The organism is Saccharothrix sp. CB00851 (assembly GCF_001905065.1).
Lineage (GTDB): Bacteria > Actinomycetota > Actinomycetes > Mycobacteriales > Pseudonocardiaceae > Actinosynnema.
On sequence record NZ_LWLC01000001.1, the window covers coordinates 765,494 to 847,971 of the forward strand.

The 82,478-nt window shown below is 70.1% G+C and carries 79 protein-coding genes and 1 pseudogene (1 of these 80 cut by a window edge); 35 read left to right on the forward strand and 45 right to left on the reverse strand.

What is annotated here, in order from left to right:
* Positions 1-492: the 3' portion of an SIMPL domain-containing protein gene (locus tag A6A25_RS03835; protein ID WP_073886248.1), read on the forward strand. The gene continues 132 nt to the left of window position 1, outside the view; 492 of the gene's 624 nt are visible here — the last part of the coding sequence; its start codon lies beyond the left edge, outside the window; the stop codon is at positions 490-492.
* 107 nt (positions 493-599) lie between these two features.
* Here A6A25_RS03835 and A6A25_RS03840 read toward each other — a convergent pair whose 3' ends face one another.
* Together A6A25_RS03840 and A6A25_RS03845 are read right to left on the reverse strand one after the other, a co-directional pair.
* On the reverse strand, positions 600-1,730 hold the full coding sequence (locus tag A6A25_RS03840; RefSeq protein ID WP_073886249.1) for a hypothetical protein: 1,131 nt from the start codon (positions 1,728-1,730) through the stop codon (positions 600-602).
* A gap of 65 nt (positions 1,731-1,795) precedes the next feature.
* Positions 1,796-3,064, reverse strand: coding sequence for an acetyl-CoA C-acetyltransferase (locus A6A25_RS03845; RefSeq protein ID WP_073886420.1), 1,269 nt, complete (start codon positions 3,062-3,064; stop codon positions 1,796-1,798).
* Between the two features lie 85 nt (positions 3,065-3,149).
* Between A6A25_RS03845 and A6A25_RS03850 the strand changes: the two genes are divergently transcribed.
* Both A6A25_RS03850 and A6A25_RS03855 read left to right on the forward strand, forming a co-directional pair.
* Positions 3,150-4,466, forward strand: coding sequence for a 3-oxoacyl-ACP reductase (locus A6A25_RS03850; protein WP_073886250.1), 1,317 nt, complete (start codon positions 3,150-3,152; stop codon positions 4,464-4,466).
* Positions 4,466-5,266 (forward strand): MaoC/PaaZ C-terminal domain-containing protein, encoded by an 801-nt coding sequence (locus A6A25_RS03855; RefSeq protein ID WP_073886251.1) that lies wholly within the window; start codon positions 4,466-4,468, stop codon positions 5,264-5,266. Before A6A25_RS03850 ends, A6A25_RS03855 begins: the two co-directional genes overlap by 1 nt.
* A 21-nt stretch (positions 5,267-5,287) precedes the next feature.
* On the opposite strand, the gene A6A25_RS03860 is transcribed toward A6A25_RS03855, so the two are convergent.
* On the reverse strand, positions 5,288-5,962 hold the full coding sequence (locus A6A25_RS03860) for a TetR/AcrR family transcriptional regulator (protein WP_073886252.1): 675 nt from the start codon (positions 5,960-5,962) through the stop codon (positions 5,288-5,290).
* 102 nt (positions 5,963-6,064) lie between these two features.
* On the opposite strand from A6A25_RS03860, the gene A6A25_RS03865 reads away from it, so the two are divergent.
* Both A6A25_RS03865 and A6A25_RS03870 read left to right on the forward strand, forming a co-directional pair.
* Entirely contained in the window at positions 6,065-6,709 is a 645-nt protein-coding gene (locus tag A6A25_RS03865) for an SCP2 sterol-binding domain-containing protein (protein WP_073886253.1), read from the forward strand.
* Between the two features lie 7 nt (positions 6,710-6,716).
* Positions 6,717-7,931: an acyl-CoA dehydrogenase family protein gene (locus A6A25_RS03870; protein ID WP_073886254.1), complete on the forward strand. Its 1,215-nt coding sequence runs from the start codon at positions 6,717-6,719 to the stop codon at positions 7,929-7,931.
* A 21-nt stretch (positions 7,932-7,952) separates the two neighbouring features.
* On the opposite strand, the gene A6A25_RS03875 is transcribed toward A6A25_RS03870, so the two are convergent.
* The 8 genes and pseudogenes from A6A25_RS03875 to A6A25_RS03915 all read right to left on the reverse strand — a co-directional run bounded on the left by A6A25_RS03875 (position 7,953) and on the right by A6A25_RS03915 (position 14,077).
* Positions 7,953-8,579 carry a tyrosine-type recombinase/integrase gene (locus tag A6A25_RS03875; RefSeq protein WP_380733744.1) on the reverse strand — a complete coding sequence of 209 codons (627 nt, stop codon included), beginning with the start codon at positions 8,577-8,579 and terminating at the stop codon, positions 7,953-7,955.
* Entirely contained in the window at positions 8,468-8,908 is a 441-nt protein-coding gene (locus A6A25_RS46580; protein ID WP_338013192.1) for a helix-turn-helix domain-containing protein, read from the reverse strand. The genes A6A25_RS03875 and A6A25_RS46580 overlap by 112 nt, the downstream gene beginning before the upstream one ends.
* Before the next feature lie 3 nt (positions 8,909-8,911).
* Positions 8,912-10,492: pseudogene (locus A6A25_RS03885) on the reverse strand (replication initiator).
* A 23-nt stretch (positions 10,493-10,515) separates the two neighbouring features.
* Positions 10,516-11,985 (reverse strand): FtsK/SpoIIIE domain-containing protein, encoded by a 1,470-nt coding sequence (locus tag A6A25_RS03890; RefSeq protein WP_241828482.1) that lies wholly within the window; start codon positions 11,983-11,985, stop codon positions 10,516-10,518.
* A gap of 767 nt (positions 11,986-12,752) precedes the next feature.
* On the reverse strand, positions 12,753-12,875 hold the full coding sequence (locus A6A25_RS46585) for a hypothetical protein (RefSeq protein WP_338013193.1): 123 nt from the start codon (positions 12,873-12,875) through the stop codon (positions 12,753-12,755).
* A 173-nt stretch (positions 12,876-13,048) separates the two neighbouring features.
* Complete coding sequence (locus tag A6A25_RS03905) at positions 13,049-13,345, reverse strand: AMED_5909 family protein (protein ID WP_073886258.1); 297 nt, start codon at positions 13,343-13,345, stop codon at positions 13,049-13,051.
* Complete coding sequence (locus A6A25_RS45160) at positions 13,342-13,617, reverse strand: hypothetical protein (RefSeq protein ID WP_073886259.1); 276 nt, start codon at positions 13,615-13,617, stop codon at positions 13,342-13,344. Before A6A25_RS45160 ends, A6A25_RS03905 begins: the two co-directional genes overlap by 4 nt.
* Position 13,618: 1 nt before the next feature.
* On the reverse strand, positions 13,619-14,077 hold the full coding sequence (locus tag A6A25_RS03915; RefSeq protein WP_073886260.1) for a hypothetical protein: 459 nt from the start codon (positions 14,075-14,077) through the stop codon (positions 13,619-13,621).
* 214 nt (positions 14,078-14,291) lie between these two features.
* On the opposite strand from A6A25_RS03915, the gene A6A25_RS03920 reads away from it, so the two are divergent.
* Entirely contained in the window at positions 14,292-15,134 is an 843-nt protein-coding gene (locus tag A6A25_RS03920; RefSeq protein WP_198932560.1) for a GntR family transcriptional regulator, read from the forward strand.
* Positions 15,131-15,841 carry an HAD family hydrolase gene (locus A6A25_RS03925; RefSeq protein ID WP_083667863.1) on the forward strand — a complete coding sequence of 237 codons (711 nt, stop codon included), beginning with the start codon at positions 15,131-15,133 and terminating at the stop codon, positions 15,839-15,841. Before A6A25_RS03920 ends, A6A25_RS03925 begins: the two co-directional genes overlap by 4 nt.
* Here A6A25_RS03925 and A6A25_RS03930 read toward each other — a convergent pair.
* Entirely contained in the window at positions 15,822-17,210 is a 1,389-nt protein-coding gene (locus A6A25_RS03930) for a Fic family protein (protein ID WP_083667865.1), read from the reverse strand. The genes A6A25_RS03925 and A6A25_RS03930 overlap by 20 nt on opposite strands.
* A 763-nt stretch (positions 17,211-17,973) precedes the next feature.
* On the opposite strand from A6A25_RS03930, the gene A6A25_RS03935 reads away from it, so the two are divergent.
* Positions 17,974-18,342 (forward strand): VOC family protein, encoded by a 369-nt coding sequence (locus A6A25_RS03935; RefSeq protein WP_073886263.1) that lies wholly within the window; start codon positions 17,974-17,976, stop codon positions 18,340-18,342.
* A gap of 3 nt (positions 18,343-18,345) precedes the next feature.
* Here A6A25_RS03935 and A6A25_RS03940 read toward each other — a convergent pair whose 3' ends face one another.
* A complete protein-coding gene (locus A6A25_RS03940) occupies positions 18,346-19,254 on the reverse strand; it encodes a helix-turn-helix domain-containing protein (protein ID WP_073886264.1) in 909 nt (302 codons plus the stop codon).
* A 113-nt stretch (positions 19,255-19,367) separates the two neighbouring features.
* On the opposite strand from A6A25_RS03940, the gene A6A25_RS03945 reads away from it, so the two are divergent.
* Complete coding sequence (locus A6A25_RS03945; RefSeq protein ID WP_073886265.1) at positions 19,368-20,762, forward strand: pentapeptide repeat-containing protein; 1,395 nt, start codon at positions 19,368-19,370, stop codon at positions 20,760-20,762.
* Here A6A25_RS03945 and A6A25_RS03950 read toward each other — a convergent pair.
* The 3 genes from A6A25_RS03950 to pdhA are packed head-to-tail and all read right to left on the reverse strand — an operon-like array spanning position 20,756 to position 24,358.
* On the reverse strand, positions 20,756-22,126 hold the full coding sequence (locus tag A6A25_RS03950) for a dihydrolipoamide acetyltransferase family protein (RefSeq protein ID WP_073886266.1): 1,371 nt from the start codon (positions 22,124-22,126) through the stop codon (positions 20,756-20,758). The genes A6A25_RS03945 and A6A25_RS03950 overlap by 7 nt on opposite strands.
* Before the next feature lie 10 nt (positions 22,127-22,136).
* The gene (locus A6A25_RS03955; RefSeq protein WP_073886267.1) at positions 22,137-23,165 is read right to left on the reverse strand and encodes an alpha-ketoacid dehydrogenase subunit beta; all 1,029 of its coding nucleotides are present in this window, start codon (positions 23,163-23,165) and stop codon (positions 22,137-22,139) included.
* The gene (gene pdhA, locus A6A25_RS03960; protein ID WP_073886268.1) at positions 23,165-24,358 is read right to left on the reverse strand and encodes a pyruvate dehydrogenase (acetyl-transferring) E1 component subunit alpha; all 1,194 of its coding nucleotides are present in this window, start codon (positions 24,356-24,358) and stop codon (positions 23,165-23,167) included. Before pdhA ends, A6A25_RS03955 begins: the two co-directional genes overlap by 1 nt.
* A gap of 439 nt (positions 24,359-24,797) precedes the next feature.
* Here pdhA and A6A25_RS03965 point away from each other — a divergent pair, with 439 nt between their 5' ends.
* Positions 24,798-26,210 carry a M20/M25/M40 family metallo-hydrolase gene (locus A6A25_RS03965; protein ID WP_073886269.1) on the forward strand — a complete coding sequence of 471 codons (1,413 nt, stop codon included), beginning with the start codon at positions 24,798-24,800 and terminating at the stop codon, positions 26,208-26,210.
* 47 nt (positions 26,211-26,257) lie between these two features.
* On the opposite strand, the gene A6A25_RS03970 is transcribed toward A6A25_RS03965, so the two are convergent.
* Positions 26,258-27,145: a hypothetical protein gene (locus A6A25_RS03970; RefSeq protein WP_073886270.1), complete on the reverse strand. Its 888-nt coding sequence runs from the start codon at positions 27,143-27,145 to the stop codon at positions 26,258-26,260.
* A 67-nt stretch (positions 27,146-27,212) separates the two neighbouring features.
* Between A6A25_RS03970 and A6A25_RS03975 the strand changes: the two genes are divergently transcribed.
* On the forward strand, positions 27,213-27,674 hold the full coding sequence (locus A6A25_RS03975) for a MarR family winged helix-turn-helix transcriptional regulator (RefSeq protein ID WP_083667867.1): 462 nt from the start codon (positions 27,213-27,215) through the stop codon (positions 27,672-27,674).
* A 7-nt stretch (positions 27,675-27,681) separates the two neighbouring features.
* On the opposite strand, the gene A6A25_RS03980 is transcribed toward A6A25_RS03975, so the two are convergent.
* A complete protein-coding gene (locus A6A25_RS03980; protein ID WP_073886271.1) occupies positions 27,682-29,265 on the reverse strand; it encodes a hypothetical protein in 1,584 nt (527 codons plus the stop codon).
* 107 nt (positions 29,266-29,372) lie between these two features.
* On the opposite strand from A6A25_RS03980, the gene A6A25_RS03985 reads away from it, so the two are divergent.
* The 6 genes from A6A25_RS03985 (at position 29,373) to A6A25_RS04010 (ending at position 37,862) form a co-directional block, all read left to right on the forward strand.
* Positions 29,373-32,054: an MGH1-like glycoside hydrolase domain-containing protein gene (locus A6A25_RS03985; RefSeq protein ID WP_241828483.1), complete on the forward strand. Its 2,682-nt coding sequence runs from the start codon at positions 29,373-29,375 to the stop codon at positions 32,052-32,054.
* A 156-nt stretch (positions 32,055-32,210) separates the two neighbouring features.
* Entirely contained in the window at positions 32,211-33,029 is an 819-nt protein-coding gene (locus tag A6A25_RS03990) for a basic amino acid ABC transporter substrate-binding protein (RefSeq protein WP_073886273.1), read from the forward strand.
* Positions 33,030-33,102: 73 nt separating this feature from the next.
* Positions 33,103-33,927 carry an amino acid ABC transporter permease gene (locus A6A25_RS03995; RefSeq protein WP_073886274.1) on the forward strand — a complete coding sequence of 275 codons (825 nt, stop codon included), beginning with the start codon at positions 33,103-33,105 and terminating at the stop codon, positions 33,925-33,927.
* Positions 33,924-34,688, forward strand: a complete 765-nt coding sequence (locus A6A25_RS04000; protein ID WP_073886275.1) for an amino acid ABC transporter ATP-binding protein — start codon at positions 33,924-33,926, stop codon at positions 34,686-34,688. Before A6A25_RS03995 ends, A6A25_RS04000 begins: the two co-directional genes overlap by 4 nt.
* Positions 34,689-34,745: 57 nt before the next feature.
* Positions 34,746-36,086 carry a hypothetical protein gene (locus tag A6A25_RS45235; protein WP_241828484.1) on the forward strand — a complete coding sequence of 447 codons (1,341 nt, stop codon included), beginning with the start codon at positions 34,746-34,748 and terminating at the stop codon, positions 36,084-36,086.
* Between the two features lie 873 nt (positions 36,087-36,959).
* Positions 36,960-37,862 (forward strand): ROK family protein, encoded by a 903-nt coding sequence (locus tag A6A25_RS04010; protein ID WP_083667931.1) that lies wholly within the window; start codon positions 36,960-36,962, stop codon positions 37,860-37,862.
* On the opposite strand, the gene mctP is transcribed toward A6A25_RS04010, so the two are convergent.
* From mctP to A6A25_RS04025, 3 genes are all read right to left on the reverse strand, one after another.
* Complete coding sequence (gene mctP / locus A6A25_RS04015; protein ID WP_073886276.1) at positions 37,859-39,493, reverse strand: monocarboxylate uptake permease MctP; 1,635 nt, start codon at positions 39,491-39,493, stop codon at positions 37,859-37,861. The genes A6A25_RS04010 and mctP overlap by 4 nt on opposite strands.
* Complete coding sequence (locus tag A6A25_RS04020; RefSeq protein WP_073886277.1) at positions 39,493-39,759, reverse strand: DUF3311 domain-containing protein; 267 nt, start codon at positions 39,757-39,759, stop codon at positions 39,493-39,495. The genes mctP and A6A25_RS04020 overlap by 1 nt, the downstream gene beginning before the upstream one ends.
* 117 nt (positions 39,760-39,876) lie before the next feature.
* Entirely contained in the window at positions 39,877-40,578 is a 702-nt protein-coding gene (locus A6A25_RS04025; protein ID WP_073886426.1) for a GntR family transcriptional regulator, read from the reverse strand.
* Between the two features lie 92 nt (positions 40,579-40,670).
* Here A6A25_RS04025 and A6A25_RS04030 point away from each other — a divergent pair, with 92 nt between their 5' ends.
* Complete coding sequence (locus A6A25_RS04030; RefSeq protein WP_073886427.1) at positions 40,671-41,444, forward strand: LamB/YcsF family protein; 774 nt, start codon at positions 40,671-40,673, stop codon at positions 41,442-41,444.
* Here A6A25_RS04030 and A6A25_RS04035 read toward each other — a convergent pair.
* From A6A25_RS04035 to A6A25_RS04050, 4 genes are read right to left on the reverse strand one after another with little or no spacing between them, the layout of a single operon-like run.
* Positions 41,434-42,249, reverse strand: a complete 816-nt coding sequence (locus A6A25_RS04035; RefSeq protein WP_073886278.1) for a hypothetical protein — start codon at positions 42,247-42,249, stop codon at positions 41,434-41,436. The genes A6A25_RS04030 and A6A25_RS04035 overlap by 11 nt on opposite strands.
* A gap of 2 nt (positions 42,250-42,251) precedes the next feature.
* On the reverse strand, positions 42,252-43,373 hold the full coding sequence (locus A6A25_RS04040; protein ID WP_073886279.1) for a hypothetical protein: 1,122 nt from the start codon (positions 43,371-43,373) through the stop codon (positions 42,252-42,254).
* A gap of 17 nt (positions 43,374-43,390) precedes the next feature.
* The gene (locus A6A25_RS04045; RefSeq protein ID WP_073886280.1) at positions 43,391-43,714 is read right to left on the reverse strand and encodes a type VII secretion target; all 324 of its coding nucleotides are present in this window, start codon (positions 43,712-43,714) and stop codon (positions 43,391-43,393) included.
* 7 nt (positions 43,715-43,721) lie between these two features.
* Positions 43,722-44,399 (reverse strand): YbaB/EbfC family nucleoid-associated protein, encoded by a 678-nt coding sequence (locus tag A6A25_RS04050; protein ID WP_073886281.1) that lies wholly within the window; start codon positions 44,397-44,399, stop codon positions 43,722-43,724.
* Positions 44,400-44,576: 177 nt separating this feature from the next.
* Here A6A25_RS04050 and A6A25_RS04055 point away from each other — a divergent pair, with 177 nt between their 5' ends.
* Together A6A25_RS04055 and A6A25_RS04060 are read left to right on the forward strand one after the other, a co-directional pair.
* Positions 44,577-45,833: a hypothetical protein gene (locus tag A6A25_RS04055; protein ID WP_073886282.1), complete on the forward strand. Its 1,257-nt coding sequence runs from the start codon at positions 44,577-44,579 to the stop codon at positions 45,831-45,833.
* A gap of 5 nt (positions 45,834-45,838) precedes the next feature.
* Positions 45,839-46,669, forward strand: coding sequence for a septum formation family protein (locus A6A25_RS04060; protein ID WP_073886283.1), 831 nt, complete (start codon positions 45,839-45,841; stop codon positions 46,667-46,669).
* 51 nt (positions 46,670-46,720) lie between these two features.
* Here the strand turns inward: A6A25_RS04060 and A6A25_RS04065 are convergent, their stop codons facing one another.
* The 10 genes from A6A25_RS04065 to A6A25_RS04110 all read right to left on the reverse strand — a co-directional run bounded on the left by A6A25_RS04065 (position 46,721) and on the right by A6A25_RS04110 (position 57,864).
* Entirely contained in the window at positions 46,721-47,185 is a 465-nt protein-coding gene (locus A6A25_RS04065) for a hypothetical protein (protein WP_073886284.1), read from the reverse strand.
* A 67-nt stretch (positions 47,186-47,252) separates the two neighbouring features.
* The gene (locus tag A6A25_RS04070) at positions 47,253-48,191 is read right to left on the reverse strand and encodes a hypothetical protein (protein WP_143192939.1); all 939 of its coding nucleotides are present in this window, start codon (positions 48,189-48,191) and stop codon (positions 47,253-47,255) included.
* A 16-nt stretch (positions 48,192-48,207) separates the two neighbouring features.
* Positions 48,208-49,320, reverse strand: coding sequence for a DUF3696 domain-containing protein (locus A6A25_RS04075; RefSeq protein ID WP_073886286.1), 1,113 nt, complete (start codon positions 49,318-49,320; stop codon positions 48,208-48,210).
* A complete protein-coding gene (locus A6A25_RS04080) occupies positions 49,317-50,456 on the reverse strand; it encodes a DUF262 domain-containing protein (protein ID WP_073886428.1) in 1,140 nt (379 codons plus the stop codon). The genes A6A25_RS04075 and A6A25_RS04080 overlap by 4 nt, the downstream gene beginning before the upstream one ends.
* Before the next feature lie 141 nt (positions 50,457-50,597).
* Complete coding sequence (locus A6A25_RS04085; protein WP_073886287.1) at positions 50,598-52,409, reverse strand: phosphoenolpyruvate carboxykinase (GTP); 1,812 nt, start codon at positions 52,407-52,409, stop codon at positions 50,598-50,600.
* A 426-nt stretch (positions 52,410-52,835) separates the two neighbouring features.
* Positions 52,836-53,315, reverse strand: coding sequence for a GNAT family N-acetyltransferase (locus A6A25_RS04090; RefSeq protein WP_073886288.1), 480 nt, complete (start codon positions 53,313-53,315; stop codon positions 52,836-52,838).
* Positions 53,316-53,384: 69 nt separating this feature from the next.
* Positions 53,385-54,059 carry a hypothetical protein gene (locus A6A25_RS04095; RefSeq protein ID WP_073886289.1) on the reverse strand — a complete coding sequence of 225 codons (675 nt, stop codon included), beginning with the start codon at positions 54,057-54,059 and terminating at the stop codon, positions 53,385-53,387.
* 99 nt (positions 54,060-54,158) lie between these two features.
* On the reverse strand, positions 54,159-55,976 hold the full coding sequence (locus tag A6A25_RS04100) for a dynamin family protein (RefSeq protein WP_073886290.1): 1,818 nt from the start codon (positions 55,974-55,976) through the stop codon (positions 54,159-54,161).
* Positions 55,973-56,350, reverse strand: a complete 378-nt coding sequence (grpE, locus tag A6A25_RS04105) for a nucleotide exchange factor GrpE (RefSeq protein ID WP_073886291.1) — start codon at positions 56,348-56,350, stop codon at positions 55,973-55,975. Before grpE ends, A6A25_RS04100 begins: the two co-directional genes overlap by 4 nt.
* Entirely contained in the window at positions 56,347-57,864 is a 1,518-nt protein-coding gene (locus A6A25_RS04110) for a dynamin family protein (protein ID WP_073886292.1), read from the reverse strand. Before A6A25_RS04110 ends, grpE begins: the two co-directional genes overlap by 4 nt.
* Before the next feature lie 86 nt (positions 57,865-57,950).
* Here A6A25_RS04110 and A6A25_RS04115 point away from each other — a divergent pair, with 86 nt between their 5' ends.
* The 3 genes from A6A25_RS04115 to A6A25_RS04125 all read left to right on the forward strand — a co-directional run bounded on the left by A6A25_RS04115 (position 57,951) and on the right by A6A25_RS04125 (position 60,395).
* Positions 57,951-58,436: a hypothetical protein gene (locus A6A25_RS04115; protein WP_073886293.1), complete on the forward strand. Its 486-nt coding sequence runs from the start codon at positions 57,951-57,953 to the stop codon at positions 58,434-58,436.
* 88 nt (positions 58,437-58,524) lie between these two features.
* Entirely contained in the window at positions 58,525-59,709 is a 1,185-nt protein-coding gene (locus A6A25_RS04120) for a sensor histidine kinase (protein ID WP_443217041.1), read from the forward strand.
* 29 nt (positions 59,710-59,738) lie between these two features.
* A complete protein-coding gene (locus tag A6A25_RS04125; RefSeq protein WP_073886294.1) occupies positions 59,739-60,395 on the forward strand; it encodes a response regulator in 657 nt (218 codons plus the stop codon).
* A 12-nt stretch (positions 60,396-60,407) separates the two neighbouring features.
* Here the strand turns inward: A6A25_RS04125 and A6A25_RS04130 are convergent, their stop codons facing one another.
* The 4 genes from A6A25_RS04130 to A6A25_RS04145 form a co-directional block, all read right to left on the reverse strand.
* Positions 60,408-60,803 carry a hypothetical protein gene (locus A6A25_RS04130; RefSeq protein ID WP_073886295.1) on the reverse strand — a complete coding sequence of 132 codons (396 nt, stop codon included), beginning with the start codon at positions 60,801-60,803 and terminating at the stop codon, positions 60,408-60,410.
* Positions 60,804-60,810: 7 nt separating this feature from the next.
* A complete protein-coding gene (locus A6A25_RS04135) occupies positions 60,811-61,440 on the reverse strand; it encodes a hypothetical protein (protein ID WP_073886296.1) in 630 nt (209 codons plus the stop codon).
* A gap of 189 nt (positions 61,441-61,629) precedes the next feature.
* Positions 61,630-62,541 (reverse strand): SDR family oxidoreductase, encoded by a 912-nt coding sequence (locus A6A25_RS04140; RefSeq protein ID WP_073886297.1) that lies wholly within the window; start codon positions 62,539-62,541, stop codon positions 61,630-61,632.
* Positions 62,538-63,113 carry a TetR/AcrR family transcriptional regulator gene (locus tag A6A25_RS04145; RefSeq protein ID WP_073886430.1) on the reverse strand — a complete coding sequence of 192 codons (576 nt, stop codon included), beginning with the start codon at positions 63,111-63,113 and terminating at the stop codon, positions 62,538-62,540. The genes A6A25_RS04140 and A6A25_RS04145 overlap by 4 nt, the downstream gene beginning before the upstream one ends.
* Before the next feature lie 51 nt (positions 63,114-63,164).
* On the opposite strand from A6A25_RS04145, the gene A6A25_RS04150 reads away from it, so the two are divergent.
* Positions 63,165-63,959, forward strand: coding sequence for an HAD family hydrolase (locus tag A6A25_RS04150; RefSeq protein WP_073886298.1), 795 nt, complete (start codon positions 63,165-63,167; stop codon positions 63,957-63,959).
* On the opposite strand, the gene A6A25_RS04155 is transcribed toward A6A25_RS04150, so the two are convergent.
* On the reverse strand, positions 63,956-64,315 hold the full coding sequence (locus tag A6A25_RS04155; RefSeq protein WP_241828485.1) for a multicopper oxidase domain-containing protein: 360 nt from the start codon (positions 64,313-64,315) through the stop codon (positions 63,956-63,958). The genes A6A25_RS04150 and A6A25_RS04155 overlap by 4 nt on opposite strands.
* On the opposite strand from A6A25_RS04155, the gene A6A25_RS04160 reads away from it, so the two are divergent.
* From A6A25_RS04160 to A6A25_RS04175, 4 genes are all read left to right on the forward strand, one after another.
* Entirely contained in the window at positions 64,314-64,790 is a 477-nt protein-coding gene (locus tag A6A25_RS04160; RefSeq protein ID WP_380733766.1) for a LuxR C-terminal-related transcriptional regulator, read from the forward strand. The genes A6A25_RS04155 and A6A25_RS04160 overlap by 2 nt on opposite strands.
* A gap of 221 nt (positions 64,791-65,011) precedes the next feature.
* Positions 65,012-65,932, forward strand: coding sequence for an ABC transporter ATP-binding protein (locus A6A25_RS04165; RefSeq protein WP_073886299.1), 921 nt, complete (start codon positions 65,012-65,014; stop codon positions 65,930-65,932).
* A 6-nt stretch (positions 65,933-65,938) separates the two neighbouring features.
* Entirely contained in the window at positions 65,939-66,697 is a 759-nt protein-coding gene (locus tag A6A25_RS04170; protein WP_073886300.1) for a hypothetical protein, read from the forward strand.
* A 137-nt stretch (positions 66,698-66,834) separates the two neighbouring features.
* The gene (locus A6A25_RS04175) at positions 66,835-67,743 is read left to right on the forward strand and encodes an ABC transporter ATP-binding protein (RefSeq protein WP_073886301.1); all 909 of its coding nucleotides are present in this window, start codon (positions 66,835-66,837) and stop codon (positions 67,741-67,743) included.
* A 55-nt stretch (positions 67,744-67,798) separates the two neighbouring features.
* On the opposite strand, the gene A6A25_RS04180 is transcribed toward A6A25_RS04175, so the two are convergent.
* The gene (locus tag A6A25_RS04180) at positions 67,799-68,995 is read right to left on the reverse strand and encodes a S8 family serine peptidase (protein ID WP_073886302.1); all 1,197 of its coding nucleotides are present in this window, start codon (positions 68,993-68,995) and stop codon (positions 67,799-67,801) included.
* 230 nt (positions 68,996-69,225) lie between these two features.
* Here A6A25_RS04180 and A6A25_RS04185 point away from each other — a divergent pair, with 230 nt between their 5' ends.
* The 4 genes from A6A25_RS04185 to A6A25_RS04200 all read left to right on the forward strand — a co-directional run bounded on the left by A6A25_RS04185 (position 69,226) and on the right by A6A25_RS04200 (position 73,292).
* Positions 69,226-69,822 carry a hypothetical protein gene (locus A6A25_RS04185; RefSeq protein WP_073886303.1) on the forward strand — a complete coding sequence of 199 codons (597 nt, stop codon included), beginning with the start codon at positions 69,226-69,228 and terminating at the stop codon, positions 69,820-69,822.
* Between the two features lie 92 nt (positions 69,823-69,914).
* Complete coding sequence (gene trmB, locus A6A25_RS04190) at positions 69,915-70,547, forward strand: tRNA (guanosine(46)-N7)-methyltransferase TrmB (protein ID WP_241828494.1); 633 nt, start codon at positions 69,915-69,917, stop codon at positions 70,545-70,547.
* Positions 70,548-70,700: 153 nt separating this feature from the next.
* Entirely contained in the window at positions 70,701-71,831 is a 1,131-nt protein-coding gene (locus tag A6A25_RS04195) for a nitric oxide synthase oxygenase (RefSeq protein ID WP_241828486.1), read from the forward strand.
* 300 nt (positions 71,832-72,131) lie between these two features.
* Positions 72,132-73,292, forward strand: a complete 1,161-nt coding sequence (locus A6A25_RS04200; RefSeq protein ID WP_073886306.1) for a sensor histidine kinase — start codon at positions 72,132-72,134, stop codon at positions 73,290-73,292.
* Between the two features lie 23 nt (positions 73,293-73,315).
* Here A6A25_RS04200 and A6A25_RS04205 read toward each other — a convergent pair whose 3' ends face one another.
* Positions 73,316-74,182, reverse strand: coding sequence for a hypothetical protein (locus A6A25_RS04205; RefSeq protein WP_143192940.1), 867 nt, complete (start codon positions 74,180-74,182; stop codon positions 73,316-73,318).
* A 173-nt stretch (positions 74,183-74,355) separates the two neighbouring features.
* On the opposite strand from A6A25_RS04205, the gene A6A25_RS04210 reads away from it, so the two are divergent.
* Entirely contained in the window at positions 74,356-75,657 is a 1,302-nt protein-coding gene (locus tag A6A25_RS04210) for an amidohydrolase family protein (RefSeq protein ID WP_073886308.1), read from the forward strand.
* A gap of 1 nt (position 75,658) precedes the next feature.
* Here the strand turns inward: A6A25_RS04210 and A6A25_RS04215 are convergent, their stop codons facing one another.
* The 3 genes from A6A25_RS04215 to A6A25_RS04225 all read right to left on the reverse strand — a co-directional run bounded on the left by A6A25_RS04215 (position 75,659) and on the right by A6A25_RS04225 (position 80,844).
* Positions 75,659-76,339, reverse strand: a complete 681-nt coding sequence (locus A6A25_RS04215; protein WP_073886309.1) for an SDR family oxidoreductase — start codon at positions 76,337-76,339, stop codon at positions 75,659-75,661.
* Between the two features lie 294 nt (positions 76,340-76,633).
* Entirely contained in the window at positions 76,634-78,715 is a 2,082-nt protein-coding gene (locus tag A6A25_RS04220; RefSeq protein WP_073886310.1) for a PhoX family protein, read from the reverse strand.
* Between the two features lie 155 nt (positions 78,716-78,870).
* Entirely contained in the window at positions 78,871-80,844 is a 1,974-nt protein-coding gene (locus A6A25_RS04225; protein ID WP_073886433.1) for a PhoX family protein, read from the reverse strand.
* Positions 80,845-80,993: 149 nt separating this feature from the next.
* Here A6A25_RS04225 and A6A25_RS04230 point away from each other — a divergent pair, with 149 nt between their 5' ends.
* Positions 80,994-81,635, forward strand: coding sequence for an HAD family hydrolase (locus tag A6A25_RS04230; RefSeq protein WP_073886311.1), 642 nt, complete (start codon positions 80,994-80,996; stop codon positions 81,633-81,635).
* Between the two features lie 11 nt (positions 81,636-81,646).
* The gene (locus A6A25_RS04235; RefSeq protein ID WP_073886434.1) at positions 81,647-82,375 is read left to right on the forward strand and encodes an SDR family NAD(P)-dependent oxidoreductase; all 729 of its coding nucleotides are present in this window, start codon (positions 81,647-81,649) and stop codon (positions 82,373-82,375) included.
* The last annotated feature ends 103 nt before the right edge of the window (positions 82,376-82,478 follow it).

Genomic DNA, 82,478 nt, shown 5'->3' on the forward strand with positions numbered 1-82,478 from the left:
GGCGTGGAGCCCGCGTTGGAACGCCCGGGCGTCGAGGTGCGGTCACGGCAGCTCAACGTGCACGACAACTGGGACGGCAAGCGCCGTTCCGGCAGCCGAGCCGTGCAGAACTACGTGGTGCGGGTCGACGACGTCACCGCGCTCGACGGCCTGCTGGGCGCGCTCGTGACCGCCGAGCCGACGTGGCTGCACGGGCCGACGTGGCAGCTCAAGAACGACGCGGACGCCGTCCGCGAGGCGCAGCGCGAGGCCGTGCTGGACGCGCGCCGCCGTGCCGAGGGCTACGCCGGCGCGCTCGGCGCGCGGCTGGGGCCGTTGCACCGGCTGACCGACGGCGACGCGGAGGGCTGGGCGGTCGAGTCGACCCGGATGAGGACGGCGGCCTACGGCGGCGCGCCGGGCGTGCCGCCGCAGATGGACGAGCTGAACCTGGAGGCGCAGCAGATCACCGTCACGGTCCGCTGCACGGCCTCGTGGGCACTCCTCGACTGAGGCCCCGCGTGTCCTGAACGTTCAACTCGGGGTCCTGAACGTAGGACACTCGCGACGCGAACGTAGGACACTCGCGTTCTGGACGTAGGACACGCGGGAGCGCGGGGTCAGCTGCTGGTTCGCGGTTCGGCCAGTTCGACGACGACCGAGCGGTTGCGGGCGGCGGCATCGGCGATCAGGTCGCCGTAGCTGTCCAGGTCCGGTTCCAGGGGCGAGGCGAAGCCCGCACCGCGGACCTCGGTGAACGCCGCCCGGCTCACGCCCAGCTCCACCAGCATCGACACCACCCGGTCGCTGCGCCGCAGGGTCAGGTTGAGCGCCCACGCCGCCGACGCCGAGCTGGCCGTGCGGGCGACCACCCGTGCGGTGGTGCGACCGTCGAACTTCTTCGCCACCTCCGCCAGCACCTCGCGCGCACCGGGCGCCGGCTCGTCGCTGCCCGCCTTGAACAGCAGGGAGTTCGGCAGGTGCACCGACGTGTCGGAGGCAACCACCTCGCCGATCCGCACGGTCGGCACCTCGGCCCGGCCGATCGACGCACCACCTGGCACCGGTTCTGTGTCGTTCGTGCAGCTCTTCGCGTGGAACTTCACGCAGATCCCGAGCCACAGCTGGACCAGTGCCTCCCGCGCGCTCGGCGGCAACTGGGGCTGGTCGCCCACCACCTGGCCCAGCCCGGAGAAGATCACGTCCTTATCGGTCAGCTCGGGCAGGGCGTCGTCCGGCACCGACGCCACCACGGCGGACACGTCGAGGTCGAGGCCCAGCCGGGTCAGGTCGAGCGGGTCGGTGGTCTGCAACCCGCTGGTCTGCAGCACGAGCACGGCGGGCCCCGACGCGGACGCCATGTCCGCCAGCACGGACAGCGGGTCGAGGTCGGTGCTGTCACCGCCGAGCTGGCTGAGCTGCCCGGTCAGCCGGTTCAGGTTCTGCTCGAAGCCGAGCTCGCGCAGCGCCGAGTCGCTCTCCACCTCGTTGCCGTCCCGGACGGTGAAGTCCTCGTCCAGGTACGCACCGCCGGAGTCCTCGCCCTGCCGGTACACGACGACCCGGGTCACGCCCTGGTCGACCGCCTCGGCCAAGCGGTCGACGACGGTCCTGGTGAGCGCGACCCGGGGCTCGTTGGCCGACGCGGTCACCCCGATGCGCACGGTGGTGGTGTCGCGGGACGTCTCCCCGCAGGCAGCGCAGGACGCCGCCACCAGCACGACTGCGGCGAAGAGCCGTGAGTGGTTCATGCATTGGAAACGGAACGGGAACGCGTTGTGTTACCAATAACACCCGTTCGGCCTAACGATCGGCCTCATCGCTCCACGATCGCCGTAACTCCCTGACCACCCGCCGCACAGATGGAGATCAGCCCGCGCCCCGAGCCTCGCTCCGCCAGCAGCTTCGCCAGGGTGGCCACGATCCGCGCGCCGGTCGCGGCGAACGGGTGCCCGGCGGCCAGCGACGAGCCGTTGACGTTCAGCTTCGACCGGTCGATCGCGCCGAGCGGCGCGTCCAGCCCGAGCCTGCCCTTGCAGAAGTCCGCGTCCTCCCACGCCTTCAGCGTCGCCAGCACCTGGGACGCGAACGCCTCGTGGATCTCGTAGAAGTCGAAGTCCTGCAACGACAGCCCGGCGCGCGCCAGCATCCGCGGCACCGCGTACGCGGGCGCCATCAGCAGGCCCTCGCCACCGTGCACGTAGTCGACGGCCGCCGTCTCGGTGAACGTGAGGTAGGCCCGCACGGGCAGGTTCCTCGCCGCGGCCCACTCCTCCGACGCCAGCAGCACGGCCGACGCGCCGTCACTGAGCGGTGTGGAGTTGCCCGCGGTCATCGTCGCGCCCTCGCCCTCGCCGAACACCGGCTTGAGCTTGGCCAGCTTCTCCACCGACGAGTCCGGCCGCAGGTTCTGGTCCCTGGTCAGGCCCAGGTACGGCGTCACCAGGTCGTCGAAGAACCCCCTGTCGTACGCGGCGGCGAGGTTGCGGTGGCTCGCGGCGGCCAGTTCGTCCTGGTCCTCGCGCGCGATGCCCCACTCGCGGGCGGTGATGGCCGCGTGCTCACCCATGGACAGGCCGGTGCGCGGCTCGCCGTTGCGCGGGATGTCCGGCACCACGTGCTTCGGGCGCAACTTGAGGGCCGTCCTGAGCTTCGCGCCGACGCTGCGGGCCCGGTTGAACTCCAACAGCACGCCGCGCAGGTCCTCGTTCACGCCGATCGGCGCGTCGCTGGTGGTGTCGACGCCACCTGCCACGCCGACCTCGATCTGGCCGAGCGCGATCTTGTTGGCCACCGCGATCACCGCCTGCAGGCCGGTGCCGCACGCCTGCTGCACGTCGTAGGCGGGCGTCTCGGCGGACAAGCTGCTGCCCAGCACCGCCTCGCGGACCAGGTTGAAGTCGCGACTGTGCTTGAGCACCGCGCCCGCGACCACCTCGCCGAGCCGTTCGCCCTGCAGCCCGAACCGGCTCACCAGGCCGTCCAGGGTGGCGGTGAGCATGTCCTGGTTCGACGCTGTGGCGTAGGGACCGTTCGACCGGGCGAACGGGATGCGGTTGCCGCCGAGGATGGCTACTCGGGCCATGTCGTCCTCCAGGATCGTGGGCAGGTGGCTCAATGTTACCTACTCATCAGTAGACTTACTAGCGAGTAGGGAGTGTGATGTCGGCATGGATCGTTACCAGTCGTTCGCCAGGTCCGGCCTCGGGCGGTTCGTCGTGGGCAAGCTCGGTCTCCCCGACCCGTACCCGCTGCGCCGCCACTCACCCGGAAAACCCCCGCTGGACGGACCCGTGCTGATCGGTGGCGGCGGCCGGCTGGCCGATCCCGTCGGCGCGGCGGTGAAGTCCCTCGGCCTGGACGCGGTGTCCGGGACGACCGAGGGCGAGAGGTACGGCGCGCTGCTGTTCGACGCGTCCGGCATCGAGTCGGTCGAGCGCTTGCGCGAGCTGTACGAGTTCTTCCAGCCGGTGATTCGCTCCCTCGGGCCGTGCGGCCGGGTGGTCGTCTTCGGCACGCCGCCCGAGCATGCCGAGTCGCAGATCGCGCAGCGCGCGCTGGAGGGGTTCACGCGCAGCGTCGGCAAGGAGCTCAAGCGCGGCGGCACGGCCCAGCTCGTGTACGTCGAGCCCGGCGGGGAGGGTGCGATCGAGTCGACCGTCCGGTTCCTGCTGTCGGGCCGGTCCGCGTACGTGTCCGGGCAGGTGATCAGGATCGGCGCGGCCGAGGTCGAGGCGCCGGAGGACTGGGATCGTCCGCTGGCCGGGAAGGTCGCGCTGATCACGGGTGCGGCCCGGGGCATCGGCGCGGCGATCGCCGAGGTGCTGGGCCGCGACGGCGCCACCGTGGTGTGCCTGGACGTGCCCGCGCAGGGCGACGAGCTGTCCGTGGTGGCCAACCGGGTCGGCGGTACCGCGCTCCAGCTCGACATCACCGCGCCGGACGCGCCCGCGCGGATCGTCGAGCACCTCTCCCAGCGGCACGGTGGCGTGGACGTCGTCGTGCACAACGCGGGCATCACGCGTGACCGCACGCTCGGGCGGATGGACGTGGGCCGATGGGACGCGGTGGTCGCGGTGAACCTGGCGTCGCAGGAACGGGTCAACGACGCGCTGCTCGCCGCCGACACGTTGCGGCCCGACGGGCGGATCGTCGGCGTGTCGTCCATCGCGGGCATCGCCGGGAACGTCGGCCAGACCAACTACGCCACCACCAAAGCGGGTGTGATCGGCATGGTCGACTCCCTGTCGCGGCGGCTCGCGGGCCGCGCCACGGTGAACGCGGTCGCGCCGGGGTTCATCGAAACCAGGATGACGGCAGCGGTGCCGTTGTTCATCCGGGAGGCGGGGCGGCGGATGAACAGCCTGTCGCAGGGCGGCCTGCCGGTGGACGTGGCCGAGGCGATCGCGTGGTTCGCGCACCCGGCGTCGGCCGGGGTGAACGGCAACGTGGTGCGCGTGTGCGGGCAGAGCCTGCTGGGGGCGTGATGGCGAACCTGACCCTGCTCTACGCCAAGGCCGCGCTGACCGGGTTCACCCGGCGCGGTGGCGAGCTGCCGACGTCGTCGCTGGACGCCGAGGTCAGCGTCGACCCCGAGCACCTGGCCCGGTACAACAAGGTCTGCGGGTTCGGCGTGCGCGACGAGCTGCCGATCACCTACCCGCACGTGCTCGGGTTCGGGCTGCAGATCCGGCTGATGACCGGGCCCGGCTTCCCGTTCCCGCTGCCCGGCCTGGTGCACGTGGCCAACCGGATCCGGCAGCACCGGCCGCTGCGGGTCGCCGAACCGCTGTCGCTGCACGTGGCGCTGGCGGACCTGCGGCCGCACGAGCGGGGTCGTCAGTTCGACGTGGTGACCACCGTGTCGGTGGACGGCGAGGAGGTGTGGGTCGACGTGTCGACTTACCTGCGCCGGGAGGGTGCGGCCGCGAAGGAGTCGTCGCCGCGGGCCGAACCGCCCTCGCCCACGGCCCGGTGGCGGCTGCCCGGCGACCTCGGCCGGCGGTACGCGGCCGCGTCCGGCGACCGCAACCCCATCCACCTGCACCCGTTGACGGCCAAGGCGTTCGGGTTCCCCCGGGCCATCGCGCACGGGATGTGGTCGAAGGCGCGGTGCGTGGTCGCGTTCGAAGGGCGGTTGCCGACCGCGTACGAGGTCGACGTGCGGTTCAAGGCGCCGGTCCTGCTGCCCGGGGCGGTCGACTTCTCGTCCTCGCCCACGGGTGACGGGTGGCGGTTCGCGCTGTGGTCGGACCGCCCGCACCTGGAGGGCGTGATCAGCGGCTGACGCGCGCTGCCGGGCGTCCGCCTACTCCGCGGTCGCCCGGCGTGACGGCGGGTGCCAGACGTTGCCCGCCACGAGGTCGCCGAAGCCCATCCAGACCAGGTTCATCAGCCGCGCGGCCACGACGCCCGCCGGCTCCCGGGGGTTGTCGAGCCACCAGTCGGCCAGCGACTCGCCCGCACCGACCAGCGCCGCGGCCAGCGACTCGGCCTCCTTGTCGCCCGCCCGTGGCACGTTGGTGAAGTCCGACGAGTGCACCAGCAGCGCCGCCACCAGGCTGATCGCCCGGCCGCGCATGTCGGCCAGCTCCTCGGCGAACGGACCGCCCTGGGAGGACGCCTGCCGGTGCAGCACCTGCCAGCTGGCGCGGTTCTCGCCGACGAACCCGAAGAACGCCCGCAGGCCGCTCCACAGCTGGACGTCCGGCGGCTCCTCGGCCTCGACGCCGTTCGCGATGGCCTCCATCATCCGGGTCGCCTCACGGCGGATGCAGGTGGCGAACAGCTCTTCCTTCGAGCCCAGGTAGGCGTACAGCATGGGTTTGGAGATGCCCGCGACCTCGGAGATCTCGTCCATGGACGCGGCGTGGAAACCCAAGCGCGAGAAGACGTCGACCGCGGCGTCCATGATCTGCCGCTCGCGCACCGCGCGTGGCAGTCTCTTGGCCCGGCCCGGGCGGACCGGTTGCTCTGCGTGCATCGCACCCCCTGGATGGCTGGCGACAAGATTACTCCGCGCCCCTTGCCGCCTTACCTACTCGCCAGTAGGCTTACCTGTCAGTAGGTAGCGGAGGTGCCACACATGACCATCGACCTCACCACCGAGGCGATCGCGAAGCTCAGCCCGCAGGAGCTGATCTCAACGCTCAGGCAGGTCGACCCGGCCGACCCGGCGCTCAAGGACGTCGACATCGACGTCATCGCCCGCGGCATCGACCCGAAGAAGCTCGGCCGCGACGAGTTCGCCGACCTGCTGGACGCGCTGGGCGCGCTGGCCGACGGCGGCGCCGACCTCGACCTGGCCAAGATGGACCCGCAGAACTTCGCGCGGATCATCTCGCGCGCGTCCAAAGACCAGATCGAGGCCGTCACGTCGCGGCCCGGCCTGCGCGAACGCGTGCTGGACGAGGTGTTCCGGCGCATGGAGGTGCACTTCCGCAGCGAACGCGCGGGCGCCACGCGTGCCGTCGTGCACTTCCGGCTCACCGGCGGGTTCGACGGCGACGACGTGTACGAGGCGATCATCGAGAACGCGTCGTGCACGATCAACAAGAGCGAGACCCGTGACCCCAGGGCCGTCGTGACGTTGGGACCGGTGGAGTTCCTGAAGCTCGCGACCGGCAACGCGTCGGCACCGGTGCTGTTCATGACCGGCAAGCTGAAGGTCAAGGGCGACCTGGGCTTCGCGGCCGGGTTCATGAGCTTGTTCAACATTCCGAAGGCGTGAGGGGACCATGGGCGGTTTTTCGCTGGAGCTCAACGAGGACCAGGTCGACCTGCGCGAGTGGGTGCACGGCTTCGCGAAGGACGTGATCCGGCCCGCGGCGGCGGAGTGGGACGAGCGCGAGGAGACGCCGTGGCCGGTGATCCAGGAGGCGGCGAAGATCGGCCTGTACGGGTTCGAGTCGCTGGCCACCTGGTTCGCCGACCCCATCGGGCTGTCGCTGCCGATCGCCACCGAGGAGCTGTTCTGGGGTGACGCCGGGATCGCGTTGGCGTTGATGGGCACCGGTCTGGCCGCGGCGGGCATCTTCGCGTCCGGCGAGCCCGAGCAGCTGGCCGAGTGGGTGCCCGAGTGCTTCGGCACGGAGGACGAGCCGAAGCTGGCGGCGTTCTGCGCGTCCGAGCCGCAGGCCGGGTCGGACGTGGCCGGGTACCGCACGCGGGCGGTGTACGACGAGGCCAAGGACGAGTGGGTGCTCAACGGGCAGAAGGCGTGGGCGACCAACGGCGGCATCGCAAACGTCCACGTCGTGACCGCGGTCGTGGACAGCTCTCTGGGCGCCCGCGGCCAGGCCGGTTTCGTCGTGCCGCCGGAGACGCCCGGGCTGTCGTCGCCGGGGAAGATCCGCAAGCACGGGATGCGGGCGTCGCACACGGCGGACGTGTTCCTCGACGACGTGCGCGTGCCCGGCCGGTGCCTGCTGGGCGGCAAGGAGCGGTTGGACGCCAGGCTGGCCCGCGCCCGGGAGGGTCAGAAGGCCGGCGGGCAGGCGGCGATGGCGACGTTCGAGACGACCCGCCCGACCGTCGGCGCCATGGCCGTGGGTGTCGCGCGTGCGGCTTACGAGTACGCGCTGGAGTACGCCAAGGACCGCGAGGCATTCGGCCGCAAGATCATCGAGAACCAGTCCATCGCGTTCGACCTGGCCAACATGAAGATGGAGATCGACGCCGCCCGCCTGCTCGTCTGGCGTGCCGCCTGGATGGGCCGCAACAACGTCCCCTTCACCGCCGGTGAGGGCTCGATGTCGAAGCTCAAGGCGGGCGAGGTCTCGGTGTGGGCGACGGAACGCGCGATCCACATCCTGGGCGGCGCGGGGTACACGCGCGAGCACCCGGTCGAACGGATGCACCGTGACGCCAAGATCTTCACCATCTTCGAGGGGACGTCGGAGATCCAGCGGTTGGTCGTGGCCAGGGCCATTTCGGGCATGTACATCAAGTGAGTTGATCTCCCCAGGCCGTCGTCAGGCCGTCTGGGAGGTGGACGGGGTCTTCGGGACGCGGAAGACCCCGTCCACTGCTTTCCGGGCACGTTCGTGACTGGATGGCATCAGGTGCGTGTAGGTGCGGAGCGTGAAGCCGGGGTCGGCATGGCCGAGGTACTCCGCCAACTCCTTGATGGACACGCCCTGGGCCAGGAGCACGGATGCGTACAGGTGCCGCATGGCGTGCATCCCGTCCTGTCGCTTGGCGTAGGTCAGCCCGGCCTGCTTGAACGCGGGCACCCAGACGACCTTGTTGAACAGGTCTCCGTTCCACGGCTTGCCGTCGTCGCGGACCATGAGCAGGTCGACCGTCACCGGGTCACCGTTGGGCCGGTCCCAAGGCAGCGTCACCGAGGTTGGCGGGAACATATCCAGGTAGGCGTCAACGGCCGCCAGGACGCCTCTCGACAGGGGCACCTGGCGCGTCTTGTTCCGCTTGGGCAGCGAGAACACCAACGCGCGATTGATCATCCTGACCTGTCGCTGAACGTTGATCACCATGGCGTCCCGGTCAATGTCGTCCGGCGAGAACGCCAGGATCTCGCCCTGCCGCAGACCACAGCCAGCGCCGAGCGGAGCCGTGATCTTGAATCGCGGGTCCAACACCATCTGAAGCTTGTGGACCCGCGATTCCGCCCACGGCACGACCTTGCGTGACGACCGCTGAGGCCGCTTGATGCTGTTGACCTTGCAGGGGTTCCGGTGGATGCGCCTGTCGTCCACGGCCGAGTTTCGAGGTCCAGGCCCTCGAACCACTCGCGGACCTTGGCCGGATCCCACCGCAGGTGTTTTCCGACCTTCCCAGCCGGAGGCCCGTAGTTCTTGCTGCGCCAGCCACGAATGGTGTGCACCGGCACGCCGAGGAAGGCTGAGAGATCGTCAACGCTCCACAGCCGGTCGAACTCGTTCGCGCTCATTGCCGTCCCCCTCCCCATGTCTCAGGCCGCTTGTGGAACTGCCGAAAGATCGGGCGGTGCACCGCTGGCCGCCAGCAAGGCCCGGTCGTACTCGGCCTTCCACGTGACCCGTTGGGCGATGGCGTGCATGAGCAGGTGCGCGCGTGGTGGCACGTTGGGGTCACCGGGCCGGACCTTGTGCCAGACGAGCTGGGACGTGTCGGGTTCCGGCTTCTCGATGCCCACGGCCTTCAGTGCCTCGATGACGAACCGCTTTCGGTCGGCCCGGTGATCGGCCAGCGTCTTGCCCGACCACTTCCGCGACACCAGCACCCGCCGACCCGGCAGGCCGAGCGTGGTCCGCCGATGTGCCCGCCCCTTGCAGTGGCCCGGAGTGGTCCGGGAGCCGACGCCGCGTGGTTGGACGCCGTAAAGGAGCCAGACCGCGCAGCGGTCGGAGCAGGGCGTCACGGCCAGCTCATCTGCCAAGCGGTCAGCGTGCCTGCGCTGCCGGTCGGCGGACTGCTCGACCACTTCACCGATGGACTTGGTGAGGTACTTGGTCAGGTAGCCGATGTGGCGTCCGGCCTCTTCCGAGCCGCCGAGGATGCCCTTGGAGTGGACCTGGCGGCCGAAGGTCACCACATGCGCCGGTTCCTCCACGGCCTCGATCGCATCCGCCCAGGCCGTCAGCGGCTGCCGGGTGTCCGGGTCGACGAACGCTTCCGCCCGTGCGTCCCAGACCGGCAGGTGGTCGCCGCCGTAGAGCCGTTCGTCGTGGTTGGGCCACCACACCTAGTGGTAGGTGGCCGCCGTAACGAGCCGGATGGTCTCGTGCGGGATCGAACCGCGGACTGCCGCATGAAGGTGCGGCGCCGCTCGCTTCTGCGGCTCGACCGTGGCGAAGTACTGCACGTCCCATCCGACGACCCGCCGCAGGTTCTGCCACCACCGATCCACCAACGACGCGAAGTGCACCGCGTCCCGAGCCGCCCGCCGGTAGTCGTAGGTGTCCGGGTCGACCGGTGTGCCGTCATCGCGCACGCGCCCGTAGCTGTCCAGGGTGAGCGTGACGAACATCGAGGGCCGGAATCCTCCCGCGTACTCCCGGCCCACCGTGCGCTTCTCGACCCTCCGCCGAGGCAGGTTCGGTGCATCCTGTCGGCGCTTGGTCGACCGCTTCACCGGCCGCTTGGCGGGTGCGTCGGGTGAGGGGAAGCGGCCCCGGACGCCGAGTTGCCGAAGTTCCGCGCCGACGCTGTGGATCTCCTCCCGCAGTTCGTCAGCGTCACCGGCCGCCCCGACCTCAACCGCCTCCCGGTACGCCTTGACCAGGTCGGCCCAGAACGTCAGCAGCTCCTTCTGGTCCTTGGTTGGTGGGTCGGGGGTGAAGTCGGGTTCGTCGGCCATGTGCCAGCCCTCACGGCACTGGGCCATCCGCAACGCCTTGGCCTTCTTCGCGCACGGCGCACAGACGCTCTCGACCGTCGCCCCGCACGGCACCGCGACGTAGCGGACTTCGTAAGTGGTCCGGTCCTCAACTTCCATCGTGAACGGCCGCACGCACACGCCGTGCTGCTCGGCCGCAGCCTTGGCCACGTCTAGCGCCATCGGCTGACGCATCCGCTCAGCTCGCGTACCAGTCGTCACGCCGCCACCCCCTCGGCACCGTCCGGCTTGGTCGGGAACGGCCGCACCTCGGCAGGCCGGAAGTAGTCGCGCAGCGTCGCCAAGTCAGCGTCGGTGACGTGGAAGGCCCGAGCCCGATCCGGCTCCCGCTGGCCGTCCTGCTTGACCCAGGCGACACCGGGCGTGTTCTCGCTGATCTCGTGAGCCGCCGCCCCGCGCTGGCGGACACCATCACCAAGCACCATGTCCACCTGCTGTGGCTCATCGAGCCGCAGGGCAACACGGGTGCTGAACAGGTGCCGGAAGGAGACGACCTCCTTGCGCGGGTCCTGGACCAGGCCGACGAGCACGTATCCCGGAGCACGTCCCTGGGAGGCGATCGTCTGCACAGCTCGTGCCGCACGCTCCCGGAGCTGCTTGTCCGTCTGGTAGGCGATCACGTCGGCCAGCTCGTCCACGATGAGCACGGTCAACGGCTCACCGGTGTCCCGAGCCCACAGCCGCCGGATGCCCCGGTATCGCGCCGCCCGTTCCTTCACCTCAGCGGAGATCTCCTCCAGCAGCTCGACCGCGTCCGCGCCGCTGCCGAACACCAAGCGGTCGAAGGCGTCGGGCACCTGGCCCAGCTCCATGCCGCCCTTCGGGTCGATCCCGACCAGGCGCACGAGGCCCGCCCGAATCGCCGGCGCGAGCTGCCACACGATCGACCACAACACCGAGCCTTTACCGGCACCGGGCACGCCGACCACGAGGAGCTGAGACCCGAGCAGTCGCAGCCGCCACGGCTTGCCCGTCTCCGTCCGCCCGACGACCACCCGCTTGAAGTCGACGTCGGCCGAGCCTTCCAACGCAGGCACGGACACCGGCCGCACGAGCGGGTCAGCGTGCACGAAGTCCAGTTCCAGCAGCCGAGGCCGCAGCACCCTCACCCGGCACGAGCGAGCGCCGAACGAGTGCGCCAGGTTGTCCCGCCGCAGCTCCCACGCCTCAGGCGACTGGGCCGGGATCATCCGCACCCGAACGCGGTCCCGCCACCCCTCCGACCGGACCCGCCTCAGCTTGGGCCGGTACTCACGGCCACGGTCACGCTTGGCCAGGTCCGACAGCCGCATCACCGACCGCCACTTCGGGACGTACACCGTCGCCCGCCGCCACTCGGTCACCAGCCGGTACCAGCCGTGCCGCAGGAACGACCCACGATCCAGACCGGCCCAGAGCACCAGGGCAGCGACCAGCGACAACAGCGCCAGCACCAACGGTGACAACCCGTACCGCCACCAGCACCAGGCCGTCGACGCGGGAACCAGCGTGACGACCGGGTAGCGCACGACAACAAGCACCAGGCGCACGACGCCGACCAACACCAACCACACCAGCGCCACCAAGGCCGCGATCCACTTGGCCTTGCCCGGTACCAACACCCACCACGGCACCCGAGGCCGCACACCCTCGAACGGAGCCGGGTCGACCCACTTACCGCCGTTCACCGCGCACCGCCCACAGCGAGGGTGAAGATCAGCGGCAACCATCCCAGGCAGGCACAGCAGTCGAGCTGGTTCGGGGCGTAGACACCGAACCGCTTGCACGACTGGCAGCGCCGACCGTTGGGCAACTTCCACAGACCGGTGGGGCGTCGACTTGACGTACGTCCCCCACGTACCGATACCCTTGACATGACTGGAATCCCTTGTGTGTCAACAAAAACGCATGGCAAAGCCAGTCAGGTGAGTCGCAGGGAGACAGCCGAGCCCGCCAAGACCTGGACCGTCTCCCCGCGACCGCACCCACCAGCCGCAGACTGTTCAGTTGTCATCAAGGCGTGCGCCATCACCACGCGACCGCATCGGTCACGCGTTCCCGAACAGCGCTACAGCGCCCTACAGACGAGGCGTAGGCGACTCAGCCTTGGCTGGCCGACGCCTCAGACGAGCGTCCGAACGAAAGTCGCTCCACGCCTGCGCCCCGACCGGTGTCAGCCGGTACAGGTACGGCCCCGGGAAGGATGAGACAGCGCCCGGCATCCGAGCCGCGTGACCGGCCGCGACCACATCCCGCACAACCATGCGGACGGTGTGCACGTTCAGACCCGACGCGGCCGACAGATCCCTGACCGACCAGATCCGTAGCCGCTGCTCGACCCATGCGGCCATCACCTCGGCCAGAGCGCCCGCCGAGTAGCCGACGTTCGCCGCAGTACGCGCGACACCCGCCGGGAGGTGCGCTCCCATCACCACCCGGTCAGGCCGCTCCCCACTCATGACGTCGGCCAATTCGACTCGACCTCGAACAGGTCCTCGAACCGCACCTCGATCGGCGCGAACGCTGCCAGCGCACCGGCGATGAACGCGGCACCAGGCCGCAGTTCACCCGTCAGCACACGAGAGATGGTCGAACGGTTGACGCCCATCGCGGGTGCCAATGCGTAGTCAGAGGTCAGCGCCGACCGCCGCGCCGCTCGCTGGAACTCCGCCACCCGCAGCCGCACCGTGTACTGACTGCCTCGCCCACTGGGCGCAGGAGCACCCATCACCTTGGGCTTGGGACCCGCCGTCACTTGCCACTCCCGTCATGCCCCGAGGCACCAGGAGCCAGCGCCTTCGCAATCTCCTCGCCCTTCTCTCGCTCGCGCTGGGCCCAGTACAACGCCTCGTGATGGTGCCCACGATCGATCTCCGCGACGCGCCCGTACACCTCGGCCGACCGCAGGTAGAAGTCACTCCACAGCTTTCGATCCGCCGCCGGCGCGGGCATCACCTTCACCAGTGCGTCATGCGCACCCTGCAACGTCGTGACAGCCCGCGCCCTGCGCCACAGCTCGTCTTGCGAAACGCGCTGGTCCTTGCTCATGTCCCGTCCTCGTCCGGGTTGACACGGGCACGCTCGATCCGCGCCCGACGATCGAACTCCTCGGCAGCGACGGCACAGGCATGACGAGCCCACAAGGGCACGCCCAGATCAGCGGCCAGGATCCGCCACGCCCACGCCACCGCCGCGTAGCTGTCAGCCAGCCGAAGCACCGATAACCGACCGTCCGAACTGGACGCCGCGAACAGAGCTTCGGTCTGCTCCGCGTACGCGAGGTTCCAACGGGCGACCGCCTCACGAGACGGCCGCGCCACCTCAAGCCGCCTTCTGCTCGCCCTGGGGCTTCTCCGCACGCCTCGGAGCAGCGCCCACCTGCGGTGACACGATGCCCGTGGCCCGGATGGTGAACCCCTGGTACTTGTACCGGTCCCCCATCACGCGCGGCTCGACCGTCAGGCCCTCGAACGCCACCGGCCGCACCTCGACACCGGGCATCACCTGCACGGCCTGCGGCGGCACCGGCTGCACGTCCGCCAGGATCGTCACCGTCACCGACGCGTCCCGCTCCTTCTCGGCGGACGGATCCGTGACCACGACCTTCCACTGCCGCTTACCGGTGCGCTCGTCCACACGCTGCTTGGCCTGCCGACCGCGCCCCTTGTCCTCCGCGCTCATGTACTCCATGTCCGGCGCGACCTCACCGACCATCAACGCCCCTTGAGGGAAGACCTGGTCGAACGACGCCTCGAACCGAGTCCCGTACGGAACCGCCACCAGCCACCTCCGTCACCTTGCCAGCCTGCCTATGCGGGCTAGCCATGTCACGAGAGTAAGACAGCTTGGCTAGACAAGTCAAGTAAGTCGCGGAGGTCAGCTGATCGAGCTAGCTCTCTAGGCGGTCTAGCCAAGTGCGAACAGACACTGCGAACATGTGCGAACAGACGCTTTGCGCCCCGCTTTGCGCTGGCGGGCCACGAGACGAGGAACCATGGCACTAGACCCAGACGATCCGCGACCGCCATACGTGCAGGTGGCCAACGCCTTGCGAGCTGCCATCCTGACCAAGGTCTTCAAGGCAGGCGACAAGCTGCCGTCACGCGCCGAGCTGGCGAAGAAGTACGACGTCGCACCGATGACCGTGCAGAGCGCCCTACGCGAGCTGCGCGACGAGGGCTTGATCGTCTCCCGACAGGGCAGCGGCGTGTTCGTCCGAGAGCGCACCGAGCGCCCGGTAGGCCTGCGCCCACACATCGAGCAGGCGTTCACGTCCGACCGCATGACGATCGACTTCGCCGGGTTCTCCGGCGAAACCCTCCACGGCATCCTTCAAGAGCCGCTGGACAAGATCCGCATCGGCCGACTCACGCCCGAGACGATCCACGTCCGCATCCTGGTTCCAGACCCAACCGTCCCGTGGTCGGTGCCGTGCACCGTCGAGGACCGATCCGACAGCCCGGCCTTCCGCGAACGCGCCGCCGAGATCATGCGCCGCCACACCCTAGCCATCGTGGACAATGTGACCGAGCTGGGCGAACTCGGCCTGGTCAAGGACGCCACCGCAGAAGTCCGCGTCCACCCAGCGGCACCACTCTTCAAGCTCTATCTGATCAATAACAACGAAGCCTTCTTCGGCTTCTACCCCGTCCGTGAGCATGTTCTGTCACTGGGCGGAGAACCTCAGGCCATCTACGACCTGATGGGCAAGGACGCCATCCTCTTCCACCACAGCACCACCGACGACGACACCAGCACCGGCAGCCAATACGTCGACCAAGCCCGCACCTGGTTCGACAGCCTGTGGAACACCGTCGCCACGGAGTACAAACGGTGACCGCCGACGAAGTGCCCGTAGACGACCCTGACGTTCTAGGCCACATCCTTGCGAATACCGACGTTCTACTACTCGATTTCGACGGCCCTATCTGCTCAATATTCGCAGGTCTTCCCGCCCGCCGGGTAGCCACCCGACTCCGCGAAGTATTGATGAACGGTGGACATGCCGACTTGCCGCCCGACGTCGCGAATACCGAAGACCCTTTCGACGTCTTCCGCTATGCCGCCACGCTCGGCGAACATGAAGCCCTCTATTTGGAGGCCGCACTAAGAGCAAATGAGATTGAAGCAGTTGCTACCGCCGAACCGACAAGAGGTGCGGAAGATCTTATCGTTGGATGGGCAGCGACTGGTCGAAAGCTTTGCGTCGTGAGCAACAACTCGGACGCTGCAATAACGACCTATCTCCAGCGACAAGATTGGATTCCGCTTTTTGAGACCGTGTCTGCGCGAAGCAGCTCACGAGCAAGTCAACTCAAACCCGCACCTGAACTCGTTATACAAGCAATCGTCGCAACAAGCACCCCACCCGGTAGATGCACACTTGTCGGCGATTCTATTGCAGACGTACAGGCCGCCCATGCCGCCGGAGTTAGGTCAATAGCATTTGCCAACAAAGTACGTAAGGTTGACGTTTTCCGAAAAGCACGTCCGGAAATTATCGTGACCACCTTACCAACAGCGGTTAGCTCTGCTCTCGAATGACGGCCATACCGCGCCTGATGCGCTCAGCAATTTCATTGGCAGCAGCGTCTACGACCTTCTCTTTAATCCAACCATCTGAGTCGATGAAAACACGCGGACGCTGGCCAGGGAATAGGCAGATTTCGCCCAGACCGTAGGCCTCGACATCCGTAGCACGCCGATACGGCTTCAAACTGTGAGCACGGTTTCTGACAGACAGGAACATGGATGGGTAGCGAACGTGTGCGTCCACGGCTTCGTTCATGCCATCACTTGAATAACCCAACCATATCAACATCTCCACCCCGTCAGATTTTAGAACAAACAACCAGGTTGCGCCGGAGGCATCCTTTCTAGAAAGCAAGCCGAACGACTCACTGTCAATACGGGAAACGTCGGTAACAAAGATGCCACGGAGACGAAGCTCTCCAAACAATCGGTCAGTGAAGTCGTTGAAGCTCTTTTGCCAGAGAGCAAAAACACCCGAGCTTTCTCGCGCGATCTCTTCGTTAACCAACTTTCTAATGAATCCAGGCCGGTCGATCTCTCGAGCGAATCTCCTCATCACGTCGAGGAAGATGCCCGCAAGCGGCATTATGTCACCAGCAGCGTCGCTATTCTCAAGTGCATCTAGATACTGAGCACGCTGCGAGTTATGCCTAATAATGATGGGCGGAAGATAGTCCCGCGTCAGGATAATGTTGGCAAGTATTCGAGCGAGACGCCCATTACCATCCTCGAAAGGATGGATATGAGTTAGCCAGGCATGCGCGATCGCCGCACGCAATGTCGCCGGAACTTCGTCAGCTGTCGCCAGCCAGCTAACATATTGATGCATGGCCCTGGGGGTGTCGATCGGAAGGAGTGGCTCATGAGCCGTATCACCACTAATCTTAACATGCCACTTTTTGTACTGGCCAGCATGATGCTCGCCTGTAGTAATAAGGCTGTGAATAGACCGAATGTCCATCTCGGTGAGCGCTTGACCGGACTTAAGATCCTTCAGCACGGTTTCTGCTAGAATTTTTGCGCCATGCATGCCCAGAACCGCCGCAAGATGCTCATCCTCACGAATGCTGGCAGCGAACATCTCGTCGTGCAGTACGTCTACCGCATTACCGATTCGCATCGCATCCGGAGAACGCAAGATAGTTGCCGTCCGCAGCATGGTTGGACCGAGACCTTCAATTGCGTTGCTCTCATAAATTTCGCGGGTTCGCTGCCCGAATTCAACCTCTCCCAGCACTCTTAGGTCGATCAGTCTTTGTGCCGATTTCTTTACACGATCACGCACCACCGCTTCCTTGGCGCGGAGCTGGGCAAGCTGTTCCGCGACATCCGTATCGTCGGGCAAAGAGTACGGGCATCCAGCAAGAAAATCATCTGCCATCAATGGAACTCCTGCATGACGATACGTTTTCCCAGCTTGTCGTTCTAGCGCCTACAACGTTACTCGTTAGGCAGGGGTCGCTGCCGAACTTGGCTCTATGGGATCAAGGCGCGCCGCCTGCGGCGGCGCGCGGTACGGGCGACGCACGTTGGCACCGACTCCCCGCATCCCGGCACGCCGGGCTCCCGCTTCGCTCCGCCCGTCGGCCGTGCGCGGAGTCGGTGCACGTGGTCGGGTGGCGGCGCGCGCCAGCGGCGACGGACGCCAGGATGAGAGCTGCGAGCGGCACCAGTCGGGACGATCGCGCGGTCCTGCGGCTTGGTCGGGCTGGGCACGGCGATCGACGCCCGCCGACGCTCCGCGCCAGCGGCCAACGAGGGGTGTCCGGACATAGCGGAGGGCACCACCTCGGCACGTTAGTCGTCGCGGTTGGCGACGGTGTGCCGTGGTGGTGCCCTCGGTTCGTTGATCAACCCCCAGGCCGTCTCCAGGCCGTGAGAGGTCGAGAAAGGTTGGTCAACGATGACGAACGTTGACCAGGTATGCGCAGGTCAGACCACCATTCCAGGTGATGTGTGCAGGTCAGGACCACCCCTGCGGAAAATCTTCACCATCTTCGAGGGGACGTCTGAGATCCAGCGGTTGGTCGTGGCCAGGGCCATTTCCGGGCTCTACATCAAGTAGGTGACGTCCCGGGTTCGCCCGGGCCGGGGCGGGGTCTTCAGGACGCGGGAGACCCCGTCCGCTGGTTTAGGGTCGCGGCATGGTCGGGGTGTTGCAGTGCGTCGTCCTGGATTGTCCGGAGCCCGGCGTGTTGGCCCGGTTCTACCAGGGGATTCTCGGTGGTGAGGTCGATCGGCCCGATCGGCGGTGGACGGTGGATGACGACTGGGCGACGATGCACACCGAGACGATCGTGCTGGCGTTCCAGCGGGTCGCCGAGTACGTGGCGCCTGGGTGGCCCGATCCGCGCAAGCCGCAGCAGTTCCACCTGGACATCGGGGTGGCGGACCTCGGCGTGGCCAAGGCCGAGGTCCTTCGGCTCGGTGGGACGTTGTTGGACGATTCCCACGACGTCTGGTGGGTGTTCGCCGATCCCGCCGGGCACCCGTTCTGCCTGGTGCGGGAGTGAGCGTCAGCGGCCCGCTTCGACCAGCCACGCCCGTTCGGCCGTGGTGTCCGGGACCTGGGTCTCCCAGCCGTTGACCTTCGCGATCAGCTGCCAGAGGCGCTCGGCCCTCGGGTCGCCGAACTCCTCCATGCGACGGGAGAGTTCGGGGCCCACGCCGGGCACGTCCAGCGCCGACGCCCACTTCTCGTTGATCCTGGCGACGATCACCGCCGCCTCGGGCGAACGCGGGTCGACGCCCGCGTCCAGCGCCTCACGCGCCTGCCCGAACGCGTACTGGAACGCCTCCATCTGCGCGGGCGAGCTCGGCGACATGTCGGCGCCTTCCGCCCGCATCTCCTGGTGGCGCTGCGACATCCGGCGGATCGACGCCCGGAAGTCCGGGTCGCGCACCAGGTTCGCCAGCTCGATCCACGCCTCCAACTGCTCCGGCGACGGGTCGTCCGGCAGCTCGATCCGGACGGACCTCATGTGCTGCTCGAAGTTCGGGTCCAGGTCGAACCCGCCGAACACGTCGTCGAAGAAGTCGTCCAGGATCGCCTGCCGCTCCTCCTCCGACAGCCGCGCCAACTCGTGCACCATCTCCACCTCCCCGTTTCGCGCCACGACCCGCAGCACGGCCCGGCGCAACCGGAGCGTGCGCATCTGCGCGTCGATGGCTTCCGCGTGCGTCCGCGCCACCTCGGCGACGGACACCTCCCGTGCCAGCACCCGTTGCGCCGTGGGCAGGTCCACGCCCAGGTCGCGCAGGGTCCGCACGAGCTTGAGCCGCGCCAGCCCGTCGACGTCGTAGGTGCGGAACCCGCCCGCGGTGCGCCCCGCAACGGGGATCACACCGGAATCGGAGTAGAACCGGATCGTCCGCGTGGACAGCCCGGTCATCCGCGCCAGTTCGCCGATCGAGTAGTGCGTCACGGGGACCACCTTGAACTTTCCAGCCACTGGAACTTCAACTCGATTAACGCACGGCCGGGCAAGTAGGCCGAACCACGACCGCCGCGCCGACCGATCCGGCACGATGACTGCTCGTGCCGCCCGCCGTCACCCTGTACCTGCCTGCCGCGGCGGCGTTCGCCACCCTCCTGCTGGCCTGGTGGGCGGTGAAGCGCCGACCGAGGATCAGGCTCAGCTTCCGCCGACGGCACGCGGACGGGCACCAGGGCCCGGTGTGGCGCTCGGTGGTCACGTGGTTCGCGGTCGCACTGCTGGTCGGTGGCGCGGCGGGCGCGGGGCTGCTGTGGCTGCTCGGCTGGCCGAAGCTGCCGCGGGGCGTCGCCTTCAGCACCACCGAGGCCCTCGACGTGCTCAAGATCGGCTTGGCGGTGGTCGCCGGCTTCGGCGGTGTCGTCGCGCTCGCGGTCAACTACCGCAGGCAGCGGGTCACCGAGGCGGCGCACGTGCTGACGCTCAACCAGGAGGAGCGCGAGCGCACCAAGCTGTTCAACGAGCGCTTCGCCGGCACGACCGCCCAGCTCGGCCACGACCAGGCCGCGGTCCGGATCGCGGGTGTGTACGCCCTGGCGGGCCTGGCCGACGACTGGGCCGCGCAGCGGCAGACCTGCGTGGACGTCCTGTGCGCGTACCTGCGGCTGCCCCGCGAGAGCGACGAGGGGGAGAAGGAGGTCATCGCCACGATCTTCCGGGTGCTGCGCGCCCACCTCGGCACCCCGCACCGCGCCGGCCCCTGGTCGGGCCTGGACTTCGACTTCACCGGGGTCGCGTTCCACGACGCGGACTTCAGCGAGATCACCTTCGAGGGCAAGGTGGTGTTCGACGGCGCGGTGTTCAGCGGCCCGCACACGTCCTTCGAGCGGACCGTCTTCCGCGCCACCACGCTGAGCTGCCACGGCACCACGTTCGAGTCCGACCAGGTCAGCTTCCGGGACGCCTTGCTCGACCACGCGACGGTGGAGTTCGTCGGCGCCGAGTTCACCGGCACCTCGGTCGACTTCACCGCGAGCCAGATCCGGGGCCGGACGATCTACTTCTACCGCGCGGTGTTCACCGGTTCGCGGATCAGCTTCCGCACCAGCGAGGTGGTCGGCACGACGATCCGCTTCGACCGGTGCGACGTGAGCGACACCGAACTGGACTTCTCCGACCTCTACCCCGAGATGGCGGAGAAGCGGTCGTTCGGCGTCCTCGTGGTGGAGGGTTCTTCGTTGCGCCGGGTGACGGTCGACCTGCGCGGCATCGCGTTCGAGGAGACCGACATCTGGTTCCTGGACAGCACCTTCCAGGAAGTGGTGGTGCCGGTCGACACGCGGTTCGACGAGCAGCGGTTGAAGGTCCGCCGGGTGGCGCTGGTGGACACGGTCCTGCCCGCCGACCGCTCCGGCGGTACCCGTTCCGGTGACGCGGAAGGGCCGACGCCCGAGGTGGACGCCGGCCCTTCCGGTTCAGCGGAACGGGTGGATCAGTAGGTCATCGCCACGCCCGGGTCGGCCAGGAGGGCGCCGACGTCGGCCAGGAACCGCGAGCCCTGCTGGCCGTCGACCACGCGGTGGTCGAAGCTGAGGGCCAGTTGGCACACCTTGCGCGGCACGACTTGGCCGTCGACCACCCACGGCATGTCGCGGATCGCGCCCAGGGCCAGGATCGCCGACTCGCCCGGGTTGATGATCGGGGTGCCAGTGTCGACGCCGAACACGCCGACGTTGGTGATGGTGATCGTGCCGCCCATCATGTCCGCGGGCGTCGTCTTGCCCTCACGGGCGGTCGTGGCCAGGTCGTCCAGGGCCACGGCCAGCTCGCGCAACGACATCCGGTCGGCGTCGCGGACCTTCGGGACCACCAGGCCGCGCGGCGTCGCGGCGGCGATGCCCAGGTGCACGTAGTCCTTGTAGACGATCTCCTGCGCCGCCTCGTCCCACGTCGCGTTGACGTCGGGCGTGCGGCGGACGGCCAGGGTGACCGCCTTGGCGGCGAACGCCAGCGGCGTGAGCTTGACGTCGCGGAACTCCGGCACGGACTTCAGCCGCGCCCGCAGCTCCATCATCGGCGTCACGTCCACCGTCAGGAACTCCGTGACGTGCGGCGCGGTGAAGGCGCTGTCCACCATCGCCTGCGCGGTCGCCTTGCGCACGCCCTTGATCGGCACCCGCCGTTCGCGCGTGCCGTGGTCGACCGCGGCCGGTGCGGTGGGTGCCGGCACGGCCTGCTCGACGTCCTCCCGCGTGATCACGCCACCCGGGCCGGAACCCGTCAACGCGTACAGGTCGACGCCCAGGTCCTTGGCCAGCTTGCGCACCGGCGGCTTGGCCAGCGGCACGTAGCCGCCCCGCGGCGCCACCGGTTCCGCGACCACCCGAGCGGGCGCGGGAGCAGGTGCGGGAGCAGGTGCGGGAGCGACAGGAGCCGCGGGAGCGGCGGCGACGGGAGCCGGGGCGTCCTTGCGCGGACGGCGCTTGGCGGCGCCCGAGCGCGGGCCGTAGCCGACCAGCGTGGCGATCCGGCCGCCCGGCATCTCCTCGCCGATCTTGCCGTTCGACCCCGCCGAAGCCGAAGCCGAAGCGGGCGTGGGAGCGGGAGCCGAGCCGGTCGGGTCCACGTCGATCGTGATGATCGGGACGCCGACCTCGACCGTCTGGCCCACCTCGACCAGCAACTCGGTCACCACGCCGTCCCACGGGCACGGCAGCTCGACGGCGGCCTTGGCGGTCTCGATCTCGACGAAGACCTGGTTGACCTTCACCTCGTCACCCGGCTTGACGTGCCAGGTGAGGATCTCGGCCTCGGTCAACCCCTCTGCCGTGTCGGGCAGGGGGAACTGCTTGTACTGCGGCACGACTATCCCCTTACCAGGCCAGCGAGCGGTCGACGGCGTGCAGCACCCGGTCGAGGTCGGGGAGGAACTCCTCCTCCAACTTCGACGGCGGGTACGGGGTGTCGAAACCGGTCACCCGCAGCACCGGCGCCTGCAGGGAGTAGAAGCACTCCTGCTGCACCTTGGCCGCGATCTCGCTGGAGATGGAGGACTCGCTGGGCGCCTCGGTCACCACGACCAGCCTGCCGGTGCGCCGCACCGACTCGTACACGGGCGCGAGGTCGAGCGGGGACAGCGTGCGCAGGTCGATGACCTCCAGCGAACGCCCCTCCTCCTCGGCCGCCGCGGCGGCGTCCAACGACGTGCGCACCATCGGCCCGTACGTCACCAACGTGACGTCGGAACCCGTGCGCAGCGTGCGCGAGGAGAACAGCGGCCCTGGGGCGGCGGTCGTGTCGACCTCGCCCTTCTCGTAGTAGCGCCGCTTGGGCTCGAAGAACAGCACCGGGTCGTCGCAGTCGATCGCCTGCTGGATCATCCAGTAGGCGTCGGCCGGGTTCGAGCACGAGACGACCTTGAGGCCGGCGGTGTGCGCGAAGTACGACTCGGGCGACTCGGAGTGGTGCTCGACCGCGCCGATGCCGCCGCCGAACGGCACCCGGATCACCATGGGCACCTTGAGCCTGCCCTGGGTGCGGAAGTGCAGCTTGGCGACCTGCGAGACGATCTGGTCGAAGCCGGGGAAGATGAAGCCGTCGAACTGGATCTCGCACACCGGCCGGTAGCCGCGGATCGCGAGGCCGACGGCGGTGCCGATGATGCCGGACTCGGCCAGCGGGGTGTCGAGCACGCGCTGCTCGCCGAAGTCCTTCTGCAGGCCGTCGGTGATCCGGAAGACACCGCCGAGCTTGCCGACGTCCTCACCCATCACGATGACCTTGGGGTTGGCCTCCATCGACGCGCGCAGGCCGTTGTTCAACGCCTTGGCGATGGTCAGCGTCTGCACCGCGGGTGCGCCTGTGCTGTCAGCCGTGGGGCGGTCCATGGTCGGAGCGGCCATCAGTGCTCACCTCCCGCGAACCCGGCGTGGTAGGCCAGGAACTCGTCGCGTTGCGCCTCCAGGACGGGGTTGCCCTCGGCGTAGACCTCGCTGAAGATGCGCCCGGCCGGTGGGTCGGGCAGGTTGACGCAGTAGTCGCGCAGCTCGACCGCGATCCGGTCGGCCTCGGCCTCGATCGAGTCGAAGAACTCCTGGTCGGCCCACTGCTGCTTGACCAGGTGCACCTTGACCCGCTCGATCGGGTCCTTGAGCTTCCACAGCTCCAGCTCGTCGGACAGCCGGTAGCGCGACGGGTCGTCGGAGGTGGTGTGCGCGTCCATCCGGTAGGTGAACGCCTCGATCAGGATCGGGCCGTTGCCCTGGCGGCACTCCTCCAGCGCCCAGCGGGTGACCGCGAGGGTGGCCAGCACGTCGTTGCCGTCGACCCGGATGCCGGGGAAGCCGTAGCCGCGCGCCCGCTGGTAGAGCGGCAGGCGGGACTGGCGCTCGGTCGGCTCGGAGATCGCCCACTGGTTGTTCTGGCAGAAGAACACCAGCGGCGCGTCGTAGACCGCGGCCCAGACGAAGCCCTCGTGCACGTCACCCTGGCTGGTCGCGCCGTCGCCGAAGAAGCAGATGGTGGCCTCGCCGTCGGCGTCGCCGACCTTGCCGTCGAACTTCTGCCCCATGGCGTACCCGGTGGCGTTGAGCACCTGGTTGCCGATGACGATCGTGTACGGGTGGAAGCGGTGCTCGACCGGGTCCCACGTGCCGTTGTCGGTGCCGCGGAAGATGCCGAGCAGGTCGGTCGGCTTCACCCCGCGCGTCCACGCGATGCCGTGCTCGCGGTAGCTGGGGAACGCCATGTCCTCCGGCCGCAGCGCCCGGCCCGCGCCGATCTGCGCGGCCTCCTGGCCGAGCAGCGGCACCCAGATGCCGAGCTCGCCCTTGCGCTGCAGCGCGTTGGCCTCGCGGTCGACCCGGCGGACCAGGACCATGTCGCGGTACAGCCCGCGCAGCTCCTCGGCCGTGATGTCGATGTCGAAGTCCGGGTGCTGGACGCGCTCGCCCTCGGGGGTGAGCAGCTGCACCAGGTCGGCGCCGCCCTCGTCTGTCGCTCGCAAGCCTGCGATCACCTGTTCCGCTGTCGGTTTGGCAGCAGTGGCCGGCGCGGCATCCGGCCCTGGGTGCGTCCATTTCTCGGGGGACGACATGCGCCTTGTCTCCTCGTCTACGAGGCCGCCCGGTCGCTTGTGGCGGCCCAGCGCGGCTGCACCGCCAGTCGCCGTCGTCCCGGGGTGTGGGGGTCCGGCAACCGTCGGCGCTGACGGTGTTCTCATCCACATCCTGACATGGCGTCACCCGGGATGGTGAGCCCCGTCCCAGTTCGTAACCTCATGTGCAGCGTTCTGACGTGCGGTAACGGTTGGACGGCCAATCTTCGGCAGTCCGAGTAGCGCGTTCGGTGAGCGAACTCCCGTGTCCCGGTTACCGATCGTTAACCACCTTCCGTGGGGTTCCGGACACGCCCGGTCGACCGGAACCGCCCACGTCGGCACCCTCGCGTTGGATGGACTACCGACCTTCGGCCGGACCGACCATTTCCACCACGCGAAACCCCGACCGGCCGGTTCGCCGTGACAGGATCGGGGCGTGGACCGTTCAGCGCTGACCCGTACCGTTCGCGGGCTCTGGGACGACGACATCCTCCCGAGCCTGTCCGCCTTGGTCGCGGTACCCGCGATCTCCCCGATCTTCGACCCCGCGTGGGCCGAGCACGGCCACCTGGCCGCCGCGGTGGAACACGTGCGCGCCTGGCTCGCCGACCGCGACCTGCCGGGCACGACCGTCGAGGTCGTCCAGCTGCCCGACCGCACGCCCGTCCTGCTGGTCGACGTGCCCGGCACCGCACCGACGTCCGACACGGTGCTGATGTACGGCCACCTGGACAAGCAGCCGCCGGTCGGTGGCTGGGCCGAAGGGCTCGGGCCGTGGACGCCGGTCGTGCGCGACGGGCGGCTCTACGGGCGCGGTGCGGCGGACGACGGCTACTCCGGTTACGCGGCGATCGCCGCGATCGAGGGCGTCCGGCGCGCGGGCGGCACGCACTCGCGGTGCGTGGTGCTGCTGGAGACCGGTGAGGAGTCCGGCAGCCCGGACCTGCCCGCCTACGTCGACCACCTGAAGCCGCGGCTGGGCGACGTGTCCCTGGTCGTGTGCCTGGACTCGGGCGGCAACGACTACGACCGGATGTGGCTGACCACGTCGTTGCGCGGGTTGGCGCAGGTCACGGTAACCGTGCGGGTGCTGGAGAGCGGGCTGCACTCCGGGATGGCGAGCGGGATCGTGCCGTCGTCGTTCCGGATCGCCCGGCAGCTGCTCGACCGGCTGGAGGACTCCGCGACCGGCGAGGTGCTGGTGCGCGAGATGCACGTCGACATCCCGGAGCACCGGGTGGCGGAGGTGCGTGACGCGGTGGCCAGCGTGCCTGGCGTGCTGGTGGGCAGCGTGCCGTGGGCCGGTGGGACGCAACCGATGGCCACCGAGGAGGTGGAGCTGGCGCTCAATTCCGGGTGGCGGCCGACGCTGTCGGTGACCGGCGCGTCCGGGCTGCCCGAGCCGGACGACGCGGGCAACGTGCTGCGGCCGTTCACCACCCTGGTGCTGAGCTTCCGGCTGCCGCCGACGGCCGACTCGAAGGCGTCGATCGAGGCCGTGCAGCGGGCGTTGACGACCGACGTGCCGTACGGGGCTTCGGTGGAGCTGTCGCGCATCGAGTACGCGGACGGCTGGAACGCGCCGGAGCTCGCGCCGTGGCTGCGCGAGACGCTGGACCGGGTCGGCAAGGAGGTGTTCGACGCGCCGTGGCGGACGGTGGCGCTGGGCGGCTCGATCCCGTTCATGGGACTGCTGCACGAGGCGTACCCGCAGGCGCAGTTCCTGGTCACGGGCGCGGTCGGGCCGGACTCCAACTGCCACGTGCCCGACGAGTGGCTGCACCTGGCGCACGCGGCCCGGATCACCGAGGCCGTGGCCGTGGTGCTGGACGCGCACGCACGGCGTTGATGCGTTGAGGGGTGGGCCGGGTGGCACGCCGCCCGGCCCACCGCCGTTCAGCCCCGGCTGAGGCTGCCGCCGCCGAGGGCGAAGTCGCCGCCGCGTTCGTCGGTCCCGGTCATCACCGAGGCCTGGCGCGTGCCGTCGGTGGCCACCGTCCACGACCTGGTCGTGATCGCGGTGGTGGCGGACCGCGTGCAGGTCTGGATCGGCGGGTCGAGCTTGGCGGTGTTCCCCCTGGCCACCAGCGACCACGCGCAGCCGTCGCCAGTCCGGGCGGTCATGCGGTTGCCGCGGTCGAGCGTGATCGTCACCTGTCCCCGTTCGGGGGTCTGCTCGCGGGTCCGGGTGCCGTCCGGCGCGGTGCGCACCGTCGTCCGGGCGTTCACCCCCGCCGCCAGGTCGGCCGGGTCGTGGGTCCAGGTGCCGGCGAACTTCGCCGCGGCGGTCGGGTCGTGCTCCGCCGCCTTGGTGCGGGCTCCCTTCTCCAGCACGAACGCGTGGTCGCCGTCGGGGTGGTGGCTCGTCGCGCGGATGGTCTCGACCTCCCGCGCGCCCTCGACCGCGACGGTCCACCGGCTGATCGTGTAGGCGACCCGCGAGGTCGGGTTGTGGCAGAGCTGGGACGGCGGGTCCAGCTCCAGCGAGCCGCGGGTGACCGCGAACCGCCACGTGCACCCGACGTCGGTGCGGCCGACGATCCGGCCCGGACCGTCCGCGACGAACACGACGTCACCGATCTGGGGCACCCGGGAGCGTCCGGGCACGGTGCTCGTCGCGATGTTGGTCATCGTGCCGGGATCCGGCAGGTCGTAGTTCCACCGGCCCAGGTACTCGCCGGTGTGCCGGTACTGCTCGGCCTGGCCCGCCCGCGGCACGCCGACGACCACGAGGGCGAGGAGCAGCACGAAGGCGCCGAAGCGCCCGGGTTTGGGATAGTGCACCGGGTCCTCCGAGGTGAAGGCGTTATCTAGATTTTCTAGATATAAGACTGCCTAGGGAAGTGGTGGGGTGTCAAGCGAGCAGGCGCGGCTGATCAGGGAGATCTCGGAGCGGATCAGGAGCACCACCCAGCGCGCCGCGCAGATGAACGTGACCGCGGCGGGCGTGATCGGGGTCAACCCCACCGACATGCAGTGCATCCAGCTGCTCCAGCACGGCCCGCTCACCGCCGGCGAGCTGGCCCGGCGCACCGGGCTGACGACGGCCTCGATCACCACGGCGATCGACCGGCTGGAGGCGGCCGGGTTCGTCGCCCGCACGCGGGACGCCAACGACCGGCGGCGGGTCGTGGTCGAGCTGGACCAGGACCGCGTCGGCGCGGACGTGGTGCCGGTCTTCCAGCCGGTGGTCGCGGCCTGGCGGGAGGTGCTGGCGGGCTACGACGAGCGGGACCTGCGGCTCATCGCGGGCTTCCTCGACGAGGTCGAGCAGGCCATCGACGGCGGGATCCGCCGCTACCGCGACCGGTGAGGTCCGGTCACGCGGCCCACGTCCGGTCCAGGTCGCGGAGCAGGGCCAGGCCCGCGTCGGGGTTGGTTCCCGCGTAACGGCGGGCGCGGGCGAGTCCGTCGAGGTCCAGGGTGCGCAGGCGGTCGGCGGTGAGGTCCGCGGTGAACGTCCGGGTGACCGTGGTGGACACCGACACCAGGTAGTAGCAGCCCTGCACGTCGAAGACGGCCTTGATCTCGTTGAGCAGCCGCCGCGCGGGCTCGCCCGTGCCGATGCGGTCCAGCTCGTCGATGCCGATGACCACCCGGCCGGGTTCGCGCACACGCTCGGTTGCCTGCTCGGCGGCGATCCGGCCGAGGAACACCCGGAAGCGTTTGACCACCTCCGGGTAGGTGAGCGGCCGGCCGGTCAGCGTCACCGCACGCTTGCCGGCCAGCTCGAACCCCTTGACCCCGCCCTTGCCGCTGACCTCGTCGGTGTGGCTGCGCACGTAGTCCAGCGCCGTCAGGTGGTCCCGCGCCACCGACACCAGCGGGTGCGGCCGGACCTTGCGCCACCGCCGCCCGTCACGCTGCCCGAAGCGCTCGATGACCGCCTCGCACACCTCGGCGAACAGGTGCACCACGAACTCGTGCGGCACGTAGTCGACCGGCGCGGAGACCAGCACGGCCAGGTCGGGCGCACGGCCCGGCGCCCGGTACCGCCCGCCGCAGAACGCCAGCAGCAGGCTCGTCTTGCCCGCGCCACGCGGACCGGCGACCGCGAAGCTGCCGCCGTCGAGCCGGTCGACCAGCCCGGCCAGCACCGCGCCCGCCGGCGTCGGCACGTGCATCCGCAGCGGATCGGCCCGGACCAGCGACGACACCTCCCGGGCGGTCAGCGTGGCCGAGTGGACGGGCGGCGTCACCTCGTTCAACCTGCTGTAGAGGACCGGCAGCACGCCGTCGACCAGCACGCTGTCCTCCCACGCCCGCAGGGCCGCGCGGGCGACCTCGCCCTGACCGGCGTGGCGGAAGCTCCGCAGCAACGTCCGGAACGTGAGGTAGCCGAGCAGGGAGGCGACCGGTGCGGCGACCAGCAGCACGACCTGCGACGTCGCGCTGAGCGCGCCGACCATCGACGCGAAGGCCAGCGTGGGCAGGAACCAGCCCCACGCCGCCCAGACGCGGCCGACGCCGAGGCTGAAGCGACCCTCGGACCAGTTCAGCAGCAGGAGCAGGTCGAACGCGATCGCCACCGCGGCCGTGCCGGCGATCAGCCCGAACGCGGCGACCCCCGACCACCCGAGCAGCTCGGCGAGCGCCCAGGCCAGCAGGGTGAGGCCGAACACCGGGGTGACCAGCAGCACCCACCGCCCGACCGGCGCGTTGACCTCGAACCGCGCGTACCAGCCGGGCCGCTCGTCCCGGTAACGCTGTTCCGCCTGGCTCGCCGCGGCCAGCACCGCGGTCCGCGCACCGGCCAGCGCGTCGATCAGCTCATCCCTCGTGACCAGGCCCGTTACCACGGCGCGCGTCACTTCCGGGCGTTCCAGCGCCGAACCGAGCGCGCGCTCCAGCACCCGCTCCGGGCGGTCCGCGCCGCTGTACCAGGGAGGTAAGTCGAACTCCACGGAGAGTGACGATGTCAGTCCACTGACCGGGTCCGCAAACACCGCCTGGGACGCCGACCTAACCCGCCGGTAACCGGTTTACTGAACCGATGCCGCACACTGGCCGAGTGAACGAGCACAGCCGGCAAGCCGAGCGGACGCGGTTGGCGGAGTCCGACTCCCCGACCGCACCCTGGCGTCTGTGGGGCCCCTACCTGGCCGGACGGCAGTGGGGCACGGTGCGGGAGGACTACTCGGCCGGCGGTGACGCGTGGACGTCCTTCCCGTTCGACCACGCCCGTTCACGCGCCTACCGCTGGGGCGAGGACGGCATCGCCGGCATCTGCGACGTGCACGGCTTCCTCAACCTCGGCGTCGCGCTCTGGAACGGCCGCGACCGGATCCTCAAGGAGCGCTACTTCGGCCTGACCAACAACGAGGGCAACCACGGCGAGGACGTCAAGGAGCACTGGTGGGTCACCGACGGCACGCCGACGCACTCGTGGATGCAGGTCGTCTACCGGTACCCGCAGCGTGAGTTCCCGTACGCCGAGCTGCGCGAGATGGCCAAGCGCGCCGGCCGCAACGAGCGCGAGCCGGAGCTGTCCGACACCGGCGCGCTGGACGAGAACCGGTTCTTCGACGTGCGGGTCAGCTACGCCAAGGCGGGCCCGAAGGACATCTGCGTCGAGCTGACCGCCACCAACCACGGCCCGGACCCGGCGCCGTTGCACCTGCTGCCCCAGTTCTGGTTCCGCAACACGTGGGCGTGGGGCCGTGACGACCGCAAGCCGTCGCTGAGGGCCTGCACCCGCGACGGTTGGCGGCGGATCACCGCCGAGCACGGCGCCCTGGGCCGCTACACGCTGCACGTCGAGGGCACGCCGACGCTGCTGGTCACCGACAACGAGACCAACGAGGTCGAGCTGTTCGGCACCGGGCGCAACCCGACCCGCTACACCAAGGACGGCATCGACCGGTACGTCGTCGGCCAGGACGCGACGGCGTGCCAGGTCGTCGGCCCGGACGACACCAGCGAGCCGGGCACGAAGGTCGCCGCCTGGTACTCGTTCGACCCGGTCGAGCCGGGCGAGTCGGTGACCGTTCGGCTGCGCCTGGTGGAGGGCGACGGGCACCTCGACGCGTTCGGGCCGAGCTTCTCCGACACGGTCGACCAGCGCAGGGCCGAGGCCGACGAGTTCCACCACACCGACCTGGACCCCAAGCGCGCCGCCGTGGTCAGACGGGCGCTCGCGGGCCTGATGTGGACCAAGCAGCACTACCGCTTCCGCACCCGCGAGTGGCTCGACGGCGACCCGGCGCAGCCCGCCGCGCCCACGTCGCGCAAGAACATGCACGCCCGCAACGCGCACTGGCGGCACTTCGACGTGGCCGACGTGATCTCCATGCCGGACGAGTGGGAGTACCCCTGGTTCGCGGCGTGGGACCTCGCGTTCCACACCGTGCCGTTCGCGAAGGTGGACCCGGCGTTCGCCAAGGAGCAGCTGCTCCTGCTGTGCCGCGAGTGGCTGATGCACCCCAACGGCCAGCTGCCCGCCTACGAGTGGGAGTTCGGCGACGTCAACCCGCCGGTGCACGCCTGGGCGGCGCTGCAGGTCTACCGGTCCGAGGAGGTCAAGGACCGCAGGTTCCTGGCCAAGGTCTTCCACAAGCTGCTGCTGAACTTCTCCTGGTGGGTCAACCGCAAGGACGCCGACGGCAGCTACCTGTTCGAGGGCGGCTTCCTCGGCATGGACAACATCGGCCCGGTGAACCGGTCGGAGCCGATGCTGGGCCAGTGGCGGCTGGAGCAGTCCGACGCCACGTCGTGGATGGCGGCCTACAGCTTGCACTTGATGCAGATCGCGCTGGAGCTGGCGCGCTACGACGAGTCGTACGAGGACGTGGCCACGAAGTTCGTGGAGCACTTCCTGAGCATCGCCGAGGCGTCCACGCAGTTCGGTTCCGGCGGGCGCGGCATCTGGGACGAGACGGACGGCTTCTGCTACGACGTGGTGTCGCGGCGGCTGCCGGACGGGCACGTCGAGTCGCAGCCGGTGCGGGTGCGGTCGATGGTGGGGCTGATCCCGGTGCTGGCGTGCGCGGTGCTGGAGCCGTGGGTGTTCGAGGAGCTGCCCGACTTCGCCCGACGCCTGGAGCACCTGCTGGCCAAGCGGCCGGAGCTGCAGCAGTTCCTGAGCCGCAGTGGCGGTGGGGCGCTGCTGAGCCTGCTGGACGAGCGCAAGCTGCGGCGCGTGCTGAACCGGATGCTGGACGAGGGCGAGTTCCTCTCGCCGCACGGCATCCGCAGCCTGTCCGCGGCGCACCGCGAAGGCTTGGAGGTGCAGGTCGCGGACCAGGAGCACCGGATGGGCTACGAGCCGGGCGAGTCCCGCACGCCGATGTTCGGCGGCAACTCGAACTGGCGCGGCCCGGTCTGGTTCCCGACCAACGCGCTGCTCGTGGAGGCCCTGCGCACGATCGAGGAGTTCCACGGCGGAAGGTTCCACGTGGAACTTCCGACCCGCAGCACGCGCCACGTGACGGCCGGTCAGGCGGCGGACGAGCTGGTCAGACGGCTGGTGTCGCTGTTCCTGCCCGACCACGACGGACGCAGACCCGCGGACGGCAAGCGGATCGAGTCGACCGATTCACCCTTGTGGCGGGAGCACGTCACCTTCAGCGAGTACTTCGACGGCGACACGGGTGAGGGCCTGGGCGCGACGCACCAGACGGGGTGGACCGCGCTGGTCGCCAGCTTGTTGACGGATCGTCGCCAAACAGGCGCTGTGGGTGAATCAAATGTGTGATTCAGCCCAAACAGCTGAACGATTTGCGGCCAATCGGGACCTGTGACGCAAGATTCATGCACACCGAAGTTCTGTAACACGCACGTGCTGTGCACCCCGTGGCCCAAGTGGCAGTATGCCGAACACTCGACCGACACAGTTACAAGGAGTGACGCCGTGGCCCGTCGTACCAGGCACGCTGCGCTCGCCCTGTTCCCCGTGCTCGCCTTGGCGGCCACGATGACGGCGTGCGCGACCAAGGTCAACACCGGCTCGCAGGACAGCGGGTCGGGCATCACCCTGGTCCAGAGCGGCAAGCTGGTCACCTGTACCCACCTGTCCTACAAGCCCTTCCAGTTCTCCGAGGGCAACGAGACCGTCGGCTTCGACGTCGACCTGGTCAACCTGGTGGCCAAGGAACTGGGCGTCACGCAGGAAATCTTCGACACCCCGTTCGAGACCATCACCTCCGGCACGAGCTTCAGCGCGAACCAGTGCGACCTCGCGGCCGCGGGCATGACGATCACCGACGAGCGCAAGCAGGTGATCGACTTCTCCGACCCGTACTTCGAGGCCTCGCAGGCGCTGCTGGTCAAGAAGGACTCCGGGATCAAGGGCCTGGCCGACCTCAAGGGCAAGAAGCTCGCGGTCCAGCAGGACACCACCGGTGAGAAGTACGCCAACGACAACGCGGCGGCCCACGGCTACACGGTCGTGCAGTTCGAGGACCTGCCGTTGATGGAGACCGCCGTGCGCACCGGCGCCGTGGACGCGGGCATCAACGACAACGGCGTGCTCTACGACTACGCCAAGGAGTTCCCGGACACCGAGGTCACCGCGGAGTTCGACACCGGCGAGCAGTACGGCATCGGCGTGAAGAAGGGCAACACCGCGCTGGCCAACAAGATCAACGAGGTGTTGAAGAAGGCCAAGAAGAGCGGCGAGTACGACAAGATCTACGAGAAGTGGTTCGGCAAGAAGCCGGAGAGCAAGTAACCGGCTGACACCGGGGCCGGTGCTGTGACGAGCACCGGCCCCGCGCCTTGTCCACCCACTGCGAGGAATCCACATGGCACTCTCGAAGCGACAGCGGGCGCAGGCGATCCGCACCGGCCAGTACGCCCTCCTGGTCGTGGTCGTCGCCGCCTTGGCCCTGACCGCGGACTGGGAACAGGTTCGAAAGGCGTTCTTCAACACCGAGATCGCCGGGGCGATGTTCCCGAACGTCATCACCGTGGCGTTGAAGAACACGATCATCTACACCGCACTCGGCTTCGCCTTCGGCCTGGCACTCGGCCTGGTGCTGGCGTTGATGCGGCTGTCGTCGGTGGCGCCGTACCGCTGGATCGCGATGGTCTACATCGAGGTCTTCCGCGGTGTTCCGGCGCTGCTGGTCTTCATCGCCATCTACTACGGCGTGCCGATCGCGTTCCAGCTCCAGTTCGACCCGCTGAGCACGGTGATGTTGGCGCTCGGCAGCGTCGGCGCGGCCTACATGGCGGAGACGATCCGGGCCGGCATCCAGGCCGTGCCGAAGGGCCAGATCGAGGCAGCGCGCTCCCTGGGCATGTCCAGCGCCCGCGCGACGATCACCATCGTCATCCCTCAGGCGTTCCGGATCATCCTGCCGCCGTTGACCAACGAACTGATCCTACTCACGAAGGACTCGTCGCTGATCTACATCCTCGGCCTGTTCCGCGAGCAGTACGAGCTGACCAAGTTCGGCCGCGAGACGCTGAGCCGGTCGCCGTCGCTGACGCCGATCCTGATCGCGGGCCTGTGCTACCTGATCATCACGTTGCCGCTGGGCCACCTGTCGCGGTACCTGGAGAAGCGCACCGGCGGCAAGAAGGTCAGCACGCCGGAATCGACCGGGTTGGGGGTGTCCGCGTGAGCGACGTCGTGGTCGAGGTGACCGGGCTGAAGAAGGCGTTCGGCTCGCTGGAGGTGCTCAAGGGCATCGACATGTCGGTCAACCGCGGTGACGTGGTGTGCATCATCGGGCCGTCCGGGTCGGGCAAGTCCACCCTCCTGCGCTGCGTGAACCTGCTGGAGGAGCCGACCGGCGGCAAGATCGTGGTGCACGGTGTCGAGCTGACCGACCCCGACGTGGACATCGACCGCGCCCGCACCAAGATCGGCATGGTGTTCCAGTCGTTCAACCTGTTCTCGCACCTGAACGTGCTGGCGAACCTCACGGTCGCCCAGCGCAAGGTGCTCAAGCGCAGCGAGCAGGAGGCGCAGGAGGTCGCGCTGCGCAACCTGGAGCGGGTCGGGTTGGCCGACAAGGTGAACGCGATGCCGAACCAGCTCTCCGGCGGGCAGCAGCAGCGCGTGGCGATCGCGCGGGCGCTGTCGATGGACCCGGACGTGATGCTGTTCGACGAGCCGACCTCGGCGCTGGACCCGGAGCTCGTCGGTGACGTGCTCGGGGTGATGCGGCAGCTGGCCGACGAGGGCATGACGATGCTCGTGGTGACGCACGAGATGCAGTTCGCCCGCGAGGTGGCCGACCGGGTGCTGTTCATGGACGGCGGGTACGTCATCGAAGAAGGGCCTGCCGAGCAGGTCATCGGGGCTCCGCAGCACGAGCGCACGCAGTCGTTCCTGGCCCGCGTGCTCGACCCGACGCACCAGGGACCCAGCGGCGCCTGATCTGCCTTGGGCCGATCCCACCACGGGGGTCGGCCGGTGCCCCTATTGTCTTCTCCCATGGCTGAGGCGGGGGCGCGGGGGCTGGACGTGTTCGACCCCAGCCCGCCGCGCTCCGTCCGGATGGCCGCCGCCGAGGTGCTGCGCGGTGTCGGCGAACCGGACGGGACGTGGCGGTTACCGAGGCGGCGGGCGGGGATGCCGCCGGTGGTGCGGGTCGCGGACAGGTTCCTGACCGGCACGCTCGACCTGCGGGCGGTGGAGTTCCCGTACCTGCTGGAGTTCGTGCGCTGCCGGTTCGAGGAGCCGCCGGACCTGCGGCAGGGCAAGCTGGCCGGGATCGCGTTCGCGGACTGCTGGCTGCCGGGCGTGTCGGCGCGGAACCTGAGCAGCGCCAACGAGGTCTCGCTGGACGGCAGCACGGTCGAGGGCCTGGTCGACCTGGTCGACGCGGACGTGGCCGGGTCGTTGTCGGTGCGCGACAGCGCGTTGAGCGTGCCGGACGGGATCGCGCTGCACGCCGACCGGTTGAAGGTGGCGGGCGGGTTGCTGGCGCAGCGGGTGCGGGTGACCGGCGAGCTGCGGATGGCGGGCGCGCACGTCGGCGGGTACTGCAACTTCAGCGGCGGCCTGCTGACCAACCCGCGCGGCCACGCGATCAACGGCACCGGGCTGCACGTGGGCGGCAACCTGCTGATGAATGGCTGCACGTTGCGCGGCACCGTGCTGCTCGCGGGCGCGCGGGTCGACTCGGCGCTGACGCTGCGCGGCGCCAGCGCCGCCGACGGCCGGTCGGACGACGACGCGCTGGACCCGCACTCCGACCCGAACGCCACGCTGGTGTTCGACCGCATCGCGGTGGACGGCGACGTGCAGCTCGACCGGGGCTTCACCAGCGCGGGCACCGTGCGCATGGTCAACGCCGCGCTGGGCGGCACGCTGTCGCTGTCCGGTGGGACGTTCGACGCGCTCGGTGCCGAGGACGGCGAGCCCACCGGCTACGGCCGGGCGTTGGCCACGGACACCGCCGAGCCCACGGGGTACGGACGCGCGCTGCACCTGGACGGCACGACCGTCGGCGGCGACATCATCGGCCGGCAGCGACCGTGCGCGGGCAGGTGCGGATGGTCGACTTCCAGGCCAAGGGCAGCCTCATCCTCGACGGGTCCACCTTGGACAACCCGCGCGCGGACGCCCTGCTGGGCAACCGGTCCCGCATCGGCAGCAACCTCGCCGCCCGCGAGGTTGAGGTGGCGGGCGGGCTGGAGCTGCGCGGCGTGCAGGTCGGCGCGAACCTCGACCTGCGCGGCAGCCGGATCACCAAGCCGGGCCGGTACCGGCACCAGCCGGCGGGCAAGCCGTCGCTGGACGTCGGCGGCGCGGTCATCGGGCGCGACCTGATCTGCGCGCGTGGTGCGAAGGAGTTCGTCGCGCACGGTGGTGTGCGGGCCAGGCGGGCGCACGTCGGTCGGATGGCCACGTTCGAGGGCGCGGTGCTCGGCGACAAGCTCGACGCGCACGCGTTGAACCTGCTGGGCATGCAGGTGCAGGAGCTGGTGGTGAAGCCGATCAGCCCGCCGCGAGGTGACGTGACGCTGCGGCAGGTGCGCTGCACGGTGCTGGACGACGACGAGCACTTCTGGGGCGCGACCGGCTGGATCGACCTGGAGGAGTTCCGCTACGACTCGCTGCGCCACCCGATCGACCTGCGTGACGACGGGGAGGTCGAGCGGCGGCTGCGCTGGCTGCGGCAGGCGATGCGGCGCACCTACCGGCCGGGGCCGTACGACCAGTTCGCCGAGATGCTGCGGGCGGGCGGCAACGACGAGCACGCGGCCACCGTGCTGGTGGAGAAGCAGCGGCTGCGGTACCGGGCGGTCGCCGAGGGCCGTCGCTGGCTCGGACCGCTGGTGCTGGTGTGGAGCTGGCTGCAACGCGCGATGGTCGGCTACGGCTACCGCCCCGCCCGCGCGCTGGCGTGGCTGGTGGTGACGTGGCTGCTGGGCGCCGTCTACTTCGAGGCGGGCCCGGAGCTGTCCGAGATCAACCAGGACGACCGGCTGTCGTGGAACCCGTGGCTGTTCACCATCGACCTGGTGGTGCCGATCGTGGACTTCGGCAACAAGAACCGGTGGAACACGCCGGGCGCGTCGCAGTGGATCGCGGCGGGGCTGATCGCGATGGGCTGGGTCCTGGCGACCACGGTGGCGGCGGGCGTGACCCGGACGTTGAAGCGCTGACCGGGCGGCCGGCGCGTGACCTAGGGTGGCCGGCGTGACTGACCTGGTGCCGGCACTGGACGTCGGCGGCACGAAGATCGCCGGTGCGGTGGTCGAGCGTGGTGGGGCGGTGCGGCGGGCGGTTCGGGTGGCGACGCCGCTCGGGTCCGCGGAGCAGACGTGGGACGCGGTGGCGTCGGTGGTCGACGAGGTGTTGCGGGGCGAGGTGGTGGCCGGGGTCGGCATCGCGTCGGCCGGGCCCGTGGACGCCGACGCGGGGACGGTCAGCCCGATCAACGTTCCCGGCTGGCGTGGTTTCCCGCTGCGCGAGCGGGTGGCCGCGGTGCTGCCCGGTGTGCCGGTGGAGTTGGCGGGCGACGGGCCGTGCATGGCGCTGGGCGAGCACTGGCTCGGCGCGGGCCGGGGTAGCCGGTTCATGCTCGGGCTGGTGGTGAGCACGGGTGTCGGCGGTGGGCTGGTGCTCGGTGGGCGGCTGTTCGGCGGGCGCACCGGGAACGCCGGGCACATCGGGCACGTGGTCGTCGAGCCGGACGGCGAGCCGTGCACGTGCGGTGGGCGCGGGTGCGCGGAGACGGTGGCCGGTGGGCCGCGGATGGTGGCGTGGGCGCGCCGCCAGGGCTGGCAGGCGCCGGACGACGCGGACGCCGCCGTGCTGGCGGCGGCGGCCGGTGCGGGCGAGGAGATCCCGAAGGCCGCGTTCGAGCGGGCCGGGCGGGCGGTCGGGCTGGCGATCGCCGCCACGGCCGCGGTGGTCGACCTGGACCTGGCCGTGGTCGGCGGCGGCGTGACGCAGGCGGGCGACTTGCTGTTCGACCCGATCCGCCGGGCCGTCGCCGACCACTGTGGACTGTTCTACCTGGACGGCTTGCGCGTGGAGCCCGCCCGGCTCGGTGGCCGGGCGGGACTCGTCGGCGCCGCCGCGCTGGTGCTCGGCTAGTGGACCGCGACCGGCTTGACCCGGTCGCTGTCCTCGTCCACGTGGTAGTCGTCGCCCTGCGTCTCGTCGGTGCCGTTGATCCACCGGGCACGCTTGGCGATCAGCGTCACGACGACCGCGACCAGCAGGTTCGCCACGACGGCGATCGCGCCGACGTAGATCTGCACGACCGAACCGGCGAACGGGTGCCAGCCGAACAGCGACAGCTGGCCCAGCGGCAACGCGGAACCGGCGAAGTGCGACTTGCCGACGGCCGGGTTGCCGATGTTGTAGAGCAGCCACATGCCGTAGCCCATGCCCACGACCCAGCCCGCGATGAGGCCCCACAGGTGGAACCAGCGGGTGTAGAGCGCGATCGCCACGGCCGGCAGCGTCTGCAGGATCATCACGCCGCCGATGAGCTGCAGGTCGATGGAGAACTGCGGGTCGATGAACACGATGAACGCGACCGCGCCGAACTTCACCACCAGCGACGCCAGCTTGGCCTGCTTGGCCTCCTGGGCCGGCGTGGCACCCTTCTTCAGGTACTCCTTGTAGATGTTGCGCGTCCACAGGTTCGCCGCCGCGATCGACATGATCGCCGCGGGCACCAGGGCGCCGATCGCGATGGCCGCGAACGCGATGCCCGCGAACCAGCTCGGGAACTCCTGGCCGAACAGCACCGGCACGATGGTGTTGGTGTCCGGGCGGCCGGTGGCCTGGTTGGTGATCGGCTTGACGCCCGCGGTGATGGCGACGAAGCCCAGCATCGCGAGCAGGCCGAGCAGCAGCGAGTACGCGGGCAGCGCGACCATGTTCCGCTTGATCACGTTGCGGCCGCGCGAGGCCAGGATGCCGGTCAGCGAGTGCGGGTAGAGGAACAGCGCCAGCGCGGAGCCCAGCGCCAGCGTGGCGTACTGGAGCTGGTTGTTCGCGGTCAGGACGATTCCGTCGGCCTTGCTCTCGGTGGCCGCGTACTTGGCCTGCGCGCTGTCGAAGATCGCGCCCCAGCCGCCGAACTTCGACGGCAGGTAGATCACCGCGACCAGGATCACGATGTAGATCAGCGTGTCCTTGACGAACGCGATCAGCGCCGGCGCGCGCAACCCCGACTGGTAGGTGTAGAGCGCCAGGATCAGGAACGCGATGAACAGCGGCAGGTGGCCGAGGATGCCCGAGCCGTTGAGGCCCATCGTGCGCAGCACGGCCTCCAGGCCGACGAGCTGCAGCGCGATGTAGGGCATGGTGGCGACGATGCCGGTGATCGCCACCAGCAGCGCGAGCCAGTGCGAGCCGTACCGGCCGCGGACGAAGTCCGCCGGCGTCACGTACCCGTGCACGCGGGACACCGACCACATGCGCACCAGCGGCAGGAACACGATCGGGTACAGGATCACCGTGTAGGGCAGCGCGAAGAAGCCCATCGCGCCGGCGCCGAAGACCAGCGCGGGCACGGCGACGAACGTGTACGCGGTGTAGAGGTCACCACCGACCAGGAACCAGGTGATCCAGGAGCCGAACTTGCGACCGCCCAGGCCCCACTCGTCGAGGTGGTCGAGGGTGTCGCCCGCCTTCCACTTCGCCGCGACGAAACCCAGGACGGTGACCAGCAGGAACAGCGCGCTGAACACCGCCAACTCGATCCACTGCATTACTTGGCCCCCTCGTCCAGGTCGTCCACGCCGAGCAGGTCGGGCTTGCCTTTGACGACGGGTTCGTCCTTGGTCTTGATGTAGACCAGGCCCACGCAGAGCACACCGACCGGCACCCAGACGAACTGGTACCAGTAGAAGAACGGCAGCCCGAAGACCCTCGGTTCATCGGAGTTGAACCAGGGCGTGATGAGCATGAACAAGGGAACCAGCAGCAGCAGGTTCCAGTTGCTCCAGCGCAGGCTGGATTTTCGAGCAGAAGGCATGTGCCCCTCCGTACGGCGGCCCGGTTACGCGGTGTCGCGCATGGTAGGTCGGAGGAGGGACAGTAGTCACCATGTCGGGTGGGTTACCGACGAGTGAAGTAGCTGGATCGTAACCAACTACCGCTTCGTGCGCAGGCCGTCGACCAATTGCTTCTCCGCGCGGTCGAAGTAGGTCAGCAACGCTTCTTCGGCCTGCCGAACCTCGCCGGCGTCGAGCAGGTCCACGATGGACTGGTTCAACGGCAGGTAGTCGCGGTGGAACTCTTCGGGGTCGCCCATCACGTGGAAGGCCAGGCGCACCTCGGCGAGCAGGCGCTCCATCTCCTCGTCCAGCCGGGAGCTGCCGGCCAGCGCGGTGAGGGCCTGGTGGAACTTGACGTTCGCGGTGCCGACACCCGTCCAGTCGTCCCGCGCGCGGAACGAGAGGCCCAGGTCGACGGTCTCGCGCACGGCGCGCTTCGCGTCTTCGTCGGCGTGCGGCCAGTGGCGGACGGCACCGCACTCGATGACCCGGCGCGCGGCGTAGAGGTCGACGATGTCCGGCACGTCGGGGCGGCGGACGAACACGCCCTTGCTGTACTCGTGCACGAGCAGGCGTTCGTGGGTGAGCAGGCGGAACGCCTCGCGCAGCGTGTTGCGGGAGACGCGGAGGGCTTCGCCGAGCGCCTTCTCGTTGAGCTGTTGGCCGGGTTTGATGTCACCGCCCAGGACGCTGGTGCGCAGCTTGTCCGCCACGCGCTCGGCCGTGCTGGAGCGGTCGAGGTCGCCGCGGTCCCTCGCCAGCGCGTTCAGCCAGCCGTCCGCCTGAGCCGTGGTCATGTTGAACAAGTCTAGTGCCCCACAAGTCGAATGGAGTATTGAAGGATCGTTGAACAATCCTTACATTGAGCAATGGTGTGAGGGAGGACTTCATGGACCTCAACGCGGATCTGGGCGAAGGCTTCGGCCGCTGGGCACTGGGCGACGACCGCGCCCTGCTCGACGTGGTGACCAGCGCGAACGTCGCCTGCGGGTTCCACGCCGGCGACCCGGAGACGATGCGGCGGACGTGCGAGTCGGCGGCCGCGCGCGGCGTCGCGGTCGGCGCGCACGTCGGCTACCGGGACCTGAACGGCTTCGGCAGGCGGTTCGTCGACGTGGCACCGGAGACCCTGACCGCCGAGGTGCTGTACCAGTTGGGCGGGCTGGACGCGTGTGCCCGTTCGGCCGGGACGCGGGTGGGGTACGTCAAGCCGCACGGCGCGCTCTACAACGCGCTGGTCACGCATGAGGCGCAGGCCGACGCCGTGGTGGACGCCGTGCGCGCGTACGACCCGGCCCTGCCGGTGCTGGGGCTGCCGGGTGCGGTGTGGCTGAAGCGGGCCGAGGTGGCCGGCCTGCCGGTCCGGTACGAGGCGTTCGCCGACCGGGCGTACACGGCGGTGGGGACGCTGGTGGACCGGCGGCGGCCGGGTGCCGTGCTGCACGACGTCGGCGCCATCGCGGCGCGGTGCGTGGTGCTGGCGACGGAGGGGCGGGTGCGTGCGGTGGACGGGCAGGTGCTGCGGATGCCGGTGGACTCGATCTGCGTGCACGGCGACAGCCCCGGTGCGGTGGCGATCACGCGGGCGGTGCGGTCGGCGTTGACCGACGCGGGTGTGGCGCTGGGGCCGTTCTCGGGAGGGCTGGACCGGCTCAGTGCGTGACCGGCGGGTGCGCCGGGGCGATGCCCATCCGGTCGAGCAGCCCGATGATCGCGTCGACCTTGGCCAGGACCTGGTTCGGGTCGATCCGGTTCGGCGAGGTGGTGTAGACGAGCCCCGCCTCGAAGGTCAGCAGGAGAGGGATCGCGCTCACGAAGGGGTTGTCGCCCGCCTGCCCGAGCATCCACTCGACTACCTGGGGGTTGAACGCCCCTGCCGCCGCCGACGGGTCGGTGCTGAAGGCGGTGAACTCCCGGTCCAGCGGTTCGGGCAACCTGACCGGCAGCCACTGTCGCTGCTCCTGCACCGCCGTCACCGGTGCTTCGGCGGCCGGCCCGGCGGACCGGGCGCGATCCGGGGCCAGGGGCCGACCCCGGAAGTCCACGAGGATCCGGCGGCCGATCTTCATCGGCGGCACCAGCGCGGTGGCCACCTCGATCCGGTGCTCGTGCTTCGTGGCCGAGCTGCTCGAGTTGGCCTTCTCCATCGACGCCTCGCCCAGGCGCACCGCCCAGTCGCCCCGCCGGAAGTCCAGCGCCGTCTCGAAACGGGGCTGCCGCACCGTGCCCGCCCAGCCGGCGAAGCCTTCGGTATCGCTCGCCATCGGTGGCCGCAGCCCGGCGGACCACGCCTGGACCTCGGCGGGACCCGCCACCCGTCCGCCGAGCGTGTTCGCGAGCGCGGTCAGCGCCTCGGCGTGCGCGTGCTCCTCTTTGCGGTCACTGCGCCAACGCCACCAGAACACCAGGCCGACCAGGGCGACGATGATGGCGATGAGCGGCGCGAGTTCGAGCCAGATGTTGAACATGGTCAGATGTCCAGGTATCCCGTGGTCTGCTGCTTGGACTGGTCTTCGCCGGTCTCGGCGTACTGGTCCGCCTTCTGCTGGGCGGCCTGGTTGCGCAGGGGCTTGTCGATGCCCGCGTTCGCGCCCGTGCCGACTCCGAGCTGCGACGCCGCCGCGTCGGTCACGGCGCCGCCCATGGACTTGCCGAAGCCGTCTTGCAGTCGTTGGCCGAGCATGCCGTCCTTGCTCCACAGCTTGACCAGCGGCGACTTGTCCCCGCCCGCCTTGAGGGCGTCCGCTGCGAGGCTGCCGGCGTGCTTGTTGGCCATGGAGCGCTGGAACGCGGTCTTCACGTTGCCGACGCGCTTGGCCAGGTTGCGCAGGAAGTCGAGGATCTTGGTCAGGAACTGCTTCAACCTGGCCACGATCCGGGCCACCCTGCTGCCGGTGGTGGCCACCCGCACGCCGGTCGCGGCGCCCGCCGCGGCGGTGGAGGCACCGAAGCTGGGCACGGCCGCCGCCAGCGCGGGGATCCAGATCATGATCAGCCAGGTGATCAGCTCGGTGAGGATCGCCTTGATGAAGTCCTCGATGATCGTCATGATCATGCTCGAGGTCTGGAGCATCTGCGCCAGCTCACCGGCCTGACCCGCGACGCCGTCGATGCCGTTGGCGAACTCGCCCAGCTTCGTGCTGGCCGCCTCCGACGCGGAACCGCCCCAGCTCGTCACCGAGTTGGCCAGGTCGGCGTCGAACTGGTCGCGCAGCTTGGCCACGCCCTCGCCGATGGCGTTGAAGTTCTCCGCCGCCTGTGCCAGCGCGGGCCCGTCGCCGCTGACGAAGTGGATCGCGTCCTCCAGCGGCTGCACCACGCTGATCAGGAAGTTCAGGCCCTGGCCGACCAACCAGCCGATCGGGTCGGTGGCGATGCCCAGCGCGGAGGTGCCGAGCGAGCCGATCAGCGCGGAGCCCTCGGAGACCAGGCCGGTGACCTCGGCGCCACCCTTCTCCTCGGCCTTGCCCGCCGCTTCCTTGATCTTGAGGTAGTTGCCGTAGAAGGGGGCGGCTTCCGCCATCTTCTGGCTGGTGTCCTTCTCGCCGACGGTGATCTCGACGCCGCCGGCCTCGGTCTTTACTTCAGCCATTCCCTGGTTCCCCGCCCCTACTTGCCGTCGAGCTGGACTTGCAGGCCGTTCAGCAGCTGCTTCACGGCTTCTTCCTGGGCGGCGTAGTCCTGCGCCGCGCCGTTGAACTTGTCCGCGCCCGACTGCAGGCCGTCCTGCAGGGCCTGGAACAGGTCGTTGAGGTCGCCGAGCATCCGCGTGTAGTCGTCCTTGACGAACAGGCCGACCACGCCCCACGACTTGTCGCCCACGTCCGCCTTGGCCACCAGGCCCGCGATGTCGGCGGCGGTGCCGCGGTGGCCGTCGAGCTTGCCCGCGAAGGCACGCAGTTCCCCGGGGTTGACGTCGAATCCGCCGCTCATCGGTCGCTCACCGGTCCTCGTCGTCGAAAAGGTTCAGGAAACGGCCGTCGTTCTGCGCGGGGCCGGGCCTCGGCGGTGCGGGCGGTTGGTCGTCGTCGCGCAGGAACCGGCGCTGCGAGAAGTCGTCCGGCTCCTCCGGCGGTGCCGGCCTGCGCGGCGGTGCGGGACGGGCGGCCGGGCCGGGCGGTGGCACGCGGTGCGGTCCGGTGGCGGGTGGCGGTGCCATCGGCGGAGGACCGGCGTACGGCGGGGCGGCAGGTGGCGACTGCGCCGGCGGGGCCTGCTCGGTCATGGCGCGCAGTTCCTGCGGCGAGACGCCGAACAGCTGGGCCTGGGTCTCCAGCACCTGGTCGGTGAGGTGCAGGTCGTCGCCCAGGGCGTTCTCCACGATGCCCGCCTGGCGTCGGGCGGCCTCGGCGACGGCCTGCCTCAGCGTCCCCATGATCGCGCCGGCCAGCGCGTGCGGCGGTCGGCGCATGGCCTGGTCGGTCAGCCGGATGTCCTTGATCGCCCCGGACGGCCCCGCCACGACGGTCACCGCCCGGTCGGGCGAGGTGGCCACCACCTCCAGCGAGGCCAGTTCCTGCTGCATCTGCCCGATACCGGCGACCTGCTCGTCGACCCGGTGGAGCCTGGACTGGAACTGTTCGAACTGGGCGACGAGTTGGTCGAACTCGGCCGACACGGTGAGACCTCCGGGGGTTGGGAACTTCGGCGACACGGGGTGGCCCGGTGAGCGGCACTCATAGTGGCAAGGTGCTCTCGCGCTGTGTGCCCGTTTGGGTGAAAAGACCTCACCCGGACACCGCAGAGGACGTTCGGCGGGTTCCTCGGCCAACCGGTGAGTGGGCAGCATCGGCGGGTGACCAGACGACTCCAGGCAGTGATCAGCCTCTCACTCGGTCTGTCCCTCCTCTCCCTTCCCGGCGTCGCGCACGCGCAGCCCGCGCCGTGCTTCGACCCGAACGCCCCCGTCACCGTCGAAGAGCAGCGGTTGGACGACCGGCTCACGCCGACCGGACCAGAGGTCGGGCCCGAATTGGCCCGGCTGGGCGGGTTCGACGACGATGTCAGCCGGTTCACCACCCGCCTGTGCGAGCCGATCTCGCACGCCCAGGCGATGTACCACGTGGCCGCCGGCGGCACGGAGCTGTGGCGGGCGGCGGTGCGGCGGGCGCAGTCGTCCCAGGCCTGGGACCCCTACGACGACCGGCCGCTGTACTGGGCGCGGCTGCTCGCGACGAAGGCGCTGCGGCAGTGGCAGCCGCAGGGGTGGCAGCTCGACGCGGCCGCGCGGGCGAGGCTGGTCGACGCGTTCGACCGCACGTCGCGGGGTGTGGAGCAGGTGCGGTTCGGTGACGGTGTCCGGCGGATCGCGGTCACCGGGTTCGACCCGTTCCAGCTCAGCGGCACGTCCGTGCGGCGCAGCAACCCGTCGGGCGCGGCGGCGCTGCGGCTGGACGGGAAGGTGCTCAGCACGCCGTCCGGGCCGGTGGTGGTGGAGGCCGCCGTGCTGCCGGTGCTGTGGGGCGCGTTCGACCAGGGGATCGTGGAGCGGTTCTACGGCGCGGCGCTCGGTGCCCGGGCGGACGCCCTGGTCACGGTCAGCCAGGGTCGGCCGGGGCAGTTCGACGTCGAGCGGTGGGCCGGGCGGTGGCGCGGCGGTGGCGCGGACAACAACGGTGTGCCGGTGACCGGTGTCGTGCCGGACGCGGTCGGGTGGCCACAGCCCGCGCACGAGTTCATCGAGACGACGTTGCCGCACCAGCGCATGGTCGACGCCGGGACCACGCCGTTCCCGGTGCGCTACAACCGCGAGTTCTGCGAGTGGGTCCCCGGCACCGTCCCCGGCACGGGTCCGACGAGCTGCCGCACGGACGAGCCGACGCCGGGTGCCGCGGCGGCCGGTGGCAGCGGTGGCGACTACCTGTCCAACGAGTCGATGTACCGGGCGAACCGGCTGCGCCTCGGCCTGTCCGCCACCACGACCGCGGGCGGTCACCTGCACACGCCCGTGCTCGGCCAGCCCGCCGACCCGACCGCGCTGACCGACGCGGCGTTCGAGCGGGACCGCCGGGCGATCGCCGACCAAGTCGTCGCGCTGGTGTCAGTAATCTGACCCGTGTGAAGGGCTGGCGGGCGGCGGTCGTGGCACTGGCCGCGCTGTCGCTCGCCGCCTGCACGGCCCCGGTCGAGGGCGTGCCGGACGCGGAGGTCGTCCGCCCCTCCCTCACCCCGACCGCCGACCAGCTGCCCAAGGCCGGTCAGTGCACGGACACCGGCCTGGAGGTGCTCGACTGCAAGACCGAGCACGAGGCCGAGGTGACCGAGGTCGGCGTGCTGGAGGGCCTGGGCGCCGAGTACCCGAACGACCGCGACCTGCGCCGTACCGCGCTGCCCGCGTGCCGTGCCGCGCTCACCGCGTACCTGGGCAGCCCGGACCACGACGCCACCCGGCTGCAGGCGCACGCGTTCTGGCCGAGCCGTGACGGCTGGGCGAGGGGCGACCGCTGGCGCGTGTGCACGGTGGTGGAGCTGAAGTCCGACGGCACCAGGGTGCGGCGCAAGACCGGCGCCAAGGACCTGCTCAAGGCGGCAGGGTTCGGCACGGTGCAGCTGTGCGCGACGGCGTCACCGGGCGAGGCCAAGGACCCCGGGATCACCACCTGCGACCAGCCGCACAAGGCCGAAGCCGTGCCGGGGGTGCTCGCGCTGGGTAGTCCACAGGACCCCGCACCGTCGCTGGAACAGGTGAACGCCAAGGCGGCCGAGCACTGCGCGCGGGCCGTCACGAACTACGTCGGCGCGCCGCGCGAAGACGTCTTCGCGTCGTGGCGCGCGTTCGGCAGCCAGGCGTGGTCCGAGGGTTACACGTCGGCGATCTGCTACGCCGAGGCGACGCGCCCGTTCAGCGGCCGGCTGTGGGGCCTGGGGCGCAACCCGCTGCCCGCCTGAGGACAACCGACCCACAGGCTGTGCACAGCTCTGTCCACAACCTGTGGACAACTAGCGCCGGCGCCAGGCCAACACCACCAGCAACACGCCGACCAGAACCGGTGCGCCGCTCTCGAACACCGGCCTGAGCACCGGCAAGAGGGGAAAGGTACCCAGTTCGTAAAGCACCGAAACCGTCAGCGCGGCCAGCCCGGCGGCCAGCGGCGCGGCTGGGGACAGCTTCCCCAGCGACACCAGACCCACCAGCAGTCCCGCGAGTCCCAACGCCACCAGCCCGCGCAACCGGACCTCGTCGAACTGGTCGAGCGCGTAGCCCCACGCGAACGCCCCGAGCGCCGCGGCGAGCGCCCCGAGCACGAACCCGGTCACGTGCCACCACGCCGACACCTGGGGACGCGCCCGTTCGGCAGCGCTCCCGACCGGGTGATACCGCACGACTCCCGGAGTCGGCCCGACCTCCGCCTCCGGCGGGCGGTCGTAGTGCAGGCCGCCCAGGAAATCGTCCTGCTGGGTCACTCCTCCTTGGTACCTCCGGCCGAGCCGGAAATCACTCCGAGCAACCAAAAAGAGACCTGGCCAGGGGTCATGCGATCGGCAAGTGATCGATGAACATGCCGATGAGCATCCGACCCCCGAGAGCCTGGTCTGGCAGGGAGAAGTGGATCCGGTTGCGGTGGCGCTCCAGCTTCGCATGCCACTCGCAACGGAACCGCACGCCGTCATGATCCACGTCGCGCATCGCCATGTGCTTGGGGCTGGCCCTCGTCTTGACGCTCTCACGGGACATGTCGATCCCCCGCGAGCCCATCCGCACCTCGACCTCGCGCGGCTGGCCGTTCACCTCGTCCCACACGACCGCGAAGCCGTCGTTGATCTCCGCCAGAACAGCCAGCACCGGCTCTCGCAGATCCTGGTACGAGCCGTCGAACGAGCTGAAGGACAACTTGCGGTGGAGCACGAGGTTGGGAAAGGCGTCGGCCGCCCGCCGGTAGAACTCCTGTTCCGACGGCTTCTCCAGAGTGATCGTGGCACGCCAGAAGTGCGGCAACCGCTCGGCCGAGGAGAAGAAGAACACTTCGCCGTCGCCGCACTCACCGCGGACCTTGCGCAGCCCACCACCGGTCGTCGTCAGCGGCAACACCACGCACCCGACGCTGAATCGCTGTGTGGCGGCGAGCAGGGCGTACCCGACCGTCGGTGCGAACACCGCCTCGGGCGCGTCCTCGACACTCACTTCCAGCGGAACGCCGGACGGAGTGGCCTCGTCCCAGTGTGGCAACCTGGCCAGCGCTTGCATGAGCCTCATCCGCTCATCGCGGTCCAGCGGTGTGCGTTCGGGATCGAACAGCAGGTCGTGCAGTACGAGGCCCTCCCCACAATCGGCCTCGTAGAGGTCGGACCACACCGCGACAGGATGGGTCCCCTCACGCAACTCTTCGAGCAGGTCGTTCAATTCCGCCACAGCACGACGCACCTGCACGACGTCATGTGGGCCGAGCGCGAAACTCGACTCGTCAAGCACCAATCGGTAGTACATCTCAGCGAGCCACCCGGCCCGCACGGGACAACCTGCCGAGATCGTGCTCGATCTGGTCGAAGAACCCCTTCGGCCACGAAGTCAACGCACCCTTCGACGTCATCTCGATCGCGGTGGGGCCGCTCGCCGAGTCCTCATCGAAGAAGTAGGCGAGCACCTCCTCGGGTGGCACCGCGACACCTTCGGCCACCGCGAGCCGCACGCCGTTGAGCACGTGGTCACTGTGCGTCTCCACGATGACCTGGACTCCGAAGGCCGCCAACCTGGCGAGGAACCGGCCCATCTTCGACTGCCCGGCCGGGTGCAGGTGCGCCTCGGGGTTCTCGACGATGAACAACGCACCTGGTTTCATGCGCAATCCGGCTACGATGATCGGAAGCGCGTACGAGAACCCGAACCCGGTGTTGCCCGGCCGGATTTCGCTCCCGAACAACCCCGGCTCGCGGAACCGGATGGTGCTCGCGCTCAACCCGGGCCGCCACGCGGCGGTGATCTCCACCGGCCGGATGATCTCCGAAGCCCACAGTTCGACCTGCGTGCGGAGCGTCCGGACGCCACGGTTGACGTCGGAGTCCGTCTCGGGGTGGAGCAGGTCAGGCTCGACCTTCGTCGACTCGTGCGCGGCGAGCACTTGCGCGGTGTACTCGCCACGCGGGCCGACTCCCAGGTCAGCGACATCCGCGCTGGTCATGGCCAGTTGGTCCCGTGGGCCAAGCCGTTCGGCGTTCAGGTAGCAGAAGGCCCGGCCGGAGTCCTCCACCAGGATCGGCACCTCGGCGTCCATCGTGAAAGGCAGGTTGAGCGAGCGCTTGGAGGGCACGTCGAACCTGATGCGGATACGAATACCGCCGTACGCCAGCGTCACCACGATCGCGGGTTCCTCCGCCAAGGGGTGCAGCGTCTCCTGTGCCTCGCCGAGCGCCAAGCCGTGCACGTCATTGAGCGCCACCGTGCCTGTCCGCCCGATCTCCGCAGCCTGCTTCGCCAGCAGCAGCGCTTGGATGAACGTGCTCTTGCCGGTTCCGTTGAGTCCGGTGAGCAGGTTGAGCCGGCGCAGTGAGACCGACGCGTCCTGGAAGCGCTTGAGGTTGTTCACCTCGACCCGGGTGATCACGCCTGCTTCACCACGTCCCGCGCCGTGGTGAAGCGGTGGGCGACCTTGCGCGAGTCGCCGGTGCCGACGCTGATCGAGTCGAGGTAGCGGGTGTCGTGGCTCATCAGGTGGCGGGCACGCGCCACGATGGCCTCCGCGCGGTCCTCCGCCTCGGTCGAGGTCAGATCAGCCAGCGCGACCGCCCAGCTCTCGAAGAGCGCTTTGTTGATGGGGCTGCGGTAGTCCGACCACTCAGGCCACTTGCGGAAGGCGTGATCACCGAACACGATGGCGGCATTGACCATCGCGGAGCGGAACTCCTCGCGCAAGCGGTCCAGGGTGGCGTCGTCGACACGCTTGGGGTCGTCGAGCTGGTTGGTGACCTCCATCAAGAACGACTCGATCGAGCCCTGGGCGCGTTCCTGGTAGCCCTCGACGCCCAGCAGCCGAAACGCGCAGAACCTCAGCACGACCTCGCGATCGTCCATGCGAGGGCTATTGCGCAGCCGGAAGCCGGTCGCCTGATCGAACTCCGGCAGTGCCGTACAGCTCTTCAGGAAGTCCCGGCTGCGCTGGGTGCTCATGCAGTGCCGGATCTCCTGGGGCTTCAACGGCGTACCACCGGTGTTGATCCGCTTGAAGATGTTGTAGGTCACCCACGCCGGCGTCTTGGGGTCGATGACGTGGGCAAAGATCTGGGTGTTGTCCATCCGCCGGCGCCACGGAAGGGCCAGCTCATCGAACGTCGCACCCTCGACCTCGTCCAGGTACTCCACGCCGGACAGGGAAAAGCCCGAGAGGCGCATGAAGGAGTGGATGGTCGAGAGCCGCTGCATGCCGTCGACGACGCGCAGGTCGCCGTCGGCCGTCTCCGCGAAGTAGAACGCCGGCAGGGGGAACTGCAACAGGATCGACTCGATCAGCTTGGACTTCTGTGACGGCCTCCAGACCTGGTTGCGCTGGAAGTCCGGCGCCAACTCGAGGCCGCGGTCCTCGATGAGATCCATGAGGTGGCGGAGCGAGAACTGCTTCGTGGTCACCCGGATGTCCGCGTGGACGGAGGGGTGGCTAGGAGGACGCTCCTCCTCCACCTCGTGCTCGATGCCCGTCGGTTGATCCTCGAAGTACTCCTCCTGCACCGCAGGAACGTTCGGCATCGTCACTTCACGCTCTCCTAGCTTCTTGCCCCGACCCTTGACCCGCAGGCACCGAGCGTAGCGATCAGGACGAAGAAGAGACCCGGTGGACGCCGTTGGCCACCGGGTCTCACGCCGAGAACGTCTCAGGGGGGTGAGGGCTCAGCCGAGGCGGAGCTTCAGCGCCTCCAGTTCGTCACGCAGCGAGGTCGGCACCTTCTCGCCGATCTTGGCGAACCACTCCTCGATCATCGGGATCTCGGCCCGCCACTCGTCGGCGTCGAACTCCAGCGCCGCCTCGACGTCCTCACGCGGGGCGTCCAGACCTTCCAGGTCCAGCTCGGCCGCGGTCGGCACGTGACCGATCGGCGTCTCCACCGCGGCGGCCTTGCCCTCGATGCGCTCGACGGCCCACTTCAGCACGCGCGAGTTCTCGCCGAACCCGGGCCACAGGAACCGCTTGTCCTCGCCGCGGCGGAACCAGTTCACGTAGAAGATCTTCGGCAGCTTGTCCGCGTCGGCCGACTTGCCGGTGTCGATCCAGTGCTGGAAGTAGTCACCGGCGTGGTAGCCGATGAACGGCAGCATCGCCATCGGGTCGCGCCGCACGACACCGGTCTTGCCGACGGCGGCGGCGGTCGTCTCGCTGGACAGGGTGGCGCCCATGAACACGCCGTGCTGCCAGTCGCGCGACTCGGTGATCAGCGGGATCGTGGTGGCGCGGCGACCGCCGAAGAAGATCGCCGAGATCGGCACGCCCTTCGGGTCCTCCCACTCCGGTGCCTTGATGTCGCACTGGGCGATCGGCGTGCAGTAGCGGGAGTTCGGGTGCGACGACAGCTCGTCGCCGCCGGGCGTCCAGTCCTGCTTCTTCCACGAGGTCAGGTGCGCGGGCGGCTCGCCCATGCCCTCCCACCACACGTCGCCGTCGTCGGTCAGCGCGACGTTGGTGAACAGCGAGTTCCCCTTCTCGATGGTGCGCATCGCGTTGGGGTTGGTGTGGTAGTCGGTGCCGGGCGCGACGCCGAAGAAACCGTTCTCCGGGTTGACCGCGTACAGCCGGCCGTCGTCGCCGAACCGCATCCACGCGATGTCGTCACCCAGGGTCTCGACCTTCCAGCCCGGGATGGTCGGCTCCAGCATGGCGAGGTTGGTCTTGCCGCAGGCGCTGGGGAAGGCCGCCGCGATGTAGTACGACTTCCGCTCCGGCGAGGTGAGCTTGAGGATCAGCATGTGCTCGGCCAGCCAGCCCTCGTCGCGCGCCATCACCGAGGCGATGCGCAGCGAGTAGCACTTCTTGCCCAGCAGCGCGTTGCCACCGTAGCCCGAGCCGAACGACCAGATCATCCGCTCTTCGGGGAACTGCGTGATGTACTTCGTCTCGTTGCACGGCCACGGGACGTCGTCCTGGCCGGGCTCCAGCGGGGCGCCGATCGAGTGCAGCGCCTGGACGAAGTCGGCGTCGTCGCCGAATCGCGCCAACGCCTTCGTGCCCATGCGGGTCATGATGTGCATCGAGACGACGACGTACTCGGAGTCCGTGATCTCCACGCCCAGCATCGGCTTCTCGGCGTCGAGCGGGCCCATGCAGAAGGGGATCACGTACATCGTCCGACCGCGCATGCACCCGCGGTACAGCTCGGTCATGATCGCCTTCATCTCGGCGGGGTCCATCCAGTTGTTCGTGGGGCCCGCGTCCTGCGGGTCCACCGAACAGATGAAGGTGCGCTCCTCGACCCGCGCCACGTCGGTGGGATCCGACGCCGCCCAGAACGAGTTGGGTTTCTTCTTCAGCGGAACGAAGGTGCCCGCGTCCACGAGTTTGGCGGTGAGCCGGTTCCACTCATCCTGGGAGCCGTCGGCCCACACCACTTCATCGGGGCAGGTCAGCTCGGCGACCTCACGCACCCAGGACAGCAGGCGCGCGTGGGTGGTCGGTGCGTGGTCGAGACCGGGAATGGTCACTGCCGTCATCTCGTCTCGTCTCCTAGCTGAGCGCCAGCCCACGGCGGACCCCGTTGTCCTGGTGGGACGTCCTCTCGGAATGGCTCCGCCCGCCCCGGTGGAGGGCGTGCCGTTTAAGGGATAGACGGAGGTTAGCCGGGTTAATCCCGGGTAACGCACATCTGGCCTGTCGGCTGGCTCACAAAACCGATTCTGGAATCGATTCAGCACCCGATCACCGCAAATGCGGCTGTGACCTGGGCTTTAGTCGCCTGAATGCAAGGGTCGCCGGTGCGGCGATCGCCACACGTTCAGGTGTATGAACGTTAACTGCGTGAGAGCGCTCTCATGGAGTGACGCAAAAATTGCTGCAGCGAAATGCCCGGATTACTCGACCGTTTCAGAAAGGGCGGCCAGCACACGTTCGGCGCTGATCCCGCTTGCGCCCCAACGGATTCACGAACCGGCCCCGTCGAGGCGCCGGTAGTACTGGACCTGGGTGAACGGGGTGAAGCCCGCGCGTTCGTAGGTGCGGCGGGCGGGGGCGTGGCCGGGGTCGCCGCCGGTGCCGACGACGGCCAGGGTGACGCCCGCTTCGCGCAGGCGGTCGACGGCGAAGTCGGTGAGCGCGGAGCCGACGCCCTGCCGCTGGTGGTCCGGGTCGACGGCCAGCATGTAGATCTCGCCGTCCGCCACTCGGACCGCGACGAAACCCACGGCGCGGTCGTGCCGGTCGGCCACCCACACGGCGGTCGCGTCGTCCCGGCAGACGTCCTCGACGGCTCGCGCCTGGGTCGACTCCCAGTCCGGGAACAGCGCCTCGTAGATCGGCCCGCCCAGGACGGCGCGGAACGAGTCGAACACCGGGGCCCACGCGCGCAGCGAGAACTCCACGACGGTGGCGATGTCGTCGGCGGTCAGCGGGCGGATGGCCATGCGGCCATCATCGCGACAGGAACACCGCTCCCGCACCCGGGTTTTCGGGGAGGTCGCCGTCCGCAGGGGTCAGTTCGGGCTGATCCACTGGCCGGTGACGGAGTCGATGCGGACCACGCCCGACACCGTGACCTTCTCCTCCGACCAGGCCTCGTCGCTGTCCGGCGTGTACTTGCCGTCCTCGCCGATGCGGCCGTGCTCGACCTCGGTCCACTCGTCGTCGCCGGTGTGCCGGGACACCGTGACCTCGCCGTCCTGGGTGATCTCGGTGGCCAGGTCCGCGCTGCCGTCACCGTCGGCGTCGGTGAACAGCCAGGTGTCGCCGTCCTCGTCCTTCACCACGGCGGTGTCGGCGCGGCCGTCGCCGTCGGTGTCCTCGGTGGCGGGGCCGACGTTCTGGTCGCTGCCGTCCTCGGTGTCGACCACGATGGCCTTGCCGGCGTTCGTGTTGGTCTGCTCACCGCGGTCGTCCGACGGCTCCACGGCGACCCACTCGCCGGAGTCCTCGTCGAACTCGGCCTGGCCGGTGAGCTCGCCGTCCGCGTCGAACGAGCTCATCAGGTCGGCCTCGCCGTCACCGTCGGTGTCGCTGAACGCGAGGTGCCCGCCGTCGTCGGTCTCCACGACCGCGCTCTCCTCGACCCCGTCCTGGTCGAGGTCGTAGGTCGCCTCGGCGGTGTACTCCTCGTCGCCGACCGTGACCTTCAGCTCGCCGTCGGCCGCGCCTGTCTCGTCGATGTACACCGTTCACACCCTCCCGCGTCCTGTGCCACTTGGACTCACGTTATGCCTGTTCGGTTCCGCGGGGGAAGTTCCGACACGCGAGCCCACCTGGGCAGGCGATCACGCCCGGTCGCGGACGGCGCGGATGCGGGACAGCAGTTCGTCCACCTTCGCCCGGCCCGAGGTCAGTTCGGTCAGGCGGCGGGTGACGGTCTGCAGTGCCTTGGTGCGCTCGCCGGCTTCCATGCGCAGCGCCTTGTCCACCTCGCGCAGCTCGGCCTCGATCGCGTCGACCCGCTTGCCCAGCGCGTCGTCCAGCGCCAGGGACAGCTGCTGCTCGGCCTCGATCAGCTGCTCGGCCACCAGCTGGTCCACCGTCGAACGGGCGTCCGCGATGGCGTCCGACAGCCACTGCTTGAGGTGCTGCTTGTCGGCCGAGTGCTTCCTGGTCCGGGCCATCCACCAGCCCGCGCCGAGCCCCAGGGCGATGGTCACCGGCAGCACGATCGGGTTCAGCGCCGCCACCCCGAGCCCGGCCAGCGGCAGCGCGGCCAGCCTGCCCGCGCCCAACCCGCCGGACACGCCCATGAACACCAGCAGCTTGTCCTCGGCGGTGGGTGCGCGCTTCTCCGGCGGCCGCAGCACGACCGGTGGCGTCACGCCGCGGGCGAACTGGCCGCGGATCACGGCCAGCTCCTCCGGCGAGAACAGGTCGGCCAGCGCCGCGTCGGCGACCCGGGACAGCCGCACCGCGAGCCCCGCGCTGATCCGGCCGGACACCACCTGCAACGCCGTGTCGACCTCCTGCGGCAACGCCGCCAGCCGCTCGCGGTCGGCCGAGTCGATGGCCGTGCGGAACCACGTCTGCACGTCCCGCATCTGGCGGCTGACCTCGTGCGCGCCCTCCACCCGGGCCCGCTGGACCTCGCCGCGCAGCCGCACCTGCCAGCTGCGCGTGGACGAACGGCGCTGTGAGTTCAGCTCGTCGCGCCGTTCCCGCAGCGTCTCGGCTTCCTCCTCGCCCGACGACAGCGCACGCTTGTCCGCCTCGTTGCGCGCGATCAGCTCGTCCAGCACGGTCGCCAGCGCGCGCAGCCCGTTGGCCTCGCCGAGCATCGCCGCCCGACCGACCACCAGCTCCTGCAACGCCTCCTGCAACGCGCCGATCCCCGACCGGTCGCGCAGCATGGCCGCCGCGTCCGGGTTCGGCGCCTTGGCCGCCAGCTCGAACATCCGCGACGACACCGGGTGGAACACCGCGCCGCGGAACCTCGGCGCGTGCTCGGCCAGCAACGCCTGGTCGGCCTCCATGACCTGCCGCCAACCCCGGTACTGGTCGACCTTGGTCAACGCGAACACCACGGTCTCGACGCGTTCGCCGACCGTGCGCAGGAAGTCCAGCTCACCGCGCGTGAACGGGGCCGAGGCGTCGACCACGAACAGCAGCGCGGTCGCCGTCGCGGCGGCTTCGGCGGCCAGCTCGCCGTGCGCGGAGTCCAGCCCGCCGACGCCCGGGGTGTCCACAACGGACAGTCGCTCCAGCAGCGGGATCGGTGCCTCGACCTCGACGTAACGTGGCGGCAGCATGCCCTCGGGCAGCTCGTGCGCGGCCGACACCCAGTTCACGATCTCGGACCGCTCGAACGGCACCGGCGACATCGACCCGGCGTAGCAGGCGCGGGCCGACCACTCCGCACCGTGCCGGAACACCAGGTAGGTCGCGGTGGCCACCTCGGCGTCGACCGGTGACAGGTTCGGCGTCGCCAACAGGGCGTTGACCAGCGAGCTCTTGCCCCGGTTCGTCTCGCCGACGACGACCACCGACGCGGGACCCGCCTTGCGGGTCTCCACGAACGACGCGGCCGACGGGTCGAGCGCCCGAACCAGGTTGGTCAGCTTCTCCCTGGTCTGCCGGACGAGCTGCGGCAGGCTGCTCATCGCGCGGTGTAGACGGTGACGATGGGTGCGCGCAGCGTCCGGCCGCGATCGGCGAAGCCGACCACCTCGGTCTCGGCCACCACGCCGTCCAGCGACGGGTCCTGCGTCGGCACGGTGCCGCCCGCCTCGTGCCGCGACGGGTCGAACCGCTCGCCGTCGGGCCGCAGCGCGGTCACGCCGATGGCCGCCAGGCCCTCTTCGAGCCGTTCCACCACCCCGGCGCTGCGGGCGCGGTCCAGCGCGTACAAGCACAGCTGCACCAACGCGCGCCGCTCGGCCAACGCCTGGTCCAGCAGCTCGTCGGCGATGGTCGTCTCCAGCGTCGTCTCCACAGCGTGGTCGGACGCCGTGCCGCCCTGTTCCGTTCCGCTCATCGCCGTCCCCGCAGTTGTTGCCAGATCAGGAAATACGCCCGGTGCACCACGTGCGCCACCCGGCTCTGCGCGGGCGTGGCGCCGAACGACGCGAAGGAACGCCACCAGCCCGCCCGTTCCAGCGCGTAGGCCATCAGCTCCTGCGGCGGTCTGCCGCGCAGGCCGAGCTGCTCGGACACGTCCGGCGAGCTGCCGAACCGCAGCACCTCTTCCACCAGGTCGTTCGGCATCGCCACGGCGCCGGACGCGACCAGCGTCAACGCCTCCAGCAGCCGCAACTGGTGCGCCTCGGGCTTGGCCAGCAGCACCTCGATCGCGTCGTGCACGCGCTGCCGCTCGTTCGGGTCGCCGGAGGCCGCGGCCAGCGACGTCACCGACGCCAGCGCGGCGGCGGCCTTGATGCCGTCCGCGCGCGACCGGAACACCGCGTTGAGCTTGGCCCGCACGCCGTCCAGCCCGGAGGCGTCGAGCAGCTTGCGGCGCAGTGCGCCCGCGGTGATGCCCGGCTCGGCGTCCACGGCTTCGAGCGCCTTGCGGACGCCGTAGAGGTCGAGCTTCTCCAGCAGCCGGGTGCGGGTGCCGACCGGCACCTCGCACTCCCAGCTCACGAACAGGTCGGCCGAGATCAGCATGGTCTCGCGGGTCGCGTCGTCCAGCTCGGCCAGCTTGCGCAGCGCGTCCGCGTCGGCCGAGGTGAAGCCGCCGGTCTCGGTCGACTCGGCGACCAGGCCGATCACCGGCAGCACGTCGGCGACCCGCGGCTTGAGGGTGAGCGCCTGCCGTTCGGCCAGCATCACGGCCGCCTGCCACGTGTCGCCGTTCGAGCCCTCGACGGTCTCGGCGGCGATCGTGTCGGCCTTGTTCAGCACCGCGATCGCGTTCACCGGGCCGGCCTCGCGGCTCGCCGTCGCGGCGGTGAACGCGGCCAGCGCCTGCTGGTCGTCCGCGCGCACGCCCTGCGTGACGACGTACAGCACGGCCTCCGCGCCCGCGACCGCGTTGCGCGAGACCGGGTCGAGCTCGCCGCCCAGCAACGCCTCGGTGCGCGCCACCGACGCCGCGTCGAGCGACCCGAGGCCGGGGGTGTCGATCACCGTCAGGTCCCGCAGCACCGCGTTGGTCAGGTACGCCTCGATGTGCGACACCCGGTCGACGTCCACGCCGAGGTCGGGCGGGATCGAGCCGTTCGCCTCGAACGGCAGCACCTGCTTGCGGCCGTCGGTGAACACCACCTCGATCCGGTCCACCGTGCCGTACTGGAAGCGGGTCACCAGCCGGGTGCACTCGCCCACGTCCGTCGGCGCGACGCGACGCCCGATCAACGCGTTGACCAGGGTCGACTTGCCGGACTTGATCCGACCGGCGACGGCGACCTGCAACGGCGCGGACAACCGCCGCAGCACCTCGCGGAACCCCGCCGCGGTCGCCGGCGACACCTGCGGCTGCAGGCCAACGCAGAGGTTCGCGACCGCCGCCGAGAGCGGACCGGCGAGCTGCTTGGCCTGCGTCGTCACGCCGGAGATCGTGCCACGTGTGGGTGGCGTCCGGTTTGCGAACGCGGCGACGGGGGTATTTCCGCGACCGACGAGGGAGGTCACCCATGGAACAGGGTTACGCGGTGTTCCTGCTGCTGGGCGTGGTGCTGGTGCTGATCGACGGCCAGCTGATCTACCGCAGCGGCAAGGGGTACATGAGTCGCGCGTACGGCGACCCGGAGGCGGCCAGGTCGATGACCCGCCTGGCGACCGTGCTGTTCCACCTCGTGGTCCTCGGGATGCTCGCCATCGTGTCGATCATCTCGGTCGACACCGGCGACCCGGTCAAGGACGTCGTGGTGAAGCTCGGCGTGATGCTCCTGGTCCTGGCACTGGTGCACGCGGTGACCATGATGGTCCTGGGCCGCATCCGCGACCGGCAGCTCCAGCAGCAGCTGGCCGACGAGATGGCCGAGGAGCACCGCCAGTACGAGCAGCAGCGGTCCGTGCCGCCGCAGACCCGGGTCGAACCCGTGCACGGCGCCCCCGCGCCGAGGGTGGAGCGGGCCGAGGACAAGATCGACCCGACGCAGGTCAAGACCACGAGGTAGGACGAGCCGTTCATCCGCCTGCAGGACTAGGCGAGGGTCAACCCGTGGCGCGACGCGCGTCCCCGCGACCCCTATCTAACCTGGTCACGTGCGGCGGCTGAGCCTGTGGATGCGAGCGCACCCGGTCTTCGGGGATTCCCTGATGGCCGGGTTGCTGCTGCTGTCCGACGTGGTCTCGCTGGCGTCCGGCTGGTCGGAGATCGGCGGTTCCACGCTCCTGTTCGTCGGCGTCCTGCTGATCGTCCCGGTCGCGTTCCGCCGCAAGTACCCGCTCGGCTCGTCCTACGTGATCCTGTTCGGCGGGATCGTGCAGCTGCTCACCCACGGCGGCCTCGACACCGGGCTGCCGATCCGGATGGGCGACTTCGCGCTGGCCATCGCGCTGTACACGATGGTCGCGTACGTCGGCAGGCGGCAAGGCCTGCTGTACGCGATCTGGCTGGCCATCGGCACCCTGGTGTGGGCCATCGTGCCCATGGGCGGCACGACCGACGCCGCGTTCGCGGTGTTCGTGATCGCCGTCATCTTCGCGTTCAGCTGGGCGATGGGCGAGTTCGTCGGCGCCCGCCGCGCCTACAACCGGGAGCTGGAGCAGCGGCTCAAGCTGCTGGAGACCGAACGCGACCAGCAGGCGCGGATCGCGGTGGGTGAGGAGCGGTCCCGGATCGCCCGCGAGCTGCACGACGTGGTCGCGCACGCGGTGAGCGTGATGGTGGTGCAGGCCGACGGCGCGAGCTACGCGATCAAGACCAACCCCGACCTGGCCGAGGCCGCGGTGCGGACCATCGCCGACACCGGGCGGCAGGCGTTGACCGAGCTGCGGCGGCTGCTGGGCGTGCTGCGCTCCGAGGACCGGTCGGGCACCCAGTGGGTGCCCCAGCCCGATGCCGGTGACCTGCACGAACTGGCCGACAACTGCCGTGCCGCCGGGCTGCCGGTCCGGCTGGAGACGTTCGGCGACCTGTCCGCGCTGCCCGCGGGCCTGGGCCTGGGCATCTACCGGATCGTCCAGGAGGCGTTGACCAACACGCTGAAGCACGCGGGCTCCGGCGCCACGGCGACCGTCCGGGTCACGCAGGCGGGTGACCAGGTCGAGGTCGAGGTGGCCGACGACGGTTTCGGCACGCCGCACGACCTGGTCGCGGTGTCCGGCGGCAACGGCCTGATCGGCATGCGCGAACGCGCCGGCGTGCTCGGCGGCACGCTGGAGGCGGGGCCCAACCCGGGTGGCGGTTGGCGGGTCCGTGCCGTGCTGCCGCTGGTCCCGTCGTAGGGTGCCGGTCGGCGGGGAAAGGTGACTTCGTGATCCGGGTTCTGCTGGTGGACGACCAGGAGCTCATGCGCATGGGCTTCCGGATGGTGCTCGGCGCGCAAGAGGACGTCGACGTGGTCGGCGAGGCGGCCAACGGGCTCGACGCCGTGCAGCTGGCCGACCGGCTGCGGCCGGACGTCGTGCTGATGGACGTGCGCATGCCCGTGCTCGACGGGGTCGAGGCGACCAAGCGGATCGCCGAGGCGGGCACCGCGAAGGTGCTCGTGATGACCACGTTCGACCTGGACGAGTACGCGTTGTCGGCGCTGCGCAACGGCGCGTCCGGCTTCCTGCTCAAGGACACGCCGCCCGGTGACCTGGTGTCGGCGTTGCGCGCGGTGGCCAGCGGCGACGCGGTGGTGTCACCTTCGGTGACCAAGCGGCTGCTGAGCCGGTTCCTCGGCGAGAGCGGCGGCGAGCTGCGTGACGCGGCGGTGTTGGAGGCGCTGACCGAGCGGGAGCGCGAGGTGCTCGTGCTGATCGCCAAGGGGCTGTCGAACACCGAGATCGCGCGCAAGCTGTTCCTGTCCGAGGCCACGGTGAAGACGCACGTCGGCCGCATCCTGGCCAAGCTCGAACTGCGCGACCGGGTGCAGGCCGTGGTGCTGGCCTACGAGACGGGGCTGGTCCGACCCGGCGACGTCTGACCCGGCGTCGGCTCAGGGCACGATCGGCTCCGTGTGGTGCGCGGGGTCCTGAGGGCAGGTCCACGACGCGACCCCGTCCAGCGGACGCGCCGCCAGCGGGTGCCGGTGGCCCGGGCACGGCGGCAGGGCCGCACCTGCGGTGTGCTCGATGGCGTGGTCCTGGATCTGGCCGGCCGTGGTCGCCGTCGCCAGGTCCGCGGGCACGTCCAGCGAGTAGTAGACCTGCACGGTCGTACCGCCGTCGCCGATGGTCACCAGCACGCTGTTCGGCGCGGCGAGACCCGCCGGCGTGACGTGGAGTTCGTGGTGCGGCGTCACGGACAGCACTTCCCAGCGCGGGGCGGGGTCGCCCAAGCGGTGCAGCACCGCTCGGGCGACCTCGCGCACGTATTCGATCGTGTTCGTCATTTGTGGGCTACGGTAGCGTCTCGACCGAACCCGCGAAGGTGACGCTGCCGGTGCCGCCGGGGCCGACGTTGTGCCGGAACGTCATGTAGTCCTGGTAGGAAACCGTGTTGTAGTGGTACACCGGGTTCATCGTGCCGTGGAAGTGGTAATCCGCGGGCACCACGTGGCCGGCGTTCTTGGGCTGGGAAGCACCGTTGCGCCACCAGCGCAGGCCGTCCTCGGTGACCAGTCCGACGACGATGTTGCGCACCGCCTGGGAAAGCCGGAAACCCCACGGGATCGTGCCGTAACCGCTGAAGCACACGTACTGCACGGTCCACGTGCCGTTCGCGTCCGACCTGGTCAGATCCCCTTCACAGGAGATGTAGTCGACGTCCTCGGTCTGCACGACCGACTGCGCCGCAAGTTCCTGCCGGTAGCGCTCGGCCTCGGCCTTGGCGACCGGCTTGTCGAAGGTGAGGGTGAGCACCGAGTTGGCGTTCACCCCCGCCGACGACTCGACCGAGATCTCCCGGACCGTTTCCGCGACGGGCACCGCGGTGGCACCCGCGAAGGCGGGCGCCACCAGCAGCGAACCGATACCGAGAACGACGACGCCCAATTTCGCGCGCATGCCGATGAGAGCCTTGCTGGACATTCTTCTTGACCCCCTGTACAGAGCCACACCGCATTGGAGTGGTCATGTTCGAAACTAGAGGGGGCACTTCAACCGGTCAGCACCCTATCGAGTGAATAAGCGACCGATCGACCGGAGGCACGCAATGTTGACCACTACGCGGAAATGGGGCGAATTCCCGGTGAACAGGTTCCGCCTGAGAGGTTTCCCTCACCGGTACTTCGACGCGTCCGCCGTCGTCGGGTCGACGCCCGGCTTGAAGACCTCCTCGTACCAGCGGCCCCAGTCCGGCCGCGAGCCGTCCAGGTCGGTGAAGCCGTACTCGCGCATGAGGGTCCACGACGCGAGCGCCTTGCCGGTGAACCGGTGGCGGTCCGGGTCGGCGGCCAGCGCCGCCACGCCGCGGCCCAGGTAGCGCGGCGTCTCGGACATCGCGTAGTGCGGTTCCTTGTCGATCGCGTCGCGCCAGTTCTCCTCGGTGACGCCGAAGTGCTCCAGCATCTGCTCCGACCGCAGGAACCCGGGCGTGACGGCGACCGACGTGCCGCCGTACGGCTCCAGCTCCTTCGCCATCACCGTGCCGATGCGCCGGATCGCGACCTTCACCGAGTCGTAGGCCAGCGACTCGCTGTAGAAGTCGTCGCTGTCGCCGTCGGTCACCTCGACCAGCAGCCCGCCGGGCTTGCGGACCAGCAGCGGCAGCAGGCGGTGCAGCGCGACGAAGTGAGCCTCCATGCTGTTGCGCCACATCCGCAGCTGGCGGTCGAGGTCCTGCTCCCAGAACACCTTGAACTCGGTGTCCGCCTCGCCGCCCCACACGTCGTCCACCAGGACGTCCAGCCGCCCGTCGGCTTCGGACTCGACGCGGGCGCGGAGGGCGTCCACGTCCGCGGGCACGGTGAAGTCGCACCGCACCGGGATGCCCCGGCCGCCCGCCGCCGTGACCAGCTCCGCCGTCTCCTCGATCGTCTCGTCCCGGCCGATCGGCGACTTGCGCTCCCGCGTCGACCGACCGCCCACGAACACCGTCGCGCCCGCCGCGCCCAACTCGACCGCGATGGCACGTCCCGCGCCCCGCGTCGCCCCCGTGACCACCGCGACCTTGCCGTCCAACGCCTTCATCGTCTCCCCTTCCACGCGTCCAGCACCGCGTCCACGTCCTGCGCCAGCCGGTCGGCCAGCTCGCCGCGCGGCCGGACCGACCAGTCCATCGACACGCCGTAGAGCAACCCGGTGAGCACCCGCCCCGCGCGTTCCGGTGGCGGACCGTGCGGCAGGTCCACCGGTCGGGTGATTTCCACCACGGTCCGCTCGGTCGCCGCGTACAGCTCGGCGAGCAGCGCGCGCAGCTGCGGGTCGATCAGGTCGACCCCGAGCTGGGCCAGGTGGTTCTGCGCCTCGACCGGGTCCGTCATGCCCTCGAACCAGGTCAGCAGCGCCGCCCGCAACCCGTCCTCCGGGTTCGCCGCGGCGGCTGCCGCCTCGTGCATCCGCCGCACGTTCCCGTCCATGGTCTGCCTGGTCAGCGCCTGGAGCAGGCCGCTCTTCGAGCCGAACCGCCCGGCCACCGTGCCCACCGAGACGCCCGCCCGCTCGGCCACGTCGGCGACGGTGAAGCCCGGCCCCTTGCGGCCGATCACCTCCGCCGCCGCGGCCAGCAGCCGTTCATCCGTGATCGTCTTCGGTCGTGCCACGCGCATTATTGAACCACGGTTCAGTAATGGTCGCCCAGTAGGGTGACACCAGTGACCTGGAGACCACGCCTCATCGCCCTGGACATCGACGGCACGATCACGCCAGTGGGCCGCGAGGAGGTCGCACCCGCCGTGCGCGCGGCCATCGGCCGCGCCGTCGCCGACGGCGCCCACGTCGTCCTCTCCACCGGCCGCAGCCTCGTCGGCACCCTGCCGATCCTGGACGACCTCGGCCTGCGCGGCACCACCGCGATCTGCTCCAACGGCGCGGTCTGGTGGGACACGACCACCCGCGAGGTGATCCGGAAGGTCGAGTTCGACCCCGGCCCCTCGGTCGAACGGCTGCGCGCCCTGCTGCCCGACTCGGTGTTCGCGGTCGAGCTGACCGGGGTGGGCAACCTCGCGTTCGGCCGGTTCCCGGACGGCGACCTGTGGGGCGAGGTGCGCGAGGTGCCGTACGCCGAGCTGGTGGCCACGCCCACGTCACGCCTGGTCATGCGGTGGGTCGGCCGCACGCCGGAGGAGCTGGCGCTGCGGATGCTGGACGTGGAGCTGCCCGGCGTGACGGCGTCGTGCGACCACAACGAGCCGTGGCTGACGCTGTCGCCTCCCGGCGTGACCAAGGGCGCGGCGCTGGAGGACCTGCGGTCCAAGCTCGGTGTGGCGGAAGAGGACACCTTGGCCATCGGCGACGGCTCCAACGACGTGGCCATGCTGCGGTGGGCCGCGCACGGCGTCGCCATGGGTCAGGCGCCGGTCGTCGTCCAGGAGGCCGCCGACGAGGTCACCGGCACGATCGTGGAGGACGGCGCGGCGGCCGTGCTGGACCGGTACTTCGGCGCTTAGTGAGGGTGGCCCGCGGACGCGAGCGTGCGCGGGGTCTGGTCCTCGGTGCCCGGCGCGACGATCACGAACTGGCCCATCATGCCCTTGTCCTCGTGCTTGAGGATGTGGCAGTGGTACATGTACGGCGTCTTCGGGTCGGCGTGCGTGCCGAACTCCACCGCCAGCCGCACCTTCGTCTTCCCCTCCACGAACACGGTGTCCTTCGGGCCGCGCAGGTGCTCGGGCGGCGCCTCGCCGTCCACGTCCAGCACCGTGAACGCCACCTCGTGGATGTGGAAGTTGTGCGAGAAGGTGATGTTGTCGACCTCCCACACCTCGCGGGCACCGGCGGGCACGACCTCGTCGATGCGGGTCATGTCCATGTCCTTGCCGTTGATGTTGGTACCGCCGAGGGTGAACCTGCGTACCTTGGCGCCGGGCACGATCCTGACCACGTTCGACCAGGACGACTACGTGGTCGAGGGCCTGGCCGCGGGCGCGAGCGGGTTCCTGCTCAAGAACACGGACCCGGCGCAGCTGCTGCACGGCATCCGGGTCGTGGCGGGCGGCGAGGAGCTGCTGTCGCCGGGGCTGACCCGGCGGCTGATCGCCCGGATGACCAAGCCGTCGGCCGTGGACCACGGGGTGTTCGACCAGCTCACCACGCGGGAACGGGAAGTCGTCGCGCTCGCCGCGCAGGGGTTGAGCAACGAGGAGATCACCCGTGAGCTGGTGATCAGCCCGGCCACGACCAAGACGCACATCAGCCGTGCGCTGGCGAAGCTGGGTGCGCGCGATCGGGCGCAGCTGGTCGCGCTGGCGTACCGGCACGGGCTGGTCCGGCCGTCCTGAGCGTTGAACTCAGGGGTCCTGAACGTAGGACACACGCGTTCTGAACGTAGGACACACGCGGCCGGCAACTCAGGGTGAACACGGATTACTACAACCGAGGTAGTGACAACGATAAGACTGAAGTCGCACGCACGAGTCAACTACAGACCGATGTGCGGGACCCCGTGGACACGGCAAGGTTCAGCCCAGTTGCGGGGGATGTGTCGTCCAGGGGAGAAACCATGATCGAGGCTGTCGGCCTCACCAAGCGCTACGGGAAGACGGTGGCGGTGGACAACCTGTCCTTCACCGTCGAACCGGGTCGGGTCACCGGCTTCCTCGGCCCGAACGGCGCGGGCAAGTCCACCACCATGCGCATGATCCTCGGCCTCGACCGGCCGAGCGCGGGCAAGGTGCTGATCGGCGGCAAGCCGTACGCGCAGCTCGACCGACCGCTGCGCACCGTCGGCGCGCTGCTCGACGCCAAGTGGGTGCACCCCAACCGCTCTGCGCGGGCGCACCTGCAGTGGCTGGCCAAGTCCAACGGCCTGCCGGGCCGCCGGGTGGACGAGGTGCTCGACATGGTGGGCCTGACCAAGGTCGCCAAGCGCCGCGCGGGTGGCTTCTCGCTGGGCATGTCCCAGCGGCTCGGCATCGCGGGCGCCCTGCTGGGCGACCCGAAGGTGCTGCTGTTCGACGAGCCGGTCAACGGCCTGGACCCGGAGGGCATCCTCTGGATCCGCCAGTTCATGCAGGGCCTGGCCGCCGAGGGCCGCACCGTGCTGGTGTCGAGCCACCTGCTGTCGGAGATGGCGCTGACCGCGCAGGACCTCGTGGTCATCGGGCGCGGCAAGCTCATCTCGCAGTCCAGCACCACCGAGTTCGTGGAGCGGTCGACCGAGAACACCGTCCGGGTGCGCAGCCCGCACGCGGACAAGCTGGGCGCCATGCTCGTCGACAAGGGATTCACCGTGCGTGAGGACACCGACGGGTCGCTCACCGTGTCGGGTGCGCAGAGCGACGAGATCGGGGACATCGCGGCGGCGAGCGGTGTGGTGCTGCACGAGCTGAGCCCGCAGCGCGGTTCGCTCGAACAGGCATTCATGCAGCTCACCGGCGATTCTGTCGAGTACCACGCCGAACTCGCCGAGACGGGGAAGTGACCACCGATGACTCTGCTCGCCGTTGAACGGATCAAGCTCTTCTCCACCCGCTCGCCTTGGTGGTGCATGCTGCTCGCGGTCGGCCTGACCGTCGGCCTCGCCGCGGTCTTCGCGCTGAACTGGGGCGGCCCGATGCCCGTGATGGGCACGGTGTTCGTCTACGAATTCGGGCTGTACGTGGTCATGGTGATGGCCGCGCTGGCGGTCACCACCGAGTACCGCTTCGGCACCATCAAGGCGACGTTCCAGGCGGTGCCCGACCGCGTCTCGCCGATGATCGCGAAGGCGGTCGTCGTGATGCTGCTCTCGGGTGTGGTGGGCCTGGTCGCCGCGTTCGCCTCGTGGGGGCTGAGCCGGGTGCTCGCCGACGACGGCTCCCCCCTGGCGCTGGACTCGGCCAACGACTGGCGGCACCTCGTGGGCGTCGGCCTGGTGTTCGCGGCGGGCGCGCTGCTCGCCCTGGGCGTCGGCGCGCTGGTGCGGCAGACCGCGGGCGCGGTGTCGATCATCCTGGTGTACGCGCTGGTCGTGGAGAACCTGGTCGGGCTCATCCCGAACATCGGTGACGACATCCAGAAGTGGCTGCCGTTCCGGGTGGCCCAGAAGTTCGTCCTCGGTGACCCGGACGAGAGCGGCATCCCGACCGGGGAGGGACCGCCCGTGGCCGGCGAGCTGAGCCCGTGGGGTTCGTTCGGCTACTTCGCCGCCATCGCGCTGGCGATCTTCATCATCTCGCTGGTGGTCGTGAAGCGGCGGGACGCGTAAGGGGAGCACCGCGTGACCGGCGCCGGGGGCCGGTGGGCGTGGACGGGGGAAAGGGGGAGCCCGGGTCACCTTCGGGGGGTGGCCCGGGCTCTTCTGCCATAGGTTCGGCACAGCGGTTGGATCGGACGGGAGATGTCATGATCGAAGCGACCGGCCTCACCAAGCACTACGGCAAGACCGTGGCCGTGGACGACCTGTCGTTCAGCGTCCAGCCGGGTCGGGTCACCGGTTTCCTGGGACCCAACGGCGCGGGCAAGTCCACCACCATGCGGATGGTCCTCGGCCTGGACAACCCCACCCGCGGCAAGGTCACCGTGAAGGGTCAGGACTACCGGTCGCTCAAGCAGCCGCTGCGCGTGGTGGGCGCGCTGCTGGACGCGAAGTGGGTGCACCCGAACCGGTCCGCGCGGGCGCACCTGCAGTGGCTGGCCAGGTCGAACCGGATCCCGGACCGGCGCGTCGACGAGGTGCTGGACCTGGTCGGCCTGACCCAGGTCGCCAAGCGCCGCGCGGGAGGGTTCTCCCTGGGCATGTCCCAGCGCCTGGGCATCGCGGGCACGCTGCTCGGCGACCCCGAGGTGCTGCTGTTCGACGAGCCGGTCAACGGCCTGGACCCGGAGGGCATCCTCTGGATCCGCCAGTTCATGCACCGGCTCGCCGATGAGGGACGCACCGTGTTCGTGTCCAGCCACCTGCTGTCGGAGATGGCCCAGACCGCGCAGGACCTGATCGTCATCGGGCGCGGCAAGCTCATCGCGCAGACCAGCACCGAGCAGTTCATCTCCGACGCCACCGAGGACACCGTCCGGGTCCGCTCCCCGCAGCTCGACCGGCTGCGCGAGCTGCTGGACGGACGCGCCCGCATCGCCGACGCCGCGGGGTCCGACGGCGCGCTCGTCGTGCACGGGGTGGAGGCGTCGTTCATCGGCGAGCTGGCCGCCTCGAACGGCATCACGTTGCACGAGCTGAGCCCGCAACTCGGTTCGCTGGAGGAGGCCTTCATGCAACTCACGAAGGAATCCGTGGAATACCACGCGGCCGAGTGACGACCGGTTCCCGTCGCAGTGGGCGGGAAACGGATTCGCCGACCGCGCGCACACGTCAGAAGCGGTCGTTGCGCCAGAAGTCGTCGGACGGCGGCGGGATTTCGGTCACGACCGGAACCGGCGCGCGCCGGATTCGAGTGCGCCTGGCCAGCAGCAGGCTCACCACCGCCACCACGGCACCCACCGCGGTCAAACCGCCGAACGCGACCAGCAGCCGGGTGCCACTGTCCACGTCGGAAGGCGGCACGGCGAGCCCCTGGTCCGACGTCGGCGGCACGGCCGTAGACGTGCGCGGCGGCGGCGCGAGGGGGTTGCGCTCCACCGGCGGCACCTCGGCGGTCAGCGCGGCGACCGGGTCGACCTGGCCGAACCCGGTCGCGTGGTCCCGGCCGGGTGCCAGCAGGTCGGTCGCGGTCGCGATGAGCCGGTTCACCACGTTGCCCGCGTCCATCTCCGGGTAGCGGGCGCGCACCAGCGCCGCCGCGCCCGAGACCAGCGCCGTCGCCGCGCTCGTGCCGTCCACCTCGGCGTAGCCGGTGTCCACGACCTTCAGCGGCACGGCCGTCACGATCCGCTGCGCGGGCGCCGCCAGCACGGTCTCCGGGCCGGTGTTGGACTCCGGCCAGACCCCGTTGCCCTTGACCGTGCCGGAGACCGCGATGACGCCCTTGATGTTCGCGGGCGCGCCCACGTGCTCGTCACCGTCGTTGCCGGTGCCCGCGACCACCACGATGTCGTGGTCGAACGCGTAGTTGACCGCCCGCAGCAGGTCCGGGGTGAGCGTGGCCAGCGAGGTCAGCGACAGGTTGATCACGTCGGCGCCCTGGTCGACGGCCCAGGTCACGCCCTCGGCGACGGACGCGGTGGTGAACTTGTCGCCGTCCGCGCCGACCGAGACGGGCAGGATCATCGCGCCGGGCGCCACGCCGAGCGCGCCGCCGTCCACCGCCCGGCCGGCGATCAGCGTCGCCATCGCGGTGCCGTGGCCGTCGTTGTCCTCGGTGCCGTCGGTGCCCGCCGCCGAGCCGAACCCGGTGCCCGGCAGCAACGCGCCGGCGAGGTCGGGTCGGGTGTCGTCCACGCCCGAGTCGACCACCGCGACCACCACGCCGTCACCGCGCGTGGTGGCGTGCGCGGCCTGGACGCCCAACGCGTCCAGGTGCCACTGCTGCTCCTCGATCGTCTGCGCCCGGGCCACGCCCGGGACCACCATCGCGATCAAGATCGCGGCGGCCACCGCTCTCCCCGTCACCCAATTCCCCCTGTGCTCGGGATCACAGATATTCCATCTCAATCATGTTTCACAGATCTGGATTCGGGCAAGCGGAGTAAGCCGTTCGTTAAGACGTCGTGAACTCCGGCACAGCCCCATGACAAGCGCTTCTGAACCGGGTCAGATGGAAAGCGCGAATCGTGAGGTGGGCGCCTGCCCGCACGCGAATTCGGATACCCCCCGTCAAGGAACCCACCGGAGGTGAACCCGTGACGGTGCTTGATCCGGACCTGAACGCCGACCAGTCGGCCACCGGGTCGAAGGAGCCGCCCAGGAAGGTGCTGCCCCGTCAACGCGACCACGCCCTTCGCGTCGAACCGATGTTGGCGTTGGAATGGTCGCACGCGATCGAAGCGGCGGGAGGGGTCGGTGTCGCCGACTCACCCGCACAGACGCGTCGGGCTTGGATCCACAAGGCCGACGAACAGCAAGTCCTCGCCATGTTCCGCGCGGTAGGCCCCGACGCACCCGCACCGTGGTGGCTCAGGGCCCTGGACCGGGGCAGGATCGCCTCGCGCGCGGCGGCGTTCGCCCTGGAGGACGAGGTGACCCGGTTGCTGGGCAGCCGACCGGGTTGGGTGTTCGTCCCCTGGGCGACCGAGGGCGAGGTCGGCTACTGGGAGTTCGTGCCGTCCGAGAGCGGCGTCTACGGCCCCGCCGAGCCGACCACCGTGCAGTTCACCGACCGGCACCCCGGTTTCGTGGACCTGCTCCCCGCGCACCGGGGCCCCGGTCAGCGCCAACCCATCGAGTTCACCCCCGCCGAGCTGCGCGAGCAGATCGAGGACCTGGAGAACATCGCTTAGCGCACCACCTAGGCTGTACGCCCGTGACGTCCAGCCACCAGCGACCGCCGCACCACCGATCCGTCGTCAGCTACGTCCAACGCGGCGAACGGATGACCGTGGGGCAGCAGCGCGCATGGGACCGCCACTGGGAGCGCTTGGGCCAGGAGGTCAAGGCGCTCCCGGCCGGTCCCGTGCACTTCGACGAGTGGTTCGGGCGCGAGGCGCCGGTGGTCCTCGAGATCGGTTCCGGGATGGGCGAGACCACCTCCCAGCTCGTCGCCGCCGCGCCCGACGTCAACTACGTGGCCGTCGAGGTCTACAAGCCCGGCCTGGCGCAGCTGCTGCTGCGCGCCGAGGCGCTCGACGCGACCAACCTGCGGGTCCTGCGCGGTGACGCGGTCGACCTGCTCACCGAGCACGTTGAGCCCGGCGCGCTCGCCGAGGTGCGGATCTACTTCCCCGACCCGTGGCCGAAGAAGAAGCACCACAAGCGCCGGCTCGTGCAGCCGGAGTTCGTGCACCTGGTGGCGACGCGGCTCAGGCCCGGTGGCGTGCTGCACCTGGCCACGGACTGGGAGGAGTACGCCGAGCAGATGCTCCACGTGTGCTCGGCCGAGCCCCTGCTGCGCAACCGGTACGACGGGTGGGCGCCGCGGCCGCAGTGGCGGCCGGTGACCAAGTTCGAGCAGCGGGCGGTCGAGGAAGAGCGGATCAGCCACGACCTGATGTTCGAGCGGGGATAACTCACCTGACCGTGGCATAAAGTCACGGCTCCGAATGGACGATGCGGCGACTGCGCGTGGATTCGTCACCGGATCGGTGGGGTTTGTCGATCACCCGATGTGCCCCGTCTGGCAGTGACGTGTGACGCCGATCCGCAACTACGGTTGCCGCCCGTGACCGTAGTAGACAACGAACCGATAACGTTCGACGTGGATGCGGCGGAGGGCTTCCTCCGCATGTTCCACATCGCCCACCCCGAAGCCGGCCCCGTCGGACCCCGCCTGAGCGAGGTCCGCGACGAGATCGCCGAGACCGGCACCTACCGCCACACCACCCACGAACTCGCCTACGGCGCGCGGATCGCGCTGCGCGACTCCGGCTGGTGCACGAGCGGCGTGCCGTGGCGCCGGCTCAAGGTCCGCGACCTGCGCGGTTTCCGCAACGCGGGCGCCGTGGCCGCCGAATGCGTCGAGCACCTGCGCCTGGCCACCAACGGCGGCGAGATCCGCCCCCTGGTCACGGTGTTCGCGCCGGACACCCCGACCGCGCCGGGGCCGTGCATCTGGAACGAGCAGCTGGTCCGGTACGCGGGCTACGGCGACGGCACCGGTGACCGCCGCTACCGCGAGTTCACCGACGCCGTGCAGGGCATGGGGTGGCGGGCGCCGACGCCGACCGGCCGCTTCGACCTGCTGCCGCTCGTGGTGGAGACCGCGCACGAGGGCGTGCGGCTGTTCGACGTGCCGCCCGACGTGGTGCACGAGGTGATGCTCGAACACCCCGAGCTGCCCTGGTTCGGCCGGCTCGGCCTGCGCTGGCACGCGGTGCCCGTGATCACGAACATGCGGCTGACCATCGGCGGCGTCACCTACCCCGCCGCGCCGTTCAACTCGTGGTTCGTCGGCTCCGAGATCGGCGCCAGGAGCCTCGCCGACGACCACGCCTACGGTGCGGCCCGGCCCGTTGCCGAGGCGTTGGGCCTGGACACGTCCACCGAGCGCTCGCTGTGGCGCGACCGCGCCGTGGTGGAGCTGAACCGGGCCGTGCTGCACTCGTTCGACCTCGCGTCGGTGACCATCACCGACCACCACGCCGAATCGCGGCACCGGCTGTCGTGGCTGCGCTCGCGGCAACGCCACTCCGGCAACCGGCCCGCCTTCCGCCTCGACCCCTCTGTGGCCCGCCGTGCCCGCGCCGGCGGTCCCGCCCGCTTCGCCCCCGCCCTCGCGGAAACGACCCGCCCCCAGTCACCCGGACGCCTCGCCGAACTGCTCCGGCGGCGCGTCGAAGGTGCCGGCGGCTGAGCCTGTCCCGACACGCCCGGTAGCCGTCCGGGTCAGCGCTCGGAATCGACCAGCACGCCCGACAACGCCATCAGGACCAGCACCAGCAGGCCCAGCACGGCGCCCGCCCAAGTAGCGACCACTCCGAACATGGTGTTCCTCCCGTTCCCCGACTCACCACTCAAGAGTCACCCCGGGATTCGTCATCCGACATCGGCCACTGGTGTGTTTCCGCAGGCGTTCGGGTCAGCCTCGCGGCTGACGGTCCACCCGACCGGGGTCGGACGCGCCCCGCGGCGCGACCACCTACGGTGAGGTCCCGTGGAGAGCACTCACCTCGGGTGGCGGCCCCTGCTCCGCCGCCAGTGGCCGCTGGCCTGCGCCCTGCTCTTCTTCGTCGGCGGCGAGTTCCTCGGTGAGGTCGGCTGGTGGCACGTACCCGGCGAGGTGGTCGTGTGCGTGCTGGCGGTGCTCGCGCCCCGGCGGCCGTTCGACGCCGCGCTGACCGCCGCGACGGCGGTGCTGGCGAGTTCGGTCCTGCTGCGCGTGGCCGGTGTCGCGCCCGTGACGCCGATGCTCGGCGGCCTGGTGGTGGCCGAGGTGGCGGCGCTGATGGCGATCATCGCGGTGGTGGTGCGGCAGGCACCGCCGGTGCGCGCGGTGACCGGGTCGGTGCTGCTCGTCGCCGTGTCGGCGGTAGCCGCGCTCGTGCGGCCGGAGTACCGGTCGCCGTACTGGCCGGACGACTACGACGGTCCCGGATTCTGGGCGCAGGCGGTGTTCGGCGGCGTGCTGCTGGCGCTGTCGGTCGGCACCGGGCTGTACTTCCGCGCCCGCGACCGGGAACGCGCGACCGCCGTGCGGGCCGAGGTCGCGGCCGCGCAGCACGCCGAGCGCATGGCGCTGGCCCGCGAGCTGCACGACGTGATCGCGCACTACGTGACCGGGATGGTGGTGCACGCGCAGGCGGCGCAGGCCGTGCCGGCGGCGGCCCAGGACGCGTTGCCGATCATCGTGCGCAGCGGCAACGAGGCGTTGACCGAGATGCGCCGCCTGGTGGGCACGCTGCGCGGCACCGACGCCGACGCGCCCACCGCGTCCAGCGACCTGGCCGACGACGTGCGCGGGGTGGTGGAGCGGTCCGGGCAGCCCGTGCGGCTGCGCGTCGACCTGCCGGAGCCGGTGCCGCCGTCGCTGGGCCGCTCGGTGCTGCGGTTGGTGCAGGAATCGTTGACCAACGCGCGCAAGCACGCCGAGGACATGTCCACCGTGGACGTCTCGGTGTCCGTTTCGGACGGTGTGGTGCACGTGGTGGTGGCCGACGACGGGCGGGCGCAGAGGACGGCGCCCGTCGGCGGCTCCGGTGGCTACGGGTTGGTGGGCATGCGCGAGCGGGTCGAGCTGCTGGGCGGGCGGTTCAGCGCGGGCGCGCGTGCCGGTGGTGGCTGGGAGGTGCGCGCCGCGCTGCCCGTGACGCGGTGACCGGTGGGTCACCGCACCACCGGTCAACCCGCGGTGGGGTGTGAGGCGGGTAGTTCGGCGGGCAGCGGGTAGGTGAAGGCCTGCGCCGGGTCCTGCGCGCCGAGGTGCCGATCGGCGACTGGGCGGCGGGTGCGGTGACCGCCCCGGTCCTGGTCGGGGATCGTCGGCCGGTAGTCGCCGAGCCAGGTGGTGACGTCGCCGGAGAGCCGGGCGTTCTCCTCGTGCAGCCGGCGCACCTGGTGCTCCAGCTCGGCGATCCGCGCCTCCGCGTCGCGGTGCACCCGGACCACCGTCCACAGCATCTCGTACGCGCTCGACTCCCGGTCCGGCGCCTGCTCGTCCTCGGCCGGGGTTTCGGGTTCGGGGCCCTCGGGGACCGGCAGGCCGTACTTCCGGGCCCACTCCGGGCCGCCGATCATCGCGGTGGTGATGTTCTCGACCGACGGGTCCAGCCAGCGCGGGCGTGGTCCGTCGGTCTCCTCGCCGGTGACGAGCCGGTGCAGGTGGCGGGCGGTCGCCAGGACGTCCTGCACGTGTTCGGGGTGGACGGCGGCGTTGACCAGGTCGGCGAGCCGACCCCACGGCGGCACGGTGTCCGGCCGCGCCTGGACGCCGATCCAGCGCGTCACCTCGGCCCGCACCGACCCGAGCGACCGGCCCTGCGCCCAGTGCCCGGGTGTTCGCGCGGCACGCCGGAGCACCCGCCGGTACGCGGTGCTCATCCGGCCCTGGTCGTCCACCAGGTGCACCAGCAGGAACAACGCGAGCCACCGACGTTCCCGGGACAGGTCCGGCTCGGAGAAGTCAGCCTCCGATCGCAGGACCGCCGCCGCGGGCTCCCCCCTGCCGCGCCGCTCGCCGGGTTGACCACTTGCACCGTTACGAGCCACTGTCACTCCTTCGCCGGATCAGCGGGACCACCACCTCTCCCAACGTTTCGGAGATTACGTCCATCCGGCGGGTGAACACCGCCCGAGAAGGTCAAACCCACTGTTCGGGTTACGGGGTGACGCGTGCCCCGCCACGTTGTGTGTCGCTCGATCGAGTGCGGCAGGATCGGGGTATGTCGCTGCGCCTGCACGCCCCCGTCGTCCTGCCCTGCGATCCCGCCTGCACCGTCCTGCGCGACGCCGTGGTCGACGTCGTCGACGGCCGGATCGCGTACGTCGGCGCGGAGGCCGGCGCGCCCGAGTTCACCGGCGAGGTCCGCAGGCTGAGCGGGATCCTGTTGCCGGGCCTGGTGAACACGCACGCCCACAGCCCGATGGTGCTGCTGCGCGGGATGGGCGGCGACCTGCCGCTGCTGCGCTGGCTGCGCGAGGCGATGTGGCCCGCCGAGGCGAAGATGAAGCCGTCCGACATCCGGGTCGGCATGCTGCTCGGCGCGGTGGAGATGCTGCGCAACGGCGTGACCACGAGCGCGGAGATGTACTTCCACGGCGAGCAGCTGGCGGACGCGGTGCTGGCGGCCGGGTCGCGGGTGCTGTTCGGTGCGGCGATCATGGACCTGCCGGGGATGCCGTGGCGGCCGATGACCGACGAGATCACCCGGTGGATCGACGCCGACGGGCTGCGGTTCGGGCCGGACGAGCGGGTCGAGCTGAGCTACGGGCCGCACTCGGCGTACATCCTGTCGCCGGAGGCGCTGGGCGAGATCGCCGGTGAGGCGCGCGAGCGCGGGGCGTTGGTGCAGGTGCACGTGGCCGAGTCCCCCGAGGAGGACGTCGAGCAGCGGGCGTCGCACGGGTCCGTGCCGCGGTTGCTGGAGCAGGCGGGCGTGCTGGGCGGGCGGGTGCTGTCGGCGCACTCCGTGCACCTGTCGCCGGAGGACGTCGCGATCTACGTCAAGCACGGCGTCGGGATCGCGCACTGCCCCGGGTCGAACACCAAGCTGGCGTCCGGGATCGCGCCGCTGCGGTCCTACCTGGACGCGGGCGTCGCGGTCGGGCTGGGCACGGACGGGCCCTCGTCCAACGACGACCTGGACCTGTTCGAGGAGGCCAGGTTGGCGGCGCTGCTGGCGCGGGTGACGTCGCAGGACGCGACCGCGATGCGGGCGGCGGACGCGTTGCTGCTGGCCACGCGCGGCGGTGCGGCGGCGTTGGGCCGCGACGACCTCGGTGCGTTGGAGCCCGGTCGGTGGGGTGACGTCGTGCACGTGGACGTGGACGACCCGGCGTTCGCCACGGGGTTGGACGCGCCGGACGAGCAGGTGCTGGCGAACCTGGTGTGGGCGTCGGGCACGCGCCGGGTCAAGGACGTGTGGGTGGCGGGCAAGCAGGTCGTGGCCGAGGGTGAGACGACCAACGTCGACCGGCGTGAGGCGCAGGCGGGCGTGCGCGAGGTGGCGGCCCGGCTGCGGTAGGTCAGCGGGGGCGGGGACGGACGACGATCTCGGTGAAGTGGGCGTCGTCGCCCGCGTTGACGGCGGTGGCGACGGCCTGTGCGACGGAGTCCGCGTGCAGGTAGAGGTGCGGCTGGTAGTCGCCGCTCTCCTGTGCGCGGACACCCCGCTGCATGTCGGTGTCGACGCGTCCGGGGTGGATGGACGTGACGCGGAGGTCTTCTTCTTCGGCGCGCAGGGCGTCACCGAAGGCCCGCAGGGCGAACTTGCCGGCCGCGTAGACGCCCCATTCGGGATTCGCACGCAGGCCCGCGCCGGAGTTGATCAGCACGACGTGGCCGCGGTTGGCGCGCAGGAGCGGGAGCGTCAGCCGGGTGAGCTCGGCGACGGCGATGACGTTCACTTCGAGCGTGCGGCGCCAGACGTCGGCGGTGGCCTCGGCGAGCGGGCCGAGCTCGGCGATGCCCGCGCTGTGCACGAGGACGTCCAGCCGGGTGAGGTCGGCGGTCGCGGCGGCCAGGGCGTCGGCGTCGGTCAGTTCGACCGGCCAGGGACGGGCGGAATCCAGCGACCCCGCCAGTTCCTCCAACGCACTCTCGTCCCGACCGCCGAGCAGCAGGTCGTGCGTCGGCGCGAGCACACGGGCAACCGCCGCACCGATGCCACGCGAGGCACCGGTGATCAGGGCAACGGGACGACTCATGCGCCGAGCCTAACCAACCCGAACCCGCTGTCTGCGACGTGCCCGCACCAAGGGTCAACCCCGGAACAAAGGATCAAGAGCTCGAAAAGGTCGGCGGGATGACACGAACCCCTCGCATTGAGTAGCGAGCGCATCGCAGCCGCACCTTGCCCGCCAAGGGGATCCCTTGCTTTTATTCTGCCACAAGCGACCGACAAGATCGCGGCGTCGGGATTGGCCTGTGGACAAGTCCCTTGCCTGTGGACAAATCGGTGGAGGGCTCGGGCCCGGTGGCGCGAGCCCTCCACCTCGGGGTCAGCCGCAGATGCGGCCCTTGTCCTTCTTCCACACCGCGACCACGGACGGGCGGGGTTGGGTGGTGCCGCCGTCCGGCCAGTGCGACAGCGGGTTGTTGGCCGACGCGCCGTCGATCTCACCGGGGTGCTGCACGGCCACGAGCACGAAGTCGTCCTCGATCACCGGACCGCACGTCTCGGCGCCCTTCGGCACGGTGAGGAACTGCTTCACCCGACCGCGGAACGGGCCCTCGACCGGCACCGCGAACAGGCCGTCGTTGGACTTCAGGGCGTTTCCATCAGTCGAGATCCACAGGTTGCCCTGGGCGTCGAACGCGACGTTGTCCGGGCACGAGATCGGCGAGACCTGGGTCTTGTCGTAGCCGCCGAAGTACGTGTCCGGCGACGTCGGGTCGCCGCACACCAGCAGCAGCTTCCACGAGAACGACGTGGCGGTGTTGTCGCCGCGGCGCTCCTCCAGCTCCAGCACGTGACCGTGGCGGTTGTTCAGGCGCGGGTTCGGCTCGGTGGCGCCTTCCTTGCCCGCCTTGCCGCGGTCGGTGTTGTTGGTCAGCGCCGCGTACACCCGGCGGTTGCGCGGGTTCGGCTCGACGTCCTCGGGGCGGTCCATCTTGGTCGGGCCGACGGCGTCGGCCGCGAGCCGGGTGAAGACGTAGACCTCCTCGGCGGTGAAGCCGGGCACGAACGACCGATCACCGCTGGCCAGCGGGATCCACTCGCCGGTGCCGTCGAACTCGCCGTCGGCGGGCAGCTTGCCGGTGCCGTCGATCTCGGCGACCGGGCTGTCGCCGGTGAACTTCGCGACGTACAGCGTGCCCTTGTCGAGCAGCTTCTTGTTGTGCTCGCGGGCGTGCTTGCTGCGGCCCGGCTTGTACTTCTCGTCGGAGACGAACTTGTACATGTAGTCGAAGCGCTCGTCGTCACCCATGTACGCGACCACACGGCCGTCGCGGGCGACGATCACGTTCGCGCCCTCGTGCTTGAAGCGGCCCAGCGCGGTGTGCTTGACCGGGGTCGAGTCCGGGTCGAGCGGGTCGATCTCGACGACCCAGCCGAACCGGTTGACCTCGTTGGGCTCCTGCGCCACGTCGAAGCGCTTGTCGAAGCGCTCCCACTTGCGCTCGGACGCCGCGCCGCGCAGGCCGTAGCGGGCCAGCCGGGCCGCGGCCACCGGGTCGGTGATCGAGCCCGCGTTGGCGAAGTACTGGTTGAAGTTCTCCTCGCCGGACAGGATCGTGCCCCACGGCGTGACGCCGCCCGCGCAGTTGTTCAGCGTGCCCAGCACCTTCGTGCCGGTCGGGTCGGCCGAGGTCTTGAGGTACTTCGAGCCGGCGGCCGGGCCGGTGACCTTGAACTCCGAGGTCGCGGTGAGGCGGCGGTTGTAGCGCCGGTCCAGCTTCGGCTCCAGCTTGCCGCTGCGCCGGTCGCGCTCGACCTTCACCACGGACAGGCCGTGCGCGGCCCACGCGATCTCGGTCTGCTCACGGGTGGGGTTGGCCGCGTCCCAGTTCTTGAACAGGAAGTCCTCGGAGGTGTACTCGTGGTTGGCCACCAGCACCCACTCGTCGTGGCGGCCGACCGGCACCAGGCCGACGAAGTCGCAGTTGTAGCCGAACTGCTTGGCCTGCGCCGCCGCGCTCTGGCGGTCGAAGTCGAACGCGGGCGCGCCGGGCATCACCGGGTCGCCCCAGCGCAGCACGACACCCTGGTCGTAGCCCTCGGGCGTGACGACCCGGTCCTCGGTGTTGGGCGCGACGGCGGCGAAGTTCAGGCCGTCCCGGCGGCGACCGCCACCCAGGTCGGCGTCGACCTCGACCTCGGGCTTCGCGGCGGCGGTGCCGGCACCGACCAGCCCGACACCCGCACCCGCGACGGCGAACACCGCGCCGGCCTTGAGCAGGCCACGCCGACGCACGACCTCGCCGACGACGTCACCGAAGTAGGTGTTGTCGGACGTGTTGGGCGCCTCGTGCGCGCACGCGTCGCCGCAGCGGTACTTGCAGGTGATCGCCGAACGCCCGAGGGGGTGGTTGGGCAGCAGGGGCAGCAGGCGCCGCCCCGGATCGGTGGATGAGGACACACGGACCTCCGAGATCGCTCAGTGGGAACCGGGCGACCGTAAGAGGGCAAGTCCTCCTGCAGCGGACTTCGAAGTGAACGCGAGGCGAACACATCGATCGTTAACCAGCCGATACCAGCAGCTCACACGGGGTGTCGTCGGCCGGTCGCGGATCGTCACCCCCGCTCGCGCCACACCGCAACGACCGCCGAACGCGGTTGGGAGTCGCCGCCGTCCGGCCAGTGCGAGACCGGGTTGTCCGCGCTCGCGCCGTCCACCTCGCCGGGGTGCTGCACGCACACCGTGACCACGCGGTCGCCGATCACCGGACCGCACGTCTCCGCACCGCGCGGCACGGTGAGGAACGCCTTGAGGTAACCGCGTTGCGACCCGGACACCGGCACCGCGTAGAGGCCGTCGTTGCAGCCGTTGAGCGCGCCACCCGAGTCGCTGGAGATCCACAGGTTGCCGTACCGGTCGAACGCCACGTTGTCGGGACTGGAGATCGGCGACACGCGGCTCTTGTCGTAGCCCGCGAAGTACGTGTCCGGTGACGCCGGGTCGCCGCACACCAGCACCAAATTCCACGAGAACGCGAGCGCGAGGGCGTCGCCGCCGCGTTCGGTGAGCTCCAACACCTGGCCGTGCTTGTTGTTCACCCGCGGGTTCGGCTCGGTCGCGCCTTCCTTGCCCTCCTTGCCGCGGTCGACGTTGTTGCTCAGGGCGCAGTAGACGACCCCGGTGTGCGGGTGGGTCTGGATGTCCTCGGGGCGGTCCATCTTCGTCGCGCCGACCTTGTCCGCGGCGAGCCGGGTGAAGACGTAGACCTCCTCGGCGGTCATGCCCGGCACGAACGAGCGCGTGCCGCTGACCAGCGGGATCCACTCGCCGCGGCCGTCGAACCGGCCGTCGGAGGGAAGCCTGCCGGAGCCGTCGACCTCGGCGGGCGGGCTGTCACCGGTGAAGCGGGCGACGTAGAGCGTGCCGTCGTCCAGGAGGGTCATGTTGTGCCGGCGGGCGGCTTTGCCGTGCCCCTTGCGGACCTTGCCGGTGGAGATGAACTTATAGATGTACTCGAACCGTTCGTCGTCCCCGGAGTAGGCGACGACCCGGCCGTCACGGGCGACGCGGACGTTGGCGCACTCGTGCTTGAAGCGGCCGAGCGCGGTGTGCTTGACCGGCGTGGCGTCGGGGTCGGTCGGGTCGAGTTCGACGACGTAGCCGAAGCGGTTGGCCTCGTTGGGCTCCTTGGTCAGGTCGAACCGGTCGTCGAAGCGCTCCCACTTGCGGGTGGTGGCCGTGCCCGTGATGCCGTAGCGGGTGAGGCGTGGGTCGGCGAGCGCGTCGGCGTTGGCGAAGTACTGGTTGAAGTTCTCCTCGCCGGACAGGATCGTGCCCCACGGCGTGACGCCGCCCGCGCAGTTGTTCAGCGTGCCGAGGACGAGGGTGCCGGTCGGGTCGGCCGAGGTCTTGAGGTACTTCGAGCCCGCCGCCGGGCCGGTCAGCCGGAACGGCGTGGTGGCCGTGATGCGGCGGTTGTAGCGGGAGAACCTGGTGGTGAGGCGGCCGTCGCGGGCCTGGTCGACGCGCAGGACGGACAGGCCGTGCGCCGCCCAGGCGATCTCGACCTGCTCGCGGGTCGGGTTCTCCGGGTCGTAGCCGCGGAACATGAACGGCTCGCCGGTGTACTCGTGGTTGGTGACCAGCAGGTTCGTCCGGCCGAGGGCGTCCAGCGGCAGCAGCGCCGCGAAGTCGCAGTTGAAGCCGAACTGGCGGGCCTGCGCGGCGGCGGTCTGGTGGTCGAAGTCGAACTCCGGCGCGTCGGCGAAGAGCGGGTCGCCCCAGCGGATCACGACCTCGTGGCGGTAGCCCTCGGGCACCACGACGGCGTCGAGCGTGTTCGGCGCGACCGGTGCGAAGTCCAGGCCAGGGGGTGACGGCTCGGTCCCGGCGCTCGCGACGCCGGTGCCGGCGAGGGCCGCGACGACGACGCCGGCCTTGATCGCCGTGCGCCTGCTGACCAGGTCGCCGAAGTAGGGGTTGGCCGAGGTGTTCGGCACCGCGTGGAAGCACGCGTCACCGCAGCGGTACTCGCAGGTGATCGCCGCGCGGCCGGCGGAGTGGTTGGCCAGGAGCGGAAGGTGTCGCACCACGTCGCGGACCTCCTACGGTCGGTACGGAACCAGCCGACAGTAGGCCGGCGTTCACCCGTTGTTAACCCGTCGTTCGGTGAGCGTCGGGGATCCCTTCGGGGTGCGGTCGACAGCCGGGAGGCGGTGATCGCACTACGGTCAGGGGTGTGGATGCGGTGGTGTTCGACCTCGACGGCGTGCTGGTGGACTCCGAGCGGATGTGGGACGAGGTGCGGCAGGCCTTCGCCGCCCGGCACGGCGGCACGTGGCCGGCCGCGGCGACCCGGGCGATGCAGGGCATGAGCACACCCGAGTGGGCGACGTACCTGGTGACCGAGGTCGGCGTCCGGCTGACCCCGGCCGAGACGGCGTCGGGCGTGATCGGCGAGATGGCCGAGCGCTACGCCGAGGGCCCACCCGTGCTGCCGGGCGCGGTGGGCGTCGTGCGCGAGGTGGCGTCCCGCTACCCGGTGGCCATCGCCAGCTCCTCCCCGCCGGTCCTGATCAAGTCCTTCCTCGCCGCGACCGACTTGACCGACGTCGTCCAGGTGGCGATCTCCAGCGAACAGGCGGGCGCGGGCAAGCCGGCGCCGGACGTCTACCTGCTGGCCGCCTCGAAGCTGGGCGCCGACCCGACCCGCAGCGCCGCGGTGGAGGACTCGACCAACGGCCTGCGCGCCGCCCTGGCCGCCGGCATGACCGTCTACGCCGTCCCGAACCCGCACTTCCCCCCGGACCCGGCGGTGTTGGCCCACGTCACGGTGTTGCGCGACCTCTCCGACCTGCCCACTGCGCTGCGGACCGCCTAGCGTTGCCGACCATGGAACGACGAGTTGCCGTTGTCACCGGGGCGGCGCAGGGGATCGGGGCCCGGGTGGCCGAGGTGTTGCGCGGGGATGGGTACGAGGTGGTCGGGTTCGACCTCGGGGAGACCGAGGGCGGGGTCGTCGGGGACGTGTCGTCGCCGCACGACGTGGCCCGGGTGGTCGAGCGGGTCGGGGATCGGGTGGACGTGCTGGTCAACAACGCGGGCATCGCGGGGATCGTGCCGTTCGAGGACACGTCGCTGGAGCAGTGGGAGCGGATGGTGGCGGTCAACCTCACCGGGCCGTTCCTGCTGACGCAGGCGTTGGGGCGGGTGATGCTGGCGCGCGGTCGGGGTGCGGTGGTGAACATCGCGTCCGTGGCGGGGTTGCGCGGTGTCGCGGACCGGGCCGCGTACAACACCACCAAGCACGGGTTGATCGGGATGACGCGCACGCTCGCCGTGGAGTGGGGCGGGCGCGGGGTCCGGGTCAACGCGGTGTGCCCCGGCTGGGTGAAGACCGAGATGGACGTCGAGTCGCAGGCGGGCGGGCACTACGGCGACGCCGACATCACCGACCACGTGCCGATGGGCCGGTTCGCGACGCCCGACGACATCGCGCAGGCCGTCGCCTTCCTGGCCGACCCGGACCGCAGCGGTTTCGTCAACGGGGTCGCGCTGCCGGTGGACGGCGGGTGGACGGCCGACGGGTCGTGGCAGTCGCTGCGGCTGTCCAAGCGCTGAACAGCGAGAACCCCCTGCACGAACGCGTGCAGGGGGTTCCGACCAGCTCAGCGTTCCACGTCGCCGCGGATGAACGCCTCGACCGCCTCGTGCGCCTCGGAGT

Bases quoted from the DNA above. Each gene is read 5' to 3' on its own strand.
- A6A25_RS03840 (WP_073886249.1), bottom strand. From the start codon at position 1,730: ATGAACCACTCACGGCTCTTCGCCGCAGTCGTGCTGGTGGCGGCGTCC.
- A6A25_RS03845 (WP_073886420.1), bottom strand. From the start codon at position 3,064: ATGGCCCGAGTAGCCATCCTCGGCGGCAACCGCATCCCGTTCGCCCGG.
- A6A25_RS03850 (WP_073886250.1), top strand. From the start codon at position 3,150: ATGGATCGTTACCAGTCGTTCGCCAGGTCCGGCCTCGGGCGGTTCGTC.
- A6A25_RS03855 (WP_073886251.1), top strand. From the start codon at position 4,466: ATGGCGAACCTGACCCTGCTCTACGCCAAGGCCGCGCTGACCGGGTTC.
- A6A25_RS03860 (WP_073886252.1), bottom strand. From the start codon at position 5,962: ATGCACGCAGAGCAACCGGTCCGCCCGGGCCGGGCCAAGAGACTGCCA.
- A6A25_RS03865 (WP_073886253.1), top strand. From the start codon at position 6,065: ATGACCATCGACCTCACCACCGAGGCGATCGCGAAGCTCAGCCCGCAG.
- A6A25_RS03870 (WP_073886254.1), top strand. From the start codon at position 6,717: ATGGGCGGTTTTTCGCTGGAGCTCAACGAGGACCAGGTCGACCTGCGC.
- A6A25_RS46580 (WP_338013192.1), bottom strand. From the start codon at position 8,908: ATGGGGAGGGGGACGGCAATGAGCGCGAACGAGTTCGACCGGCTGTGG.
- A6A25_RS03905 (WP_073886258.1), bottom strand. From the start codon at position 13,345: ATGAGCAAGGACCAGCGCGTTTCGCAAGACGAGCTGTGGCGCAGGGCG.
- A6A25_RS03920 (WP_198932560.1), top strand. From the start codon at position 14,292: ATGGCACTAGACCCAGACGATCCGCGACCGCCATACGTGCAGGTGGCC.
- A6A25_RS03930 (WP_083667865.1), bottom strand. From the start codon at position 17,210: ATGGCAGATGATTTTCTTGCTGGATGCCCGTACTCTTTGCCCGACGAT.
- A6A25_RS03935 (WP_073886263.1), top strand. From the start codon at position 17,974: ATGGTCGGGGTGTTGCAGTGCGTCGTCCTGGATTGTCCGGAGCCCGGC.
- A6A25_RS03955 (WP_073886267.1), bottom strand. From the start codon at position 23,165: ATGGCCGCTCCGACCATGGACCGCCCCACGGCTGACAGCACAGGCGCA.
- pdhA (WP_073886268.1), bottom strand. From the start codon at position 24,358: ATGTCGTCCCCCGAGAAATGGACGCACCCAGGGCCGGATGCCGCGCCG.
- A6A25_RS03995 (WP_073886274.1), top strand. From the start codon at position 33,103: ATGGCACTCTCGAAGCGACAGCGGGCGCAGGCGATCCGCACCGGCCAG.
- A6A25_RS45235 (WP_241828484.1), top strand. From the start codon at position 34,746: ATGGCTGAGGCGGGGGCGCGGGGGCTGGACGTGTTCGACCCCAGCCCG.
- mctP (WP_073886276.1), bottom strand. From the start codon at position 39,493: ATGCAGTGGATCGAGTTGGCGGTGTTCAGCGCGCTGTTCCTGCTGGTC.
- A6A25_RS04020 (WP_073886277.1), bottom strand. From the start codon at position 39,759: ATGCCTTCTGCTCGAAAATCCAGCCTGCGCTGGAGCAACTGGAACCTG.
- A6A25_RS04025 (WP_073886426.1), bottom strand. From the start codon at position 40,578: ATGACCACGGCTCAGGCGGACGGCTGGCTGAACGCGCTGGCGAGGGAC.
- A6A25_RS04030 (WP_073886427.1), top strand. From the start codon at position 40,671: ATGGACCTCAACGCGGATCTGGGCGAAGGCTTCGGCCGCTGGGCACTG.
- A6A25_RS04035 (WP_073886278.1), bottom strand. From the start codon at position 42,249: ATGTTCAACATCTGGCTCGAACTCGCGCCGCTCATCGCCATCATCGTC.
- A6A25_RS04040 (WP_073886279.1), bottom strand. From the start codon at position 43,373: ATGGCTGAAGTAAAGACCGAGGCCGGCGGCGTCGAGATCACCGTCGGC.
- A6A25_RS04045 (WP_073886280.1), bottom strand. From the start codon at position 43,714: ATGAGCGGCGGATTCGACGTCAACCCCGGGGAACTGCGTGCCTTCGCG.
- A6A25_RS04080 (WP_073886428.1), bottom strand. From the start codon at position 50,456: ATGCCGAACGTTCCTGCGGTGCAGGAGGAGTACTTCGAGGATCAACCG.
- A6A25_RS04085 (WP_073886287.1), bottom strand. From the start codon at position 52,409: ATGACGGCAGTGACCATTCCCGGTCTCGACCACGCACCGACCACCCAC.
- A6A25_RS04090 (WP_073886288.1), bottom strand. From the start codon at position 53,315: ATGGCCATCCGCCCGCTGACCGCCGACGACATCGCCACCGTCGTGGAG.
- A6A25_RS04100 (WP_073886290.1), bottom strand. From the start codon at position 55,976: ATGAGCAGCCTGCCGCAGCTCGTCCGGCAGACCAGGGAGAAGCTGACC.
- grpE (WP_073886291.1), bottom strand. From the start codon at position 56,350: ATGAGCGGAACGGAACAGGGCGGCACGGCGTCCGACCACGCTGTGGAG.
- A6A25_RS04115 (WP_073886293.1), top strand. From the start codon at position 57,951: ATGGAACAGGGTTACGCGGTGTTCCTGCTGCTGGGCGTGGTGCTGGTG.
- A6A25_RS04130 (WP_073886295.1), bottom strand. From the start codon at position 60,803: ATGACGAACACGATCGAATACGTGCGCGAGGTCGCCCGAGCGGTGCTG.
- A6A25_RS04135 (WP_073886296.1), bottom strand. From the start codon at position 61,440: ATGTCCAGCAAGGCTCTCATCGGCATGCGCGCGAAATTGGGCGTCGTC.
- A6A25_RS04140 (WP_073886297.1), bottom strand. From the start codon at position 62,541: ATGAAGGCGTTGGACGGCAAGGTCGCGGTGGTCACGGGGGCGACGCGG.
- A6A25_RS04160 (WP_380733766.1), top strand. From the start codon at position 64,314: ATGTCCATGTCCTTGCCGTTGATGTTGGTACCGCCGAGGGTGAACCTG.
- A6A25_RS04155 (WP_241828485.1), bottom strand. From the start codon at position 64,315: ATGACCCGCATCGACGAGGTCGTGCCCGCCGGTGCCCGCGAGGTGTGG.
- A6A25_RS04165 (WP_073886299.1), top strand. From the start codon at position 65,012: ATGATCGAGGCTGTCGGCCTCACCAAGCGCTACGGGAAGACGGTGGCG.
- A6A25_RS04170 (WP_073886300.1), top strand. From the start codon at position 65,939: ATGACTCTGCTCGCCGTTGAACGGATCAAGCTCTTCTCCACCCGCTCG.
- A6A25_RS04175 (WP_073886301.1), top strand. From the start codon at position 66,835: ATGATCGAAGCGACCGGCCTCACCAAGCACTACGGCAAGACCGTGGCC.
- trmB (WP_241828494.1), top strand. From the start codon at position 69,915: ATGACCGTGGGGCAGCAGCGCGCATGGGACCGCCACTGGGAGCGCTTG.
- A6A25_RS04210 (WP_073886308.1), top strand. From the start codon at position 74,356: ATGTCGCTGCGCCTGCACGCCCCCGTCGTCCTGCCCTGCGATCCCGCC.
- A6A25_RS04215 (WP_073886309.1), bottom strand. From the start codon at position 76,339: ATGAGTCGTCCCGTTGCCCTGATCACCGGTGCCTCGCGTGGCATCGGT.
- A6A25_RS04235 (WP_073886434.1), top strand. From the start codon at position 81,647: ATGGAACGACGAGTTGCCGTTGTCACCGGGGCGGCGCAGGGGATCGGG.